Source organism: Clostridium minihomine (assembly GCF_900240385.1).
Lineage (GTDB): Bacteria > Bacillota > Clostridia > Oscillospirales > Acutalibacteraceae > Faecalispora > Faecalispora minihomine.
In genome coordinates this window covers 230687-323257 of the sequence record NZ_OEQH01000004.1, presented here as the reverse complement: position 1 = coordinate 323257, position 92571 = coordinate 230687, and the positions used below count along the sequence as shown (strand labels likewise).

General features: G+C 47.5%; 92 protein-coding genes, 1 tRNA gene and 1 rRNA gene (1 of these 94 running past the window's edge). 63 read left to right on the top strand and 31 right to left on the bottom strand.

Translation table 11 applies throughout. The features are described 5' to 3' along the window. The 5 genes from C1A02_RS13635 to rrf all read left to right on the top strand — a co-directional run. A partial coding sequence (locus C1A02_RS13635; RefSeq protein WP_207204901.1) for a hypothetical protein occupies nucleotides 1–243 on the top strand: 243 nt, incomplete at its 5' end. A gap of 127 nt (nucleotides 244–370) precedes the next feature. Continuing rightward, a complete protein-coding gene (locus C1A02_RS11280; RefSeq protein ID WP_164997196.1) occupies nucleotides 371–715 on the top strand; it encodes a hypothetical protein in 345 nt (114 codons plus the stop codon). Between the two features lie 505 nt (nucleotides 716–1220). Beyond that, nucleotides 1221–1931: an ABC transporter ATP-binding protein gene (locus tag C1A02_RS11275; RefSeq protein WP_101698314.1), complete on the top strand. Its 711-nt coding sequence runs from the start codon at nucleotides 1221–1223 to the stop codon at nucleotides 1929–1931. Beyond that, on the top strand, nucleotides 1928–3538 hold the full coding sequence (locus C1A02_RS11270) for a putative ABC exporter domain-containing protein (protein ID WP_101698313.1): 1611 nt from the start codon (nucleotides 1928–1930) through the stop codon (nucleotides 3536–3538). The genes C1A02_RS11275 and C1A02_RS11270 overlap by 4 nt, the downstream gene beginning before the upstream one ends. A 213-nt stretch (nucleotides 3539–3751) precedes the next feature. Further along, nucleotides 3752–3868, top strand: a 5S ribosomal RNA gene (rrf, locus tag C1A02_RS11265). Nucleotides 3869–3987: 119 nt separating this feature from the next. Here rrf and C1A02_RS11260 read toward each other — a convergent pair. Beyond that, nucleotides 3988–4536, bottom strand: a complete 549-nt coding sequence (locus C1A02_RS11260) for a biotin transporter BioY (RefSeq protein WP_101698312.1) — start codon at nucleotides 4534–4536, stop codon at nucleotides 3988–3990. 188 nt (nucleotides 4537–4724) lie between these two features. Here C1A02_RS11260 and C1A02_RS11255 point away from each other — a divergent pair, with 188 nt between their 5' ends. From C1A02_RS11255 to rpe, 9 genes are all read left to right on the top strand, one after another. Continuing rightward, nucleotides 4725–5405: a hypothetical protein gene (locus C1A02_RS11255; protein WP_101698311.1), complete on the top strand. Its 681-nt coding sequence runs from the start codon at nucleotides 4725–4727 to the stop codon at nucleotides 5403–5405. 308 nt (nucleotides 5406–5713) lie between these two features. Then, nucleotides 5714–6142, top strand: coding sequence for a 50S ribosomal protein L13 (gene rplM / locus C1A02_RS11250; RefSeq protein WP_101698310.1), 429 nt, complete (start codon nucleotides 5714–5716; stop codon nucleotides 6140–6142). A gap of 15 nt (nucleotides 6143–6157) precedes the next feature. Then, the gene (gene rpsI / locus C1A02_RS11245) at nucleotides 6158–6559 is read left to right on the top strand and encodes a 30S ribosomal protein S9 (RefSeq protein WP_101698309.1); all 402 of its coding nucleotides are present in this window, start codon (nucleotides 6158–6160) and stop codon (nucleotides 6557–6559) included. 1756 nt (nucleotides 6560–8315) lie between these two features. Further along, a complete protein-coding gene (locus C1A02_RS11235) occupies nucleotides 8316–9515 on the top strand; it encodes a resuscitation-promoting factor (RefSeq protein WP_243577994.1) in 1200 nt (399 codons plus the stop codon). Between the two features lie 398 nt (nucleotides 9516–9913). Continuing rightward, nucleotides 9914–11893 carry a sodium-translocating pyrophosphatase gene (locus C1A02_RS11230; protein WP_101698307.1) on the top strand — a complete coding sequence of 660 codons (1980 nt, stop codon included), beginning with the start codon at nucleotides 9914–9916 and terminating at the stop codon, nucleotides 11891–11893. A gap of 248 nt (nucleotides 11894–12141) precedes the next feature. Then, the gene (locus C1A02_RS11225) at nucleotides 12142–12471 is read left to right on the top strand and encodes a hypothetical protein (RefSeq protein ID WP_101698306.1); all 330 of its coding nucleotides are present in this window, start codon (nucleotides 12142–12144) and stop codon (nucleotides 12469–12471) included. A gap of 77 nt (nucleotides 12472–12548) precedes the next feature. After that, nucleotides 12549–12971, top strand: a complete 423-nt coding sequence (locus tag C1A02_RS11220; RefSeq protein WP_101698305.1) for a hypothetical protein — start codon at nucleotides 12549–12551, stop codon at nucleotides 12969–12971. Then, complete coding sequence (locus C1A02_RS11215) at nucleotides 12968–13909, top strand: AEC family transporter (RefSeq protein ID WP_101698304.1); 942 nt, start codon at nucleotides 12968–12970, stop codon at nucleotides 13907–13909. The genes C1A02_RS11220 and C1A02_RS11215 overlap by 4 nt, the downstream gene beginning before the upstream one ends. Nucleotides 13910–14206: 297 nt before the next feature. Continuing rightward, nucleotides 14207–14845, top strand: a complete 639-nt coding sequence (gene rpe / locus C1A02_RS11210) for a ribulose-phosphate 3-epimerase (RefSeq protein WP_207204900.1) — start codon at nucleotides 14207–14209, stop codon at nucleotides 14843–14845. On the opposite strand, the gene C1A02_RS11205 is transcribed toward rpe, so the two are convergent. Beyond that, a complete protein-coding gene (locus tag C1A02_RS11205; protein WP_101698303.1) occupies nucleotides 14842–15414 on the bottom strand; it encodes a hypothetical protein in 573 nt (190 codons plus the stop codon). The genes rpe and C1A02_RS11205 overlap by 4 nt on opposite strands. Nucleotides 15415–15492: 78 nt before the next feature. Here C1A02_RS11205 and C1A02_RS11200 point away from each other — a divergent pair, with 78 nt between their 5' ends. From C1A02_RS11200 to C1A02_RS11185, 4 genes are read left to right on the top strand one after another with little or no spacing between them, the layout of a single operon-like run. Then, a complete protein-coding gene (locus C1A02_RS11200; RefSeq protein WP_101698302.1) occupies nucleotides 15493–16731 on the top strand; it encodes a 4Fe-4S dicluster domain-containing protein in 1239 nt (412 codons plus the stop codon). An 8-nt stretch (nucleotides 16732–16739) separates the two neighbouring features. Further along, complete coding sequence (locus C1A02_RS11195; protein WP_101698301.1) at nucleotides 16740–17663, top strand: RnfABCDGE type electron transport complex subunit D; 924 nt, start codon at nucleotides 16740–16742, stop codon at nucleotides 17661–17663. After that, complete coding sequence (locus C1A02_RS11190; protein ID WP_101698300.1) at nucleotides 17656–18342, top strand: Rnf-Nqr domain containing protein; 687 nt, start codon at nucleotides 17656–17658, stop codon at nucleotides 18340–18342. The genes C1A02_RS11195 and C1A02_RS11190 overlap by 8 nt, the downstream gene beginning before the upstream one ends. Further along, on the top strand, nucleotides 18339–18932 hold the full coding sequence (locus tag C1A02_RS11185) for an Rnf-Nqr domain containing protein (RefSeq protein ID WP_243577993.1): 594 nt from the start codon (nucleotides 18339–18341) through the stop codon (nucleotides 18930–18932). The genes C1A02_RS11190 and C1A02_RS11185 overlap by 4 nt, the downstream gene beginning before the upstream one ends. Before the next feature lie 95 nt (nucleotides 18933–19027). Here C1A02_RS11185 and C1A02_RS11180 read toward each other — a convergent pair whose 3' ends face one another. Continuing rightward, a complete protein-coding gene (locus C1A02_RS11180) occupies nucleotides 19028–19945 on the bottom strand; it encodes a D-2-hydroxyacid dehydrogenase (RefSeq protein ID WP_101698299.1) in 918 nt (305 codons plus the stop codon). 38 nt (nucleotides 19946–19983) lie between these two features. Next, the gene (locus C1A02_RS11175; RefSeq protein WP_243577992.1) at nucleotides 19984–20433 is read right to left on the bottom strand and encodes a hypothetical protein; all 450 of its coding nucleotides are present in this window, start codon (nucleotides 20431–20433) and stop codon (nucleotides 19984–19986) included. Between the two features lie 380 nt (nucleotides 20434–20813). Between C1A02_RS11175 and C1A02_RS11170 the strand changes: the two genes are divergently transcribed. The 18 genes from C1A02_RS11170 (at nucleotide 20814) to C1A02_RS13630 (ending at nucleotide 38304) form a co-directional block, all read left to right on the top strand. Further along, nucleotides 20814–21353, top strand: coding sequence for a stage V sporulation T C-terminal domain-containing protein (locus tag C1A02_RS11170; RefSeq protein ID WP_101698298.1), 540 nt, complete (start codon nucleotides 20814–20816; stop codon nucleotides 21351–21353). Between the two features lie 114 nt (nucleotides 21354–21467). Next, on the top strand, nucleotides 21468–21968 hold the full coding sequence (gene rimP / locus C1A02_RS11165; protein ID WP_243577998.1) for a ribosome maturation factor RimP: 501 nt from the start codon (nucleotides 21468–21470) through the stop codon (nucleotides 21966–21968). Nucleotides 21969–21974: 6 nt separating this feature from the next. Further along, on the top strand, nucleotides 21975–23063 hold the full coding sequence (gene nusA, locus C1A02_RS11160; RefSeq protein ID WP_101698296.1) for a transcription termination factor NusA: 1089 nt from the start codon (nucleotides 21975–21977) through the stop codon (nucleotides 23061–23063). 54 nt (nucleotides 23064–23117) lie between these two features. Next, the gene (gene rnpM / locus C1A02_RS11155; RefSeq protein WP_101698295.1) at nucleotides 23118–23414 is read left to right on the top strand and encodes an RNase P modulator RnpM; all 297 of its coding nucleotides are present in this window, start codon (nucleotides 23118–23120) and stop codon (nucleotides 23412–23414) included. Continuing rightward, nucleotides 23411–23740: a L7Ae/L30e/S12e/Gadd45 family ribosomal protein gene (locus tag C1A02_RS11150; protein ID WP_101698294.1), complete on the top strand. Its 330-nt coding sequence runs from the start codon at nucleotides 23411–23413 to the stop codon at nucleotides 23738–23740. Before rnpM ends, C1A02_RS11150 begins: the two co-directional genes overlap by 4 nt. Continuing rightward, nucleotides 23740–26265, top strand: a complete 2526-nt coding sequence (gene infB, locus C1A02_RS11145; protein ID WP_101698293.1) for a translation initiation factor IF-2 — start codon at nucleotides 23740–23742, stop codon at nucleotides 26263–26265. The genes C1A02_RS11150 and infB overlap by 1 nt, the downstream gene beginning before the upstream one ends. A gap of 3 nt (nucleotides 26266–26268) precedes the next feature. Next, nucleotides 26269–26631 carry a 30S ribosome-binding factor RbfA gene (gene rbfA, locus C1A02_RS11140; protein WP_101698292.1) on the top strand — a complete coding sequence of 121 codons (363 nt, stop codon included), beginning with the start codon at nucleotides 26269–26271 and terminating at the stop codon, nucleotides 26629–26631. Then, nucleotides 26621–27577: a DHH family phosphoesterase gene (locus tag C1A02_RS11135; RefSeq protein WP_101698291.1), complete on the top strand. Its 957-nt coding sequence runs from the start codon at nucleotides 26621–26623 to the stop codon at nucleotides 27575–27577. The genes rbfA and C1A02_RS11135 overlap by 11 nt, the downstream gene beginning before the upstream one ends. A 9-nt stretch (nucleotides 27578–27586) precedes the next feature. Further along, nucleotides 27587–28501 (top strand): tRNA pseudouridine(55) synthase TruB, encoded by a 915-nt coding sequence (gene truB, locus C1A02_RS11130; protein WP_101698290.1) that lies wholly within the window; start codon nucleotides 27587–27589, stop codon nucleotides 28499–28501. 28 nt (nucleotides 28502–28529) lie between these two features. Continuing rightward, nucleotides 28530–29459, top strand: a complete 930-nt coding sequence (locus C1A02_RS11125; protein ID WP_243577997.1) for a bifunctional riboflavin kinase/FAD synthetase — start codon at nucleotides 28530–28532, stop codon at nucleotides 29457–29459. A gap of 122 nt (nucleotides 29460–29581) precedes the next feature. Beyond that, the gene (gene rpsO, locus C1A02_RS11120) at nucleotides 29582–29845 is read left to right on the top strand and encodes a 30S ribosomal protein S15 (protein ID WP_101698289.1); all 264 of its coding nucleotides are present in this window, start codon (nucleotides 29582–29584) and stop codon (nucleotides 29843–29845) included. Nucleotides 29846–30050: 205 nt separating this feature from the next. Next, on the top strand, nucleotides 30051–32270 hold the full coding sequence (locus C1A02_RS11115; protein WP_101698288.1) for a polyribonucleotide nucleotidyltransferase: 2220 nt from the start codon (nucleotides 30051–30053) through the stop codon (nucleotides 32268–32270). Between the two features lie 191 nt (nucleotides 32271–32461). After that, complete coding sequence (locus C1A02_RS11110) at nucleotides 32462–32923, top strand: DUF6591 domain-containing protein (protein ID WP_101698287.1); 462 nt, start codon at nucleotides 32462–32464, stop codon at nucleotides 32921–32923. Between the two features lie 969 nt (nucleotides 32924–33892). Continuing rightward, nucleotides 33893–34507: a phosphatase PAP2 family protein gene (locus C1A02_RS11100; RefSeq protein ID WP_101698285.1), complete on the top strand. Its 615-nt coding sequence runs from the start codon at nucleotides 33893–33895 to the stop codon at nucleotides 34505–34507. Between the two features lie 79 nt (nucleotides 34508–34586). Beyond that, on the top strand, nucleotides 34587–35381 hold the full coding sequence (gene proB, locus C1A02_RS11095) for a glutamate 5-kinase (protein ID WP_101698284.1): 795 nt from the start codon (nucleotides 34587–34589) through the stop codon (nucleotides 35379–35381). 158 nt (nucleotides 35382–35539) lie between these two features. Then, nucleotides 35540–36793 carry a glutamate-5-semialdehyde dehydrogenase gene (locus tag C1A02_RS11090; protein WP_101698283.1) on the top strand — a complete coding sequence of 418 codons (1254 nt, stop codon included), beginning with the start codon at nucleotides 35540–35542 and terminating at the stop codon, nucleotides 36791–36793. A gap of 12 nt (nucleotides 36794–36805) precedes the next feature. After that, entirely contained in the window at nucleotides 36806–37951 is a 1146-nt protein-coding gene (locus tag C1A02_RS11085; RefSeq protein ID WP_101698282.1) for a hypothetical protein, read from the top strand. Between the two features lie 209 nt (nucleotides 37952–38160). Then, nucleotides 38161–38304, top strand: coding sequence for a hypothetical protein (locus tag C1A02_RS13630; RefSeq protein ID WP_207204899.1), 144 nt, complete (start codon nucleotides 38161–38163; stop codon nucleotides 38302–38304). Nucleotides 38305–38380: 76 nt separating this feature from the next. On the opposite strand, the gene C1A02_RS11075 is transcribed toward C1A02_RS13630, so the two are convergent. Both C1A02_RS11075 and C1A02_RS11070 read right to left on the bottom strand, forming a co-directional pair. Then, nucleotides 38381–39040: a hypothetical protein gene (locus C1A02_RS11075; RefSeq protein ID WP_101698280.1), complete on the bottom strand. Its 660-nt coding sequence runs from the start codon at nucleotides 39038–39040 to the stop codon at nucleotides 38381–38383. A gap of 23 nt (nucleotides 39041–39063) precedes the next feature. Then, complete coding sequence (locus tag C1A02_RS11070) at nucleotides 39064–39309, bottom strand: hypothetical protein (RefSeq protein ID WP_101698279.1); 246 nt, start codon at nucleotides 39307–39309, stop codon at nucleotides 39064–39066. A 67-nt stretch (nucleotides 39310–39376) separates the two neighbouring features. On the opposite strand from C1A02_RS11070, the gene C1A02_RS11065 reads away from it, so the two are divergent. The 3 genes from C1A02_RS11065 (at nucleotide 39377) to C1A02_RS11055 (ending at nucleotide 44120) form a co-directional block, all read left to right on the top strand. Next, complete coding sequence (locus C1A02_RS11065; RefSeq protein ID WP_101698278.1) at nucleotides 39377–39844, top strand: YfcE family phosphodiesterase; 468 nt, start codon at nucleotides 39377–39379, stop codon at nucleotides 39842–39844. Between the two features lie 212 nt (nucleotides 39845–40056). Next, on the top strand, nucleotides 40057–41751 hold the full coding sequence (locus C1A02_RS11060) for a phospho-sugar mutase (protein WP_101698277.1): 1695 nt from the start codon (nucleotides 40057–40059) through the stop codon (nucleotides 41749–41751). Between the two features lie 1160 nt (nucleotides 41752–42911). After that, on the top strand, nucleotides 42912–44120 hold the full coding sequence (locus C1A02_RS11055; RefSeq protein WP_101698276.1) for a cofactor-independent phosphoglycerate mutase: 1209 nt from the start codon (nucleotides 42912–42914) through the stop codon (nucleotides 44118–44120). A gap of 123 nt (nucleotides 44121–44243) precedes the next feature. Here C1A02_RS11055 and C1A02_RS11050 read toward each other — a convergent pair whose 3' ends face one another. Genes C1A02_RS11050 through C1A02_RS11035 form a run of 4 tightly spaced genes read right to left on the bottom strand, consistent with a single transcriptional unit; the run spans nucleotide 44244 to nucleotide 48485 of the window. After that, nucleotides 44244–44750: a hypothetical protein gene (locus C1A02_RS11050; protein ID WP_101698275.1), complete on the bottom strand. Its 507-nt coding sequence runs from the start codon at nucleotides 44748–44750 to the stop codon at nucleotides 44244–44246. Nucleotides 44751–44776: 26 nt separating this feature from the next. Then, nucleotides 44777–46027: an ABC transporter permease gene (locus C1A02_RS11045; RefSeq protein ID WP_101698274.1), complete on the bottom strand. Its 1251-nt coding sequence runs from the start codon at nucleotides 46025–46027 to the stop codon at nucleotides 44777–44779. Further along, nucleotides 46024–46761 (bottom strand): ABC transporter ATP-binding protein, encoded by a 738-nt coding sequence (locus C1A02_RS11040; protein WP_101698273.1) that lies wholly within the window; start codon nucleotides 46759–46761, stop codon nucleotides 46024–46026. Before C1A02_RS11040 ends, C1A02_RS11045 begins: the two co-directional genes overlap by 4 nt. Then, entirely contained in the window at nucleotides 46758–48485 is a 1728-nt protein-coding gene (locus C1A02_RS11035; RefSeq protein WP_101698272.1) for an efflux RND transporter periplasmic adaptor subunit, read from the bottom strand. Before C1A02_RS11035 ends, C1A02_RS11040 begins: the two co-directional genes overlap by 4 nt. Nucleotides 48486–48838: 353 nt before the next feature. Between C1A02_RS11035 and C1A02_RS11030 the strand changes: the two genes are divergently transcribed. Further along, nucleotides 48839–49585 (top strand): MBL fold metallo-hydrolase, encoded by a 747-nt coding sequence (locus C1A02_RS11030; protein WP_101698271.1) that lies wholly within the window; start codon nucleotides 48839–48841, stop codon nucleotides 49583–49585. Between the two features lie 106 nt (nucleotides 49586–49691). On the opposite strand, the gene C1A02_RS11025 is transcribed toward C1A02_RS11030, so the two are convergent. Both C1A02_RS11025 and C1A02_RS11020 read right to left on the bottom strand, forming a co-directional pair. Then, on the bottom strand, nucleotides 49692–50057 hold the full coding sequence (locus tag C1A02_RS11025; RefSeq protein WP_101698270.1) for a VOC family protein: 366 nt from the start codon (nucleotides 50055–50057) through the stop codon (nucleotides 49692–49694). Between the two features lie 147 nt (nucleotides 50058–50204). Further along, the gene (locus C1A02_RS11020; protein WP_370737803.1) at nucleotides 50205–51386 is read right to left on the bottom strand and encodes an iron-containing alcohol dehydrogenase; all 1182 of its coding nucleotides are present in this window, start codon (nucleotides 51384–51386) and stop codon (nucleotides 50205–50207) included. Between the two features lie 609 nt (nucleotides 51387–51995). On the opposite strand from C1A02_RS11020, the gene C1A02_RS11015 reads away from it, so the two are divergent. From C1A02_RS11015 to C1A02_RS10965, 11 genes are all read left to right on the top strand, one after another. After that, complete coding sequence (locus tag C1A02_RS11015) at nucleotides 51996–52688, top strand: FadR/GntR family transcriptional regulator (RefSeq protein ID WP_101698268.1); 693 nt, start codon at nucleotides 51996–51998, stop codon at nucleotides 52686–52688. A gap of 5 nt (nucleotides 52689–52693) precedes the next feature. Then, the gene (locus C1A02_RS11010; RefSeq protein WP_164997194.1) at nucleotides 52694–53986 is read left to right on the top strand and encodes an ABC transporter substrate-binding protein; all 1293 of its coding nucleotides are present in this window, start codon (nucleotides 52694–52696) and stop codon (nucleotides 53984–53986) included. A gap of 82 nt (nucleotides 53987–54068) precedes the next feature. Continuing rightward, the gene (locus tag C1A02_RS11005; RefSeq protein WP_101698266.1) at nucleotides 54069–54947 is read left to right on the top strand and encodes a carbohydrate ABC transporter permease; all 879 of its coding nucleotides are present in this window, start codon (nucleotides 54069–54071) and stop codon (nucleotides 54945–54947) included. A 4-nt stretch (nucleotides 54948–54951) separates the two neighbouring features. Next, nucleotides 54952–55788, top strand: coding sequence for a carbohydrate ABC transporter permease (locus C1A02_RS11000; protein WP_101698265.1), 837 nt, complete (start codon nucleotides 54952–54954; stop codon nucleotides 55786–55788). Nucleotides 55789–55807: 19 nt separating this feature from the next. Continuing rightward, nucleotides 55808–56623, top strand: a complete 816-nt coding sequence (locus tag C1A02_RS10995) for a transketolase (protein ID WP_101698264.1) — start codon at nucleotides 55808–55810, stop codon at nucleotides 56621–56623. Beyond that, the gene (locus C1A02_RS10990; protein WP_101698263.1) at nucleotides 56616–57548 is read left to right on the top strand and encodes a transketolase family protein; all 933 of its coding nucleotides are present in this window, start codon (nucleotides 56616–56618) and stop codon (nucleotides 57546–57548) included. Before C1A02_RS10995 ends, C1A02_RS10990 begins: the two co-directional genes overlap by 8 nt. A gap of 16 nt (nucleotides 57549–57564) precedes the next feature. Next, nucleotides 57565–57963: a cupin domain-containing protein gene (locus C1A02_RS10985; RefSeq protein WP_101698262.1), complete on the top strand. Its 399-nt coding sequence runs from the start codon at nucleotides 57565–57567 to the stop codon at nucleotides 57961–57963. Between the two features lie 132 nt (nucleotides 57964–58095). Then, complete coding sequence (gene ilvB, locus C1A02_RS10980) at nucleotides 58096–59715, top strand: biosynthetic-type acetolactate synthase large subunit (protein WP_101698261.1); 1620 nt, start codon at nucleotides 58096–58098, stop codon at nucleotides 59713–59715. A gap of 15 nt (nucleotides 59716–59730) precedes the next feature. After that, nucleotides 59731–60234, top strand: coding sequence for an acetolactate synthase small subunit (gene ilvN / locus C1A02_RS10975; protein ID WP_101698260.1), 504 nt, complete (start codon nucleotides 59731–59733; stop codon nucleotides 60232–60234). A 64-nt stretch (nucleotides 60235–60298) separates the two neighbouring features. After that, nucleotides 60299–61306, top strand: coding sequence for a ketol-acid reductoisomerase (gene ilvC, locus C1A02_RS10970; protein ID WP_101698259.1), 1008 nt, complete (start codon nucleotides 60299–60301; stop codon nucleotides 61304–61306). Nucleotides 61307–61440: 134 nt separating this feature from the next. Next, entirely contained in the window at nucleotides 61441–62220 is a 780-nt protein-coding gene (locus tag C1A02_RS10965) for a DUF975 family protein (protein WP_101698258.1), read from the top strand. A gap of 252 nt (nucleotides 62221–62472) precedes the next feature. On the opposite strand, the gene thiT is transcribed toward C1A02_RS10965, so the two are convergent. The 3 genes from thiT to C1A02_RS10950 all read right to left on the bottom strand — a co-directional run bounded on the left by thiT (nucleotide 62473) and on the right by C1A02_RS10950 (nucleotide 64535). Then, entirely contained in the window at nucleotides 62473–63045 is a 573-nt protein-coding gene (gene thiT, locus C1A02_RS10960; protein WP_101698257.1) for an energy-coupled thiamine transporter ThiT, read from the bottom strand. Between the two features lie 254 nt (nucleotides 63046–63299). Beyond that, nucleotides 63300–63980, bottom strand: a complete 681-nt coding sequence (locus C1A02_RS10955; protein WP_101698256.1) for an HAD hydrolase-like protein — start codon at nucleotides 63978–63980, stop codon at nucleotides 63300–63302. A gap of 159 nt (nucleotides 63981–64139) precedes the next feature. Then, nucleotides 64140–64535 carry a thioesterase family protein gene (locus C1A02_RS10950; RefSeq protein WP_101698255.1) on the bottom strand — a complete coding sequence of 132 codons (396 nt, stop codon included), beginning with the start codon at nucleotides 64533–64535 and terminating at the stop codon, nucleotides 64140–64142. A 755-nt stretch (nucleotides 64536–65290) separates the two neighbouring features. Here C1A02_RS10950 and C1A02_RS10945 point away from each other — a divergent pair. From C1A02_RS10945 to C1A02_RS10935, 3 genes are all read left to right on the top strand, one after another. Beyond that, the gene (locus C1A02_RS10945; RefSeq protein ID WP_243577991.1) at nucleotides 65291–66073 is read left to right on the top strand and encodes a heparan-alpha-glucosaminide N-acetyltransferase; all 783 of its coding nucleotides are present in this window, start codon (nucleotides 65291–65293) and stop codon (nucleotides 66071–66073) included. 81 nt (nucleotides 66074–66154) lie between these two features. Further along, the gene (ychF, locus tag C1A02_RS10940; RefSeq protein WP_164997197.1) at nucleotides 66155–67249 is read left to right on the top strand and encodes a redox-regulated ATPase YchF; all 1095 of its coding nucleotides are present in this window, start codon (nucleotides 66155–66157) and stop codon (nucleotides 67247–67249) included. A 225-nt stretch (nucleotides 67250–67474) separates the two neighbouring features. Beyond that, on the top strand, nucleotides 67475–68329 hold the full coding sequence (locus C1A02_RS10935) for a hypothetical protein (RefSeq protein ID WP_101698253.1): 855 nt from the start codon (nucleotides 67475–67477) through the stop codon (nucleotides 68327–68329). Nucleotides 68330–68587: 258 nt separating this feature from the next. Here C1A02_RS10935 and rbr read toward each other — a convergent pair whose 3' ends face one another. The 9 genes from rbr to C1A02_RS10890 form a co-directional block, all read right to left on the bottom strand. Further along, nucleotides 68588–69127, bottom strand: coding sequence for a rubrerythrin (gene rbr / locus C1A02_RS10930; RefSeq protein ID WP_101698252.1), 540 nt, complete (start codon nucleotides 69125–69127; stop codon nucleotides 68588–68590). Between the two features lie 169 nt (nucleotides 69128–69296). Beyond that, complete coding sequence (gene rsmI, locus C1A02_RS10925; RefSeq protein WP_101698251.1) at nucleotides 69297–70121, bottom strand: 16S rRNA (cytidine(1402)-2'-O)-methyltransferase; 825 nt, start codon at nucleotides 70119–70121, stop codon at nucleotides 69297–69299. Further along, complete coding sequence (locus C1A02_RS10920) at nucleotides 70118–70858, bottom strand: tRNA1(Val) (adenine(37)-N6)-methyltransferase (RefSeq protein WP_101698250.1); 741 nt, start codon at nucleotides 70856–70858, stop codon at nucleotides 70118–70120. The genes rsmI and C1A02_RS10920 overlap by 4 nt, the downstream gene beginning before the upstream one ends. A 161-nt stretch (nucleotides 70859–71019) precedes the next feature. Beyond that, complete coding sequence (fdxA, locus tag C1A02_RS10915; protein WP_101698249.1) at nucleotides 71020–71193, bottom strand: 4Fe-4S ferredoxin; 174 nt, start codon at nucleotides 71191–71193, stop codon at nucleotides 71020–71022. 95 nt (nucleotides 71194–71288) lie between these two features. Further along, a complete protein-coding gene (locus C1A02_RS10910; protein ID WP_101698248.1) occupies nucleotides 71289–72158 on the bottom strand; it encodes a PSP1 domain-containing protein in 870 nt (289 codons plus the stop codon). A 22-nt stretch (nucleotides 72159–72180) separates the two neighbouring features. Next, nucleotides 72181–73050: a DNA polymerase III subunit gene (locus C1A02_RS10905; RefSeq protein ID WP_101698247.1), complete on the bottom strand. Its 870-nt coding sequence runs from the start codon at nucleotides 73048–73050 to the stop codon at nucleotides 72181–72183. Next, entirely contained in the window at nucleotides 73047–73370 is a 324-nt protein-coding gene (locus C1A02_RS10900) for a cyclic-di-AMP receptor (protein WP_101698246.1), read from the bottom strand. The genes C1A02_RS10905 and C1A02_RS10900 overlap by 4 nt, the downstream gene beginning before the upstream one ends. A 57-nt stretch (nucleotides 73371–73427) precedes the next feature. Continuing rightward, nucleotides 73428–74759: an aminotransferase class I/II-fold pyridoxal phosphate-dependent enzyme gene (locus tag C1A02_RS13865; protein WP_101698245.1), complete on the bottom strand. Its 1332-nt coding sequence runs from the start codon at nucleotides 74757–74759 to the stop codon at nucleotides 73428–73430. 99 nt (nucleotides 74760–74858) lie between these two features. After that, nucleotides 74859–75992, bottom strand: coding sequence for an HD domain-containing phosphohydrolase (locus C1A02_RS10890; protein WP_101698244.1), 1134 nt, complete (start codon nucleotides 75990–75992; stop codon nucleotides 74859–74861). Nucleotides 75993–76159: 167 nt separating this feature from the next. On the opposite strand from C1A02_RS10890, the gene C1A02_RS10885 reads away from it, so the two are divergent. Next, nucleotides 76160–76236 (top strand) — tRNA-Arg (locus tag C1A02_RS10885). Between the two features lie 766 nt (nucleotides 76237–77002). Further along, nucleotides 77003–78247, top strand: a complete 1245-nt coding sequence (locus tag C1A02_RS10880; RefSeq protein WP_101698243.1) for an ROK family transcriptional regulator — start codon at nucleotides 77003–77005, stop codon at nucleotides 78245–78247. Nucleotides 78248–78484: 237 nt separating this feature from the next. On the opposite strand, the gene C1A02_RS10875 is transcribed toward C1A02_RS10880, so the two are convergent. Together C1A02_RS10875 and C1A02_RS10870 are read right to left on the bottom strand one after the other, a co-directional pair. After that, nucleotides 78485–79660: an NAD(P)-dependent malic enzyme gene (locus C1A02_RS10875; RefSeq protein WP_101698242.1), complete on the bottom strand. Its 1176-nt coding sequence runs from the start codon at nucleotides 79658–79660 to the stop codon at nucleotides 78485–78487. A gap of 26 nt (nucleotides 79661–79686) precedes the next feature. Next, a complete protein-coding gene (locus C1A02_RS10870; protein WP_101698336.1) occupies nucleotides 79687–80799 on the bottom strand; it encodes an Ldh family oxidoreductase in 1113 nt (370 codons plus the stop codon). Between the two features lie 677 nt (nucleotides 80800–81476). On the opposite strand from C1A02_RS10870, the gene C1A02_RS10865 reads away from it, so the two are divergent. Further along, the gene (locus C1A02_RS10865) at nucleotides 81477–81815 is read left to right on the top strand and encodes a DUF2651 family protein (RefSeq protein WP_101698241.1); all 339 of its coding nucleotides are present in this window, start codon (nucleotides 81477–81479) and stop codon (nucleotides 81813–81815) included. Nucleotides 81816–82027: 212 nt separating this feature from the next. Here C1A02_RS10865 and C1A02_RS10860 read toward each other — a convergent pair whose 3' ends face one another. The 3 genes from C1A02_RS10860 to trxA all read right to left on the bottom strand — a co-directional run bounded on the left by C1A02_RS10860 (nucleotide 82028) and on the right by trxA (nucleotide 84860). Further along, nucleotides 82028–82699 (bottom strand): Crp/Fnr family transcriptional regulator, encoded by a 672-nt coding sequence (locus C1A02_RS10860; RefSeq protein WP_101698240.1) that lies wholly within the window; start codon nucleotides 82697–82699, stop codon nucleotides 82028–82030. Nucleotides 82700–82812: 113 nt separating this feature from the next. Then, complete coding sequence (locus C1A02_RS10855; protein ID WP_101698239.1) at nucleotides 82813–84495, bottom strand: FAD-dependent oxidoreductase; 1683 nt, start codon at nucleotides 84493–84495, stop codon at nucleotides 82813–82815. A 50-nt stretch (nucleotides 84496–84545) separates the two neighbouring features. Then, nucleotides 84546–84860, bottom strand: coding sequence for a thioredoxin (gene trxA, locus C1A02_RS10850; protein ID WP_101698238.1), 315 nt, complete (start codon nucleotides 84858–84860; stop codon nucleotides 84546–84548). Nucleotides 84861–85124: 264 nt separating this feature from the next. Here trxA and C1A02_RS10845 point away from each other — a divergent pair, with 264 nt between their 5' ends. The 5 genes from C1A02_RS10845 to C1A02_RS10825 all read left to right on the top strand — a co-directional run bounded on the left by C1A02_RS10845 (nucleotide 85125) and on the right by C1A02_RS10825 (nucleotide 89990). Beyond that, nucleotides 85125–86138, top strand: coding sequence for an ABC transporter substrate-binding protein (locus C1A02_RS10845; protein WP_101698237.1), 1014 nt, complete (start codon nucleotides 85125–85127; stop codon nucleotides 86136–86138). 253 nt (nucleotides 86139–86391) lie between these two features. Further along, the gene (locus C1A02_RS10840; protein ID WP_101698236.1) at nucleotides 86392–87426 is read left to right on the top strand and encodes an ABC transporter substrate-binding protein; all 1035 of its coding nucleotides are present in this window, start codon (nucleotides 86392–86394) and stop codon (nucleotides 87424–87426) included. A 142-nt stretch (nucleotides 87427–87568) separates the two neighbouring features. Then, nucleotides 87569–88573, top strand: a complete 1005-nt coding sequence (locus tag C1A02_RS10835; RefSeq protein ID WP_370737802.1) for an ABC transporter permease — start codon at nucleotides 87569–87571, stop codon at nucleotides 88571–88573. Nucleotides 88574–88585: 12 nt separating this feature from the next. After that, the gene (locus tag C1A02_RS10830) at nucleotides 88586–89380 is read left to right on the top strand and encodes an ABC transporter ATP-binding protein (protein WP_101698235.1); all 795 of its coding nucleotides are present in this window, start codon (nucleotides 88586–88588) and stop codon (nucleotides 89378–89380) included. A gap of 88 nt (nucleotides 89381–89468) precedes the next feature. After that, nucleotides 89469–89990 carry a hypothetical protein gene (locus C1A02_RS10825; protein ID WP_101698234.1) on the top strand — a complete coding sequence of 174 codons (522 nt, stop codon included), beginning with the start codon at nucleotides 89469–89471 and terminating at the stop codon, nucleotides 89988–89990. Nucleotides 89991–89998: 8 nt separating this feature from the next. Here the strand turns inward: C1A02_RS10825 and C1A02_RS10820 are convergent, their stop codons facing one another. Next, nucleotides 89999–90280 (bottom strand): hypothetical protein, encoded by a 282-nt coding sequence (locus tag C1A02_RS10820; RefSeq protein WP_101698233.1) that lies wholly within the window; start codon nucleotides 90278–90280, stop codon nucleotides 89999–90001. Nucleotides 90281–90553: 273 nt separating this feature from the next. Between C1A02_RS10820 and C1A02_RS10815 the strand changes: the two genes are divergently transcribed. Then, on the top strand, nucleotides 90554–90817 hold the full coding sequence (locus tag C1A02_RS10815) for a helix-turn-helix domain-containing protein (RefSeq protein ID WP_442338930.1): 264 nt from the start codon (nucleotides 90554–90556) through the stop codon (nucleotides 90815–90817). 1016 nt (nucleotides 90818–91833) lie between these two features. Here the strand turns inward: C1A02_RS10815 and C1A02_RS10810 are convergent. Next, on the bottom strand, nucleotides 91834–92571 hold the 3' portion of the coding sequence (locus tag C1A02_RS10810; RefSeq protein ID WP_101698231.1) for a DUF4261 domain-containing protein. The gene runs 132 nt beyond the window's last position; the window shows 738 of its 870 coding nt (coding positions 133–870); its start codon lies beyond the right edge, outside the window — the gene reads right to left on this strand; its stop codon occupies nucleotides 91834–91836.

Sequence of the window (92571 nt, the reverse complement as noted above, 5' to 3'; positions counted from 1 at the left end):
TGTAAGTACAGCAATGTATTTAGCTTGGCAGTACTAATCGGTCGAGGGCTTGACCATAATTTCTTGGTTAGAGCCTTGCTCATTCGCTTTAACTTCTGTTTCTTCTTTATTCAGTTTTTAGTGCCCGTGCAGGGTACAAAAAATAGCTTTTTTAGCGAGGACAATTTGTCCTCGCTTTTTTTATTTTTAAATATTTTTAAAATTTTGTCACAAACCTCTATTGTAATTTGTCATTATGTATGAAAGGTTTTGATAATTGATGAAACGAAATCATATTATAAAGCTTGCGTTGTGGAGCTGCATCGTTTATAATCTGTTTTTTTGGATAGGAATGATCTTTTTTCATTCCTATTTTATTATCGATGCTACTTTGTTTCGAAAACTCCTGGAAGAACCGAATTATTTTACTGTTGGTATCTTTTATGAGATCTTTGGTTTTTTCTTTTTTCTCTATCTGCCGGCTATTATGGCCTATCTTTCTCGTGAATTTGAGATAGACCAGCAAATTGAAGCAAAAAAGCGCCGGATTGCTACAGCCATATTTATCACTTGCGGCATCTTTTTGTCTGTGCTTTTATGGTATCTGCGCCGGTATTCCAATCTACGAATCGAATGGTTCAGTCTTTTGTTTTTAATTTGGGCAGAATTGTACAGCCTTCGCTTCTTATATTACTTGCATCAAGGAACCAGACAGCAAAATCAGATGCAGGACTGAAGATTTATAAGGATGCTTTTCTTCAGGATAGAAGATGAAGGGAGTATATTACCCTGCGTCAACAACAAAACTATCCGTGCGATGTTGCTATCATTCAAAATAAAAATACCGGCATCGTTGTTATTACGATACCGGTATTTTTCTTTGCTATGGTTTCTTGTTTTTCTATGATATTCGCTTCACTTGATGACACGGCCTTCATTTTTAGAATCAATAAAATAGTTACTGGATTTCCTGTTCTAAATTGCAGATAGCCGCAGTATTAAAAATTAAATGATAAGAATGTCTAATCTGTTGCATACCTTTGTAAGGCTTAAAATGGTTGTTTTTTTATTTAGTGATTTCTTTTGGCTTTTAGCCTGTCCTTGACAGTGAAAACGGATTCCTGTATTCTTAAAAAGATCAAACCGCTTTTTACGCAAAAATTTATTGCTTGTTGAGTGTTCTCTATGCTCAATTTTTTGAGTGGAACACACAGTGCATACCGGACCCAAAAGGAGAGTTTATGTTAACTGTTTCTGGATTGACCAAAAAATATGAAAAGTTACTAGCGAATGATGAGGTAAGCTTTGACGTGCAGCCCGGTGAAATTGCAGTTTTGATGGGGCCAAACGGCGCCGGAAAATCCACCACCATTAAATGCATTGCTGGGTTGCTGCGGTTTAACGGCCATATTATGATTTGCGGGGTTCCGAATAAAAAGGAGGAAGCCCGACGTAGCTTTGGCTATGTGCCAGAATTGCCGGCACTGTTTCCTATGCTGACTGTCTGGGAGCACTTAGAGTTTATTTCCCGGGCATATAAGCTGGAAAACTGGCAGGAACGAGCCGAAAGCCTGTTGCAGAGAATGGAGCTGGACGATAAAAAGAAAAAGTTGGGGCAGGAATTGTCCAAAGGAATGCAGCAAAAGGTAAGCCTTTGCTGTGCCCTGATGCCGCAGCCAAAGGTGATTCTTCTGGACGAGCCTTTGGTGGGTTTAGATCCTCATGCAATTAAGGAACTGAAAAACTTATTGATAGAGCTTCGGCAAAACGGATGTGCTATTCTGGTCAGTACCCATATGCTGGATAGTGTGGCCGAGTTCTGGGATAAAGCACTGATTATGAAAGAAGGAAAAATCAAAGCAATTCGTTCCCGAACAGAAATTGAGGAAAGCGGTGAAAATTTAGAGCAGCTGTTTTTTTCTATTACAGAAAACGAGGGGGCGGCGCAATGAACTCGTTGGGATATTTGCTTCGCACCCAAGCTAAAAATACAATTTTAAACATGTTCCGTCATCCCGCCAAGCTGATTTCTTATGTGGTTATTGTGGGGTTCATTGTATTTTCTGTTTTTTGGGGAAAAGACTCGTCCGGTGCGGCGCAAGGGCCAATGGATACGCGGCTGCTTCAGGGGATTTATTTTGTGATTTTAGTATTTCTTTTGGATATTAGTCTGTTGTCAGGCGTAAAGTCCGGTTCCACTTTTTTCACTATGCCGGATGTGAATCTTTTGTTTGTTTCACCGCTTAAACCCAATTTAATTTTGTCATACGGATTAATGAAACAAATGTCCTCCATGCTGTTAATGGTTTTGTTTTTGATGTTCTATTCGCCTTTATTAATTCGCAATTTTGGTCTTACTGTTTTACAGGTATTTCATTTGGCCTTGGGTTTGGCCACAGTTTTGATTTTGGCGCAGCTTTTGTCCATGCTTCTTTATAACTATTGCAATGGCCATTCTTTTCGTCGGAATGCTGCCCGTACGGCTGTTTATGGGGCAACCGCTTTGCTGGTGGGATATGTGGGGTTGTCCTGTATTCAAAACGGTGGAGGCTTTGAAGGCGTTTTACAGGCAGTGTCATCACCTATACTTGAAAAAATCCCGGTGGTGGGATGGGTGAAAGGTGCTATTTTTGCCGGTGTAGCAGGTGATTTAGGTCAATTATGGATTTATTGGGGCTTGTCGTTTTTGTTAGGGGCAATCAGTTTGGTGATGCTGATAAAAGGCAGCCCGGACTATTATGAGGATGTTCTGCAAAGTACCGAAACTTCTTATCAGGCAATTCAGGCACTCAAAGATGACAAAAATGGAGCAGCTTCGGTGGCTTTTCAAATAAAGCACAAGACGCCGATAAAAAAGGAAGGGCTTGGCGGCGGATTTGGTGCCAATGTGGTTTTTTACAAGCATCTGTGTGAGATTCGCCGCAGGAACCGTTTGGGGTTGCTGACCACTTCTACGATTTTTATTATGCTCATTGGTCTTGCAGCTGCATATTTTATTCAAAGAATGGCGCAGTCGGAAGGGGATTTTGTGGAGCCACAAGCCCTGTTTGGCATTGTTTTACTCATTCAGGTTTATCTGTTGTTCTTTTTTCACGCGGCAGGGGACTGGGCCATGGAACTGAAACGGCCATATATTTATTTGGTTCCCGCTTCTTCTTTTTCAAAACTGTTGTGGGTCTGCATGACTACTTTGCTCAAACCCGTGATGGATGGAGCCGTGGCTTTTACAGTCTTGTGGCTATATTTAAGGCCGGATTTTATGGCCTTATTGTCTTCTATACTAATTTATGGAAGCTGCAGTTTTTTATTTACGGCTGCCGGTATTGTGTTTTGCCGAATTTTCGGTCAGCCAACACCCAAGGGGCTTTTAATGATGGTCTATTTCTTGTTGCTGTTTTTACTGGCATTACCCGGGGGAGCAATTACCTTAGGATTAAGCTATGTTGCTGATTTATCTTGGTATTTGGCCGGGCTGGTGTTCGCAGGGATTAATGTACTGGTTTTGCTGGGCACTTTTGCGGTATGCCGTAATGTATTAGAGTCCGCAGAGCTGCGTTAATTGAATTTGGGATATAGAGGACACCGCCCACTAGGCGGTGTTTTCTATATGGTATGGACAGAAGCTCTTTGTTAAAGTGCCATATTCCCTTAATTTAAGCAAGTTTCGGCAGGAAAATACAAATCTAAAAAGATTTTTAAAAAAATTTAAAAAAACACTTGCATTTTGTCTGACGCTATGATATTATATACAAGTCGCAAAGAGCGGCGCGCAGTTGGTGTCGATGACGATGAGGGCCCACCCGTTCCCATACCGAACACGGAAGTTAAGCTCATTAGTGCCGACGATACTTGGCTGGAGACGGCCCGGGACAATAGGAAGGTGCCAACACCATAAAAGCAGCCACCCAATAGGGTGGTTGTTTTTTTTATTTAATTGTTGCTAAAAAATTTAAAAAAAGAGTGCACAAGCTTTTGCTTGTGCACTCTTTTGGCAAGAGGTTGAACAATTTATGCCAGTGGCAGCAGCTTTGCATGATGCAGTGCTTTTTTCAAGGCAATTGCTACCACCGCGGAGAAAGCAACTTTTACAAGATCCAGCGGAAGAAAAGGAAGAACTGTTAAACTCAGAGCCTTCGCTAAGTCCACATGGGTCAAAAACAGAAACATCAGGCATCCGCCCATATAACAGATTGCTAAAGCGACTGAAAAAGCAATCAAAAGAGAATGAATTTTTTGCTGGGGCAGCTTTTCCAGTAAGAATGCGATGACAAATGCCATAATCGGATACACCAACAAAAAGCCTCCGGTTGGCCCAACTAAAACACCTAGCCCACCGCGGAATTGGCTGAATACCGGCAGTCCGGCTGCGCCCAGTAAAAGATAAACGAATAAAGCGGTAAACGCATTCCGCTTTGGCAGCAATGCACCGGACAAATAAATCGGAATCATTGCCAGCGAGATTGGAACTGGAGTAAACGGTAAAACAATTACCAGTGGCCCCAATACCATGGTGAGCGCTGTAAACATGGCCGTCATAGCTAAGTGTTTTGTTTTCATTTTTAAACTCCCCTCTGTCAGTTGTATTATAATGCATCAAGAACCTTATTGTCAACCTGTTTGTGAAATATAAAGTTGACAATAAAGGTTACAGAAACGTTTCTTGTTTTTCTGTATTAATTGGTGTAAAATGCTAATGCTGGTAAGTATATCCTTCGTCAGCATTAAAAAGTTAAAGGATTGGTGCAATGAATAGGCTTGCAGGAATTGCGCTTCTTCTAATGGTGTTTTTCCTGATAGGGGGATGTTCTTCACCGCAAACAGAAGAACAGGTTCTTATGAAGGCGCAGCTGGACACTCCAGAGCAGCAGCCCTCTGCACAAAAGCAGCCATTATCTCAGGAAGAAGTTAAGCTCATTACGCGGGATCTTTTAGATCAAGCGGAAGAGGTGCAAGTTAAGATCTCTGCAGAAGAACCGGAATCATACGTTTATGAGGATAGCATAAGCAGCCGAGCTTTCAGTGGAAGCTCAAGCAAAGCAAAAAAAGAAGAATTTTTGCCGGTTCCACCCGGGGATTTTGACTCGGTAGAAAAAATTAAGACACAGCTAGAAGAGGTTTATACGCCGGAAGCCGCAAATCAATATTATACGGAATTGTTTGGGGGGACCGAGCCTATTTTTAAAGAAATAGACGGGCGGCTGTACTACTCTTCCAGCCACTTATATCTGCTGCAGCCTGCGATGGAATACCGCATAGACTCTTCTGTCATTATGAGGCAGACCATTGATGAAATCACGGTAGAGATGACCACGGAGTCCCCTGGTTCGACGCCGCTAAAGAAAAATCTTAGACTGCGAAAGTGTGGGGAAAGCTGGCGGCTGGATTCTGCCATTTTTTCTCAAGGCTCTTCTGAACAGAGTGAATAACGGCAGAACAAAAAACAGAAGCTCCCCGATGAGGGAGCTTTTTTGTTTTGATTTTACATTCATTCCAATCGGAATAAAATTGAAATGAACAGCCAGCAACACAGAGTAAAAGTGCTAAAAACGGGAGAAAATAGAAGCAACATTCAAATAAATTAAAAAAACGGCCAACTCTTCTTGACAAGCCCCAGTTAGTTGTGGTAGTATCATAAATGCAGTTCCATCGCTTCCGTAGAGAAGTGTTCTTTTTTGGATAAAACCCAATCTGGGTTTGCATGGAATAAACAGAAGATTTTTAGGAGGAAACGCTCATGTCTACTTATATGCCCAAAGCGGGTCAGATTGACCGCAAGTGGTATGTGATTGATGCCGCCGGCAAGCCGCTGGGCCGTGTTGCTGCACAGGCCGCAGTGCTTCTGCGCGGTAAGCACAAGCCCACCTTCGCACCCCATGTGGATTGCGGAGATCATGTTGTCATTGTCAACTGCGAAAAGGCAGTTTTGACCGGCAACAAGCTGCAGAACAAGTACTATTACCGCCACACAGGTTATGTTGGCCACTTAAAGTCAACCCGTTATGATGCACTGATGCGCCAGAAGCCCGAAAAGGCAATGGAGCTTGCTGTAAAAGGCATGATTCCGGACACCACCATCGGCCGCGAAGCACTGACCAGACTGCGTCTGTATGCCGGTGCAGAGCATAAGCACAGCGCACAACAGCCCGCCGAATGGGCTCTTTAAGGGAGGGGGATAAGAATGTACGATAAGGCTCCATATTTTTACGGAACAGGCAGAAGAAAAAGTTCTGTGGCTCGAGTTAGAATTTATCAGGGAACCGGTAAGGTGACCATTAATGACAGAGATATTGACGATTACTTTGGCCTTGAAACGCTGAAACTGATCGTTCGTCAGCCCTTGGTGCTGACCAATGTAAACGAAAAATTTGATGTGGTTTGCCGTGTAGCTGGCGGCGGCGTCACCGGCCAGGCCGGCGCAATTCGCCATGGCATTGCCAGAGCACTGCTCCAGTATGACAGCGAGAACCTTCGCTCCACACTGAAGAAGGCAGGCTTCCTGACCCGCGATCCCAGAATGAAGGAACGCAAGAAGTACGGTCTGAAAGCAGCACGCCGTGCTCCCCAGTTCTCAAAGAGATAATATTACCCCAATTGGGAAATATAAAGCCCCCGAAGCCTTGCCGCTTCGGGGGTTTTCTCTTGTTGTGGAAGGGCGATTTGATACCGTTTTTTCCTTATACAAATAGTAAGCTCATCTCTTTTATAGATAGTAACATGGCCCATTGTCATCAAAATAAAGGATACCCTTAATAGCTTTATCATTTTATGGCGGACTGGATGTGGCGTATCTTATCTGTTTTAACGTACCTTTCTGCGTTGTATTCTAAAAGCGCCTTACATTATAAATGGTTTCTATTTAAAGCATCCTAAATCCTTATCATTATAAAGAATACAAAATAGCGGGAGCGGTATCCTGAAGTATGTAAAGAAAGAAGGAGCTGGCAGCATACTGATAAGCTCAGCTGAAAGATTTGAAAATGGAACCCTCCTGTTCAATGCAATAGGCTGGGTTCCTGTGATAGGCGAGAGTCTTAGCGGCACCACTTTTACATTTGAATCGGGACGAGACAACAGAAGCGTTTTACAGGCCAACCAGAACACTTCTATATATACACACAGGGAAAATGCCATTTTAAAAACACGATAATTGGTTCTCATTTTATGGATGAAAACAGTTGTTAAGGAAGATTTTGTTTACAAGGGTGAGAAACCTTGTAATTCCTCATAATGCATTAAAGTTTAAATTTAACATTATTAAACAAAGATCGGGATCTTCACAAAAGCAGGGTGTCATTATTTTCTTGCTTTAATGGGAGAATGGAATTCTTATCCATAAGACAAATGCATTTGAGAAAGAGGGAAAAGAAAGATAAAACATAAAGATTCCATTTCTATTATTTAGCACAATGGATTACTATATATTGTATACGGACACAATGGTTTAGAAAAAGAAAATGCACCAAAACGGACTCTTCTATTTTTAGGTTTTTAAAGCTGCTTTACGTCGGCTGAAAGAGCGTTTTTCAGCCGGTTTAAAATGGGGTTTCCCTATACTATTATATATAGGATAAAAAAGGGTACTTTGAAGGTTCAAATTAAAGGGCTTAAAGAATCAAATTTTTCGTATTTCTTTTCTTTTGAAAAGCAGAATTACAGGCAAATTCAGGAGGAGCTTTTGGGAGAATTGGGAATAAAAAAGAGGTTGAAAACAGGCAAATTTCCTGCATACAGGTAAAAAAATAAACCAGCAATCCCCAGAAAAACAACAGGATATTAGCCAAATACACCATGAACCCATTTTCTTTTGGGTGAAAATCCAGTGGAAAGGGTTTCAAAAAGTCAAGCTTTTTCTCAAAAAACTTTTCGCCGAAAAGCTACAAAATAGTTCGGATTACGGTAAACCATTTAAAATGCAGCAAGATTTCAAAAAATCCAGCTATTACTGAATTTTTCAAACGATTTATTTCTTTTAAGGGAACATAATCTCCATGAGTTTGTCTGATTTTGTAAACAAAAACAGCTCTGTAATGATTGTAACAAGTTTGTAACCGATGATTTTCTTGCAGTTTGCACATAAAACAGATAGAGACAAGCTGTCGTAAAAAAATAAAAGCAGAAGAAAACACGCGTTATTATTCAATATTAGAATTATAATTTTTTTGGATTGTGCATAATAAACAAAAATTACTCCGGTTCCAATTTGACAACAGAAATAATGTGCAGATATAATACGTGCATTGACGCAAATCCTAAAACCCTTCTTCCTGACGGCGCAAAATTACTTTGCCGTTTTTCTTTTTACAGATTGTCAGGAAAGATGAAAGGAGAAGCAACCAATGCAGTTGGAACTTCGATTTCCAGCGAAAAAATTCGTCGCGTTCGCGATGACCATAATTATCTTTTTGAGTTCTGTCGTTACGGCGGTTGCCACAACCATTGCCGCCACCATCATTGATGATGGAAAAACTTATATCATTCAGGCGTTGTCTTCTGAAACAGAGGAGATTCTGACACAGGCCCGTGTGGCCGTGGGCCCCAGTGATATTGTGACAAGAGACGACGAACACGGTATTGTGATTACCATTCGCAGGGGCCGAGAGGTCAACGTAACCGCGGACGGCAAAACCATCCCCGTGGTTCTGTACTCGGAAGAAACCGCGAACCAAGCTTTGCAAAAAGCCGGCGTTAAGCTGGGTAAGAATGATTTATTGAATATTCCCCTGAGCCAGGAACTGGATGATGGGGCACAGGTGAAGGTAACAAGACAGCATGCCATTCATGTTTTTCTGGACGGTGGGTTCTTGAGCCCAACTGTTTCTGCAGGAACGGTGGAACAGGCATTAAAACAGACCGGTGTTGCTTTGAATGAAGACGATATCGTAACTCCCTCTCGGGATGCATCTGTGGGCGATGGACTGATTGTTACCGTTAAGCGCGTCACTTATCGTGAAGCGACCAGCACGGAAGAAATTCCGTATACCACTGTGACACAGGAAAGCGACACGGTTTCACCGGGTTCTTTCCGGATTACCACGGTGGGTCAGCCCGGCGAACGGGAAGTGGTATCCCGTGAAAAGCTGGTGGATGGTGTTGTGACGGACAGAGAAGCCGTTAGCAGCGCTGTTACCAAACAGCCTGTGGCAGAAGTGAAGCTGGTGGCGCCCACGCCTAAAATAAAGGCGATTGCATCTGTTACTAACAGCGGAAGCACATTTACCGATAAAAACGGTAAGTCGGTTTCTTATAAAAAGCTGATTAAGGGTAAGGCGACCGCCTATACCTCTAACGGCGGAACCACTTCTACCGGAAAACCAGCCCAGTACGGTTATGTGGCGGTGGATCCCAAAGTGATTCCGTATGGCACCAAGCTGTATATTACTTCCCCCAACGGGAAAGTCGTATATGGATATGCCGAAGCGGCTGATACCGGCGGAGCAATGCTCAGCGGCCGTGTGTTAGTGGATTTGTATTATGATACAGAAAGCCAATGCAGAAGCTTTGGCGTTCGCAATATGCTGATTTATGTCTTAGACTAATCAAGCGCATTACAGGATAGTTCAGCACAGCCGGTTTTAAAAACCGTGTTTTTCGCGGGTTGCGTCAATCAAAAGCCGCGATAGGGTTATTCTGCAAAAAAGAACAGCAGGGCAGCAAATCATTTGCTGCCCTGCTGTTTTATTTTGCAAAAAATGGGGCAAAATTTCAGCATATGGAATAAAATTTTATCTGATTTTGGGGTTTTTATGAATTCTATCTAAAAACATTTTATATGTTTAATTAAATTAGTTCCAATTTATTGACTTATACTCAATTATTATGATATAATTGCAAAATATTATTGAGCGAAGGCAAAACATGCGCGGAATGAAGAGAACCGGGGGCTTTTCTGGTTAACTGCCTGTGCAAATACAACGAATACTGGGAGAGTGTTAAGATGGATGTTTATTATTATCTAGCGGTGGGTGCCGCTCTGCTGGCCTTGTTGTCGGCTGTCATACTGGCAAAGCAGGTGTCCTCTCAAGCAGAGGGGACGGATCGAATGAAAGAGATCGCTTTAGCGATTCGGGAAGGCGCGAATGCATTTTTATGGGCAGAATATAAGATTCTGGCAGTCTTTATTGTTGTCTTATTTGGTGTGATTTCTTTTGCAATGGGGCTTGTTGCAGCCATTGCGTTTGTAATTGGAGCGGTTTCTTCCATTTTGGCAGGCTATTTTGGAATGAATATTGCAACCAAAGCGAATGTTCGTACAGCCAATGCGGCAAAAGAGCATGGAATGCTGCGTGCGCTGTCGATTGCGTTTTCCGGTGGAGCGGTCACCGGCCTGTCTGTGGTTGGTCTTGGCCTTTTGGGCGTTGGAACAATCTTTTATGTAACCGGGGACCCCAACGTGCTGTTTGATTACGGACTGGGTGTTTCCTCCATTGCGCTGTTTGCCCGTGTGGGCGGCGGCATCTACACCAAAGCGGCGGATGTGGGCGCTGACTTGGTGGGTAAGGTAGAAGCTGGAATTCCCGAAGATGATCCCAGAAACCCTGCCGTTATTGCAGACAATGTGGGCGATAACGTGGGTGATGTGGCCGGAATGGGTGCAGATCTGTTTGAGTCTTATGTGGTTTCTATTATTTCTGCGATTTCCCTTGGTGTGGTAACCTTTCAGACTGAGGGCGGTGCGTTCCCGCTGCTTTTGGCTGCTGTCGGTATTCTGGCGTCGGTTTTGGGGACCATTCTTGTTCGTTTCAGCAAACAACAAAATCCCAAACGTGCTTTGGACATCGGTACATATTTTTCCGGTGGCATAGTAGTGATAGGTGCTTTGATTCTCAGCAACTTTTTATTTGGCAGCCTGAACCCCGGGTTTGCCGTTGTGTCAGGACTTGCTGCCGGTATTTTGATCGGTATTTTAACCGAGGTGTATACTTCGGCGGAATTTAAATCGGTGAAAAAAATTGCCAAGCAGTCTGAAACCGGAGCGGCAACCAATATTATCAGCGGTCTGGCTGTGGGGATGTCTTCGGTTACTGTTCCGCTGCTACTGATTTGCGCAGCTATTTTTGTGTCCTATGAAGTAAGCGGTCTGTACGGAATTGCACTGGCAGCGCTGGGCATGCTTTCCACCACCGGAATTACGGTAGCGGTGGATGCGTATGGTCCCATTGCAGATAATGCGGGTGGAATTGCCGAAATGAGCGGAATGGATTCTTCCGTACGTGAAATTACCGATGAGCTGGATGCAGTAGGAAACACCACTGCCGCCGTTGGCAAAGGATTTGCCATTGGTTCTGCTGCGCTTACTGCAGTGTCTTTGTTTGTGTCTTATGCGGAAGCCGTGGATTTGGATGCTATCAGTATTCTGGAACCCAGAGTTATGATAGGGTTGTTCATTGGCGGTATGATGCCCTTCCTGTTTTCTGCTTTTACTATGCAGTCGGTGGGTAAGGCCGCATTTGAGATGATTGAAGAAGTTCGTCGTCAGTTCCGCACCATGCCAGGAATTATGGAAGGAACGACGAAACCGGATTATAAAAAATGCGTTGCCATATCCACAAAAGCAGCGCTGAAAGAAATGCTGGCTCCCGGACTGATTGCTATTGCCACTCCGGTGGTGGTGGGATTGACTTTGGGCGTACAAGCGCTGGGCGGCACATTGGCCGGCGCTTTGGTTACCGGTGTTATGATGGCTATTTTCATGGCTAACTCAGGCGGAGCCTGGGACAATGCCAAGAAGTTTATTGAGCAGGGCAATCATGGCGGAAAGGGCAGTGAAGCTCACAAAGCTTCTGTGGTAGGCGATACCGTGGGGGATCCCTTCAAGGATACCTCTGGCCCTTCTCTTAACACTTTGATTAAGCTGATGTCCATTATTGCACTGGTGTTTGCACCCATTTTTATGTCCAGAGGAAGTTTGCTGTAATTTTAAAACAATAAAATATAAAAAGCACACATTGCTTTTCGCTCAAAAAGGTACTGCAGAAAATTCTGCGGTACCTTTCTTTGTTCCGTTTCGGTTGTTTTTGAAATCGACTTGCGGGCATCCCGATGATGCAAAAGAAAGCACGATGGGTGGATTGTTTTTTAACAGAACCTCTTGCAAAATAAACATATGTTTGGTATAATGCGTTTATAATCGAACGTATGAGCGGTGGAGTGGGAGGCGGAACAATGGGTACAATAATGACGATCTTTTTGTTGGCGATTACAATGCTGGTTTTCTTTTACCAGAAACCCCGCTGGAAGCAAAACAAGCAAATCAGTGCGCTGTGTATGGTGTGCGGACTGATGGGCCTTGTTGTTCCGGGCGGCCCCTTGGTTCTGCAAATGGTTCAAGTTTTTCTTCAGGCAGCGCTGTTTAGTTGCTGTTTGCTGGCATTTCGCAGGGAGAATACATCCCGAAAAAGAAGAAAACGCTTTTTTAAAAGCCGCAAAAAGGGCAAAGAGCGGGGAAATCTGCGGGCTGTGGCGCATCTGGCTGCTGGGGGGCGGTGCGCCTGAGTCCTTGACAATCCGGGGCGCTGGTTCTATACTGAAAAGACGAAATTTGCGAAAGACCGGATAGGAGAGAAGGAAGTATGGCGTATATCTACCCGTTGATGTGGTTTGCGGTGGGTCTGATTATGATTTTTAAACTGCACAAAGAAAATAAGATCTTTATTTTTGCCGGCATTTACTTTTTGTTTTTAGGTGGATGGTGGCTTATGAGCATTCTTCACCCGGAATATAACCTGTTCCGCGGTCAAATGGGCCTGTTGATGCGGGGAATTAGCGCCTTTGCATTGATAATTGTGGGAGTTGCCTTTTTCCGCGAGAAGAAGAAAAACGATGTTCTTTTAAAACAGGAGCCGCAAACCGGTGAGGAAGAGCTGCTTTTGGAAGACACGGACGGGACAACCCCCATTTCGGATTTGGCTCAGGAGAGCCTGCCGGGGCCTGCCTCTGCCCAGGAAGATGACAATCAGGATGAGCAGAGCGATTATGAGGAGGCCCAGCATTGATACAGTCGGTTTTGACCGTTACGGAAAAGGTTTTTGTTTTATTTTTGATGATGGGAGTGGGATATCTCTGTTATAAAAAGCGAATTATTACTTCCAGAGGAGCGGCCCAACTGACCAACCTTTTGTTGTATGTCATTGGGCCTTGTTTAATTATTGCGGCGCTTCAGACAGATTCAGACGGTGTCAGCATGAACAAGATTCTGCTGACCGTTTTTTTATTTAGCGTGGGAATGATACTGACGGCGGTGCTTACCAGAATCATGTTCCGGGATCAGGAATCGGGGAGAGCCAAGCTGCTGCGGTTTGGTATGGTGTATTCCAACTGCGGGTTCATGGGCCTTCCGCTGGCGCAGGGGCTTTTGGGAGAAGTGGGCGTTGTGTATGCATCTGCCTGTCTGGTGGCATTTAACCTTTTGCTTTGGACTCATGGCTACATAACCCTGAGCGGCGGCGGTGATGACCGCAGGCAAATGATTCGGAATGTATTGCTGAACCCGGGAACCGTCAGTTTTGCGATTGGCCTTCCGTTATATGCTTTGTCGATTAAGCTGCCCCCGGTGCTCTTGCAGCCGCTGGATGCCATTGGCCAGATGAATACGCCGCTGGCTATGATTGTGGTCGGCACTTATTTGGCAAAGCTCAGCGTTGGGCAGATTTTTTCGGATAAGGATGTTTATCTGGTGGCCGGGGTGCGCCTGCTGATTGTTCCTTGCGTATTTTTGGTGCTGATGTGGCTGGTTCGCCCGGATCCGGCAGTTTTGGTTACCACCGCGGTGCTGATGGGGGCGCCTGTGGCGGCCAATGCGATTCTGTTCGCCGCAAAGTTTGGGCACGATGCCGAGCTGGCCTGTAAAATGATTGCACTGAGCACGCTGCTTTCTATTTTAGCGATGCCAGCCATCGCCGCAGTAGCGCAAAACATGGTCGGTGTTGCGTAAAAAGCAGTGACGTTTCCTTGGTAACTTGCATAGTATGAATTGCGGGCGAGATTTAGCACCGCTTTAAATAGATTGCCTGCCCCAGCCGAAATAGGCTGGGGCGGGCATTTTGATTTTGGACGTGTTTTCTTCGGAAAAGACGCAGCGCTTGAAAAAGCGTGGAAATTGGGGTAAAATAAAAAAGCTATGATGGGGAAAGTCTGTTTGAGGGCCGGACGGCTCAAAAAGGTTCCCCTCAAAGAAAAACGCAGCGCCAATTCGGTCGTTCTGCGATCTGGTCAAGGAGGCTTTTGTATTATGTTAGTGGCACCATCTATGCTGGCGTCGGATTTTGCCCATCTGGCGGACGAACTGAAAAAAATTACTGAGGGCGGGGCGGATTATGTTCATCTGGATGTGATGGATGGTCTGTTTGTCCCCAACCTTTCTTTTGGCGCGCCGGTGATTGGGGCCATGCGTCCCCATACCAATCTGCCCTTTGATGTGCATTTGATGATTCAGCACCCCAAGCGTTATATTGCTGATTTTGCCGCCGCAGGTGCGGATATTATTTCGTTTCATGTAGAGTGCGAAGATGATCCCGAAGAAACGATTCAGGAAATTCTGGCTCATGGGGTAAAGCCGGCAATGGTTTTAAAACCCAATACTCCCGCAGAAAAGTTATTCCCTTATCTGGACAAGCTGTATATGGTGCTGCTTATGACGGTGGAACCCGGCTTTGGCGGGCAAAGCTTTATGCCGGAACCGCTTCAGAAGGCGCGGGTTTTAAAAGACAAAAACCCCTCCATCCTGATTGAGGCGGACGGAGGGATCAATGCCAGCACCATTTTGGACTGTGCCCGGGCAGGAGTGGATATCTGTGTGGCAGGAACAGGCGTCTTTAAAGCAAAAGATCCCGCAGAGGCAATTCGGCAATTGCAGGCGGCGGGCCGTTAAAGGCAGCTGCCCACCTGATTTACCGCGTCTCGGGATAAAAGTTCCCCATGTTCCAGGGATAAAGCTGCCGCTGTTTTTCCGATTCCTTTCAGTTTGGCATATTCTTTTAAAAAGGTTTCGGTTTTGTCCTTCATAGAAAAGTACGGGGACAAAATGAGTCGATAGCTATTTCCATAACGGATCAGCTGGCAGCCGCCCAGTGTGTTGATGCGGTACAGATGTTCCAGAACATCCAGAAGATCCCCGGCATTTTCCAGTTCGTATACATACGGGCCGGAGCATTTGATTCTGTAAATTTTACGCGGAGCTCCCTTTTTCGCCTTGGCAGGAGCCACCGCGGTAAACATGAGAACCGTTTCGCCATCCGCGGTTGCCATCGCGCGTATCGCCACCTGATCTCGGTGAAGGGTAAAATTGGTGCTGGCGCATGCCGCGGCAAAAATGCGGGCAATGGTCAGGCGGCAATGCAGGCTGTTCCAGCTTAATCCCTGGGTCAGCCCCAGGGCTCGGGTTTCCCGCGCCGTCAAAATAATCAGCAGGTGGGAAGCATCTAAGGCTTTAGTCTTCAATTTGACACCCCCAATAACAATAAGAGCTTCACTACTATAATATTAACGGGCCTGCTATTTTGTAAGAGGTGATTGCCAATGATTTCATTTTTTTCCTCAGGAGTTCGGTTGGAACAGAAAAAAAGCCATACAATGAAGGCGAAAATTCAGGCACTTTCGGCACCCGAAATCCTTTTTGTTCCGCTGCCCGGCGCCCAAACCTCAGCCGAGCGTTGTGTTCGCCCGGGGGAACGGGTGCTTCGCTTTTCTCAGCTCTCTATGCCGGGGAATCATGTGGCAATAACATCCCCCGTGGGCGGCGTGGTGTCGGCAGTCAAAACAATGCCCCATCCGGTGCGCGGACAGGTGGATTGTGCGGTGATTCAACGGGAAGCGGAAGAAAGAGAACTTTCGATACAGGCTCCCGAATGGGATCAAACACCAGAACAGCTGATTCGGCTGGCGGCCGCCGCGGGTATTATTGATGAATATGATGGGATACCCTTGTTTAAGAAGCTAAAAAGGTTTCGAAGGCTAAAAATTAATTGGTTGGGTGCGAATGTTTTAGATGACGAGCCTTATGTGTGCAGCGGTTTGGCAGTGCTACGAGAAAGCCCCGATGCGGTTCGTTCCGGTTTGGCTTTGGCAGCGCAGGCTTGTGGCGCCAAAGAAACCGGGATTGCTGTGGCCAGCAGATTGCGGGCCAGATATAGTTCTCAGCTTTCTGGGGAAACCGCCGGCCTTTTGGTCAGCGGGGGCAGCGGATATCCCGCTGGTCTTAGCCTGATGAAGAAACTTCGCCGCCAGGGGCATGAACCCGGGTTGATTGGTGTTCAGGCACTGGAAGCTTTTCACTATGCGGTGGAAAAGGGATTGCCTCAGGTTAGCACGGTAGTGACTGTGGCAGGGGAAGGTGTTTCCCAGTGGAAAAATCTAAGGGTTCCTTTGGGAACTCCGGTAGAGGCGCTTCTTTCTGCCTGCAGCAGGAAGAAGAAAACCATTGTGATTTCCGGTTCCCCCATTACCGGGGAGCGGCTTTTGGATGTTTCGGCGCCGGTGACGGCAGATCTGCGCTGCCTTTTGGTTTTGCCCGAATCTACGCAAAAAGTAAAAGTCTTTCCCTGCATCGGCTGTGGCCGGTGTGAGGAAGTCTGTCCCGTGGGAATTATGCCGTGGTACCTTCACCGGCAGCTGCACAATAGGAATCACCCGGATTCGGAGCAGCTTCTTGGGGCAGAAAAGTGCTGTGCCTGCAACGCGTGTTCCGTCATCTGTCCTTCGGGGCTTCCTTTGGCGGAATCAGTGGCACTCGCAATGGAAATGAAAGAAAGGGGATAGGCACCGGCATGCAGCTTACCATCCAAAAACCTCCCTTTATTCGCAGGGGAGAAACGGTTTCTATCATGATGAAAAATATGCTTTGGGCTTTGGTGCTGCTCTTGCCTTTGCCTGTGGTGCATTATGGGTTCCATGTGCTTCAGATCGCTTTGGCGTCTGTAGCAGCCTGCTTTTTGTCCGAAATTGCGGCTTGCCTGCTGTCGAAGCGGCAGGTGGATATTTCAGAGCTTTCGGCCATTGTAACAGGACTAATCATTGCCATGCTGATGCCGCCGGGCGCGCCTTTGTGGCTTCCGGTTACCGCCGGAATGTTTGCGGTTTTGATTGCGCGGGCCCCCTTTGGATTTACCGGGCATAATCCGTTTAACCCGGCCGCGGCAGGTGTGGCCTTTGTAACAGCCTTTTGGCCCAAAGAAATGTTTTCTTATCCGGCGCCTTCCGCCGCTGCAGCACTAAAAGCGGGGTTTAAACCCGAAATGATTCCCTCGGAAATGATTTGGGGAACGGCCGGGGGTGCGATTGGTGCCACCGCGATTCTAGTCATTGTGGCTTGTGCGGTATATCTGATCGTAAAAAAAACCATCAACTGGCGGATTATGCTTTGTTTTTTGGTTGCGGTAGGGTTGTTTGCTCTGTTGTTTCCGCGGATTATGATTTCACCGCTAACCTCTTTAAAATATGAATTGTTATCGGGTTCTGTGCTGTTTTGCGCTGTTTTTATGATTACCGACCCGGTGACGGCTCCCAATACACGGCTGGGCGGCGCGATTTACGGCGCTTTGGCGGGTGTTTTGCTGATGCTGATGCGGCGTTACGGCATCTTTGAGCAGACCGCCTGCTTTGCGGTTTTGCTGATGAACTCGCTGTCACCGGTAATTGACAGCGCCATATGCTCGTTCCGGGCCGGAAGGGAGAGAAAGAGCAATGAGTAAACGAAAAGAAGACTCTTCGCTGATGTCGAAAGGCCGTGGGCGGGCAGTTGCCGCCAGGGGCTCAAAAAAAGCAGTGAGAAAGCGTCTGATTCGGGAAAGCGGTAATATTTTTTTAAATGGTCTGGTATTCCGCAACCCGGTGGCACTTGGCGCATTGGGGTTGTTCCCGGTGGTGGGTGCAGGATATTCCATGGAAAATGCAGCAGCGCTGTCTTTTATGATGCTTTTCATGATGCTGCCGGTATGCCTGATTTGCGGTTGGCTGCGAATGCCTGTTTGGGTTCGCCCTGCGGTGGCGCTGGTTTTGTCTGGACTAATGTATCTTCCTGCGGCCGCTTTGTTAGAGCACTTTGCCCCCCGAACCTTTTCGGGGCTGGGAATTTACGGGATTTTAATGATCGGCAATTCCATTGTGTTGTCCCGAGCCAACGATTACGCCCCCACCCATATTACGTTGGCGGTGGTAATGGATTCCCTGGGCTGCACGGCAGGTTTTTCTGCCGTGATTTTTGCAGTGGCAATGCTTCGTGAAATTTGGAGCTCTTTGATTGCCCGCATGACCGGGACTGTTCAGGCAGGGGCATATCCCTTTATCGGATTTTTACTGCTTGGAATTTTAGCAGCCCTAATTCAGCATTGGAATCAGAAACGGAATGCAGAAAGGAAGGCGAAAATATGATGGAAATGGCTGCACAGCTGTTTTTGTATACGATTCTGGCACTGACGGCTCAGAATTTGATTTTCGCCGGTGGAATTGGGTTCAGCCGTGTGCTGCGTGCGGCAAGGCGTCCTAAAACCCTGTTTTCCTATGTGGCTTTGCTCAGCCTGTTTACTTTAATTTCGGCCTGGATGGGAATCGCGCTGAATAATTTGGTTCCTGCCAGCAGTCCGGCCTCTTTTTATCGCCCGGCTATTTTTACGGTTTGTGTGGCAGTGGTCTATCTGATTGCCACAATGATTTATAAAATGTTTTTTTCTGCCCGATACAAAAGATTAGAGCCGGTGTTTTCTTCTTCGGCGATGAACTGCATTGTTTTGGCTATGCCTTTTTTAAAAAGGGTATTCCGGATGAACGGCTGGCAGATTACCGGGTATGCCTTGGGAACCGGGATCGCGTTCTTTTTGGCGGCTCTGGTGTTGTGCCACGCAATGGAACGGCTGAAAAACCCGGATATGCCCAAAGCGTTTCAGGGGTTGCCTTCTGTTTTTCTGTATGTAGGGATTTTGTCCCTGGCATTTTTCGCTTTTACTGGGGGAAAATTATTTTAATAAGAAAAAGCCTGTTTCCATTTACGGAAACAGGCTTTTGTAATTGAGTTGACGGAATGAAATGGAACGATTTTTCGGATTCTTAGCATTTTATCTTAATGGCTCTCTTCGCTATAGCGCTTTATATTCCGGATGGCAAGGTCAACCACCAAATCCAGCGTTTTGGGAAGATGAAACAGGCCCGCAATATGGGGCGTCAGGATAAAATCTTTTTCCTGCCATAAGGGACTTTCCGGCGGTAAAGGTTCCGGAACGCAAACGTCGGTGGCGATTCCGCCCAGCCTTCCGCTGCGCAGAGCCTCTAATGCTGCCTGCTGATCCAACGTTTTGCCCCGCCCGCCGTTAATCAGCAGTGCGCCCGGCTTCATGAGTTTTAGCCGTCTTTCATCCAAAAAGTGGTGGGTTTGTGCAGTGTATGGCAGAGCCATTGCCACCACATCTGCCCGGGGAAGGGCAAAGTCCAGCTGTTCTGCTGCCAGCAGTTCATCAAACTCGCTGGAAGGTTCGGATGCTTTGCGGCGGATTCCCACAGTATAAGCGCCCAGCGCTTTGCACATACGGGCATAGTGTTTGCCAATATCACCGGCACCGATGACCAAAATGGAAAGCTCTGAAATCGAAAGAACTTCGCCTTCATCCTTCCAAAGGTTCTGCTGTTGATTGTCCCGGTAGCGGTGCAGTTTTTTACAAAGGGATAAAGTCAACGCGAGCATATGCTCTGAAACGGCCGGGCCATATGCGCCGCTGGCGCTGCAAAGGCGGCAGTTGGGGGGCAGAATGCCCTCTTTTTCATATTGTTCGCTGCCGGCGGTGTGCAATTGCAAAAGTGTTAAATTGGTAAGGCTGTGCAGCTGTTCCGGTTTTGGGTTGCCCAAAATGATGTTGGCTTTGCTCAGCTGCTCATCGGTTACCTGTTTCGGTGCGGCATAAGTAAATACGGCATCGGGAAGACTTTGTTCCAGCAGATTTTTATGATGATCTGTTACACGGGTCAAAACTAAAATGTTTTTCATAGAATTCTCCTATGTGTTCCGTCTCAACATGATTTGCCCTAATAATGGATGGAATCGAGAAGTTTATCCAGCGCCTTTTGATTCGTTGCCTGATACTTGCCGTAAATTACGGTGTTGTTTACCCGGCTGACCCGGTAATACAATTCCCCGTTGGTTACGGTATACTTCGCATAAGGGGTAGAATCCACATTAGAAGGTTTGTTGTTTCCGGTTTGGATACTGCTTTTAAAAGAGTTATACAGCTTTAATGCCGAAGAATCGTCTGCCAAAGCGGCATAGTGCAGCTCGTTGCCGTTTTCATTGGAAGCGATTAAATAGCTTTTTGAGCCCAACAGCTGATCGGTTACGTCTGTTACGGTAAAACCGGCACCTTCTGCCAATGCTTTGAAATCATCTGCGTCCACAGCAGTGCGTGCGGAACATCCGACCATGGCCAGTGCCATAATCAGCACCAGTAAAACCGGGAAAAAAAGTTTTGTTTGTTTCAACGGAATAAACCTCCTGTTTTTAAAAATCAATTTTTTATTTTTTTATAAAAAGCGACAGGCTATTTTTTGCGGCACAGCCGCTCTTGTGCGAAAGCAGGGGCGATGATTCAGTTTATTTGAGCCGCGGCCGCATTCTTGTAAACAGCAAAAAAAGCGGCTAAATCGCGGTTTTATATTTCATAAATCGTCAAAACTCGGTATTCTTGGGCATTATGGAATTAATTATACACCAAAGTTTTTTAAAAGAACAGCGGAATTCCCCGAAACAGTTGTTAAAGAAATCCAGAGGCAAACTATGGTGGAATTGGCAAAGAACATGAATAAGAAGAACCTTCCTGCGGATAATAATCGTGAAATCAAACGCAGGAGGGAATATCAATTTGAAAGCTACAGGAATTGTTAGAAGAATAGATGATTTAGGCCGTGTTGTCATACCAAAGGAAATCCGCCGTACCCTGCGAATCCGTGAGGGAGATCCGCTTGAGATTTTTACGGATGCGGAAGGCGGCGTTATCTTTAAAAAGTATTCTGCCGTGGGAGAAATGTCTGCTTTCGCCGCGCAGTACGCAGATGTGCTGAGCAAAATTGCCAATCGTCCGGCACTGGTATGCGATTGTGACCACGTCATCGCTGTCGCGGGAGCTTCCCGCAAGGAATATATGGAACGCCGTGTGTCGCAGGATTTGGAGGAAACCATGCACTCTCGCCATACTTATGTGCGGGATCAGAACAGCCCTCCCTTGCAGCCGGTGGAAGGAATCAACCGCGCCGCTTCTGTGGTGTACCCTATCATTGCTTCCAGTGATGTAATGGGCGCCGTGGTTTTGCTGGCGGGGGATTCTTCGGAACAGCCCGATGTCAGTGACATTAAGCTGACTCAGGCAGCCGCGTCCTTCCTGGCTCGGCAGATTGAAAACTGAAATTAAAGTTGCTTTTCAAGTTGCTTTTTTCAGAAGAGTATGCTATAGTAAGATAGTGTAAATAACAGTGAGGATGAAAGAGTGGGGTGACCCGCTCTTTTGTTTGTCTATGAGGTGAAAGCGTTGGCTGGTAAAAGAAAATCCGGGAATACGGTGTCTGCCGTTTGGGCCCTTGCCGAAAGAGCAGCGAAGGGAACCGATATCGGCATTTGGGACGTACGATTTGTCAAAGAGGGCGCAGACTGGTTTTTGCGCATTTTTATTGACAAGCCGCAGGGAATCGGGCTGGAGGATTGTGAAACCATCAGCCGTGCGCTTAGTCCCCTGCTGGATGAAGAGGATCCAATTGAGCAAAGCTATTGCCTGGAGGTATGTTCTCCGGGAATTAACAGAGAATTGACCCGCCCGGAGCATTTTGAGCAGTTTGCCGGCTCGCCGGTGCGGGTTAAATTGATTCGTCCGCTGCCGGATGGCCGCCGGGACCTGGCAGGCGAGCTTTTAGGCTGCGCGGATTCCCAGATCCGCCTGCGCGCAGAGGGAGAGGAAGTTATTACCATAGCCCAGAAAGACAGCGCGTCGGTGCGTCTGTTGGATGACGATTTTGAAGAGGAGTAAGTTAGGATGAACAGCGAAGTTTTTGAGGCTTTGAATTTGTTGGAAAAGGAAAGGGGCATTCCGGTTGATTTTATGCTGGATAAAATCAAGAAGGCGATTTTAACCGCATGTAAAAACAGCTACGGGAATGAAGATGCCCTAATCAACATGGATGCGGCCCGGGGGAATTTCGAGGTGTTCCTGCGGAAAACCGTGGTGGAGGAAGTGATGGATCCCGGCAGGGAGATCTCTTTTGCAGCTGCAAGAGAAATCGATCCTTCCGCCTCTTTGGAGGATAAGGTCAGCGTGGCGCTGAATACGAAAGAATTCGGACGCATTGCCGCTCAAACGGCCCGGAACATTATCCGACAGGGGATTCGCGATGGTGAGCGCGGCCAGATGATGCAGGAATTCCAAAGCAAAAATCAGGAGCTGGTCACCGCATTGGTAGAGAGAGTCGACCCCCGCTCCGGAGCGGTTACTCTGAAAATCGGAAAAGCCGAAGCGGTTCTTCCCAAAAGCGAGCAGGTGGGCGACGAGGTGCTCACAGAAGGCGATCACGTTAAGGTTTATGTGGTGGATGTCAAAGAAACCGAAAAAGGCCCCCGGGCCATGATCAGCCGTACCCACCCGGATTTGGTCAAGCGATTGTTTGAAACCGAAGTGCCTGAAATTTATGATGGCGTGGTGGAAATCAAGGCGGTTTCCCGAGAAGCGGGCTCCCGCACCAAACTGGCGGTTTTAAGTCATAACCCCGATGTGGACCCGGTTGGCGCTTGTATTGGCGCACGGGGTGCGCGTGTGTCCAACATAGTCAGCGAGCTGGGCGGCGAAAAGATTGACATTGTGGAATACAGTGAAGATCCGGCTCAGTTCATTGCATCGGCCTTGTCCCCGGCGGATGTGGTTTCGGTTCAGGTGGCAGAAGATGGCGCCCGTGTTTGCCGGGTGACCGTGCCGGACAGCCAGCTTTCTCTTGCCATTGGCAACAAGGGGCAAAATGCCCGCTTGGCGGCGAAGCTCACCGGATGGAAAATTGACATTAAGCCGGAAAGCGGATTTTTTGGCGAAGAACTCATGACAGAAAAAACTTCGGAAGAAGTTATAGAAGAATGATCGCATAACAGGGAACCGCCGCGAAATATCGCGGTTTTAAAAGGAGAATGATATATGGTGCAAAAGCGCGTGCCCCTGCGGATGTGCGCAGGCTGCGGAGAAATGAAACCGAAAAAGGAGCTGGTACGGGTGGTGAAGGCGCCGGATGTGAAAGATGAATCCGGTCAGCCCATCGGACCGGGCGAAATTTCGCTGGATTTGACGGGACGCAAGCCGGGACGCGGTGCTTATGTATGCCAGGATATCAATTGTCTGAAAGCGGCGCGCAAATCACGACGGTTCGAACGGGTCTTTTCCTGCCCCATACCGGCAGAGGTGTATGACCGCCTGGAGGAGGAGATCGGAAAATGAAAAACCGAGTTCTTTCCCTTTTGGGAATTGCCCGGCGTGCAGGCCGGCTAAGCCTGGGCCACGATGCCGTGCAGGAGTCCGTAGAAAAGGGAGAGGCAAAGCTAGTGTTATTGGCGCGGGACATTTCCCCACGCACCGCCGAAAAAGTTCAAGATACGGCAAAGCGGCAGGGAGTGCCCCTAATCGGCATGGCAGATACGATGGATGAAATTGGGATGGCGCTGGGAAAACGCATCGGTGTTCTCTCGGTAAATGACCAGGGATTTGCCAAAAGGCTGACAGAGCTGGCCGAAGAGGCTGCAGACAAACGGGAGGGATTGAAGTAATGATGATTAAATATAGGGTACATGAAGTAGCGAAGGATCTGAACGTGCCGAATAAGGTAGTAATCGAGATCCTGCAAAAATATTGTGATGAAAATAAAAAGCACATGACGGCACTTACAGAGAAGGAACTGGATTTGGTATTTGATGCCATTACCCAGAAAAACGCCATGGGTACGCTGGACACTTATTTTGCGGATAATGCGCAAAAAGCAAAAGAAGAAGCAGCACCGCAGCCCCAGGCCGCAGCACCTGCTCCGGCAGCTCCCAGTAAGGCACAGCAGCCTCAGCCTCAACAGGCAGCCGCTGATGCCCCGGCACCGAGAAAGCAAGCGGTAAAACCGGGCAAAATTACTCCTGTAAGACCCCGGCCGGATGCCGCCCCACAACAGGGACAGCAGCAGAGCCGCGGCCGCCAGCCGCAAAATCAAAATCAAAATCAGCGTCCCCAAGGGCAGCAGGGTCAGCAGAATCGCTCCCAGCAGCCACATCATCCGAATCCCCAGCAGAACACTTCCTCCGCTCCGGTTTCTGACAACGGTGTGGTCAGAAAGCCCCAGGGCCGTATTGTAGATACCCGTACCTCTAATGTGGAGCTGGATCGTTACAATGAAAAATACGATCGCATGGCTTCTGAAAAGGTAAAGACCGATAACGTAGTCAAAAAACAGAAGCTGACACAGCGCAGTTCTCAGTATCGTGGAAAGCCCAGACATGCCCGCAGAGAAACCGAAAGTGAGCGTTTGCGCCGCATTGCCATGGAGCGCAAGCAAAAGCAAATGACCATTACGGTTCCCGAGGAAATTTCTGTGGGTGATTTTGCTCTGCGCCTGAAGGCCACTGCCGCCGAAGTGATTAAAAAGCTGATGGCGATGGGCGTGTTTGCCACGGTCAATGATCCCATTGATTTTGATACAGCCGCTTTGGTGGCTATGGAATTCCATGCCAAGGTGGAAAAAGAAGTGGTTGTCACCATCGAAGAGCAGATTATCGATGACAGTGAAGACGAGGATGACAACTTGGTCACCCGCGCTCCGGTAGTGGTTGTCATGGGTCACGTTGACCACGGTAAAACCTCTTTGCTGGATGCGATCCGCAATGCAAAGGTAACTGCTTCCGAAGCGGGCGGTATTACCCAGCACATCGGTGCATACCGGGTGCAGGCGCAAGAAAGACCCATTACCTTTTTGGATACCCCTGGTCACGCGGCGTTTACCACCATGCGTGCCCGCGGTGCTCAGGTAACGGATGTTGCTGTTCTGGTTGTGGCGGCTGACGACGGCATTATGCCCCAGACTGTAGAAGCCATCAACCACGCAAAAGCAGCGGATGTTTCCATTATTGTGGCAATTAACAAAATGGATAAGCCTTCCGCAAATCCGGATCAGATTAAACAGCAGCTGACAGAACATGGCTTGGTTCCCGAAGAATGGGGCGGTGAAACCCCCTGCATTCCGGTTTCTGCAAAAACCCATGAGGGCATTGATGAGCTGCTCGAAATGATTCTTTTGATTTCTGACATGAAAGAGCTCAAAGCTAACCCGGAACGTGCGGCAAAGGGTACGGTTATTGAAGCCCGTCTGGATAAAGGACGCGGCCCCATTGCCACCGTTTTGGTTCAGAACGGCACCTTGCGTGTGGGCGATATCGTGGTGGCAGGCGCCAGTGTAGGCCGTGTGCGTGCCATGATGGATGACCGAGGCAACCGAGTTCAGGAAGCCGGCCCCTCTGTTCCGGTGGAAATTACCGGTTTGGATGCAGTTCCCGCTGGCGGCGATATTCTGAACGCTGTTTCGGATGAGCGTCTGGCCCGCGAATTGGTGGAACAGCGCCATAACGAGCAGAAGGAAGAGCAGTTCCGTGCGCAGACAAAGGTTACTTTAGAGAATCTGTTCGATCAGATGCAGTTGGGCGAAATGAAAACGCTGCAAATTATTGTAAAAGCCGATGTGCAGGGATCTGTGGAAGCGGTTCGCCAGTCGTTGGAGAAACTTTCTAACAGCGAAGTTCGCGTTTCTGTGATTCACGGCGGCGTGGGTGCCATCAGTGAGTCTGACGTGATGCTGGCTAATGCTTCTAATGCCATTGTGGTGGGCTTTAATGTGCGCCCCGATCCCATTGCCGAAGAAAATGCCAAGCGTGACGGCGTGGATATGCGCTTGTATCGCATTATTTACGATTGCATTGAAGAAATTGAATCTGCTATGAAGGGCATGCTAGATCCCAAGTTCCGCGAAGTGCAGCTGGGACGCGCTCAGGCCCGTGAAATTTATAAAATTACCAATGTGGGGCTGATTATCGGCGCCCATGTTACCAGCGGAAAGCTGGTTCGCAATGCTCAGGTACGCGTTGTGCGCGACGGAATTGTCATTGCGGAAGACAAAATTGCTTCTCTGCGCCGCTTTAAGGATGACGTAAAAGAAGTTGCCGACAGTTTTGACTGCGGTATCGGTCTGGAACGTTTTGGCGACGTAAAAGAGGGCGATATTCTGGAAGCCTTTATCATAGAGGAATACCGGGAGGATTAATGAATGCCTAGCCATAGAATAGGACGCACTACAGAGGATATCCGGCGGGAGCTGACCGCCATTTTCCGTGAACTGAAGGATCCCCGGATACAGGGTCTTATCAGCATCGTGCGGGTGGATGTGACAAACGACCTTTCTTACTGCACGGTGTATATCAGTGCCATGGAAGGGCTGCAGCAGGCAAAAACGGCGGTAACCGGTCTGAAATCGGCCAGTGGATTTATCCGGCGGGAATTGGGCCGGCGCCTGAAGCTTCGCCATGTGCCGGAGCTGTTGTTTCACGCCACAGATTCCATTGAATATGGCGCGAACATTTCCAGGCTGCTGTCTGATTTGAAAGACGGGGAGGAAGAAGATGAAAATTGATTTGGAGAAAGCGGTTTCCATGCTGCAACAGGCCCAGGATGTGGAAATCCTGAGCCACCATTATCCCGATGGCGACACATTGGGCAGCGCCGCGGCTCTTTGCCGGGCGCTGCACCTGCTGGGCAAACGGGCCCGGTGCACCTGCGCGGATCCGGTGGCTCCCAAATACGGTTTTCTGTTTGAGGGTATCGAGCGTCAGGAATTCCCTGCTCAATTTATTGTTAGTGTAGATGTGGCTGACATTAAGCTTTTGGGTCCGGTGTTGGCAGAAAAGCATGCCAAGAACATCGATCTGTGCATCGATCACCATGGCTCCCATCAGGAATTTGCGAAAAACACCTATGTGGACAGCACCGCTTCTGCGGCTTGTGAAATTATTTATGAAGTGGTTTGCCGGTTGGGTGTAGTTCCGGATCAAATCATTGCGCGCGCCATTTATACCGGTATTACCACAGATACCGGGTGTTTTCGGTATTCCAATACCACGGCGCGTACCCATGAGATTGCCGCATTGGTTTTGCGCACCGGAATGAACGGGCCGGATATTAATCGAGAGATGTTTGAAACCAAGACTCGCGCCAGGCTGGAAATGGAACGCAGTGTGCTGGATTCGATCGAATTTTATTATAATGACCGTTGTGCCGTCATGCAGATCAGCCGTAAAATGATTGAAGGCTCGGGTGCGGATGAAGGTGACTTAGAAGGCCTTTCGTCCTTGCCGCGCCAAATTGAGGGCGTTCTGGTTGGTGTGACCATGCGGGAAAGAAAAATCGGCGGCTATAAGGTGTCTCTTCGCACGCTGGCCCCGGTGGATGCGGCCAAAATTTGTGCCGAGTTCGGCGGCGGTGGCCATAATGCGGCAGCTGGATGCACCATAGAAGAACCCTTTGAATCTGCCCGTGACAAGATTCTGGCAGTGATTGGAAAAGTATTGGAAACCATGTAGGGGGACGCAATGAACGGTATCATTGTGATAGACAAGCCCCGGGACTTTACCTCTTTTGATGTGGTGGCGGTAATGCGCCGCCTGTGCAAAGAGCGGAAAATCGGGCATACGGGAACATTAGATCCCATGGCCACAGGAGTTTTGCCCTTGCTTTTGGGCAAAGCGACCCGGGCAGCATCTCTTTTGGAAGATGCAGATAAAGTGTATCAGGCGGATTTTCGTCTGGGAGTAGATACCGATACCCAGGACAGTACGGGTGTTGTCCTGACGCAAAGTGATGTGCCGGTCAGCCGGGAACAGCTTTTGTCGGCACTGCCCGCTTTTCGGGGCGAGATTTTGCAGATACCGCCGATGTATTCTGCGGTGCAGAAGGACGGAAAACGCCTATACGAGTTGGCGCGTAAGGGAATTGAGGTAGAGCGGGAGCCCCGACCGGTCACTATTTATCAGTTAGAGCTGCTGGATTACAGCGAAGAACAGCGACAGGGAACCTTGTTGGTGTCTTGCTCTAAGGGGACATATATTCGCACACTGTGCGCAGATCTGGGACAGGCTTTGGGCAGCTTTGGTATGATGACCGCCCTTCGCCGTACCCGTGCCTGCGGATTTTCGCTGGAAGAGGCAATTACATTGGAACAGGCTCGGGGATTAGCCGAAGCGGCACAGCTTCCTAGCCGGGTTCTTCCGGTGGACGGCCTGTTTCAAGGGTGCCCGCAGATAACGGTCAGCGGTGCGCAGAGCGTGCGGTTTGGGAACGGGGGAGCCCTGGCTCTGGAACGGGTCAAAATTTCTTCTGATTCGCTTGGCTCGGGGCAAAGGATACGGGTGTATTCGCCGGAGCAGGAATTTTTGGGATTGGGCGAAGTAGATCTGGAAAAGCAGGAGCTGGCTGTGAAAAAGCTATTTAGTGCGCAGCCGGGCTGATGATCGGGAGGTTGATTTCGTTTTGCAGGTGTTCCATGATTTAAAACAGATTGCGCCATCCAAAAGCGCAGTGGCGCTGGGGGCTTTTGACGGGCTTCATCTGGGTCACCAAAGGGTGATTTCCTGTGTTGCTTTTACATCCCGGAATCTGGTTCCCACTGTGTTTACTTTTGACGCCAGCCCGCAAGAGCTTTTTAAGGGAAACGGGGCCTTGCGGCTGACCAGCAGCCACCGCAAGCTTCAGATTTTAGAAGAAATGGGTGTCAAACGGGTTTATATGCCCCGGTTTGAAGAGGTTCGCCAGCTGAGCGCACGGGATTTTGTGGAAAAAATTCTTTGCGGTGTGATGCGGGCAAAAAAAGTCAGCTGTGGCTTTAATTTTCATTTTGGCCAAGGGGGCAAAGCCGGCAGCGACGAACTAAAAGGTCTTTGCGAAGAATTCGGCATTGAGGTGATGGTGGTTCCTGCCATGAAGCTGGATGGCGAGCCGGTTAGTTCCACCCGGATTCGGCAGGCATTGCAGGCTGGGGATGCAGAGCAGGCTGCCCGGCTGCTTGGCCGTTTTTATTCGGTGGATTTTCCCGTGGCCGCTGGCCGGCAGTTGGGCCGAAAATTAGGGGCGCCCACCATTAATCAGCCATTTCCCGATGGTTATTTGTGTCCCAAATTTGGGGTTTATGCTTCTGTAGTTACGGTAGACGGTGCGAAATATGCCGGGGTTACCAACATTGGGGTTCGCCCCACTGTTGGGTCGGACGGTGTGTTGGCAGAAACCATTATCGACGGTTTTTCGGGCGATTTATATGGCCGCCGTGTGCCGGTGGAACTGGTCTGTTTCCTTCGGCCAGAGCAGCGGTTTGAAGATTTGACCGAACTGCGCCAGGCAATTTTGAGGGACGCAGAAACCGCCCGTGGGCTGGTTCAGCCCTATTTACAAAAGACAGAAGCTATGATATAATAATCCAGTTATATGCCCCTTTCCCGGAAAAAGGAGTAAGCCCCAACGGGGAGTTCACCGAGCCTTTTGCTGGGTTTGAGGGTAAATTTAGTGCGCTAACCGCACGGACAAGGTGGAAAGATATGTTAAAAGAAGAAAAACAAGAAATTATTCAGCAGTATGCCCTGCATGAGGGTGACACAGGATCCGCAGAGGTTCAGATCGCGATTTTGACCAAGAGAATCAACGATTTGACCGATCACCTGAAAATCCACAAGAAAGACCATCACTCTCGCCGCGGCCTTTTGAAAATGGTCGGACAGAGAAGAAATCTGCTGAAATACCTGACCAAAACTGATATTGAGCGTTACCGCGTTATTATCGGAAAGCTGGGTATCCGCAAGTAATCGCACGCTGTTTTAGGCAGACGGCTTTTATAGCCGTCTGCCTTTCGACTTCTAGTTCCCCATTTTTACTCAAAAAAGATAGGGGGTATTCGGGTTTTAGCAGTGAAACGAACTCCCAAAAGAGTTCGTTTTGGAAGTTGGTTTTATTGCTAAGCCTGTTACCTCCTGGGCAGAATAAAAGACAGATTAAAGGAGGACATTCTTGATGTTTGAAAATTTCAAAGTATTTCAGACGGACTTTGCCGGCCGTCCGCTGGTAATTGAAACCGGAAAAATGGCCCAGTTGGCCAACGGTCAATGTTTGGTTCGTTATGGCGAAACCGCAGTTCATGTGGCAGTGGCTGCTTCTGCCAAACCTCGCGACGGAATCGATTTTTTCCCGCTTTCCGTAGATTTTGAAGAGAAACTTTATGCTGTGGGTAAAATCCCCGGTTCTTTTTTAAAGCGCGAAGGCCGTCCTTCCGAAAAGGCGGTTTTAGCTTCTCGCGTGATTGACCGCCCCATTCGCCCCTTGTTCCCCAAGGATATGCGTAATGACGTTTCGGTGGTCTGCACCGTAATGGCGGTTGACCCGGATTGCTCCCCTGAAATTGCTGCAATGGTGGGAACCTCTGTTGCGCTCAGCATTTCTGACATTCCCTGGAACGGCCCGATTTCTGCGGTTTCTGTGGGCTATGTAGATGGCGAGATCGTCATTAACCCCACTGCAGAGCAGAAAGAAGTTTCCAAAATGGCGGTGACTGTGGCTTCCACTGATTCCCGCATTGCCATGATTGAAGCCGGTGCAGAACAGGTTTCGGATGAAATCATGTACAATGGCATTATTGCGGGTCACCAGGCCAACCAGTCCATCATTGAGCTGATCAAAAAGATGGTAGAAGAAATCGGTAAAGAAAAATTCAGCTACCCCAGCAATGAGCCCGATGAAGAAATGCTGAATGCGATTAAGGAATTTGCCATCGAAGATATTCGTGTGGCTTTGGACACCGATGACAAAACCGTTCGTGATGCACGGCTCAAGCCCATTTATGAGAAAGTTCACGAAAAGTTTGACGAGATTTATCCCGATAGTGCGGCTAAAATCGACGAATGCCTTTACAAGACCCAGAAATATGTGGTGCGCCGCTGGCTGCTGGATGAGCAGAAGCGTGTGGACGGCCGTCATATGGACGAGCTGCGCCCCTTGGCTGCAGAAGTGGGCCTGATTCCCCGCGTGCACGGTTCCGGTATGTTCACCCGCGGCCAGACTCAGGTTCTGACCGTTGTAACCTTAGGCCCCGTCAGCGATCGTCAGCTTTTGGACGGAATTGATGAGGAAGAATACAAGCGTTATATGCACCATTATAATTTCCCCTCCTATTCGGTGGGCGAAACCAGGCCCAGCCGTGGCCCCGGCCGTCGTGAAATCGGCCATGGTGCTTTGGCAGAGCGCGCATTGCTGCCTGTGATTCCTCCGGTAGAGGAATTCCCCTATGCGCTGCGTTTGGTGTCCGAAGTGCTTTCTTCTAATGGTTCCACCTCTCAGGGTTCCGTTTGCGGCAGTACTTTGGCGCTGATGGATGCCGGTGTGCCGATTAAGGCGCCGGTTGCGGGTATTTCTTGCGGCTTGATTACCGAGGGCGATCGCTGGATGACCATGGTGGATATTCAGGGTCTGGAAGATTTCTTCGGCGATATGGACTTTAAGGTGGCCGGTACCCATGAGGGCATTACCGCGATTCAGATGGACCTGAAAATTGATGGCTTGACCCCTGAAATGGTGAAGGAAGCTCTGGAAAAAACCCACAAAGCCCGCGATTATATCCTTGATGAAATTATGCTCAAGGAAATCGACAAGCCTCGTGAGGAGCTTTCCAAGTATGCACCCAAAATGTTGTCTACTGTAATTCCGGTGGAGAAGATCCGTGAAGTGATCGGTTCCGGCGGAAAAGTGATTCAGAAGATTTGCGCCGAGTGCGAAGTTAAAGTGGATGTAGAGGATGACGGTCATATATTTGTGTCCGGCATTGATATCGACAACTGCCGCCGCGCTATGACGATTATTGACACCATCGTAAACGATCCGGAGCCGGGCGCAATTTACAACGGTAAAGTAACCCGCCTGATGGACTTTGGTGCCTTTGTTGAAATCGCTCCCGGAAAAGAAGGTCTGGTTCACATTTCTCGCTTGGATGTCAAGCGTACCGAAAAGGTGACCGACGTGGTCGATGTAGGCGATGAGATTATGGTTAAGGTTCTGGAGATTGATGATAAGGGCCGCCTGAATCTGTCCCGCCGTGATGCGCTGATTGAAGTAGATGGCCTGGTGCCGGAAAACGAGATTTCCGATGCGCCCCGTCGTCCGGCTCCCCGCAGGGATGATCGCCGCGATGACCGCAGAGGAAGCAATGGATTCCGCCCCAATACCAATAAACCTCGCCAGTAAACTGTAATTTTTTAAGAGATAAAGCAGAACGTCCTTTTTATGAGGCGTTCTGCTTTTTTGTTATAAGACGGCAGTTAGGTACGCGATAAGCAGTAGAAATAGATATAACTGTTATATAATTCGAAAAAATTATAATCGAAAAGTTTACCGTGATATAATTTAACCAAATAATGAATGAAATGGTGTATCTTATGAATTATAAAAAATTGGTACTGGTTTTGCTTCTGCTTTTTTCGTTGTGTGCCTGTACAAATGAAAATGTGCCATCAGCCAACAGTACATCTGAGGTTATGGAGCAGTTGGGTGTTAGCTATGTAGAAACAAATAAATGGCCGCAAAACGAATGGACAGAACAATTACCCCAGCCCCAAATGGGTGGAATTGTTCGGATTGGCACACACCCAGAAAGCCTGTCTGTGCATTTTATGGAAGTCGTACCGAAAGACTTTGAGAACTATATTCAAGCGTTAAAAGATGCTGGATATACAGAATCTTTTCGGGCTGAAGAGGATATTAAGTCACTGCATTCGATGGAAAATCCCATTTCTGTTGCAGTGAATTTAGAGAAAGAGAAGTCTTTGGTACAGGTTGTCTACACTGCCAAAAGTGGTGTAATCGGAATTGGGGAAAAACAAGCGGAAACGTTAGATTAACATTTTCTGTAAGCTATCTGCTGGATTACTAGAAAAGACAGCTTTTTGTTTTCCGGTGCTTTCGCCTGAGAACAGCGATTCGGCAAAACAACTGTTTTTTGCACCAATTAATGTGAGAATCACGTTGTATCTTATTAAATTATAAAATTTCTGTAGAAAGGCGTAGTTATGAAAAATAATTTTAATAAAAAATGGTATCACTTTATGTACATGAGTATTCTTTATATTTTGTTTTTTTATTTGTTACGCCCGTTGGCTTTTTGGTTCCAGATAACGATAGTTGATACTCCATTTTTCATTACAAGCATTATTTTTGCCATTATGCTGATACTTTATTTGGTTTATCTGTCAAGAAAGTATCCGGTACCCAATAAACAGTTGTTCAAAGACAAAAAGTTTCTGATTCTGTTTTTGAGTTTTATCCTGCTGGCAGCAGTATTGCAGGGGATAAAGGGATATTTGCTGTAAGAAAGAGCATTTTCCTATAACCATACGCATTGGATTAAGCATGTTTGCAAACTTCTGCAACACACAAAATAAATGAAAAAATCGGTATCCGTCCCCCAAAAATGCTTGGAATAACGGAAGTGTTCCTGCGGCTTTCTTCTGTTTTTCGGCACACTGGCAATTTGCAAATGCACTCTAAGAACAGTAGTGTATTTCCATAAAACACCTGCCATAATTTTATGGCAGGTGTTTTCCGTTGAATGGGAAGAATTCCAAAGGATAGAATGGTACTGAGGAAACGGCACAGATTCCGGTGGTTTTGATTGATTTTTAAACGAAACTTTTCGGTTTTTTCACAGTTTTATCCCTTGTGAGATATTTGCAGATAAGGTATAATACTACATAAGACCATATTATGAGGTAAGTGTATTCGTATGTGGAGAGTGTTTTTAAGGGAATGGTCTTTTTCGTTTTAGCAAACTTGTGGTTTTTGCGAGACGAGTTTTAGAAAGGAATGTTTTAATGCTTGGTAGGATTCAAACAATAGATATTAAATTGCTTCGGATGATTCAAAGAAATTTGCGATGCAGCCTGTTCGATGCAATTATGCCTTATATTTCTTTGGTTGGGAATGTGGGGGCGGTTTGGGCAACTGTTATGGTGGTGTTTTTCTTAATGCCCCATTACCGAGAGGCCGGTGTAATCATGTTCTTTGTGCTGGCGGCCTGCGGTGTTTTAACAAACTTTGTGCTGAAACCTTTGGTGGCCCGTCCACGGCCTTGCCACACATATCCGGAACAAAAACTTCTGGTGGCATGCCCGCCAGACTATTCTTTCCCTTCGGGCCATACCATGTCTTCGTTTGGGGCTGCGTTTATCATTTTTCAGGCGAATCAGACCATGGGAGTTGTAGCATTTACTTTTGCTTTTCTAATGGCTTTTTCCCGTTTGTATTTGTTTGTCCATTATCCTTCGGATGTTCTGACAGGTATCTTTTTGGGTATTTCTGCCGCAACGGAACCGCTGATTTTGGTTTGCGCGGCATTGGGTGCCTGTGTATATTGCGGAAGAATTCGCATGCGCAGGGATGAAGTCGAAGCCGCTGCTGGTTTAAGCGAATCTTCTGGCAACAGCTGACCGAAAAAGGTTTTTCGGATATGAGAGCAGGCAGTGCCTGCTTTGCATATAGATAGAACCAGGAAAAGGAGTGAAATGAATGTCTGATATCACACAGGCCAAACGAATCGTGGTTAAAGTAGGAACATCCACTTTGACTTACGAGAATGGCAAAGCGAATTTCCGCACCATTGAAGAGTTGTGCAAAGTGTTAAGTGACTTGCAGAATTCGGGCAAGGAAATGATTTTGGTAACCTCTGGAGCGGTGGCCGTCGGCATGAGCAAGCTGGGGTTAAAGGAACGACCGCGTGAGATCGAGAAAAAACAGGCGATCGCAGCGGTGGGCCAGTGTGAGCTGATGTTCTTGTATGACAAACTCTTTGGCGAGTTCAATCATATTGTGGCACAGGTCTTGCTGTCCAGTGATGTAATAACCCATGACACCAGCAAACAGAACGTACAGAATACGTTCCGTGCGCTTTTAGAAATGGGGATTATTCCGGTGGTCAACGAAAACGATACCGTATCTATTGATGAACTGGTTGGCGCGCATATCGGCGATAACGACACATTGTCTGCAACGGTTGCAGTGTTGTCGGAATCGGATCTTTTGGTTTTGCTGACGGATATTGACGGCCTATATGATGCCGATCCTAGAAAAAATCCGGATGCAAAACGGATCCCCAGGGTAGAAAAGATCACAGACGAGATCAAAACCCTTGGTGGTGGAGAAGGCTCTTCCCGAGGAACCGGGGGAATGCGCACCAAAATTTCCGCAGCAACGGTTTCTACCGAAGCGGGAATTCCTTGCTGCATCATTGATGGTGCTGCCCCCAAAGATTTATACCGCCTTTTGGCAGGGGAAAATCTGGGGACGGTTTTCGAGGCAGAATAAAAAACATCGCACGCGTTCGCCCCACTGCCTCTTGGGCATTGGCTTTCACTTTCCCCGTTCGGGAATGTGAAAGAGGCTGCCCTGATATGGCTGCCGGCGGATGCGTGCTTTTTTCCGTGGCTTTTCGGGCCCGGGCTAAATAGAAAGGGGAAACTCTTATGACAGAATTACAGAAAATGGGCCAAAAGGCCAAGGCGGCAGCTCGTGTGTTGGCTACGGCCAATGCCAAAAAGGATGCTGCTTTGCTGCAAATTGCCGATGGACTAGAGGCCCATTTTGAAACCATTATAAAGGCCAATCAGGAAGATTTGAACAATGCCAGAGCAAACGGAATGAGTGAATCTCTTTTGGATCGCCTAACGCTTACCGAAACCCGCATTAAAGACATGGCCGAGGGTGCAAGGCAGGTGGCGGCACAGACGGATCCCATCGGGCGGATCTTGTCCGGTGAAGTGCGTCCTAATGGGCTGAAAATCGAGCGGGTGGCGGTCCCCCTTGGGGTGATCGGCATGATTTACGAAGCACGCCCCAATGTAACGGCAGACGCGGCTGTGCTTTGTCTGAAAGCCGGTAATGCAGTGATTTTGCGGGGTGGAAAAGAAGCCATTCATTCCAATACCGCGGTGGCAGAGGTTATGCGGGACGCGGTGGAAAAAGCCGGACTGCCTCGGGACAGTATTCAGCTGATTCAGGACACCACCCGGCAAAGTTCCGTTGAACTGATGGGGCTGACCGATTATTTGGATGTTTTGGTTCCTCGCGGCGGGGCAGGTTTAATTCGCTCAGTGAAAGAAAACTCCCGTGTGCCCGTCATTGAAACCGGCGTGGGCAACTGCCATATCTTTGTGGATGAAAGTGCCGATTTGGAAATGGCCGCAAGAATTGTGTTTAATGCCAAAACCTCTCGTCCCTCTGTGTGCAATGCGGCAGAAACTTTGTTGGTACACAGTGCTGTGGCAGAAAAATTTTTGCCTTTGGCAAAAGAAGCGCTGGACAAAAAGCAGGTGCAGATTCGTGGGTGCGAGCGTACCATTGAACTTTTGGGGCAAAGCGATCGGGTTGTTCCCGCCGCAGAAAGTGACTGGGAGGATGAGTTTTCCGATTATATTCTGGCAGTTCGTGTGGTAAACTCTATGGAAGAAGCCATTGCTCACATCGACCGATATTCTTCCGGCCACAGTGAGGCCATTATTACCAGCCGCTATGACAATGCCAGACAGTTTACAGCGCAGATTGATTCTGCCGCAGTTTATGTGAATGCGTCCACCCGTTTTACGGATGGCGGACAGTTTGGGTTGGGAGCAGAGATTGGGATTTCTACCCAAAAACTTCACGCAAGAGGCCCCATGGGGGTCAATGAGCTCACATCTCAAAAATTTATTGTGACCGGAGACGGCCAGATCAGAGAATAAAGGAGAAGCCGCATGAACGGAGAGCAAAACGAAAAGAAGCGGGAAGGAAGCGAAATCCCAAACGGCCTTTCGGAAGAGCTTGTTGAAGAAATCGATTTCGACCAGTTTGCGGAAAGTAAAAAGAAAAGCGACACGGAAGTAACTGCCGATTATCGTTCTGCTTTTCAGCCCAAACAAAAAAACGGCCAGAAACAGCGGGAGAAAAAGAATCGGTCCAGCAAGAAGGATCCGGAAGAAAGAAAGGTTCGCGCGGCTTTGGAAGCCGCGGAACAGGCCCGGATCAAAGCTCAGAAAAGAGCCGCACAACTGGCTCAGACCCCAGAGCCCGAGCCAGAGCCCGAGCTGGAGGAGTTTCTTCCAAAAGAAGAATCCGCACAAGAGGATATCCTGCTGATCAAGAAAAGCTCCCGTTCTGAACAGGAGCCGGGCGAAGAGGCCGCGCAGACTCAGGAACCAACAGAGCCGGAAAATGAAAAAGCGGCGCTTTCCCAGCCACTGAGACGGCGGGGAAAGTACCGCTATGGAATTGGAATGGGTGCGTTGGTGATGGTTCTTGCTTTTGTGGGGCTTGCAGCCATTCTTTTGGGTGTGGGGCGTCAGGTTTACTACACGGTAACCGATGATAGCCACCTGAGGGCCTATGACACCTTTTTGTCGCCCATTGTCATGCAGGATCCAGAGCCTTTTGAAAATGCCAAGGAAGCGGATCCAGAGATGGTTATGAAAGCCTCTTTGTGGCGTGCTGTCACCCAAAATGGTGCCGAGTACAACAATTATGATGAAGAGGGACGCACTTTGGTGCCCCTTGGGGATGTGGTGGATGCCTGTCACGCATTGTTTGGGCCGGACTGCGATTTGCAGCCGTCCAGCCCCCAAGAAGAAACCTTCTTTGAATACGATGCGGATCAGAACGTGTTCCGTGTGGCACCTTATAGTTCCCAAAGCAGTTTCTCCCCCTATACTGCCAGCAGCAAACGAGCCGGAACCCAGGTTATTCTGAAGGTGGGTTATGTGATCGGCGGGGAAGATTGGATGGACGGCACAGAAAGTCAGCCTTCTGAGCCTGCACCTATTAAGTATATGGAATATATTCTGCAAACCACAGCAGAGGGAAAAAGTTATTATGTGTCGGCTATCCGCGCGATAGAGGCTAAATAAAAATAAGAAATATCCGTTTTTATGATGTTACACACTGGGCTGTTTTCATTTTGTGAATCAGGCCTAGACAATTAGATACATCAGGGCAAAAATGAGCCCGGTGTCTGCCTTTTCGGAGACCAAAATAAGGAGAAGCACCATAATCAAGGTGCGTTCACTGTCTTGCATCAGGCCGTCAAACAGGTTCGATAGGCTAGTGGCCTGTGCTTGTGGCGGCAGTTGCGGCGGCGGTGGTGGAACAGCATGCGGTTTGTGTGCGCGTTCCGGTTCCTTGTGGGGTGGTGGTTCCGGTGGCGGCGCCGGGTTTTGTGATTGGTTTAGAGTTTGCTGTGCGCGGCTTTGCATTTCTCTGACTCGCCGGATAGCGTCTTGCTGCATACGCTGCATGTCAGCGGTGTCGTTGCTTGCCATCAGAAAGCCCCCCTTTCTTTACAAGATTCCCTGCTCTTTTAACAGGGGCAGAAGACGCAGCATGGAAAGCATCTTGACGGATTCATCTAACTTTTTTTGCCGGTCCGGCCCCAAAAGCGGCCGAAGGGCATGAAGCAGGCGGGTATTATTGTCTTCCTGCCGGAAAGTAGATAGCAGCGGCATGATTTTTGTGACAGTCTTTAAGGCGTCACCGTCTATTCCGCTGCCCCCGCCGCTTCCGCCGCCCAGCAGGCCCGATAGGGCGCCAAGTCCGCCGCCCCCACCGCCCAGCAGGCCGGAAAGAGCACCAAGCCCGCCGCCTCCGCCGCCCAGCAGGCCGGAAAGAGCACCAAGTCCGCCGCCCCCGCCGGAACCACCGAGCCCCGACAAAAGAGAGGCGAGCTTTGCAGTATCCAGCCCGCCGGCGCCGGATGAGGCATCAGGGGGTTGTATGTTGTTTCCGTCACCGGAGCCGCCAAGTCCCCCCAAAAGCTGACTGAGCATGTTCATATCCAGCCCTTGCAGGGGATTGTTTTGTGTGTTATTTGGTTGACCCGGCGACGGAGCGGTGTCGGGTGCGGCGTTTCCCAGTCCCAACGAAGCGGCCAGACTGTTCAGTTGTTGCATTGCCGCGGGATCGCTGAGCAGATCGTTGATTTTGCTGGTGATGTCATCCATACCCTCACACCCTTTGTTTTCAGTTATTTTTGCCCGTTTATCCGCCGGTACAGTTCTTGTGCCTGCGGTGTGCTGATCAGCTTTTGCATTGCCTGCTGATCATTCAGGATTTTTTGCAGAGTGGCTGCGTCACTTGGATTCATGTTTTGCATCAGAGCTTGCAAATTCCCACTTTGTGCATGTTTTTGAATCTCATCTGGACGTTTGCCAAGGCGCTGAGCCAACAGATTTAGCAGCACCTGCTTTTCATCATTTTGGTTTGATGGCATTCTTATCACCCCTTTCACTATCATATGAATGACAGGTTCGTGATATGAAAAATATAAGGAGCGTTTTATGAGAATTTTGGTGGTTTCGGACACGCATGGTGACAAACAAACCTTGCATCGCGTTATCTTGTCTCAGCCCTCGTCTCAGGTAATAATCCACTTGGGAGATGGGCAGGATGATATTGAGGATGAAAAGTTTCTTTATCCGGAAAAAATGTTTTTACAGGTTCGGGGGAACTGCGACTGGGGCTGTGCCTTGCCGCCTGTGGGGCAAATTCAATTGGAAAATCGAAAAATATTTTATACTCATGGTAATTTATATAATGTAAAATACGGATTGGATGAAATTAAATTGGCGGCACGGCTGCAAAAAGCAGATATTGTGCTGTTTGGCCATACTCATGTTCCCTATACGGAATATGAAAAGGGGCTGTATTTCATGAACCCCGGTTCGCTGCGGGGTGCAAATGCAACTTATGGCATCCTGGATTTAGTGCCCCAAGGTGTGGTGACAAATCTGATTCAAGTAAAATAGGGCAGAATTAACAGTAAAATCACACCTGTGGCTCCCCAAAACCCACAGCGAATCTCCACGAAGAAATGTAGGGAAAGAACAAGTTCCGCACTGCTTTTGAATCTATCTGTAAGGCACAACTTACTGCATTGACAAAAGCTGCCACCAATGATACTCTAATGATACAAAAATAACGTCTTTTGATCGGGCGGGAGGAAAGGAAAGTATCAGGTATGACAGAATATGAAAGATGGCGAAATACCCCGTTGGAAGACCCGAAGCTGACCCAGGAGCTGGAAGACATTGCCGGAAAACCGGAGGAGATTAACGACAGGTTTTATCGTAATTTGGAATTTGGAACGGGCGGTTTGCGCGGCGTGTTAGGCGCAGGCACCAACCGTATGAATATTTACACCATTCGCAAGGCAACCCAAGGCTTGGCCAATTATCTTAACAAGCAGAGAAAAGGCGGTTCGGTTGCCATTGCCCATGACAGCCGCATCAATTCCAACCGGTTTGCGAAAGAAGCGGCCGGGGTTTTGGCGGCCAATGGCATTACTGCCCACTTGTATCCACAGCTGATGCCCACACCGGCGCTTTCCTATGCGGTGCGATATCTGCATTGTGACGCCGGAATCAATGTGACGGCCAGCCACAACCCGGCCAAATACAACGGATATAAAGCCTATGGCAGCGACGGCTGCCAAATTGCGATGGAAATGGCCGATCAGGTGTTGGCAGAGATCAATAGCCTTGATATCTTTAACGATGTCAAGCACATGGATTATGATGCCGGAGTGAAAGCAGGCCTGATTTGCACCATTGCAGACGAAGTCACCGATGCTTATTTGGCGGATGTGAAAAAGCAAAGCCTGTTAAAAGATATCGACAGTGGTCTGAAGCTGGTTTATACACCGCTGAACGGTGCGGGACGAATGTGCGTTACCCGTATTCTGGACAGCATCGGGATTCGGGATGTAACCATTGTGCCTGAGCAGGCAGAGCCGGATGGGAATTTCCCCACCTGCCCCTATCCGAACCCGGAATTCCGCGAAGCACTGCAAAAGGGACTGGAGCTGAGCGAAAAGGTGCAGCCGGATCTGCTTTTGGCGACCGACCCGGACTGCGACCGGGTGGGCATCGCTGTGCGGCATAAAGGGGATTTTGTGCTTCTTAACGGGAACGAGGTAGGCGTTCTGCTGATGGATTATGTGGCGCGTCAGCGGGTTGCAAACGGCATTATGCCGAAGAACCCGGTCGTGATCAGCACCATAGTCAGCACCGATATGAATGAGGCGATTACCAAAGAATACGGAATTGAACTGTTTAAGGTTCTGACCGGCTTTAAATTTATTGGCGACAAGCTGGCCGAGTTAGAAGAGCAGGGCAGAGAAGATCAGTTTATTTTTGGATACGAAGAAAGTTATGGCTATTTGTCCGGCAGCTATGTGCGGGATAAAGACGCGGTGAATGCCAGCATGCTGGTTTGTGAAATGGCTTTGTATTACAAGCGTCAGGGCAAAACTTTGGTGGATGCAATGGAAGACTTGTATCAAAAGCACGGATACTATCTAAATGACCTGATGAACTTTGTGTTTGAAGGGCAGGATGGCATGAACAAAATGTCTGCCATGATGGATTCTCTGCGTAAATCTACGCCCCAGCAAATTGCGGGAATCCGGGTGACCGGGCACAGCGACTATTTGCTGAGCGAGCGGCATGACGAAGAAGCTGTCAGTCAGATTGCTTTGCCGAAATCTAATGTGTTGGAATTTCGGCTGGAAAACGGCAGCAAGCTGATGGTGCGGCCCTCCGGCACAGAGCCGAAGCTGAAAGCCTATTTGTCTGCCAAAGGTAAAACCCGGCAGGATGCCCTGAATGTGATTGAAGCACTGAAAGAGGCAACGCCTAAATTGTTGGGAATTTGAAAATTTTGTTCATAATATAAAAAATTACTATCAAGGTATTGACAAATCGGAAAATCAGAGTTATACTATAAACAAGTTATACAGGACGGACAAACGAAGTCTGCGCGATATATTGGAATTAGCGCCATGCAAAAGCATACCGGACCGGCATTCGGCCGGGATGGCCAGGTCTGTATAATCATCTTATTAATAAAGCGGCTAAGAAAAATCTTAGCCGCTTTTTTGATCTCATTTATTTTAATTTGGCGATCACAACCTTGCACCACAGTTTTCAGAAGCATCGTTCTATAAAAATGCTGTATGCCGGTACAAAAACACAAACAGAAGAATTTTTGTTAAAATTCTGTTAATAATATGCAAAAATCAGGTTGGGTTATTGACAAATCGGAGAATTGGGGTTATACTATAATCAAGTTATACAGGACGGACAAACGAAGTCTGCGCGATATATTGGAATTAGCGCCATGCGAAAGCATACCGGACCGGTATTCGGCCGGGACGGCCAGGTCTGTATAATCATCTTATTAATAAAGCGGCTAAGAAAAATCTTAGCCGCTTTTTTGATCTCATTTATTTTAATTTGGCGATTACAACCTTGCACCACAGTTTTCAGAAGCATCGTTCTATAAAAATGCTGTATGCCGGTACAAAAACACAAACAGAAGGATTTTTGTTAAAATTCTGTTAATAATATGCAAAAATTAGGTTGGGTTATTGACAAATCGGAGAGTTGGGGTTATACTATAAACAAGTTATACAGGACGGACAAACGAAGTCTGCGCGATATATTGGAATTAGCGCCATGCGAAAGCATACCGGACCGGCATTCGGCCGGGACGGCTAGGTCTGTATAATCATCTTATTAATAAAGCGGCTAAGAAAAATCTTAGCTGCTTTTTTTGTTTGTTATGACAGAAAATCAAAATGCTTTGCCTCTCCGCTTCATTTACTCGAAACAGCCGGGGAGAGTGTGGGTTGTCATTTTATAGGGAAGTTTTTAAATTAATAAAAGGACTGGGGCTGATACCAAAACAGAACATAACAGGATTTTTTGAGCTTCGATGGAAAAGGTGAATTCTTTTCTTTTTACACAAGCTGTTTGAAATGTAATCTGCAATATGTTAGAATAAACGAAATATCATAAGAAGGGATCTTTCTCTATGAAATATGTAGTTCTGTTGTGCGATGGAATGGCGGACTATCCGGTGGAGGAGCTGGGCGGGAAAACCCCCATGCAGGCCGCCCACAAACCCAATATGGATGCTCTGGCTTGCAAGTCCCGGGTTGGGCTGGTGAAAACTGTGGCGGATCATTTAAAGCCGGGCAGCGACGTGGCCAATCTGTCGGTTCTGGGATATGATCCGTCAGAATGCTATACCGGCCGTTCTCCTTTAGAGGCGGGAAGTATCGGCATTGACATGAAGCCCACGGATGTATCTTTCCGCTGCAATCTGGTTACCCTGTCGGATGAACCGGAATACGCCGACAAAACCATTTTAGACTACTGTGCCGACGATATCTCAACAGAGGAAGCAAAGATTCTGGTGGAGTATCTGGCCGAGCATCTGGACAATGAAGAGTTTAAGTTATACAGTGGGGTAAGCTACCGCCATTGCCTGATTTGGGACAACGGAACCTTGGAGATAGGCACGCTGACGCCACCTCACGATATTACCGGAAAGCCCATCAAAGATCATGTGCCGACACACCCCAATGCGGCAAAGCTTTACGCAATGATGGTAAAATCCTATGAACTGCTCAAAGATCATCCGGTGAATTTGGCCAGGATGGAACGCGGACAGCGCCCGGCCAACAGCATGTGGCTGTGGGGAGAAGGTGTTCGCGCCCAGCTGTCTCCTTTTGAGCAGAAGTTTGGTGTAAAAGGCTCGATGATTTCTGCTGTGGACTTGCTCAAGGGAATCGGAAAGTTTTCCGGGATGAATGTGGTTTCTGTGGAAGGAGCCACCGGTTACATTGATACTAATTTCGAGGGCAAAGCTCAGGCAGCTTTGCAAGAATTGGAGCAAGGGCAGGGCTTTGTTTATATTCATGTGGAGGCTCCCGACGAGTGCGGGCATCGCCACGAAATCGAAAATAAAGTCAAATCCATCGAATACATTGACAGCCGGATTCTGAAACTTCTGTTGGAAGGCATGGAACAATACGATGACTACCGAATTTTGGTGGTGCCGGATCATCCCACGCCTTTGGCACTGCGCACCCATACCAATGACCCGGTTCCGTATTTTATTTATCAAAAAAGCAAGGAACAGCCCGGGGTAGAGTGCTTCTCGGAAGAATCTGCGGCAAATACGGGAATTTGCATTAATACTGGCCATTTGCTGATGGAAGAATTCTTAAAAGGTTAGTCAGAACCCGAACTATCTGAAATTGCTTTAAAATTTGTGGTGCCCGGCTTTTCGCCGGGCACATCTTAAAAAAGAAAGAGCACCCCCGAAAAGAAATTCTCTTTTTGGGGGTGCTCTTTTGCTTTAGGAACGGGGAGCCAAAGATTTAAAATAGGCAATTACTTCGGCCGGGGCATCGTAATAATAGGTAAGATAATCTGTCAGCAATGACTGACTTTTTGTAATGGAAACCGGCAGCTGCATTCTTAAGGTGTTGGTATTTTTATATAAGGTAATATCTAACATTTTTTCCGGAAATCTGCTGTTGCTGTGGGCGGCACCAGATTTGTACAAACGGAACAGATATTCCGGTTTTAAATGCTGCAGGGTTTTTGTTTTGCTGGGCTGTTTTTGAAATTTTTCCTGCGTCACTGGGGAAAGGACGGCTGAAATAAAATTCAGGGTGTTTTGATCCTCAATGGCCTTTAACCATTCCCAATCCTTTGCCGAGTATACTTCAGCAAGGGCAAGCGATTGTGTTGCCGGTGTGTTTAATGTGCTGCTGTTTGTAAACGTGGTAACGCATTCGCTTGAAACAATGATGGATAAAAACAGGAAGATAATAATAATCTCCCGTGGTTTGCGAATCATTTCTTTTGCCTGCCTTTCGTTTTCTGTTACTCGTAACGCAGTGCCTCAATGGGATCCAGCTTTGCAGCTTTATTGGCGGGGTAATAGCCAAAAAACAGGCCAATCGCCATAGAGAAGCCCACCGCAATCACAATAGAGGTGATGGAGGGGATTACGGGCTGTTTGATTAATAGGCTGCCTGCATAGCCTAAAAGGCCGCCGGTGATAATGCCCAGAATACCGCCGATCACACAGATGATCATAGATTCCACAATAAACTGAATGCGAATGGCACTGTCTTTGGCACCCAGGGCTTTTCGTATGCCGATTTCTCGGGTACGTTCGGTTACGGATACCAGCATAATGTTCATAACGCCAATGCCGCCTACCAGAAGGGAAATTCCGGCGATAACTGCGATGGCCAATGACATAGTGTTCATAATATTGTTCATTTCAGCCAGCTGGGAATCTAGGCTCACCGCACGCACCATAACTTTTTCGTTCTTGGCGTAATACGTATTGAAAAAGTCTTCGGTATCTGCGGTAATTTTTGCATAATTAGAACCCATCAGTGCACTAACCATAAAGGAAGCGTATCCGTCGTCGCTGCGGTTTAGTATACGGGTAGCTGTTCCAAGGGGAAGATATAGATTGGTGGTGTCAGTAACCCCCATCATCATTTGCATGGTTTCATTTTCCAAAGCAACATCTTCATAAATTCCGACAATCGTTACGGTTTCCCGGCCGGTATCTAAAGACACCTTAATTTCTTCGCCCAACGGATTCGGATTGCCGGGGAATAAAATGGCAACCAGTTTTTCCGACACAATCGCCAGATTGTTGGAACGCTGAATATCGCGGTCGGTAAAGAATCGGCCGCTTTTCATTTTGATGTTTCCGGTAGTGGCATAGCCGGGGCTGACGCCAGAAACATCTACTTTATAGGTTTCGCCGCGAAATTTAATCGTGCCGCTCCCAACCCCTTGGGACAGGCCGATTCCATTGATTTTATCGGCAAACCGTTCTTGATATTTTTCAATCATTTCATCGGTAATCAGTTCATCGGAATCCATTGACATGCTCATGGCGTTGTCTTTGGGAGATAAATACACCTGAATGTTGGTAATTCCAAAGCTTTCTAAAGCGGTACTGACAGAATTGGTCATGGAAGTACCCACAGATGAAATGGCGATTACCGAGCCAATGCCGATGATAATGCCCAGCATGGTTAACAGGGCACGCATTTTATTGGCGAGAAGGCCTGCTGCGGCCAGGCGGATGTTTTCGGATAAATTCATATGTTGTCCTCCCCGCCCCACAGAAGACGCGCTTTTTCTCGATTGTCCTGATCATCCACAATCCGGCCGTCACGAATGGTGATGATTCGGTCGGTTTCTTCTGCTAATTCTTGGTTATGGGTGATTAAAACGATGGTTTTCTTTTCTTTTTGGTGCAGGGTGTGAAACAAATCCATCACCAAACGCCCAGTTCTGCTGTCCAGTGCGCCGGTGGGCTCATCGGCCAGAATAATTGCAGGATCATTGGCCATGGCGCGGGCGATGGCCACACGCTGTTTCTGTCCGCCCGAAAGTTCGTTTGGCATGTGCTTTTCCCGTTGGGACATATCAACCAATTCCAAAAGCTCTCGGGAGCGCTTGATGCGCTGAGAACGGGGCGTGCCTGCATACAGCATAGGCAGCTCCACATTTCCCAATGCGGTGGAGCGGGGAATCAGGTTAAAGGTCTGAAATACAAATCCGATTTTCCGATTGCGGATATCTGAGAGCTGGTTGCTGGACATTTCTGAGGTAGCCATGCCATCCAGTTCGTATTCGCCAGAGGTCGGGCGATCCAAAGCACCTATCAGGTTCATCAAGGTGGACTTTCCGGAGCCGGATGCGCCCACAATAGAAACAAATTCACCATCGGATACAGTCAGGTCAATTCCGTGCAGGATTTCCAATTCATTGGGGGTTCCCAAATAATAGGTTTTAATAATATTGTGCATTTCAATTACGGTTTTGCCGCTCATGGCGCTGCCTCCCCAGAACCGCTGCTAACCGCGTCTGCCAGCGCCTCGGCACCGCCGGTTACAGTAATAGGAAGCCCGGGTGTCACAGATTTCGCTTCGGAAATGACAGGGATTCCGGCCGTGATTCCATCACCGGAAATTTCCACGGAAAAATCGGTTTCCAAACCGGTGGTTACCGGAAGTGAAATAGACTGATAGGAGTCATCGGGCTGCTTTTTTACGGTATAAATGACTGTTTTCCCTTCTTCGTTGGTGGTCAGCGCATCATAGGGAACGGCGAGCACATTGCTCTTTTCTTCTAAAATAATTTTTGCCTTGGCGCTCATTCCGATGCGCAAAGGAGAATCGGGCGTTTGAATCAGCACTTCGGCTTCAAATTCCACATTGTTGTTGGCCGCTGCTGCGGCGCCGGCTGCGGCATCTGCCCGAATGGCTGCGGGATAAATTTTCTGCACGACGCCTTCATATTCGGTCTTGTCGGTGGCGTCCGCAGTGATTATGGCTTTCATTCCTTCTTTCACAGAGGGAATGTCGTATTCTTTAATGCGCACGGTGACTTGCAGTCCGCCAGTGTCCTCAATGACAAACATTAAACCGTTGGCCACTGCGTTTTCCACTGCGTAAACAGCGGTAATGGTTCCGGCGGCCGGGGCCGTAATCTTGCATTTTTGCAGATTGGTATTCAGTGTCTTAATTTCCGCTTGCAAAGACTCGGTATTGGCGGCTATTTTTTCAGAATGAATGGTATCCTGAGCGCTTTCCAAAGACTGCTCGATTGAGGTTTCCATCGCCTTGAGAGCGCGAACCGCATTGTCATAAGCAATCTGGGAATCTTCTACCGCTTTGTTATAGGTTTTCATTTTATCGGTGGCAGCATTTTTTGCAGAGGTTTCGGCCGCTGTCAGTGATTTTTTGGCATTGTTGTAATTCAGCTCGGCATCTTCATAGGCTTCGCGAAGGGTTTTCAGAGAAGTGGCCCCTGTGTTTTCGTCAATGATGACCTTATCCTCTTCATATTTATCCAGAGCTTCTTGGGCCTCTTTAATTTTTTCTTTGTCAGCCCCTGAATCTTTCAGCTTTTTTAATTCATCTTTCAAATCTTTATAGTCGTCTTTCCATTCTTTTTTGGCATCATCATAAGCCTTTTTTGTCCGGTTCAGTACGACTTCTGCTGAGGATAGGGTTGCTTTGGGCTGCAAAAGCTGATCTTTGGTTTCTTGATCCACTCTTTGCTGGTTGATGGTTTGGTCATCCACAGCTTTATCCAAAGCGCGTTGTGCGGCCACCACTTGTTCTTTTGCCGCATTCAGCTGAGTATTCAGCCCTTGATCTAAAGTGCCTTTGGTTTCTTCATAGTTTTTTTCCGCTATTTTAATTCGCTGCTGTGAAGCTTCGCTTCCGGTGCGAAGGGCAATTTGCCTTTGCTCCAGCGTATTATGTAAGTCGGTGTCATCCAGTTCGGCCAAAAGCTGACCCGCAGAAACCCGATCTCCCACTTTCACGTGAACACGTTCGATAGGGGCGGAAACCTCTGCATAAACATTGATGGTGTCGGTGCTTTCCACATTGCCGCTGGCTTCGATGGTGTTTCGAAGAGCCTGTGCAGTCAGCGGTTCTGTTTGTACCGGGGTGGGGGCCGGGGCTTTGTTGGAGAACAGCATGGAAGCAGCAATGGCTCCAACCACCACAACGCCGGCGATAAGAATTATTTTCTTTTTTTTCACATTGTTATCCTCCAGAAATAGCATCCTAATGGACAATTGAATTCTGTATTAGTTAATTAATACAATCATACATGAAAGTAAAACAAAAATCAATATATCCAATTAGGCAATTAAAAAATTTACGGCTAATTTACAGTTCCGACATATTTTTACTCTGTTTGATAGGCGCTTTTGCAAGAGATCTGATTAGTCGTCTATAACAACTTTATAATAAAATGATTTGGGGGGCATGTCAAGAAAAGACCACAAGGGAAAAACAGGAATTCTGCACAAAAAACCTTTGGAGTTTTAGAAGAGTGATTTGAAAACAAAAAAAAATCATGGTATACTGGCAAAAAGAGGGGGATGAAACCATGGATTTGCAGTGCTGGTATTTATATAACAGTGCTTTCGTGTTAAAAACAAAAACACATTGCTTTATTTTTGATTATTATCCTTATGAAGGACAACCCGTAACCGGTGATTTAGACCGGGGCAGGCTGGATTTGAAGCAAATTCGCGATTTTGGCCTGCCGGTGATTGTTTTTGTATCCCATTCTCATTACGATCATTATGATAGCAGTATTTTTGAATGGAAGTGGATGCTTCCGGATGTGAAATATGTTCTTTCCAGTGATGTTCCCGCCAGAGGAAGCATTTTGGATGAAAATGTGCTGGTGGTGGAACCAAATCACGGCTATCAATTTCAGGGAATGGGAATTCAGACACTTTCTTCCACCGATCAGGGGGTGGCTTTTTTAATCCGGGCACAGGGTTTCACGCTGTATCATGCGGGGGATCTGAATTTCTGGGATTGGGAAGGGGAAAGCCCTGTATACCGCAAACAAATGGAGCAGAATTATAAAGAACAAATTGATTTTCTAAAAGGCGAAACCATTGATTTGGCTTTTGTTCCCTTAGATGGCAGGCTGGAAGGCAACTATTGGAAAGGGCTTGATTACTATATGAGAACCACCCAAACCAGACACGTGGTTCCCATGCATTTTCGCCAGCAGTATGAAGTGTTTGACTGGCTGAAAGAGCAGCCCCAGGCCCAGGATTATTTAGACAAGGTGCAGATTTTAACCCGCAGAGGGCAATCCTTTCAGGTGAAGGGATAAAGTGGTTCTATCTAAAATTCAGATGAAAAAAGGGCTGTTGCAAAACAGAAGTTTTGCAACAGCCCTTTTTATTCGAATTTATTTTGTTGGTGCTTTCTTTTTTTGACTATCTGTCCAGAATCTCAATCCAGTATCCGTCCGGGTCGTTGATAAAATACAGATCCATTTCATGGTTTTCATAGCAGATGCAATCCATGCTTTTGTGCAGTTCATAGGCTTGCTTTTTGTCGGGAACGCGCACAGCTAAATGAATTTCATTGTCGCCCAGATTGTAGGGCTCTTTGCGATCCCGCATCCATGTCAGTTCCAGCTCAAAGTCTGTGGAACTGTCAGTCAGGTAAACCAGAATAAAGGAGCCGTCTGCGGCGCATTTGCGGCGCTTTTCAGTCAGACCCAGTGCTTTTTCGTAAAACTCCAGGCTTTTTTCCAGATTCAGTACATTATAGTTAAAATGAAGAAATGTAGAATTCATAAGACATCTCCTTCTTTACATCCTGTTTATTGGATGGCACATGTTTGTGTTTTCGGGTTTTGTCATCCTGTTCCTTTAAAAACTTGGAACAGGATTTTTATTTTTCTGTTCCAAGTGATGATTCATCAGACAAAAAGGTCAGAACATTTACCGGTTTGCCATCTGATAAATCTTTCGGATATCTTCCAAGGCGAGCTTCTGGAACGTGCCGATGGTACGGGTGTTCTGGAAGGAGCAGCGCATGGCCAGTTCATCAATTGCTTCTGAAGGCTGAACTTTAATCTCAAGCTCGGTGAAATTGGTGGGCATATCAAGAGAGCGGAAATAGCGGACAGCGGCCTCAATAGCGGCGGTAGACAGCGTTTCCACATCTTCACCGGCCAGTCCCCACACATTTCTTCCAAATCGGGCAAAACGTTCCGGATCGGAAGAACGGGTATAAAGCGCCCACGAACCCCATATTGCGGAAAGGGACGCGCCGTGGGCTACGTCGAATTTACCGCTGAGTTCATGCCCCAGCTGGTGCGGAGCAAAGTCTTTTTCGTTGCCCAGCCCTGTCAGGCCGTTGTGAGATAAACTTCCGGCCCACATCAGCTCACTCATAGCCTCATAATCATGGGGATTTTCCATGGCCTTGGTGCCGTTTCTTATAATCACCCGCAGCAAAGCTTCTGCTATTTCGTCAGTAACCTGATTGGTTACCACCGGGTTAAAGTAACGGTCCATGGTGTGCATCATCATATCCACAATGCCGCAGGCAATTTGGAATTTTGGCAAAGTCATGGTCAGTTCCGGGTTTAAAGCCGAAAAAGCAGGACGGTTCCATTCACAGTTGAGGCCGCGCTTATTGCCGGTTTCTTCGTCTGTCAAAACGGCCGAATCACTGGTTTCGCTGCCGGCTGCTGAAATGGTTAACACGGTGGCCACAGGCAAAGCTTTTGTAACTGGCTTTTTAGAAAGCCAGAACTCCCATATATCGGTTTCCGGATTGGCTGCGCCAATGGCAATGGCTTTTGCAGTGTCGATAACACTGCCGCCGCCCACTGCTAAAATCAGGTCTGCGCCCCATTCGACGGCCAGTTTTACGCCTTTTCGAGCCAACTGCAGCCTGGGGTTTGGTTGAACTCCGCCCAAAGTCTGAACGGCTAGTCCTGCCTGCTGAATCGATTCTTCCATTCGAGAGAGCAATCCGCTTTTTACAACACTTCCTCCACCGTAAACCAGCAAAATTCGGCTGGCGCCGCGCTTTGCCGCTTCCGGGGCAATCTGTAACTCTGCGCCTTTTCCAAAAATCACCTTGGTGGGAACCTGATAAACAAAGCTTTGCACAGTCAACATCCTTTCTATCATCCAAATTTCCAAATTGCGGCAATCTACCCTTATTCTATATCGTGGCCGGTTGCAAAGTCAAGTATACCAAGGTAGAATCGGTCTTTTCGTAAAAACCGAATGAAAGTTGATTGAAATAAAGAACAAAAAATCAAGGTATGTTTTTGTGCATTTAGTAAAAAATAAAATTGGAGGGAAATTGCTGAAAACCACCGAAAAGTCTGTTGGTATCTGGCTTTTATTTGGCACTCTTACTTTTGTCTGAAAAAGAAAAAAGGGAAAACCGTTATTTTTTCTAGAAAATTCTATCATTGGTTACTTGATTTTAGAAAAAAGACAAGATATAATAGTGTCAAATTCTAATCGGACATCAGCGGTCAGACATCACACCAGTTTGGTTCGATTTTTGGTATTATTTTATATCAAAACTAAAAATCAGAAGAATTATTTATTTAAATTCTTTGAAATGGAAAAATGGATTTGGTGCAAACAGAGCGATAATTCTGTCATATTGCACAAAAAGGCTTTGCTTTGCGTTCGATTTGGTGTGAAAGAATGGGATGGTCTGACAGCAAAAACAAGGCTTTGCCAAAGCCGGGGAGTGTAGAGATGAGTCAGATTTTATTTGGGACTAGGGAGCTTCCACTTTTAATTTCTAAAAAGCTGAAGGAAATGATTTTGGAAAAGAATTTAAAACCGGGAGATCGTCTGCCCAGTGAAGGCGAGCTTGTGGCGATGTTCGGTGTAGGGCGGTCTACGGTGCGCGAAGCGGTGAAGCTTCTGATTGCGGATAATATTGTCGAGATTCACCGGGGAAAAGGGACTTATGTAACAGAAAGCCCCGGCATGAAAAATGATCCGTTGGGTTTGGACTTCGCCAATCAGAACAAACTGCTTCAAAATCTGCTGGAAAGCAGACTGTTAATAGAACCTCAAATAGCAAGTCTGGCGGCACAAAGGGCAACCGGCGACAACCTCTACCGGCTCAGTCAGGCCATTGAAAAAATGGAAATCGCAGAAAAAACGGATGATTTGGCTTATCCCTCCTGCGATGTGGATTTTCATACGGCCGTGGCGGAGTGTACGCAGAATGATGTTTTGCAGCGCATTCTGCCTTTAATCTGTGAATCGATTCGGGAAGGTTATCTCGAAACGATGAATGTCCCTGGCACGCATCGGCGTGCAATCGAGGCCCATATCCGTATTTTTGAGGCAATTCGCAGCAAAAATCCGGATGAGGCGGCAGAACAGGCTCGACTGCATATCCTGCAGGCTATGGACGACTCTAAGCTGAAATATTAGGAGGAATGACAGTGAAAAGAAAAAAGATTTTAGCCTTTACCCTGGCGCTTGCTATGGCAATGACTTCTTTTGCCGGCTGCGCCAAAAAGCCTGACGCTTCTTCCAGTGGGGCCGTTTCCGGCGCCGCTTCTGGGGAAGCAGTAACCCTTACCCACTGGTATTGGGCAGATAACTCGGATTACTCTGCAAAGATGAAGGAAATCGTGGCTGATTTCAATAAGTCCAACAAGAACAACATTACCGTAGTGGCAGAAGAATATCCTTGGGACGGCGGCAAATACAGCGAAAATCTGTTTAACGCTGTTATGGGCGGCGGCGGCCCCGATACTGCGGCATGGAAGCTGACCGCAACTCCCCTGTTCACAGCCAACAATCTTCTGGCCAGCTTGGACGATTACGTGGCAAACTGGGACAAGAAAGACGATATTGACCAGAACATTTACAACATTATGAAAGAAGCCGGCGGCAAAGATGAAATGTATGTGATGCCCTGGAACATTCAGGTTCTGTACGTTTACTACCGCCCCTCTATTTTCCAGAAGGCCGGAGTAGAGGTTCCCAAAACCTATGAAGAGTTTCTGAATGTCATCAAGAAGACAACGATGGATACCAACGGTGACGGCAAAACCGACGTTTACGGCTTTGGTATGCGCGGCGCAAAGGGTGGACAAGAACCCTGGGGCAGCTTTATTTATGGCCGCGGCGGCAGCTTTAATGACATGACCACTCCCGAATCTGTTCAGGGTATGCAGGACTTCATTGACCTGTATAAGAACGGTTATGTACCGCCCACGGCTACTCAGGATGGATTTAACGAGATTATTTCCAACTTTAAGTCCGGCAAAACCGCTATGACCATTCACCATACCGGTTCTTCTGCTGATATGGTAAAGACCTTTGGCGATGATGTGGACGCATTCCCCTTCCCCGCAGGCAAAGGCCAGTGGACCTCTATGGGTGACACCGAGAACGTAATCTTCGAGTCCTGCAAAAATAAGGACGCTGCTTTTGAGTGGCTGGCTTATCTGGCAGCCGGCGAAGGCCAAGAGAAATGGTGCACATTCACCGGAAACGTGCCGGTCAGCAAGACTGTGCAGGCTCTGCCGGAATTCCAGGATAATAAGTTTATGAAGGCTTCCATGGAGGGTCAGTCCTATGCGGGCATTGTTCCGATTAAAGACACAACCACCGAGTGGATTAGTACCATTTGGCCCAACACAGTGGCTGCTGCCCTGTCTGGCAAAACAACTGCCGAACAGGCTATGAAGACCCTGCAGGACGGTCTATACGGCAAATAAAAGGATGTAAGATTTCGGTTTGTGGGCTGCAATGAGACAAAATCTGGTTGCAGCCCCATTTTTTAGAAGAGGTGATTTTACAGTGCAGCGCAAAAAGACGAATATATGGCCGTATTTGCTGATCACGCCTGCGGTGCTGATTATTGTCGCGGTTGTTTTGATTCCCGCGCTCAACGCGATTCTAATGAGTTTTCAAAATTACGATTTAAGAAGGCCAAGCGACATCGGTTTTATTGGCTTTGCCAACTACATCGAAGTGCTGCAGGATGAACTGTTCTGGTCGTCTCTTTGGCGGACTATCCTCTGGGTTGTATTTGGCGTGGGATTCCAGTTTGTTTTTGGATTTATCTTGGCAAATCTTCTGAACAAAAGCTTTAAAGGCCGCGGTGTTGTCCGCGCGGTCAGCCTGATCCCTTGGGTCACCCCTGGCGTTCTTATCGGTTTGATGTGGCGCTGGATTTATGATGGAAGCTATGGCGTGCTGAATGACCTTTTAATGAAGGTCGGCCTGATTGATATGCCGATTCCGTTTTTGGCACAGCAATCTACCGTTATGCCGTCAGTCATTGTGACCATCATCTGGCAGGGAATTCCGTTTTTTGCCCTGATGCTTCTGGCCGGTTTGCAGGGGGTTCCCGGCGAACTGTATGAGGCGGCGGATATTGACGGTGCAACCGGAATGCAGAAGCTGTTCCGAATTACCATTCCCGCAATTAAGAACACCATTTTTGTAACCACTTTGCTGCGCATTATCTGGGTGGCAAATTCCGTCGACGTAATTTTCAACATGACGGGCGGCGGGCCTGCTTATGCGTCTCAGACGCTGAGCGTTTATGTTTTCAACAAGGCGAACGCCCTGAATCTGGGCTATTCGTCCACGATGTCGCTGCTGCTTACTTTGCTTTTATTGTTGGTGGCGATTCCGTATCTGAAAAATATGTTTGCGAATCAGGAGGCGTAAAACGATGCAGCATAAAAGAACACCTTTGCAGAAATTTTTGCTCTTGTACCTGCCTCTGATTGTAATGCTTCTGTTTTTGCTGTTCCCGTTTTATTGGACGTTTGTTACTTCCATTAAACCGGAATCAGAGCTTTATGGCAGTGTAATTACCTATTGGCCTCAAAATGTGACATTTGAATCCTACAAAAAATTATTTGTAGATTTTAACTTTTTAAAACCCATGGGCAACAGCTTGCTGGTGGCGGCGATTACCACCATCATCAGCTTGGTGGTTTCCATGCTGGCTGCTTATGCTTTCTCTCGTTATCGCTTTGCCGGAAGAAAAGCATTTATGATTCTGTTTTTGACCAACAACATGTTCCCTACGGTCTTGCTGTTGATCCCGCTTTATGCTATTATGCGTAGTATGGGTCTGTTGTACACCCCCATGTCTTTGGTGCTTTCTTACACCACTTTCACCATTCCTTTTTCCGTGTGGCTTTTAAACGGGTTTATCAATGATTTGCCTTTGTCGCTGGAAGAAGCCGCCATGGTGGACGGCTGCAACCGCGCACAGGCTTTCACCCGGATTATTTTTCCGGTTTTGGTTCCGTGTCTTGTGGCTACCGGAGTGTACATCTTCATGACCTCCTGGAATGAGTACACCTTTGCTGTTATGTTTACCAACGAAAGCAACCGTACCATTCCCGTAGCACTTAAGAATTTGATCGGTCAGCTGGGGGTCCAGTGGGATCTGCTGACGGCCGGTGGAATTATAACAATCATCCCCGTCTGCATCATGTTCTTCTTCGCGCAGAAACGCTTGGTAGAAGGCTTGACCGCGGGGGCCGTGAAGGGTTAATTGTAAAGGAGTAATCGAAATGAACAGCGAACTGAACGCAAAAGCAAAGCAGATTAGAGTCGATATTCTGGAATCGCTCTATGCCTGCCAGTCGGGACACCCCGGCGGGTCCTTATCCTGCGTGGAAATTCTGTTGGCGTTGTATGAAAATGTAATGAAGTACGATCCGAAGAATCCGCAAATGGAAGACCGTGACCGTTTTGTGATGAGCAAAGGCCACGCTTGCCCGTCGCTGTATGCAATTCTGGCTGATAAAGGATTCTTCCCCAAGAAGGATCTGCTGTCCCTGCGTCAGGCGGATTCCCACCTGCAGGGGCACCCTGATATGACAAAGACCCCGGGCATTGACTGCAACACCGGTTCTCTGGGACAGGGAATCTCTGTTGCGGGCGGCATGGCCCTGGCGGCCAAATATAAAAAGGCAGATTACAAAGTGTATGCCTTAATTGGCGATGGCGAAATGCAGGAAGGCCTTGTGTGGGAGGCGGCCATGTCCGCAGCGCACTATAAGCTGGACAATTTCACCGTGCTTCTCGATTACAACCATCTTCAGATAGACGGCAGCAACGAAGAAGTTATGAATATCGGCAATCCCATTGAAAAATTCAAGGCATTTGGCTTTGAATGTATCGAAGTGGACGGCCATGATATCGATGCAATTACCAAAGCGCTGAATCAGCCGGTCAGCGGAAAACCCAAGTTTATTTGCTGCCACACTCACAAGGGATATGGAATTTCCTTTATGCAGGATAACCATAACTGGCACGGCAAACCGATTGCAACCGAGAACTATGAAGCGGCAATGAAGGAACTGGGGGTAGAGATCCATGGCTGAGAAGAAATCTTTAAGAATAGCATATGGCGAGGCTCTGGTAGAGCTTGGCGCGAAAAACGATAAAGTAGTTGCGATGGACGCCGACTTGGCCCACGCTACCATGAGCAGTATTTTCATGGACAAGTATCCCGAGCGTTTCTTTAACTTCGGTATTGCGGAAGCAAACCTGGTTTGCGCCGCAGCTGGTTTTGCTCATTCCGGCCTGATGCCTTTTGTCAGCACCTTTGCGCTGTTCGGTGCAGGGCGTGCCTATGAGCAGATTCGCAACTCGATTGCATATGTAAACGCCAATGTAAAATTCGGCTTGTCTCACTCGGGCCTGTGTGTGGGCGAAGACGGCGGAAGCCACCAGTCCATTGAGGACTTGGCGCTGATGCGCGTTCTTCCCAATATGACTATTTTTGTTCCCTGCGATCCCATTGAAACCAAAAAGGCTGTTTTTGCTGCGGCAGAAATTGACGGCCCGGTTTATATTCGCGTGGCACGCCCGGTGTGTGACACTATCACCGAAGAAAGCACCCCCTTCATCCCCGGCAAAGCCAATGTGATGAAAGACGGCTCTGACGTGTGCCTGATTGCCACCGGATTGATGGTTCCCGAAGCTTTGAAGGCTGCCGAGCAGCTGGCTCAGGAAGGCATCAGCGCGGCTGTTGTGAATATGCATACCATTAAACCCATTGACAGCGAAACCATTTTGAAAATGGCAGACAAGTGCGGCGCGATTGTCACTGTGGAAGAGCATTCCATCATCGGCGGCTTGGGTTCTGCTGTGGCAGAAGTTCTGGCAGGCAAATCCAATGCGAAGTTTGACCGCGTTGGCGTGATGGATAAATTCGGAAAATCCGGTAAACCGGCGGATCTGTTCCGCATTTACGGACTGACTCCGGAAAATATTGTGGCGAAAGCCAAGGCGCTGCTGAAATAATAAGGAGATATCGCAAATGAAAATCCAAACCTTTGAAATGAACGGCGAGGGCATGCAGAGAGTCTACGAAAACGAAAAGTGGATGGTAGGCATTAAAAACTGGAAGCCCCAGAATGATATTACAGGCACCACCTGCCTGGAACGCCATAATAAGACCGACGAGCTGTTCGTTTTGCTCAATGGCCGCTGTACTTTGATTACCGGCGAGGAAATCAACGGCGAGCTGAAGCTGGAGGCTTTGGAAATGGAGCCTTTTAAAGTGTATAACATTCCCCAGTCTTTGTGGCACAACACCGTTACTCAAAAAGACACCAAAATGGTTCTGATTGAGGACGTTTCCACCAGCATGGAAAATAGTGACATTATTGATTTGACCCCGGAACAGATTGAAACACTGAAATCCCTGGTGAAATAAGAAATATTGCACAAAAGAATGGCGCTGCGCCGCATTCCAATTGGGATGCGGCGCAGCCTTTTTTAGTTGACGGTTGCTGGATAACATAATATAATTAAAAGCAACTATAATGCTGTGAGAAGGTGGAGTTTTATGATAAGCGGAGCGGAAATCATGGTAAAATGCCTGGAGCAAGAAGGCGTTACCCTAACCTTTGGCTATCCCGGTGCGGCAATTTGTCCTTTTTATGATAAGCTATCGCTATCCTCCATCGAGCATGTCTTGGTGCGTCAGGAGCAGAACGCGGCTCATGCGGCCAGCGGCTATGCCCGTTCCAGCGGCAAGCCCGGCGTGTGCATCGCTACCTCCGGCCCCGGCGCCACCAACCTGATTACGGGGATTGCGACGGCCTATATGGATTCGGTGCCGCTGATAGCCATTACCGGCCAGGTGCGCTCTGAGCTTTTGGGCCGCGACGTATTTCAAGAAGCGGATATTACCGGCGCCTGTGAGCCTTTTACCAAACACAGTTATCTGGTAAAAGATACGGCAGATTTGCCCCGTGTGTTTAAGGAAGCGTTCCATATTGCTTCCACGGGCCGCCCCGGGCCGGTGCTGATTGATGTTCCGGTGGACATTCAGCAGAATCAGATCAAAGAATTTAAATATCCCCCAAATGCGGATATTATCGGATATAAACCCCGTACCCAGGGACATGCTCTGCAAATCAAAAAGGCGGTAGAAGTGCTGGCAAAAGCACAGCGGCCGGTGATTTGCTGCGGCGGCGGTGTGGTTTTGGCGGGTGCACGCAAAGAACTGCTGTCTTTGGTGGAAAAAACGGGAATCCCCGTGGTTTCGACTATGATGGGCATAGGCGTTGTTCCGTTGGACAGCAGGCATTATTTGGGAATGGTGGGTTCCCACGGCAGAAAGCCTGCCAATCAGGCCCTTTTGGCCGCAGATGTTGTGATTCTGTGCGGCGCCAGGGTGGGGGATCGTGCCATTATTTCCCCGGAAATGCTGGGGACTCAGGCACAAATTATCCATATTGATGTGGACCCGGCAGAAATCGGGAAAAACATTACTGCTCATATTCCCATTGTGGGCGATATTCGGCTGGTTTTGGGCAATTTGGCGGATAAGGCCGGCTGGAACCGCTCTGAGGAATGGTTGAGCCGGGTGGAGCAGCTGAAAGAGAATGAAGTGCTGCGAGGGGAACCTTCCGAAGAGTTTGTAGAACCTCGGTCTTTCTTCCGGACTTTGTCAGCAATGATGAAAGACGATGCCATTTTGGTGGCAGATGTGGGGCAGAACCAAATCTGGTCAGTCAATAATTTTAATGTAAAAGAAGGCCGGTTTTTAACTTCCGGTGGTCTTGGCACGATGGGGTATTCCATTCCGGCGGCCATCGGTGCCAAATTAGCCAAACCCCGCCGTCAGGTAGTGGCGGTCTGCGGTGACGGCTCCTTTCAGATGTCCATGTGTGAACTGGGGACTATCATGCAAAGCAATGCCAATGTAAAAATTATCGTGATGGTTAACGAACATTTGGGGATGGTGCGCGAGATTCAGGATAAGCAGTACGGCGGCCGGCACATGGCCACAGAGCTGCACGGAAATCCGGATTTTGTCATGCTGGCCAAGGCCTATGGAATAGAATCTGCTTTGGCAGAAAATAACCGTCAGGCCGAAGAACTGGCAGAAAAGATGCTGGCTTCTCATAAGCCGTATCTGTTGGTTTGCAAAGTCGATCCGGCTTTGCCGTCACTTTAAGAAGGAGGGACTTACATGAAATATACTCTCTCCGTTTTGGTAGAAAACCAGCCGGGTGTTTTGTCTAAGGTTTCCGGCCTGTTTTCCCGGCGCGGCTTTAATATTGACAGCCTTGCTGTGGGCGTTACGGAAGACCCGAATATTTCCCGCATCACCATTGTGGTGGAAGGAAACGATTCTGTGATGGAACAGGTGGAAAAGCAGCTTAATAAATTGATTCCGGTGATTAAAGTCAAGCGCCTTAACGATACCGGGCCTTTTATCAGCTGTGAGCTTTCGCTGATTAAAGTCAGCTGCACCCCTCAATACCGCCCTGAGATCATTCAAATTGCCGAACTGTTTCAGGCTCGGGTTGTGGATGTTTCTCTTACCTCGCTAACGATCCAATTTGCGGATACCTCCGAAAAAACAGAAACATTACTGACGCTTTTAAAACCGTATGGAATCAAAGAAATCGCCAGAACGGGCACTGTTGCACTGGAACAGGGAGCCCAAATAACCAGAAAACAGAATGTTTAAGCGGATTTTCCGATCAAACTTGAACTCTGTCTATAAATATCACCTGCTGAAGGAGGAACATGTTATGTCAAGAATTTATTATGAGGCCGATTGCGATATCAACGTGCTGAAGGGGAAAACTGTGGCGATTATTGGCTACGGCAGCCAGGGTCATGCCCATGCCCTAAACCTGCACGACAGCGGGGTCAAGGTTATTGTCGGCCTGTATGAGGGCAGCAAAAGCGCAGAGCGCGCCAAAAAGGCCGGCCTCGAGGTGCTGAATGTGGCACAGGCGACCAAGGCGGCGGACATTATCATGATCCTAATTCCGGACGAGCGCCAGGCGGAAGTGTATCATAGTGAGATTGAGCCGAACCTGACCGATGGAAAGGCATTGGCTTTTGCACATGGATTTAACATTCATTTTGGACAGATCAAACCCCCGAAATTTGTGGATGTATTTATGATTGCGCCCAAGGGCCCCGGACATACCGTGCGCAGCGAATATCTGGAAGGAAAAGGCGTTCCCTGCCTGGTGGCGATTCATCAGGATGCAACCGGACATGCTTTGGATGTAGCTTTGGCTTATGGCGCAGGCATTGGCGGCGCACGCGCAGCCGTAATGGAAACCACCTTCCGTGATGAAACAGAAACCGACCTGTTCGGCGAGCAGGCAGTTCTGTGCGGCGGCGTAACCGCTTTGATGAAAGCCGGCTTTGAAACATTGGTGGAAGCAGGCTATGCACCGGAAAATGCTTATTTTGAGTGCATTCATGAAATGAAGCTGATTGTGGACTTGATCTATAAAGGCGGCTTCTCGATGATGAGATACTCTATTTCGGATACGGCAGAGTTTGGTGATTATGAAACCGGAAAACGCCTGATCACCGATGAAACCAAGAAAGAAATGAAAAAGATTTTGGCTGAAATTCAGGACGGAACTTTTGCCGGAAAATGGATTGCAGAAAACAAAAATGGCCGTGCTCACTTTAACGCGTGCCGCCGGATCGAAGGGGAACATCAGCTGGAAGAAGTGGGCAAGGAATTGCGCAAGATGTATTCCTGGAGCGACGACGACAAGTACGCAGATTAAGAAAGCAGAGCGGCTGATCCATGGAATAAAAAGATCGGCAGAAAAGGAATCAGGCACAAAACCGGAAAAATTCCGGTTGCCTGATTTTTTTCTGTGAAGGGATAGAAACAGGAGAGGAAGGGGTTATCAAATCGATGTGGAGTAGAGATGTTTTAAAAACCAACGCGAAAAAAGCCATTGGAGGCAAAAGGTTTTGGACTGGTTTTCTGGTCATCGTTGTCGTGACCTTGCTGCCCACCCTTTTGGACGGGTTGTTTTGGGCAGGAAATTACAGTGAAAAAATAATTTATTATTTCGCCTATCAGATTCCATTTGCCGATACCGGCATGTTTTGTATGCTTAGTTTGGCAATCGTTTTAGTGGGGATTTTGATTAGCCTTCCGTTGGAAGTGGGCCGCAGCGCTTATTTTATTCGCAATCGCTTTGGGGAGTCCCGGTTGAGCAATGTATTTTTGGGATTTCAGGGGAATTACGGCAATGTGGTAAAAACGACCTTTGTGACCAATTTAATCATTGGCTTATGGACCCTTTTGCTGGTTGTGCCGGGGATTATCAAACGAATTCAGTACAGCATGGTGCCATATCTTCTGTCTGATAATCCCAATCTTTCCAGTTCCCGTGCCAGACAGATCAGCCGCTTGATGACAACCGGGGAAAAGGGTGCGATTTTTGTATTGCAGCTTTCTTTTATCGGCTGGTTTTTGATTCCGGTTCTGGCGGCGAACCTTTTAGACAACGGAGCTTTTGAGATGGGAGTCATTTCTCAGGTAGTGTCGTTCTTGGGACTGACGTTGATTTACCCTTATTATTATGCGACTTATTCGGAGCTGTATATTTTTCTGCGCGACCGTGCCATTCAGACCGGCATGGTAGAGCCGGAAGAACTGGGATTGTCTTTGGCGGCGCATGAATAAGAAAGATACTGTGTGAAAATTAGAAAAGGGAACCGCCCAACATGGCGATTCCCTTTTTTGCACCTGTGCGTTCCCCCATGGGGCAGGGCTTGTATTGTTGTGGCCGAAGCAAAGAAATTAGGAGGAACATAGAATAGAAGAAGGCATTCGGCTCACCTGCTCTATCATATGACAAGCCGTCCAAGTTGTTGACAGGTCTGTCCGAACTTTGTGGACTTCCCCAAATCAGAAAAGTTTTATTTGTGGACAACGCTATGCTGCATGAGCGGAGCCCTGCCCGCCGGCCCGATTTAAAACTTTCATCAGTGCTACCGTTGCCAAAGAGGTGATGATTAGTTCGGGAAGCATATAGCTGCCGTTATATACCAAAGAATAGAGCCACACAGGGGTTCCTTCGGGCGCATATTCCTGCCAAATCAAAATGCCCGACAAAAAGCTGCAAATAAACCGCAGGAACACGGCGACCCCTGCACCAAAAGCTATGCTGGCTGTGCGGCTGCGGATAAGTTTTCCCCAAAAAGAAGCACTTCCCAAAACGGTAAAGGCCAAAACATAATCCAAAAGAACCACCAAAGCAAAAGCACCCAATGTTTTTGCCGGCGGCGCAGAGAACTGAAGCAGCATTTGCAAAAGGCTGTGAACAAATGCAGTTCCCAGCCCCCATTTTAGGCCATGGCGATAAGACACCAAAACCAGGGGAACCATGCTGGCTAAAGTAATTGAGCCGCCCTGGGGCAGTTCAAATATCTTCAGCATGCTCAAAACGGTGGCAAGGGCAATCATCAAGGCACATTCCACCAAAGTGACCGTACTGTTTTTTTTCATAGAAGATCCTCCCGCGCTGTTATCAGCGCGTCCGCTGTTTCGGTAACGGAAAACCGAAATTGGAACTGTTCTTCTACCTGAAATTCTGTGCTGCAAATAAAAAAGGCGCATTGCGGGAAATACCACAATGCACCTTGGCTTGCTGCAAACAGTTTTCCTACGCTGGCATTACCCAGATCAGGTCAAAGGGACATCGGCGTCAATCCGCCTTATCTCAGCCGCGTATACGCAGCGCCCCGTATTCAGTTCTGTAATCAATATATCACATTCGCTTCGTTTGTCAAGAGAAGTTTTTCCAGCTGCACAAAATCTGGGACGAACCGGGCTTTTGGGAAGGAATCCAGCATTTCCTGCTGGGTTCCATATCCGTGCAGTACACCGATGAAGTCCATGCCGGCTTCCAGTGCCCCGTTGGCATCAAACCTGGTGTCGCCAATCATGACTGCCTGGCCGGGCTCTGCCGAAAAGTGATCCAGGCATTTTTGAATTACGGCGGTTTTGCTGCTGGAATGTTCTTTTTCATCACCTGGCCCGGAAATATAGTCCACCATGGAATACAAGTTAAAAATCTGCGCCACCCGTTCCGCCTGCTTTTGGGGTTTTGAGGTCGCAATGCAGATTTTGGCCCCGGCTTTGCGCAGGGCAGAAAGCAATTCCTGCGTATAAGGATAGACCGAATTTTGAAAAATTCCTTCGGCTTCATAAAGCTTTCGGTATAAAAGCACCGCTTCTTCGCTTTTTTCATGGGAAATCCCACAGGTTTCAGTAAAGCTTTGATACAGCGGCGGGCCGATAAAGGTGCGCAAAAGCTCCTGGGGCGGCTCTGGATGATTGATTTGCGCCAGCACCTTCTGCACGGTGCTGATAACGCCCGGCCCCGATTCCGTTAGGGTACCGTCCAAATCAAACAAGACAAAGGGGTATACAGGTTTCATGGCACTTCCTTCCCTAGGGGTTCTCTGAAAAAATCAGATTTTCACCAGCGCTTGCTGCAAAAGACAAGTTTGGAAGATATCCTGTTTTAAGATACTCCCATTCATTGTTTTTTCAGCAAAAAGCAGATGAATTTTCTTGCTTTCAAGAGCTCCTATTGCTTATTTTTCTTTGCGCTCCTGCACCTTTTTTAAGAAGCTGTCTCGCTTAATGCTGGCGCGCACATGAGTTCCGGTGGCAATTCTGCCTGCGTTGTCAAAGGCCTGAAGAGCAAAGCCGAATTTTCTGCCGTCGGTTTCTGTCAGTTCGGCGGCGATTTTTACGGTGACACCCTCAGCGGTGGGGGCCAAATGCTGCACGCAGATTTCTGCGCCCACCGTGGTTAGCCCATCTTCCAGATAACCCTGTGCCAGTTCAGCGGCAACACCCTCCATTAAAGCTACAATTCTGGGGGTTGCCAGAACTTCGACACTGCCGCTGCCGATGGCGGTTGCCAAATCGGCAGAAGTAACGGTATAGTCTCGGGAAAGCGTTTGTCCAATTTTCGGTTCGTTCATTGTAATTCTCCCTTCTATTCGGTATAATAAAATAAAGTTTTTGAAGTCTGCCCGGCGAAAATAAAAATCCGGAAAGACTGCAAAGAATCCTATCGTTGTCTTTGCTATGACTGCTTTTCAGGCGTCGGAAGTTTAGCTTCCGCTTACGCCGTAAGGTTATTTAAACTAAAACCATTTTCAGTTTACGGTAAGAACGGCAAAACAATAGACTAGAATAAACTGTAGTTCAATGTTCTTTCAGGCGTCGGAAGTTTAGCTTCCGCTTACGCCGTAAGGTTATTTAAACCAAAACGATTTTCAGTTTACGGTAAGAACGGCAAAACAATAGACTAGAATAAACTGTGGTTCAATGTTCTTTCAGGCGTCGGAAGTTTAGCTTCTGCTTACGCCGTAAGGTTATTTAAACCAAAAATCATTTTCAGTATACGGTAAGAACGGCAAAACAATAGATTAGAATAAACTGTGGTTCAATGTTCTTTCAGGCGTCGGAAGTTTAGCTTCCGCTTACGCCGTAAGGTTATTTAAACCAAAAATCATTTTCAGTATACGGTAAGAACGGCAAAACAATAGATTAGAATAAACTGTCGTTCAATGTTCTTTCAGGCGTCGGAAGTTTAGCTTCCGCTTACGCCGTAAGGTTATTATAACATGACATCGTTCCAGTTTGAAGCGTTATTTTTGCTTATGTTCCGTCAGAAATTGAGCAATTTTTGTATATCAGCCACCAGTTTCTGTTTTTTGCAGGAGGATTTGTTTTGAAGAATAGCATAGAGCCACAGGCAGAACGGCGTTCCCGGCTGCATTTGATGGACGAGCTGCGGGGGTTTGCGGTTTTTTGCATGGTGTTTTACCATGGGTTTTATACGCTGGCTTTTTTATATGAACTGAAATGGGCGACATTTTTGTTTTGGTTTTTTACTCCTGCGGAGCCGTATTTTGCAGCCCTGTTTATTTTTATTTCGGGAATATCCTCGCTGCTTTCCCGCTCGAACCTGCGCCGCGGGTTTCGGCTTTTACCAATAGCGTTGGCCGTAACGGCGGTAACGCTTCTGATAACCCCGCAATATACCATTTGGTTTGGAATTTTGCACTTCCTTGCCATCAACATGATTTTATTTGGGCTGTTTGGAAAATATCTGGAAAAAATCCCGTTTTCTTGGGCAATGGTGTTGCTGTGCGCTGTTCTGTATTATTTTACCAAGACTATACCAATGGGGTATTTGGGCTTTGGCCCCGTTTCCATTCTTCCCTTGCCGCAGGTTTTCTATCAGCAGGCTTGGCTGGTTTTTATGGGTTTTTACGGCTCGTCCTTTACTTCATCGGATTATTTTCCGCTGCTGCCTTGGGGATTTGTGTTTTTGGCGGGTACTTTTGTGGGGCGATTGGTGGCACAGGGGCGCGTGCCCCAGTGGATGTATAAAAGCCGTGTGCCGTTTTTTTCGGTTATGGGGCGCTGGGCTTTGGCGATTTACATTGCCCATCAGCCGGTGATTTACGCGGTATGCTGGCTGTTAAAGCGGGTGGGATTGTTTGGATAAGCGGTTGCTCTTGCGCGGGCAGGGGAAAAAGAATATAATAAACTGGAATGCTTTTGTGACAGAAAGAGGTTGATGAGTGAAATGAAGCTGGGAATCGTCGGACTGCCCAACGTGGGGAAGAGCACACTGTTTAATGCAATTACCAATGCGGGGGCCCAGTCGGCCAACTATCCGTTTTGCACCATAGAGCCCAATGTGGGTGTTGTGGCGGTGCCGGACAAACGTCTGGATCGCTTGGCAGAAATGTATCATCCGGAAAAATTCACCCCTGCCACCATTGAATTTGTAGACATCGCCGGTTTGGTTCGGGGAGCTTCTAAGGGAGAGGGCCTAGGCAACCAGTTTTTGGCCAATATCCGAGAAGTGGATGCAATTGTTCATGTGGTGCGCTGTTTTGAAAATGACGATATCATCCATGTGGATGGGAGCGTGGATCCCGCCCGGGATGTGGAAACCATTAATTTGGAACTAATTTTATCTGATATGGAAGTATTGGACAGGCGTTTGGATAAATCCCGTAAAATGCTGAAGGCAGATAAAAAGTACCAGACCGAATGTGAGTTCTTAGAAAGAGTGCGGGCAGAGCTGGACGCAGGACACACAGCCCGCAGCATGGAGTGCAGCCCGGAAGAAGAGGAAATTCTTTCTACGGTATCCCTTCTGACCAACAAGCCTGTGATTTATGCCGCCAATATGTGCGACACGGATTTTAAAGACGGAGTCGAGAAAAATCCATATTTTGCAGTGGTTCAGAAACTGGCTCAGCAAGAGAGTGCCGGTGTACTGCCAATTTGCGCAGAAATCGAAGCCGAAATTTCGGGTATGGAGCTGGAAGAAAAGCAGATGTTCCTAGAGGATATGGGGTTGCACGAATCGGGACTGGATCGTCTGATTCGGGAATGCTATAGCCTTCTGGGGCTCATTTCTTATCTGACGGCAGGCCCCCAAGAGGTTCGCGCCTGGACGATTAACCAGGGAACAAAAGCGCCCCAGGCCGCGGGCAAAATTCATACGGATTTTGAGCGGGGCTTTATCCGGGCAGAAGTGGTGGCTTTTGAGGATCTGATGGCCTTCGCAGGCATGACGGCTGCAAAAGAAAAGGGTCTGGTTCGCTCCGAAGGCAAGGAATATGTGATGAAGGACGGCGACGTGGTGCTGTTCCGGTTTAATGTATAATTGGTTGTGGATTCCTCTGATGAACAGGTGGATAAAAGCAACGCATCTGTAAAAAAAGAGGATCGGCATCTGCCGTTCCTCTTTTTTTATGTCACAAAATCCATGTTTTATTTGTTCTATTGTTTGAACGGCAATTTTGTACAGCACAGAAAATAGGGATTTTGTTTTTGGGGTGCAAGAGAATCAGGCGTTGCATAATCTAATGGAAAGAAAAGAGGTGTTGTTTTGGATTGGGTTAAGCAAATTAAAAAAATATTGACCGGGAAAATCGTGTGCATTTCTTTATTTGTATTTTTTAACGCATACACATATTTTCATCCGCAAATTTTTCAGAATATTTACGATATTTATGATAATCATCTGTTCCTGAAACGGATTGTTTCACAAATATTTTTTTTGCTGGCTATTATTATTCATAACGGCCAAAGAACCGAGTTTGAATCCGCGTTTTTGAAACAGATAAAAAGCATAGAAGACCCTGATTCCGCCAACGGAACACGAAAGATACTTCCGCCTTACTTTAGTTTTTATTGGGAATGGTCGCTTTGGGCTTGTGCCATTTTGTATTCGGTCTTGTATTCTTTTGTGGATTCGAAAGTGTCTGTGATGTGGGTTTTGGCAGAAGTTTTTTTGCTGCAAACTGTGGTTACCAGTTTTTGTTCCAAAAGACAAATTGGCAACGAAGATACGGCGGTCATGCGCCTTCATACCCGCTTGGTAGAGATTTTCGCAAAGCCTTATTGGATCCCACTGTTTCTGATAGGTTACGCAGCCTACTTATGGATTCACCAAGACTCTTTGTCTATTAATCCGTATTATCCGATCAAAGCAGATCGGGTTTGGTTGATTTTCTTTGCAGTTTTTGCGTTCTTTCTTTCTCAAAGAAAAGAAGCACGGCTGTATCAAAAGCATCCTTTTTACTCTTGGAATGTGTTAGCTCAGATTTTGCTGTTTGCTGTTTTACAATATGCTTTTTACTCTTTGAGGGTGGAGGTATCTCCTTTTATCACCTTTACGGGCGTGTTTCTCTTGTCAGGAATTTGCGTGGATGTGCTGATAAAAGTCAAGCAATTAGAATGAATGGATCAAAAAAATGGTCATCTGAAACTTACTTGCGGAAAAGCTGCGCTTCTCTTTGGGGTGTAATGGATTGAAAAGGGTACGGCTGAAACCCGAAGTGTCTATAAATGAAACTGTTTTTGCAGAAGAAGATAGGCGGGGGACCGGCAGGCTGTGGCTTTTGCCAAAATAAAAAAAGGGCTATTGCACTTTAAAAGTGCAATAGCCCTTTTTGCGGCGATTCGCTGCAAGCATCTGTTCTTTAGCGGTGAGAAAACATTAATAGTTTTCTGCTTTGCGCTCAAAGAATGCCTGGGGATGCTTACAGGCGGGACAGAGCTTCGGTGCCTTTTCGCCGATGTGGATGTATCCGCAGTTGCGGCATACCCAAACGGTTTTTTCGCCGCTCTGGAACACGATATCTTCCTCAATGTTTCTCAGCAGCTTGCGATAACGCTCTTCGTGAGCTTTTTCCACACTGGCAACCATCTTCATGGCAGCAGCAATCTCACGAAAACCTTCTTGCTCTGCGGTTTCCGCAAATTCCTTATACATTTCGGTCCACTCATAGTTTTCACCCTGAGCGGCATCCAGCAGGTTCTCTTTGGTGGTGCCGACTTCTCCGCCGTGCAGATATTTAAACCACAGCTTGGCATGTTCTTTCTCATTGCCGGAAGTCTCTTCAAAAATAGCTGCAATTTGCTCGTAGCCCTCTTTTTTTGCCTGAGAGGCATAGAAGCTGTACTTGGTTCTGGCCTGTGCTTCTCCAGAGAATGCAGTCAGCAGATTGGCTTCGGTTTTGCTTCCTTTCAGTTCCATACTGTAAGTCCTCCTTTAAAAATGTAGGAAGGATGTCCATCCTGATTCCTCCGTTTGGTAAAAAACGGAAAGCCGGATTCCTGGCATTCTGAAATAGGATGCGATCTCTTCTTCATTATTATACTAAAATCTGTAAAAAATACAAGAGGAAAACAGCATAAAATAAGAATTATTCGCAGATTTTTTTATAGATTTCGGCTTTTGGGTAGCCACTTTCTTTTGCAGCTTTCTTTGCTGCGTCTGAAACGGAATTGCCTTCGGACAAAAATGTTTGGGCCAAAGCGATGGCGTCCTCTAATGTAAAAGATTGTTTTTGTTCGATGGGGGCACCTTCCACAACCAGAACAAATTCTCCTTTGGCGCCGCCGTTTGCGTATTTTTCAGCGGCTTCTGCCAAAGTAGTGCGAATTACTTCTTCGTGAATTTTGGTCAGCTCGCGCACTAATGCAATTCGGCGGTCCCCCCAGGCGTTCAGCATATCAGAAAGGGTAGAGGCCAGCTTGTGGGGAGCCTCATAGAAAATCATAGTGCGTTCTTCTCGGGCCACCTGTTCCAAATGTTCCCGACGAGTGCGCTTATTCATGCTTAAAAAGCCTTCAAAGGTAAACCGGCCGGTGGGAAGCCCCGAAATTGCCAAAGCAGAGATGACGGCGCTGGGGCCGGGCACCACCAAAGTGGGAATGCCCAATTCGGCGCATTGCGCCACCAGAAGTTCGCCGGGATCAGAAATAGCCGGCATTCCCGCGTCGGATACCAGCGCACAGGTTTCCCCGTCTAAAATCCGACGGCAGATGATGCCGCCGCGCTCCAGCTTATTGTGCTCATAATAGCTGATCATGGGCTTTTTGATGCCCAAGTGGTTTAACAGTTTTATGGTTACCCGGGTGTCTTCTGCGGCGATAAAGTCCGCTTCTTCTAAAGTTTGTGCTGCCCGGGGAGAAAAATCCGATAAATTTCCAATGGGAGTTCCTACCACATAAAGTTTTCCGGTCATACATGCCCCTCCTTATAATCCCCGTAAATGTCCAGCATTTCCCGGGTAAAGCTTCCATCCTCATTATGGAGGATCAGCGGCGGCTCTACCACCAGTCCGCCGGGCTGGCCGTTTTTACGAGCCTGCAATAAAAACAGCCCCGGCGCTTTTCCCTGACGGGCCTGTACAAACCGAAGGCGCTTGGGCTCGAGCTGATTGCGGCACAAAGAGGTAATCACATCGGCCAGCCGCTCTGGCCTTTGGCACAGACAAAAACGCCCTCCATACCGAAGTGAGGCCGCTGCGGCTTGGGCGATATCTTCTATGGTACAGGTTTCCTCGTGCCTTGCCAATCGTTTTCCCTCTTGCGGGTTTTGAATTCCTGCTCCCTGCATTTTGTACGGCGGATTACAGGATACCAAATCCAGGTTTTCCAGCCAGGGGTCCCGGGGCTGGGCAGTTTTGATTTGCCGCAGATCCAGATTCAGTACCCGCAGGCGATCGGAAACGCCGCAGTGAGAAATGGAGTGCTGAACCAATTCACAGGCATCCTTCTGAATTTCTATCGCACAAATGCATTGGGGGGAATAGCGTGCCAGCCAAATCAGCGGGATGGCACCGCATCCGGTTCCCAAATCGGCACATCGTTCCCCTTTTTTGGGGGCGGCAAAGTGAGCCAGCAAAATGGTATCGGTATTAAACCGGTGGGTGTCTGATACAAAAACGGATTGGTTTTTCGATAGGGGCTCCAGCTGCATACAAACCTCCGCAAAAAGTAAAATAAAAAAAGTAAATTCAAATAAGAAGTGCCGATGGAATGGTAAAAATAGAATATAAGACGTAGCCAAAAGGGTGGCTTGTCCAAAATTTAAGGCGGAGCAAGCTGCTCCGCCTTAAATCCAATACGAATTAATTGATCTTAAGCTTCCGGATTCGGAGCCCCTACGGGACAGACAGCTGCGCAAGCGCCGCACTCTGTGCAAATTTCGGGATCAATTACATACTTGTCCGCGCCATCAGAGATAGCGCTCACGGGACACTCGCCAGCGCAAGCGCCGCAAGAAATACAATCGCTGTTAATTACATATGCCATTATAAAGCACCTCCAGAATAAGTATTTACACCCTTATTCTAGCACAGAATGGCAGAAATGCAACTGATTTTTTTTGACAATACATGAAAATATACCTAATCTTTTTCCAGTTCTTTCAATTCTTCCAATTCGGCCTTATTTAGTCGAAGCTGCGCATCTTTGATGAGCTTGACCTCTTTGACCTTATAGGTAGCGGGCGCTGCGTCAGGGGCTTTGTCCAACCGGATTTGCAAAACACCGGTTAAAAGGTTTTGATCCACCACTGTGCCGCGTCCTTCGGGGGTCATCACAATGGCATTTACCTTGGGGGTGGTGCGCAGCAAGTCCAGATAAGCTTCTTGCTCATATTTCAGGCAGCACATCAGCCGCCCGCAGGTTCCAGAAATTTTCACCGGATTCAGCGAAAGATTCTGTTCTTTCGCCATCTTAATCGATACCGGCTGAAAGCTGCCCAAAAAAGTGGAGCAGCAGAAAGGCCGGCCGCAAATGCCAAGGCCGCCCAGCATTTTTGCTTCGTCTCGCACGCCGATTTGGCGCAGTTCGATGCGGGTGCGGAAAACAGAGGCCAAATCTTTGACCAGTTCCCGGAAATCCACACGGCCGTCGGCAGTAAAATAGAATAAAATTTTGCTGTTGTCAAACGTATATTCCACATCCACAAGCTTCATTTCCAGTTTGTGGGCGGCAATTTTTTTATTGCAAATTTCAAACGCGCTTTTTTCACGGATTCGGTTCTCCGCCATTTTTTTCAGGTCGTCCTGAGTGGCGATACGGATCAGCTTTTTCAGGGGCTGCACGATATTTTCATCGCTGACCTCCCGGTTTTCCATCGCGACCTCTCCGCACTCTATGCCGCGAGAGGTTTCCACGATGACCATATCACCTTTTTTCAGTGCGTTATTGTCGGGGTCAAAGTAATACACCTTGCCCACGTTTTTAAATCGTACGCCAATTACTTCGGCCATAGTTTTCTCCTTCAAATTCTTATCAATACCCTGCCACGGCACGCAGCTGCGCACAGAAAACGGTAACCAGCAGGGTGGTGTTGGCGTTTTGCTCCATCCGCCGCCGGGTTTGCACCGCCAGCTCGGTTAGCGCCAGCAGGCGGTCACGGGTTAAAACCGCCGCCAGTTCTTCTGCCGTGGGCTCGCGGGTCAGGCTGGTTCCCCCGGCCCGCAGTACGGCAGCATCACGGAACAGCAAAATCAGCCGGTCAAGCACTTGCCGCAGCAGATCCCGGTTTTGGGTGAGCGGTGCACAGGTTTTGAGCACCGCCGCTTCTTCCGGCAATGTAATTTCCCGAAGAATTTTTGCTGCCAGCGCATCGGCTTCGGGATTCAAATTGGATTCTTCCCGCGGCTCTAAAGTCAGAATGAGTGACCGGGAGCGGATGGTGGGAAGCAATGCGGAAGCAGACGGACAGGTTAAAATAAATAAAATCCCGTTCGGCGGTTCTTCCAATATTTTTAATAATGCATTTTGAGCCTGTTCAGACATCGTTTGAGCCTCAAACAGGCAATAAATTTTTCGGGATGACTCGTTGGGCTTAATAAAAGCATCGCTGCGGATGCGGCGCACCGCATCCACATGGAACGACCGGGCGGCGGAACCGCCGCTTTCGGTTATGATATCGGGATGACTGCCTGCTTTTGCCTTGACACAAGCCGGGCATATCCCGCAGGGGCGCTCTCCCTGAGCGGTGCATATGCAGGCTCTTGCCAAAATTCCCGCCAGAGCGCGCTTGCCGCTGCCGGGGGGGCCTTCCAAAATAACAGCGTGGGGAAGGCGGCCCTGATCCAAAGCAAGGGAAAGCTGCTGCCGAAGGGAATCGTTTCCTGTAAATCCCTCAAATATCATACTTTTTCAAACCGATCCACGTTCAGCACAAAGATGGTGGAACCACCGACCGTGACCTCCACGGGGAAGGAAGCGTAAAGCCCCATATCCATGGTAGAAGCGCTTGGCACGATCTGTGTGCGGCGGCTGCTGTGTGCGGCTATTTCAGAAATGACCTCGTCGACTTTTTCGTCCTCTACCCCTACGATAAAGGTGGTGTTGCCGGCTTTTAAAAAACCGCCGGTAGTTGCCAGTTTGGTAATGGGGAATTGCTTTTTTGTCAATGCGGCCTGTACCGTGGCACTGTCGTCACTGCTGACAATGGCAAGGATCAGTTTCATACATATCCCTCCTATACAGGTTGCGGAAACTCCGAAAAAAGCGTATGTGTATCAGAATTATTTTACCACTTTCATTGCAAAAATGCCATACCTGCGTAAAAAGTCCACAATTTCCCGTGTGATTTTTTCGCCGGGCATCACAACGGGCACGCCGGGTGGGCAGGGGCAGGCTGCTTCTGCGGCAATTCTTCCCACAGAATTGCTCAGTGAAACGGTTTCTTGGGGGGCCAAAAGGGCCTGCCGGGGCGACAACACATAGTCCGGCAGTTCTGGCAGCGGGTGTGCCGCCGTAACGGGACTTTGGGGATGCAGCGCTTTCAGTCCGTGTTCCAGCCGCCTAAAATCCTCTTCGCTGTTAAAAGGCGTAGGAATCAGCACGATTTGGGCATCATCGGCATATTCGGGTTCCACACCCATTTGCCGCAGTTGCTCTGCGGCATCTTTCCCGCAAATTCCAGCTTGGGCCGTGCGCAGCGTCAAGCGGGTGGGATCGCACAAGCCCAATGGGGAAGGAAAACCCAAGTCCTCAGCCAGCAAACGAATGGCGCTTACCCGTTGTTCCAAAGAAGAAAAGGCCGCATGCCCTTTCTCTTCCAGCCAAGCCCGGGCCAAATCCAGCGAGGCCATGATGGGGTAAGAGGGGCTTGTGGAGCCAAACAGAGCCATGGCACGCTTTGCTTCGTCCACAAAGGATGGCTCGGCCAGATGAAGCCATGCACCGCCGGTAAGTACGGGTAACGTTTTGTGGGCGGAACATGCCGTGGCAGAAGCGCCCAAAGAGAGGGGGTGCAGATTTTCTGTTCCGAACCTCAAATGAGTTCCGTGGGCATTGTCCACCAAAAGGGGAACTTCTTTCTCTTGGCAAACCCCGGCAATGGCCGGAATATCCGCCAATACCCCGTAATAATCGGGGCTGGTGAGAAAAACGGCTTTGGCGTTTGGGTGGCGGTTCAGCGCATCTTCAATGTCCCTGCTCTCTATACGGCCCGGAAGCCCTGCCCCGGCGGTGGGGCGGGGCAGAATCCAAACAGGGGTAATATCCAGAAGGGCCATGGCATTGACCACACTGCGATGAAGAATCCGATCGAACAAAATGATTCCGCCGCAAGGTGCGGCTAAACACAGCATGGTTTGAAGACAAAGGGTGCAGCCTCCGGCAGAAAATAAAGTTCGCGCGGCGCCAAACACTGTGGCCGCCCGTTGCTCGGCTTCTAAAATTGCCCCTTGGGCTTCGTATAGGCTGTCAGTGTCTGGCAGTTCGGTAAAATCGAAAGAGAGAAGATGTTCCGGCAAAGCATCCGGTGCGCTTTTGTGCCCCGGCGTGTGGAACGAGGAGCGGCTTTTCCGCTGATGTTCCAAAAGAGCGGTGTAGAGCGGTGTTTCAGTCATATGGGTATCCTTTCCCTTGGGTAGTCCTTTTCTTCATTATAATTCACAGTCGTCCGGTTTTCAATTCCGGTGATACGTTCGACAGATGCTATTTTTCTTTTATTCCGGAATTTGATACTTTTTTTCTGTTATCATAGAAAAAAGAGTATCGACGGCCAAAGAATCGTAGCATGTCCCCCGATTTTTTAGCAGCTCATCAAAGGCGATTGAAGGAGAAAGTGCAGGGCGGTACGGTCGGTGCGAGGTCATTGCTTCAAACACATCAGCGACAGCAAGCACTTTGGCTTCCGGCAACATTTCGTCCGATTTCAGGCCGCGGGGGTAACCGCTACCGTCCAGCCGTTCGTGATGCTGACGGATGATTTCTGCCAGAGGCACAAAAAAAGAAATGTCTTTGACAATTTGATAGCCGATTTCTGCGTGAGTTTGAATCAGCTCTTTTTCCAACGGAGTTAGCTGAGAAGGCTTTGTCAGTAAATCCCCGGGAATGCCGATTTTTCCAATGTCATGCACCAAAGCGGCCCGACGAAGAACTTCACAGCGTTCTTCTTTCCAACCCATTTCGCGGGCAATGTCATAGGCCAGGCGGCTAACCCTTTGCTGATGCCCCGAGGTGTAAGGGTCTTTTTGTTCTACGATGCGCGCAATGGCTAACAAAGTGCCATCCATGGCTTTTTCCAGCTCACGGGCTTTTTTTGCAATATCCTGCCGGTAGCGGATGTTATCAATTGAGATAGCCGCCGTATCGGCCAATGCTTGCAGCACCCGCATTTGTTCCCGTGTGGGGCTGTGCGGCTCTGTCCAATAGCACCCGATAATACCGATGGGATCTTGCGGGCGAATAGGAAGCATGGCCAAGCTTTTTAGAAATGTGTTTTTAGAAAGTTTTGATGGGATTCGGGAATCATTTTCCATATTTGAAATTAGAATAGGCTGTCGTTCTTTTAGAACCAATTCCCCCACCAGGGTATCAATGGAGGAACACATCCGCCGGCATAAGACAGGAACCGACTGGTCGGTAGCACAGTGGCAAGACTCGCCGCCAAGCAAAAGAAAAGCCGCCCTCCGGCAGCCGGTCAGCGTGCAGGCGGAATGACAGACCAGTTTCATGACGCCTGGTAAATCGTGGGTGGCAGAAAGCTGTTGTACAATTTTGATTAGATAGTCGATAGATTCTGTCACAGGGATTGGTGCAGATACGGTGTGATCATTGGATTTTAGGCGAAATCTCATTTGGATTCTCCTTTCAGAGGCCTGCCTTTCATCATATGCGGACAGGGGTTGGAGATTTCCTCGCTTTTGAGTAAAGATGGGGTTTTTGGTGTGAAAGGAATCTGAAAAAATCCGAAAGAAGGATTGAATATCTGTTTTTGTTGTGTTATACTACTATAGTCATATGACCGCCCGTGGCGAAGCTGGATATCGCAGCAGATTCCGATTCTGAAGGCCGGGGGTTCAAATCCCTCCGGGCGGGCCAGAAAAAGACAACCTTTTCTTTTGAGGAAGGGTTGTCTTTTTTTCTTTTTATTTTCGGATGTGAAAAGAAGCATCGTGCTATGCTTGGGTTTCTGCTTTTTAAAAGCAGAAGAATGGAAGTTTTTTGTATGGGTGTTACGCTTTGGAGATTATGTTAAAAAATCAAATTAGGCTTTTGGGTCTATGCCTTTTTAAAAAACAGAAAATTCCTTTATTTCGCTTTGGACTTTCGGTTTTCTCTTTTTTAAGACATAAATTCCTAAAAAATTGGTAGGGCAAATTGAAAGAATTCAAAGCGTCATTTGTCTTGTTTTTAATGATTAAAACAATTAATTAATATGATTTTAAGTTGCTTTATTTACATGGATTCTGTTATAATAAAGACATTATATTCTATATATATTATGAATTATAAAAGTGTGGTGTGTTTTGTCTGTACAGGAGTTAATTAATTTAATTAATTGTGTGAATACCAACCAATCGGTTTGTCGCCATTAAAGAGAAAGATAAAACGAAAAAAGAATGATTTTATATTGGATAACACTCTGGAAATGAATACGATTTGATTCAAAAAAAGGTTTTATTTCATTTTTCAGAGCTTTTTTCGCCGAAACGGAACAGTTTGGCATGAAGATGTGCGGTTGGCGCTTGAGAAGAATGTTTTCATCAGCAGTGCCTGAATTGGCGTTCCGTAACCAGAGTAATGGGCTTGCAAAAGAATAGGAGAAGAAACAGGTTAGTTTAAAACAGGGAAGGAGAGTGTGAGCATGAACCCTGTTCGAGAAAACGGCGTAAATATGCTGGCTGTAAAAAAACAGAACCGCAGTTCTATTTTGCAGCTGATTCATCATATGGGAAGCATTTCAAGAAAAGAGATTGCTGTGCGTTTGGGGCTGACCCCTGCCGCGATAACCATGATTACAGGCGAACTTTTGGAAGAAGGGCTTCTCAGCCAGATAGAAAGCGAAAAGGACAAAAGCAGCAATCGAAAAGGGCGCAGGGAAGTGCTGCTCCAGATTAACGGAAAGCGTTTTGCAGCTTTGGGAGTGTCGATTGCCCCGCAAAAATTCCGGGTTCTTTGTATGGACTTGGACAATAACATTTTGTTTGAGAACTTGGTCTATACGGGTGACTGCCGGGGCAAATCTTCTGCAGTTCTAGAGAGAATCATTGAAATGGTGCAGGAAAAATTACAGGAATACGATGTGCAAAGCTCCAGAACTGTGGTGGGGTTGGGGGTTAGCATCAGCGGAGAGGTGGACAGCCGAAGGGGCGTTAGCGTTAATTCTTTTCCGATTTGGGAACAACAGCAGGTTCCTGTTGCCGATATTTTGGCCGCAAGGCTGAAAATACCGGTGCTTTTGACCAATCATATCTGTGCATTGACTCATGGCGAAAGTATGCTGTCAAAGCAACTGCCGTCAAGTTCAACTCTGTTCATTCAGTATGGGCCGGGTTTGTGTGCCGCACGTTCTTTGGGGGAAGGAAAATCCAGCGTGTTTGACTATAAGGATATTTCGCTGGGACATATGATTGTGGAACCCAATGGCGCACCTTGTGTTTGTGGGAATCAGGGGTGTTTAGAAACCATTCTTCATTACGATTCCATTGAGAACACGTTAAAGGGCCTTTTGAACAAAACACGAACCCCGATTCTTTGGGATTTGGTGGCAGGGGATCCCTCGCGAGTAACTGTGCAGGAAATTATCAGCGCCTATGATTCTGAAGAGCGAGTGGTGGAGCAAACGCTGGAGCGGGTGGTTTTTTATCTGAGCCTTATGATCAAAAATGTGCTGACTCTTTTTGATTTAGAGAGAGTTGTTTTGTATGGGGATCTGTTCGAAAATGAAAAATTCAGCGGTGAAGTCCAGCGGCAGCTGGCTCGTTATCCGCATACCGGCCAGATAAGTTTTAGCCATAACAATGGAAATCTGGAAACCTTTGGCCCAGCGGCTATGGTGGTCAGCCTGTTTTTTGAAGACGGGGGTGTGATAGAGCCTCCGGTTGATTAATTTTACACGTGGACAAAGAGACATGCTCAATAGAACTTGGCTGTGGAGCGGTTTTTGTAAAGATTTAAAGAGTTGAAGTGAAAAAGTTTTGCAGGGATAAAACACAAAAGCGATATTGTGTAAAAGTGAGACTTTATTTTCTATGAATTCTAGTTTCAGCACAAAATGGAGGACCCAACCGGAATATCCGGCTGGGTCCTCCATTTGATAGGGATCATTGACATGACTTGTAAGCAATTAAATTCTGGCGACACCTGTTTTGCGCGCAGCTTCTGCCACGGCTTTGGCTACCGCCTTGCCCACACGGGGGTCAAATGCCTGGGGAATAATGTATTCAGCATTGCGCTCTTTGTCGGTAATCAGGCCGGCCAGCGCATAGGAAGCGGCTATTTTCATCTCGTCATTGATATCGCTGGCTCTTACATCAAAGGTGCCCCGGAAAATGCCGGGGAAAGCCAGCACGTTGTTTACCTGATTGGGGAAGTCGCTGCGGCCGGTGGCGATAACAGCGGCTCCGCCTGCTTTAGCCTCATCCGGGAAAATTTCCGGTGTGGGGTTGGCGCAGGCCATTACAATGGAATCTTTGGCCATGGTTTTAACCATTTCAGTGGTAAGCACGCCCGGTGCAGAAACGCCGATAAACACATCTGCGCCCACCAGAATGTCAGCAAGGCTGCCCTGCTGCTTGTTCAGGTTAGTCACTTTGGCCATTTCATCTTTAAAAGAGTTCATGCCCTTTTCGCGGCCGGCATAGATAGCGCCTGTGCGGTCGCAAAGGGTAATATTGCGGAAGCCGTCAGCCAAAAGCAGCCTGGTGATCGAAATGGCTGCTGCGCCGGCGCCGTTTACAACAACTTTTACCTCTTCTTTTTTCTTGTTAACCACGCGCAGGGCGTTGATCAGGGCAGCCAAAGTAACCACAGCGGTGCCGTGCTGATCGTCGTGGAAGATCGGAATATCGCATTTTTCCTTTAGTTTCTTTTCGATTTCAAAGCAACGGGGAGCCGCGATATCCTCCAGATTTACACCGCCGAAGGAACCGGAAATTAAGTAAATTGTGTTGACAATTTCATCCACATCTTTGCTCTTGACACAAAGTGGGAATGCATCCACATCGCCAAAGGCTTTGAACAGAACGCATTTGCCTTCCATAACCGGCATGCTGGCTTCCGGCCCAATATCGCCAAGGCCCAAAACGGCAGTGCCGTCGCTGATAACGAGGCACATGTTGTGGCGGCGGGTCAGGTCGTAGCTCAGGTTTATGTCTTTTTGAATCTCCAGGCAAGGCTGAGCCACGCCGGGGGTATATGCCAGAGAAAGATCCTCTTTGGTATTGGTGGGAACTTTGGCAATTACTTCAATCTTGCCTTTCCATTCCCCGTGCAAACGAAGAGATTCTTTTGCAAAATCCATATTGTTATCCTCCTTCTGTTGCGGGTTTATGCTTCAAACGGGAATTTATACTGAGTCAGACCCAAATGATCGCGCACGGTGATCAGCTCTTTCTGCACGCCTTCGCTGACGGGAACACCGGTATTTTTACGCTCCTGCCAAATGAAGTACTCTTTTTCACCGGCGGTGTAAATACGATCGTGTCCCGGTGCTTTTTCAGAAGCGCGCAAATCGCGAAGAATATCGCCCGCTGTCTTTTTAAAGCTTTCCAGACCCATGAAGGCCTCGGTGTCGATGGCGATGAAGAAGTGTCCCAGATGGCAGGGTTTGCGGTTGCCTTTTTCATCCCGATCCGACAGTGCTTTCAAGAAGCTGCCTGCCTGCAATGCAGAGGAAAGAACCTCAACTACAGTGGCATAGCCATAACCCTTGTATCCGCCCAGCTCATCGCCGATTCCGCCCAAGGGGGTCAGGGCAGCACGGTTGGCGGTCAGTTCGTCCAGAATCTGCTGAGAGTCGGTTAAAGTTCCGCCATCGCGTGTGATAACGGTGCCTTCAGCGCATTTTTTGCCGATACGTGCATAATATTCAATCTTGCCGCGCTGCTGAATGCTGGTGGCGCAGTCCAGATTAAAGATGAATTCTTCGTCTGTGGGGAAGCCGATGGTCAGGGGGTTTGTACCCAACATGTTTTCCACACCAAAGGTGGGGGCAATGGAGGGTCTGGCGTTTGTGCCGGTGATGCCGATGCAGCCTGCCTTTGCGGCCATAGAGCTATAGTATCCTGCAATGCCGTAATGGGTCGAGTTGCGCGCAACCACCATGCCCATGCCGTACTCTTTTGCTTTTTTAATTGCCATTTCCATGGATTTGTAGCCGATTACCTGTCCCATACCGTCGTGTCCGTCCACAACTGCGGTGGTTTTGGTTTCACGAATAATTTCATAATTTGTGGTCGGGAATTGAGTGCCTGCCATAATGCGGTCGATATAGATGGGCTTAAAACGGTTTACACCATGGGACTCGATCCCCCGGCGATCCGATTCCAAAAGGATATCGGTGCAGATACGGGCGTCATCTTCAGGAATGCCATACCCTTTAAATGCGTCCACCAAAAACGCCTGCATAAAATCCCACGGTACATTTACATAGCCTGCCATAACAAAATCTCCGCCTTTCCATAAAAAAATAAATGGTTTGTATTGAGTCATAAACTTCCCCATTAGAAGCGCAGGGGAAATTTAACAACAGGTTTGGTCATTGCGGGAAAATTGTGAAAAAACTAAAATTTAAACCTTTAACTATCATATTAGCCTTAACTGAACTGCATGTCAATAATTTATCAATATTTTTTTAAAAAGATTTTTTTATAGTAATTATTTCTAAAAATGACTGAAAATTAAAAATCATTTCCAGAAGTTAAAACAAAATCTTCTTTTTGGTCTTTTTGGATTTTACGAAACAAAAGTGCAGAAATCCTCTGTTTTTTCACAATTAATTAAAAGAGTTAAAATATTGCCTGTAATTACAGTAAAAACAGCTTTTTTATAAAGGGTATTTTTAATTCCTCTGCGCAAAAAAGAGTTTTTTATATGGGATTACAATTATTCCCGAATGGCTGAAATAAAATGAAAGATAGCAGACACAAAAAGACCGTGTCTGCTATCTTTCATCTCACTTCACTCATCGAAGCTGGCAACCGGGTGTTCTTTCAGGAATTATGCAAACCGTCGGTTTGACGGTTTGTTTTTTTAGAAAGGACTTTTGCTGCTTGTCATAAAGCCGATTTATTGATATGCTAACGATAATGAAATAATTTTTATTTAGGAGAGTGCCGATGGAAAAACTAAAAGAGATGCTGCCCTTTTTAGCAGCTATTCTAGCCGCGTTTTATTTGCTGCCGCTGCTGATTCAGAACACCGGAACAGCAATGTCTGTTTTGCTTGTGATGGTTCCGCTGGTCTGTTTGCTTTGTGCTTTTGTTTATGGATTCCGAAATCCCACTCATAACAGTTTGATTTATTCTATTTTAGTGGGAATTTTATTCTTACCGTCTGTTTTTATTTTTTATAATATCAGCGCATGGGGCTATGCGGTGGTTTATGGAATATTTTCGTTAATCGGGAGCGTAATGGGAACATCCATCGCCAAAAATAAAATGAAAAAATCAAAATAAGCGGATTTACGTTTTCAGTACCTATCCTGTTACAAAGAAATGTCATTTAAAATCTTTTCGGATGAAACCCAGCCTGTTCTGTACGTTGGTGCAGCGGGCAAGGCCCGTTTGCAAGGTGCGCTCACAATTTTTGTGGGCGCATTTTTTGTTTTGAAAAGCCGGAATTACAATCCTTTGAGAAGCCGATGGAAACGGCCGTGACAAAAGCCTTGTTACTGCACCAGACTGCGAAGTTTTTTGGTGTCCAGAAGTGTGATTTGGCCCCGGGCAATTCGAACCAATCCCTCCCCGGCGAAATATTTCAGCATTCGGCTTACTACCTCGCGGGCGCTGCCCAAGTGCCGGGCAATTTCATCGTGGGTTACGGCGAAGGACAAAGAGCCTTCAATTTTGCTTTGATCCAGCAAAAAGGAAGCCAGACGGCTGTCAAAACTGGTGAACAGGATTTGTTCCATCATCCACATCACATCTGAAAAGCGAGAAGCCATCAGCTGGCTGGTGAAATCCGCAATGGGTGTCGATTCCCGCATGAGTCCCTCATACAGATCGGCGGGAACAATAAAAACATCTGAGTCTTTTTCTGCCTGAACATGCAATTCAAAGCTGATATTCTTCATGATGCAGGAAGCGGAAAACAAACAGATGTCCAAAGGGAAAAGGCGATACAACGTGACCTCTTTTCCGCTGTCTGAAACGATAAACACCCGCAGTTGACCTTCCCTTACCAGAAAAAGGCCCGAACAGTCGCTGTGGCCCTGATGCAAAAGCTGGCCGCGTGCAAATTTTTTGTGGCGTGTCTGAGCCTTCACCCGCTCTTTTTGCCGAGGAGTCAGCTTCTCCCATTGAGGAAAAACAGACTCTAAAGCAATTGGGGTCTGAATCATTGTAACACCCCCAAAGATAAAAAAACAGACCTTATCTATAAACAGTATAAGGTCTGTTGGAAAAATATTCAATATATTTAAGGTTTTAAATGAAAAATAATTATTTTCTTTCCTTACTGTGCAGAAAGTTCTGGATTTTCCCACGCACGGTTGCTCTGGATGATTTCGTAAAGACGATATCCGCCCGACAGATTATGGCAGTGGAATCCGTTTTGGGATAAAATCCGGCAAGCCAAATAACTGCGCAGTCCGCTGTGGCAGTGCACGAAAATTTCCTTTGCCGAATCCAGAGAATTCAGGTGCTCGCGCAGGGAATCCAGCGGAATATGTTGCGAACCGGGGATAAGGCCCTGACTTCGCTCCCAGTGGGTGCGCACATCCAGAAGAACAGCGTCGGGATTCTTCTGAATTTCTTCGATTTGATTCCAATGGAATTGCTGTACTTTTCCCGTCAAAAGATTTTCAATGGCATAGCCGGCCATGTTGACCGGATCTTTGGCCGAGGAATAGGGGGGAGCATAGCAAAGCTCCAGCTCTGTCAAATCGTATGCGGTCATTCCGGCGCGAATGGCGGTGGCCAGTACATCGCCCCGTTTGTCTACTCCGCCGAATCCTACCAGCTGGGCGCCTAAAATCCGGCCGGTTTCTTTTTCAAACAGAACCTTAGTGGTCAGGTTTTCTGCACCCGGATAATAAGTGGCATGAGAAGCGGAAAAGATGTGGATTTTATCAAAATTCAGTCCGGCTGCCGCGGCGAGTGTTTCGTTGAGCCCTGTGGTGGCCACCGTCATGTCAAACAGCTTTAAAACTGAAGAACCCTGTGAGCCGCGGTAAACACTGTCTAGCCCGCAGATGCAGTCTGCGGCAATCCGACCTTGTTTGTTGGCGGGGCCGGCTAAAGGAATCATCGAGGGCTTTCCGCTGACCAGATGGAACACTTCGACTGCATCGCCCACGGCATAGATGTTTTCATCCGAGGTGAGCATGTGAGCATCCACCACAATGGCGCCCCTTTCGTTGGTTTTTAATCCGGCCTCACGGGCAAGTTTTGTTTCAGGACGAACGCCTGCGGCCAGAAGAACCAGCCCCGCCGAAAGAACCGTTCCGTTTTCCAACTGAACTTGAAGTTCGCCTTCTTTCGGTACAATCTCTTGGATTCGTTGAGACAATACCAACTCAACGCCTTTGTGGTGAAGATATTGCTGTACCTCACAGGCCATATCGTAATCCAGAGCGGCCATTACGTGGTCGGCGGCCTCAACTAACGTGGTTTTCAGCCCGGCTTGAGCCAGGTTCTCTGCCATTTCCAGCCCAATAAATCCGCCGCCGGCTATCACGGCGTTTTTGACCTGATTGGTTTGGATGAATTTTTTAATGCCCAAAGCATCCGGTATGGTGCGCAGGGTAAAGACCCCCAAGGCATCCGTGCCCGGAATAGGAAGGCGAACCGGTTCTGCCCCGGGGGACAGGATCAGCTTGTCGTAAGACTCTTCATAAGATTCCCCGGAAAACAAATCCTGCACAGTGATGGTTTGACTTTGCGGATGGATGGCGGTCGCCTCATGATTCGTGCGCACCTCAATTTGAAAGCGCATGCGGAAACTTTCGGGTGTTTGAAGGGTGAGTGCCTCTTCCTGAGTGATTTCACCACCCACATAATAAGGCAGTCCGCAATTGGCAAAGGAAATGTGATTCCCCCGCTCTAAAAGAAGAATTTGTGCCGATTCATCCAGTCTGCGCAGGCGAGCTGCCGCAGACGCGCCGCCTGCGACACCGCCGATGATGACAACTTTCATGGTTTGTTTCATCCTTTCTGTTCCAAAACCTCACATTTTGTGGTGAAAGCTTATTCTTCCAGCATTTTTAAAATTTGTGCTTTGGGTCTTAGACCAACCGAAGAAGCCGCCAGTTTGCCGTTTCGCATCACGGCCAGCATGGGAATGCTCATCACCTGAAACTGCTCGGCCAGCGCCCGCTCTTCGTCCACATCAATTTTTGCAATTTTCACTTTTCCGTCCAGCTCTTTTGCCAGCTGTTCCATAACGGGGGAAAGCATTCGACAGGGGCCGCACCAGGGAGCCCAAAAATCAATTAAAACAGGCTCTTTCGATTCCAGAACTTCTTTTTGATAGTTTTTATGTGTTAAATGGATGATAGACATAAAATAGCCTCCCAATAAATTATTGTTCTTATTACATAGAATAGCAGGAAACCCAATTTATGTATGTGACTTTATTACGAACCGATCGGCTCCGGCCAAGGATGCGCTCTGTGCAGGGGAGGCGTCTTTTGTGCCATGTTTTGCGGAATCATTGATTTCGGGGGTTGACATTTTGAAACGGGGCGAGTACAATTACTTTTAGCAATTGATGCTTTAAACCAATAAATCGTTTGTGGCGGTTTTCGCGCTGCGGAGGAGGAAAATATGAAACGATTCAAGAAAATAGTTGCGGTGGCTTTGGCTGCTGTGATGACGGCTTCTTTGGCAGGCTGCGGCAATACCAACGGAAGCTCTGTTCAGGCCGGCGGAAGCAGCGGTGACAAAGCTATCACCATTGGTGTGGCTCAGCTGATGACACATCCGGCGATGGATGCAGCGCTTAAAGGATTTAAAGACGCCCTTCAGGCCGAAGGCTTTGAAGAGGGTAAAAATATTAACTATGACATTCAGAATGCGCAAGGGGATCAGGCCAATTGTATCACCATTGCCAATACGTTTGCCAATAAAAAGCCCGACTTGATTCTGGCAATTGCCACTCCGGTGGCGCAGTCAGTGGTAAAAGTGATTACGGATACTCCGGTTTTGGTAACGGCGGTGACAGACCCGGCAGAAGCCAAGCTGGTGAAAGACAATCAGGCCCCCGGTGCAAACGTATCCGGAACCAGTGACAAAACGCCGGTGAAACAGCAGATGGAACTGCTGAAAGAAATTGCTCCCCAGGCAAAAACCATCGGTTTGATGTATACTTCCAGCGAAACCAACAGTCAGATTCAAATTAAATGGGCCAAAGAGGTCTGTGATGAGATAGGCCTTGGTTATCAGGAGTTTACCATCTCAAATTCCAATGAAATCCAGCAGGTAGCTCAGTCTATGGTTGGCAAAGTGGACGCGGTTTACATTCCCACAGACAATATGCTGGCTTCCGGAATGAAAACGGTGTCTGCAGTGGTTACCGGTGCGAAATTGCCTTTGATCGTCGGTGAAGTTGGCCCGGTCGAAAACGGCGGCCTGTGCACAGTGGGCATTAACTATGAAAAGCTGGGGTACCAGACTGGGTTGATGGCGGCTAAAGTGCTCAGGGGCGAGGCTCAAATTGGAGAAATGCCCATTGAATACCAGGAAGACTACGACATCTCTTACAATGGAGAAGTGGCCAAACAGCTGGGAATTACACTTCCCGACCGTATTTTGGCGGGTGAGGATGTCAGCGCCCGATAATCTGTTGTAAATTCACAAAAAGAACAAAGAAAGGGGAAATCCGGAGAAGAAAAAATTTCCGGTGTCCCCAGTCAAAAGCAGGCGGCCTTTGTGCCAGCCTGCTTTTTTTCTGCTGAAAAAAGGGGAACCCTGCGGATGGGATGAAATCAACACTTGACATTTTTTTGATAGAAGAGTAAAATACAGCTATTAATTTTTGTGCTTTAAACCAATGAACAATTCAACTAAGTAAAGCGTCTCGAGGAGGACCAATATGTGGATAAAAAATAAAATTGCTGCGGTGGCGCTTGCTGCAACGGTAGCACTGACGGCCACGGCCTGTGGAAATTCCGGCGGCGATTCATCGGCAGCGGCCGGAAACTCTGGCGGAGATACAGGAAAAATGATTACCGTTGGTGTGGCGCAGCTGGTGACGCATCCCTCGTTGGATGCTTCGCTCAAAGGATTTCGGCAGGCATTGGCGGATGAAGGCTTTGTGGAAGGCAAAAACATTACTTATGACGTTCAAAATGCACAGGGCGAACAGGCAAACTGCGTGACCATTGCCAATACATTTGCTAGCAAAAAGCCGGAACTGATTTTAGCAATTGGAACTCCTGCGGCTCAGGCGGTGGTAAAGGTGATTACCGATACCCCGGTGTTAGTAACGGCCATTACCGACCCGAAAGACGCAAAATTGGTGCAAAGCAATGAAAAGCCCGGTGCAAATGTATCTGGAACCAGTGATAAAACGCCTGTAAAAGAGCAGCTTCAGCTATTAAAAGACATGGTTCCTTCTTTGGAAACCGTGGGGATTCTGTACAGCTCCAGCGAAACCAATAGTAAGCTTCAGGCAGAGTGGGCAAAAGCAGCCTGCGGCGAATTGGGGCTGAAATATCAGGAATTTACCGCATCCAACACCAACGAGGTGCAGCAGGTGACCCAGTCGATGATGGGCAAGGTGCAGGGCGTGTATATTCCCACCGATAATCTGATGGCTTCTAACATGAAAAATGTGACTTCTGTGACCACCCGCAATAAAGTTCCTGTGGTTCCCGGTGCTGTGGGCATGGTAACCGACGGCGGAACCTGCACGGTGGGCATCAATTATGAAAAATTAGGATATCAAACCGGGATGATGGCAGCCAAAGTATTGCGCGGCGAAGCGAATGTGGGGGATATGCCCATTGAGTATCAAGAGACACTGGATACTCACTATAACAGTGTGGCCGCAACAGAAATGGGTTTGACAATTCCGGAATCAATTTTGAAGAGCGGCCAGGATTCTGCAAATGCTGGCAAGAAATAAAACTTGAATTTTTCGGCGCTTTCCATTAAAATAATCCAAGAGAAACGCGTGTGACGTAAAATTCAAACCGGAAATGCAGACATCAGGCGGTGGGCAGTCCCACCGCCTTCTATGCTGTAAATACAGGGGAATGGGGAAAGATATGAACTTGATGAATTTACTGGGTGCGATTCACGCCGCTGCAGCTCAGGGTGTGCTGTGGGGAATTATGACGCTGGGCGTCTATATCACCTTTCGAATTCTGGATTTTCCAGACTTGACGGTAGACGGCTCTTTCGCCACCGGCGGTGCGATTTCTGCCATCCTGACCGAAAAAGGAATGGATCCTTTTTTAACTTTGCTGTTTGCCATGGCAGGCGGAATGGTCTGCGGGTTTATTACAGGATTTTTAAATACCAAAATGAAAATCCCCGGAATTTTGGCGGGTATTCTGACAATGACGGCCTTGTATTCTATTAATCTGCGCATCATGCAAGACAGGGCGAATATTCCCTTGCTGGGTGTGGATACGGTGGATTTGCGTGTGGAACATTGGATTCCCGGCCTTTCCCGTTACAATGCGCAGCTGGTGCTGGGCGGCGTTCTGGTGATTGCCGTTATCATGTTTTTGTATTGGTTCTTTGGCACGGAATTGGGCAGCGCAATTCGCGCAACCGGAAACAATGCTCAAATGGTTCGCTCTTTGGGCGTGAATACCGACGTCACTGTGATTCTGGCGCTGGTTTTGTCCAACGGCCTGGTGGGGCTGTCGGGTTCTTTGGTGGCTCAGGTCAATGGATTCGGCGACGTCAGCATGGGAATCGGTACGATTGTTATCGGACTGGCCTCGGTGATTATCGGTGAAGTGATTTTGGGGCAGAGATTGGGCTTTTTGCATCGGCTGGCAGCGATGATCGCCGGCTCTGTGGTGTACCGTGTGATTATTGCGGTGGTTCTGTTCTTCGGCCTGAAATCGCAGGATATGAAGCTGCTTTCTTCTATTGTGGTGGCATTGGCTCTGTTTACTCCCATCATGAGCAGGAATTTTCAGGAATATATGGTTCGCCGTGCGGCGCAAGGCCCCAAAGGGTTGGTGCCGGACAGCGCTTTTGAAGATGTGATCGATAATTCGGACAAGGACCCGGATGAAGCGAACCAGAAGGATTGAGGAGGGCTTGATATGCTAAAATTAACCAATGTATGCCGTACCTTTAACAAAGGAACGGTAAATGAAAAAAAGGCCCTGGTCAATCTGAATCTTCACTTGAAGCCTGGGGATTTTGTCACGGTAATCGGCGGAAACGGAGCCGGGAAGAGTACGCTGCTGAACATGGTGGCAGGCGTGTTTCCCTGTGACGGCGGCCAAATTGAGCTCGATGGTGAAGATATCACTTTTTTGCCGGAATACAAGCGTGCAAGACTATTAGGGCGCGTGTTTCAGGATCCCATGCGGGGCACAGCCGGAAATATGTGGATTGAGGAAAACTTGGCTTTGGCCAATCGGCGCGGCAAACGGCGCACGCTGCGCTGGGGAATCACCAAAGAGGAACGCGCCCGGTATCAGGAACAGCTGCAAGTGTTGGAATTGGGCTTGGAAGACCGGCTCAGCAGCAAAGTTGGGCTGCTTTCCGGCGGCCAGCGTCAGGCGCTGACTTTGCTGATGGCTACCTTGCAAAAGCCAAAGCTTTTGCTGTTGGATGAGCATACAGCTGCACTGGACCCCAAAACGGCAGCAACAGTCCTTCGTTTAACCGATGAATTTGTGAAACGGGATAACCTGACGGCGCTGATGGTGACCCATAATATGCGTGATGCATTAACGTATGGCAACCGTATTATCATGATGAATGCAGGCCAAGTCCTGTTTGACATTGAAGGGGAAGAAAAAAAGAACTTGACGGTGGAAGCGCTGCTTCAGCGGTTCCAGTCGGCTCAAGGTGATGCTTTGGTCAATGACCGTATGTTGTTGTCTTAACCGAATCGGGATAAAAAAGAAGAAGGCTTGCGGTGCAGGCCTTCTTTTTGTATAATGAAACAAATGGGTTGAGAGAAAGGGAACGGGCATGACGAAACTATTTATCGCGATTCTATTTTTGTTTTTAGATTATAACATTTCCTTTGGATCTGGAATGATCGGAATTTTGCCTGATTTTGTAGGGTATGCATTTTTGCTGGCGGGAATAAAGGAACTTAGCGATTACAGCGGCCGGTTTATGGATATTCGCCTTTATGCCAAGATTTTTATGGGCGTGTCTGCTGTTATTTATGTGGCGGATTTGCTTGGGTTCACCACACCACTTGGGTTTTACGGGTTATTAATTCTGCGAATTTTAATCACGGGCGCGGCACTGTTTGTATCTTACCTTTTGATTTTTGCCATCAATGATGTGGAAATTAAATCGCGTAAGCGAATGAACAGCAAACAGCTGATGACCAGCTGGAAAATTACCGCTTTGTTCTTTGTGGCGGCCTATGCCATTGTTTTATTCCCGGAAGGCGGAGGGTTCGCCCCTATCTTTATGCTGATAGCAGGGGTGTATTTCTCTACTTCTTTCTATCAGGTGTGCCGAAAATATCGGAGCTAATCAAAGGCTTATTTCACAGGCAGGCTTTGCAGAAGAAATAATTCAAAAAGGGAAGAAAGCAAAAGGTTATTCGTAGTTAGTTCCAGCTTTTGTCCGCTGCCCGGCAGGCGCAAAGCCTGTAAAATCGCTATTTTGCGCTTTTGGCAGGGCTGAACCCGAAGCCAGTATTGGCTTTCGTTGACGGTCATAGAAATGGTATGGCTGGCGTCTAAGGGGCTGGAATGAGCGGTTTGTAAAAGGAACTGCATCACGGTTTCGTATTGGTCGGCGCGAAGTTGACGAACTACCATGTTTATTCTTTCCTTTCGTTTTCGTATTTCATAAGCATTAAGAATAGCGTGTTTGAAAAGAAAAGCCAGGAATTTTGCCCGAATAGAATCTGATTATCGAAAAAATTCCTGTTACGACAAATTTTTTATCTTTTTAGGCTATTTTGATTTAGAAAATAATCTGTATGATACAAAACAACAAATAGTTAATTTTACAATATATATTACTAATTGTAATCAATAATTTCACCCCATTGTTGAGTGATAATATTATTTTATGCGAAAACCGCATAAATGTCAATGTGCATTCTCCGCATAATTTACTATATCGTTGGGGTGATAAATATGTACCGACGAATTAGGAATTTGAGGGAAGATAAGGATATTACTCAACAAAAACTTGCTACTATGTTGAATATCAATCAGACGACATATTCCCGATATGAAAATGGAAATCTGGATATCCCCAGTGTGGTTCTGATTAAATTGGCTCAATTTCATGAAACAAGTGTAGATTATTTACTCGGACTTACAGACTGCAAAGAGCCTTATCATTGAATTTTTATTATGGTATTTTAGGTTTATATTCTTAAGCACAATATTCTTCTAATTTTCACATTGCCCCTCATGCCGGGGCGGGCACTTCCTTTCGTGGAAAGACGAAAGGAAGCAAAGGCTTTCCGGGGGAGAGTTTCGATCCTCTCCCCCTGGACCCCCTCTCAACGACACAAAGGACACCTTTGGAATCCGTAAAACAATAAGACATAAGTTATGTGGAATCGCGCCAAAGGCTCCACGCCGCTAAAGCGGCGCGTCACCCGAAAAGTGGCGCTTCGTTGACCGAGCGTAAGGGTTCCCTTTTTGGCAGTTGAGTGTGGTTATTTCTGTTCGTTTCTTCCTTAAATAAACTCTTTCTTTAGTTTACTATAGTTTCGTAGTTTGATGGGACCAGTATGGGTTCACTTGCAGAATAAATATTGATTTTTCCGAAAGGAATTGCACAAAGTTTTCGACGGCACCGCCGTGCGGTAGCGCGCCGCCGGAAGCGAGTGCGCCACCCACGATCAAGCGGCGCCTTACACCAAACTTCTGTCTTCCACTGATTTTTAACGGATTCCAAAGGCAGAGCCTTGGCAAGTCTTTGCCTACTTTCTTCTTGAAAGAAAGTAGGGGCCCGCCCCGGTCTGAGGGGCAAGGTAGAGGGAAGAAGAATCTTTTTCTAAAAAACAACAAAGGAAAAATCTAATAAGAAAAACCTCTTTCTGACAGGAAAAGAGCAGAGCAGCCGTACCTTTGGATATGACGGCCGTGGTGATCGTCCGGCTGTAATGGTATTCCCCGGTGACGAAAAATGGTGGAAAGACGAGTGACAGGCCAAAGGATTCGGATCGCAGTCGTGGAATCGCAGCATAGGAGAAATAAGAACGCACAGAAATGGATTAGCTCTGTCTTGACAGAAAAGGCAAAGGGGCAATATCATTTCTTATTTTCAGTATATAACAAAAGATAGGCGACACGAAAACCCGTGTCGCCTATCTTTATACCATTCACCATCAGCTGAAAAAGTTTTTTATTTATCGATTTCCACCTGCATATTTTCCTGCATTGATATCCAGCACCATGCGCACAGGCGTGGCAAGGGCGTCTTCTCTCTGGCAGAGCCATTTTTCGCCGTCAATTCCTTCTACCGTGTTGCCGTCCTCTATAATATCGCCGCTTCGGTACAGATAGGCAGCCAAATTATATAAAAAGCCCACAACATGATTTGGTTCCAGATCTTTGCAATGGCACTGCAAATCCGGCAGCCCAATCGGAGTAAGCCCCAGTGTATCAAAAAGCATCTCGCCTGTCTGGGCGATATTGAAAAAGCGCACATTCACTCCTCCATCCAGAAAGTGAAGCTCTTTTGAACTCCATTGTGAATTTTGAAAAGCTTCTCGCGTAACAAGCCGCTGACTGTGTGGCCAGTAGATGCCGATGCAGTCCGGGAATAAATCCAAAATCAGGTCTGCGTAATCCGCAATAATTTGAAACCCTTCTGTAATGGGAAGATTGGCCGCAAGCATGTTGCTGGCCATAATGGAATAGTTGCAGCGGGACAAGAACTCCGCCTTGTCGGGGATGTTCCAAAATTGGGCGGTTATCTGCTCGTTCCACAGATCCTGATCAAATTCATCCGGCCCGTATAGAATTAGTTGGGTAGGAACCCATTGATCCTCTTTTTGATAGTATGCTGGGTGATCCTCCAATAAAAATCCGGTCAAATCAGATGGTTCGCTGGGCATTTTCGGGTTCTCTGCCAACGGAGTTAT

What these genes read in the sequence shown, in the direction of transcription:
- C1A02_RS11275 (WP_101698314.1), top strand. Translation starts at nt 1,221, where the DNA reads ATGTTAACTGTTTCTGGATTGACCAAAAAATATGAAAAGTTACTAGCG.
- C1A02_RS11270 (WP_101698313.1), top strand. Translation starts at nt 1,928, where the DNA reads ATGAACTCGTTGGGATATTTGCTTCGCACCCAAGCTAAAAATACAATT.
- C1A02_RS11260 (WP_101698312.1), bottom strand. Translation starts at nt 4,536, where the DNA reads ATGAAAACAAAACACTTAGCTATGACGGCCATGTTTACAGCGCTCACC.
- C1A02_RS11255 (WP_101698311.1), top strand. Translation starts at nt 4,725, where the DNA reads ATGAATAGGCTTGCAGGAATTGCGCTTCTTCTAATGGTGTTTTTCCTG.
- rplM (WP_101698310.1), top strand. Translation starts at nt 5,714, where the DNA reads ATGTCTACTTATATGCCCAAAGCGGGTCAGATTGACCGCAAGTGGTAT.
- rpsI (WP_101698309.1), top strand. Translation starts at nt 6,158, where the DNA reads ATGTACGATAAGGCTCCATATTTTTACGGAACAGGCAGAAGAAAAAGT.
- C1A02_RS11235 (WP_243577994.1), top strand. Translation starts at nt 8,316, where the DNA reads ATGCAGTTGGAACTTCGATTTCCAGCGAAAAAATTCGTCGCGTTCGCG.
- C1A02_RS11230 (WP_101698307.1), top strand. Translation starts at nt 9,914, where the DNA reads ATGGATGTTTATTATTATCTAGCGGTGGGTGCCGCTCTGCTGGCCTTG.
- C1A02_RS11225 (WP_101698306.1), top strand. Translation starts at nt 12,142, where the DNA reads ATGGGTACAATAATGACGATCTTTTTGTTGGCGATTACAATGCTGGTT.
- C1A02_RS11220 (WP_101698305.1), top strand. Translation starts at nt 12,549, where the DNA reads ATGGCGTATATCTACCCGTTGATGTGGTTTGCGGTGGGTCTGATTATG.
- rpe (WP_207204900.1), top strand. Translation starts at nt 14,207, where the DNA reads ATGTTAGTGGCACCATCTATGCTGGCGTCGGATTTTGCCCATCTGGCG.
- C1A02_RS11200 (WP_101698302.1), top strand. Translation starts at nt 15,493, where the DNA reads ATGATTTCATTTTTTTCCTCAGGAGTTCGGTTGGAACAGAAAAAAAGC.
- C1A02_RS11195 (WP_101698301.1), top strand. Translation starts at nt 16,740, where the DNA reads ATGCAGCTTACCATCCAAAAACCTCCCTTTATTCGCAGGGGAGAAACG.
- C1A02_RS11190 (WP_101698300.1), top strand. Translation starts at nt 17,656, where the DNA reads ATGAGTAAACGAAAAGAAGACTCTTCGCTGATGTCGAAAGGCCGTGGG.
- C1A02_RS11185 (WP_243577993.1), top strand. Translation starts at nt 18,339, where the DNA reads ATGATGGAAATGGCTGCACAGCTGTTTTTGTATACGATTCTGGCACTG.
- C1A02_RS11180 (WP_101698299.1), bottom strand. Translation starts at nt 19,945, where the DNA reads ATGAAAAACATTTTAGTTTTGACCCGTGTAACAGATCATCATAAAAAT.
- nusA (WP_101698296.1), top strand. Translation starts at nt 21,975, where the DNA reads ATGAACAGCGAAGTTTTTGAGGCTTTGAATTTGTTGGAAAAGGAAAGG.
- rnpM (WP_101698295.1), top strand. Translation starts at nt 23,118, where the DNA reads ATGGTGCAAAAGCGCGTGCCCCTGCGGATGTGCGCAGGCTGCGGAGAA.
- C1A02_RS11150 (WP_101698294.1), top strand. Translation starts at nt 23,411, where the DNA reads ATGAAAAACCGAGTTCTTTCCCTTTTGGGAATTGCCCGGCGTGCAGGC.
- infB (WP_101698293.1), top strand. Translation starts at nt 23,740, where the DNA reads ATGATGATTAAATATAGGGTACATGAAGTAGCGAAGGATCTGAACGTG.
- rbfA (WP_101698292.1), top strand. Translation starts at nt 26,269, where the DNA reads ATGCCTAGCCATAGAATAGGACGCACTACAGAGGATATCCGGCGGGAG.
- C1A02_RS11135 (WP_101698291.1), top strand. Translation starts at nt 26,621, where the DNA reads ATGAAAATTGATTTGGAGAAAGCGGTTTCCATGCTGCAACAGGCCCAG.
- truB (WP_101698290.1), top strand. Translation starts at nt 27,587, where the DNA reads ATGAACGGTATCATTGTGATAGACAAGCCCCGGGACTTTACCTCTTTT.
- rpsO (WP_101698289.1), top strand. Translation starts at nt 29,582, where the DNA reads ATGTTAAAAGAAGAAAAACAAGAAATTATTCAGCAGTATGCCCTGCAT.
- C1A02_RS11115 (WP_101698288.1), top strand. Translation starts at nt 30,051, where the DNA reads ATGTTTGAAAATTTCAAAGTATTTCAGACGGACTTTGCCGGCCGTCCG.
- C1A02_RS11110 (WP_101698287.1), top strand. Translation starts at nt 32,462, where the DNA reads ATGAATTATAAAAAATTGGTACTGGTTTTGCTTCTGCTTTTTTCGTTG.
- C1A02_RS11100 (WP_101698285.1), top strand. Translation starts at nt 33,893, where the DNA reads ATGCTTGGTAGGATTCAAACAATAGATATTAAATTGCTTCGGATGATT.
- proB (WP_101698284.1), top strand. Translation starts at nt 34,587, where the DNA reads ATGTCTGATATCACACAGGCCAAACGAATCGTGGTTAAAGTAGGAACA.
- C1A02_RS11090 (WP_101698283.1), top strand. Translation starts at nt 35,540, where the DNA reads ATGACAGAATTACAGAAAATGGGCCAAAAGGCCAAGGCGGCAGCTCGT.
- C1A02_RS11085 (WP_101698282.1), top strand. Translation starts at nt 36,806, where the DNA reads ATGAACGGAGAGCAAAACGAAAAGAAGCGGGAAGGAAGCGAAATCCCA.
- C1A02_RS11075 (WP_101698280.1), bottom strand. Translation starts at nt 39,040, where the DNA reads ATGGATGACATCACCAGCAAAATCAACGATCTGCTCAGCGATCCCGCG.
- C1A02_RS11070 (WP_101698279.1), bottom strand. Translation starts at nt 39,309, where the DNA reads ATGCCATCAAACCAAAATGATGAAAAGCAGGTGCTGCTAAATCTGTTG.
- C1A02_RS11065 (WP_101698278.1), top strand. Translation starts at nt 39,377, where the DNA reads ATGAGAATTTTGGTGGTTTCGGACACGCATGGTGACAAACAAACCTTG.
- C1A02_RS11060 (WP_101698277.1), top strand. Translation starts at nt 40,057, where the DNA reads ATGACAGAATATGAAAGATGGCGAAATACCCCGTTGGAAGACCCGAAG.
- C1A02_RS11055 (WP_101698276.1), top strand. Translation starts at nt 42,912, where the DNA reads ATGAAATATGTAGTTCTGTTGTGCGATGGAATGGCGGACTATCCGGTG.
- C1A02_RS11050 (WP_101698275.1), bottom strand. Translation starts at nt 44,750, where the DNA reads ATGATTCGCAAACCACGGGAGATTATTATTATCTTCCTGTTTTTATCC.
- C1A02_RS11045 (WP_101698274.1), bottom strand. Translation starts at nt 46,027, where the DNA reads ATGAATTTATCCGAAAACATCCGCCTGGCCGCAGCAGGCCTTCTCGCC.
- C1A02_RS11040 (WP_101698273.1), bottom strand. Translation starts at nt 46,761, where the DNA reads ATGAGCGGCAAAACCGTAATTGAAATGCACAATATTATTAAAACCTAT.
- C1A02_RS11030 (WP_101698271.1), top strand. Translation starts at nt 48,839, where the DNA reads ATGGATTTGCAGTGCTGGTATTTATATAACAGTGCTTTCGTGTTAAAA.
- C1A02_RS11025 (WP_101698270.1), bottom strand. Translation starts at nt 50,057, where the DNA reads ATGAATTCTACATTTCTTCATTTTAACTATAATGTACTGAATCTGGAA.
- C1A02_RS11015 (WP_101698268.1), top strand. Translation starts at nt 51,996, where the DNA reads ATGAGTCAGATTTTATTTGGGACTAGGGAGCTTCCACTTTTAATTTCT.
- C1A02_RS11010 (WP_164997194.1), top strand. Translation starts at nt 52,694, where the DNA reads ATGACAGTGAAAAGAAAAAAGATTTTAGCCTTTACCCTGGCGCTTGCT.
- C1A02_RS11000 (WP_101698265.1), top strand. Translation starts at nt 54,952, where the DNA reads ATGCAGCATAAAAGAACACCTTTGCAGAAATTTTTGCTCTTGTACCTG.
- C1A02_RS10995 (WP_101698264.1), top strand. Translation starts at nt 55,808, where the DNA reads ATGAACAGCGAACTGAACGCAAAAGCAAAGCAGATTAGAGTCGATATT.
- C1A02_RS10990 (WP_101698263.1), top strand. Translation starts at nt 56,616, where the DNA reads ATGGCTGAGAAGAAATCTTTAAGAATAGCATATGGCGAGGCTCTGGTA.
- C1A02_RS10985 (WP_101698262.1), top strand. Translation starts at nt 57,565, where the DNA reads ATGAAAATCCAAACCTTTGAAATGAACGGCGAGGGCATGCAGAGAGTC.
- ilvB (WP_101698261.1), top strand. Translation starts at nt 58,096, where the DNA reads ATGATAAGCGGAGCGGAAATCATGGTAAAATGCCTGGAGCAAGAAGGC.
- ilvN (WP_101698260.1), top strand. Translation starts at nt 59,731, where the DNA reads ATGAAATATACTCTCTCCGTTTTGGTAGAAAACCAGCCGGGTGTTTTG.
- ilvC (WP_101698259.1), top strand. Translation starts at nt 60,299, where the DNA reads ATGTCAAGAATTTATTATGAGGCCGATTGCGATATCAACGTGCTGAAG.
- C1A02_RS10965 (WP_101698258.1), top strand. Translation starts at nt 61,441, where the DNA reads ATGTGGAGTAGAGATGTTTTAAAAACCAACGCGAAAAAAGCCATTGGA.
- thiT (WP_101698257.1), bottom strand. Translation starts at nt 63,045, where the DNA reads ATGAAAAAAAACAGTACGGTCACTTTGGTGGAATGTGCCTTGATGATT.
- C1A02_RS10955 (WP_101698256.1), bottom strand. Translation starts at nt 63,980, where the DNA reads ATGAAACCTGTATACCCCTTTGTCTTGTTTGATTTGGACGGTACCCTA.
- C1A02_RS10950 (WP_101698255.1), bottom strand. Translation starts at nt 64,535, where the DNA reads ATGAACGAACCGAAAATTGGACAAACGCTTTCCCGAGACTATACCGTT.
- ychF (WP_164997197.1), top strand. Translation starts at nt 66,155, where the DNA reads ATGAAGCTGGGAATCGTCGGACTGCCCAACGTGGGGAAGAGCACACTG.
- rbr (WP_101698252.1), bottom strand. Translation starts at nt 69,127, where the DNA reads ATGGAACTGAAAGGAAGCAAAACCGAAGCCAATCTGCTGACTGCATTC.
- rsmI (WP_101698251.1), bottom strand. Translation starts at nt 70,121, where the DNA reads ATGACCGGAAAACTTTATGTGGTAGGAACTCCCATTGGAAATTTATCG.
- C1A02_RS10920 (WP_101698250.1), bottom strand. Translation starts at nt 70,858, where the DNA reads ATGCAGCTGGAGCCCCTATCGAAAAACCAATCCGTTTTTGTATCAGAC.
- fdxA (WP_101698249.1), bottom strand. Translation starts at nt 71,193, where the DNA reads ATGGCATATGTAATTAACAGCGATTGTATTTCTTGCGGCGCTTGCGCT.
- C1A02_RS10910 (WP_101698248.1), bottom strand. Translation starts at nt 72,158, where the DNA reads ATGGCCGAAGTAATTGGCGTACGATTTAAAAACGTGGGCAAGGTGTAT.
- C1A02_RS10905 (WP_101698247.1), bottom strand. Translation starts at nt 73,050, where the DNA reads ATGATATTTGAGGGATTTACAGGAAACGATTCCCTTCGGCAGCAGCTT.
- C1A02_RS10900 (WP_101698246.1), bottom strand. Translation starts at nt 73,370, where the DNA reads ATGAAACTGATCCTTGCCATTGTCAGCAGTGACGACAGTGCCACGGTA.
- C1A02_RS13865 (WP_101698245.1), bottom strand. Translation starts at nt 74,759, where the DNA reads ATGACTGAAACACCGCTCTACACCGCTCTTTTGGAACATCAGCGGAAA.
- C1A02_RS10890 (WP_101698244.1), bottom strand. Translation starts at nt 75,992, where the DNA reads ATGAGATTTCGCCTAAAATCCAATGATCACACCGTATCTGCACCAATC.
- C1A02_RS10880 (WP_101698243.1), top strand. Translation starts at nt 77,003, where the DNA reads ATGAACCCTGTTCGAGAAAACGGCGTAAATATGCTGGCTGTAAAAAAA.
- C1A02_RS10875 (WP_101698242.1), bottom strand. Translation starts at nt 79,660, where the DNA reads ATGGATTTTGCAAAAGAATCTCTTCGTTTGCACGGGGAATGGAAAGGC.
- C1A02_RS10870 (WP_101698336.1), bottom strand. Translation starts at nt 80,799, where the DNA reads ATGGCAGGCTATGTAAATGTACCGTGGGATTTTATGCAGGCGTTTTTG.
- C1A02_RS10865 (WP_101698241.1), top strand. Translation starts at nt 81,477, where the DNA reads ATGGAAAAACTAAAAGAGATGCTGCCCTTTTTAGCAGCTATTCTAGCC.
- C1A02_RS10860 (WP_101698240.1), bottom strand. Translation starts at nt 82,699, where the DNA reads ATGATTCAGACCCCAATTGCTTTAGAGTCTGTTTTTCCTCAATGGGAG.
- C1A02_RS10855 (WP_101698239.1), bottom strand. Translation starts at nt 84,495, where the DNA reads ATGAAAGTTGTCATCATCGGCGGTGTCGCAGGCGGCGCGTCTGCGGCA.
- trxA (WP_101698238.1), bottom strand. Translation starts at nt 84,860, where the DNA reads ATGTCTATCATCCATTTAACACATAAAAACTATCAAAAAGAAGTTCTG.
- C1A02_RS10845 (WP_101698237.1), top strand. Translation starts at nt 85,125, where the DNA reads ATGAAACGATTCAAGAAAATAGTTGCGGTGGCTTTGGCTGCTGTGATG.
- C1A02_RS10840 (WP_101698236.1), top strand. Translation starts at nt 86,392, where the DNA reads ATGTGGATAAAAAATAAAATTGCTGCGGTGGCGCTTGCTGCAACGGTA.
- C1A02_RS10835 (WP_370737802.1), top strand. Translation starts at nt 87,569, where the DNA reads ATGAACTTGATGAATTTACTGGGTGCGATTCACGCCGCTGCAGCTCAG.
- C1A02_RS10830 (WP_101698235.1), top strand. Translation starts at nt 88,586, where the DNA reads ATGCTAAAATTAACCAATGTATGCCGTACCTTTAACAAAGGAACGGTA.
- C1A02_RS10825 (WP_101698234.1), top strand. Translation starts at nt 89,469, where the DNA reads ATGACGAAACTATTTATCGCGATTCTATTTTTGTTTTTAGATTATAAC.
- C1A02_RS10820 (WP_101698233.1), bottom strand. Translation starts at nt 90,280, where the DNA reads ATGGTAGTTCGTCAACTTCGCGCCGACCAATACGAAACCGTGATGCAG.
- C1A02_RS10815 (WP_442338930.1), top strand. Translation starts at nt 90,554, where the DNA reads ATGTCAATGTGCATTCTCCGCATAATTTACTATATCGTTGGGGTGATA.